The sequence below is a fragment of the Nostocoides sp. F2B08 genome, from assembly GCF_009184895.1.
GTDB lineage: Bacteria > Actinomycetota > Actinomycetes > Actinomycetales > Dermatophilaceae > F2B08.
Window position 1 is genome coordinate 115,343 of record NZ_WESE01000001.1, and the last position, 115,343, is coordinate 230,685.

102 protein-coding genes and 2 tRNA genes (2 of these 104 running past the window's edge) are annotated in these 115,343 nt (G+C 70.5%); 30 read left to right on the forward strand and 74 right to left on the reverse strand.

Annotated features, from left to right (window positions below; genetic code table 11):
• The 4 genes from ftsY to GA707_RS00520 form a co-directional block, all read right to left on the reverse strand.
• A protein-coding gene (gene ftsY, locus GA707_RS00505; protein ID WP_152177000.1) for a signal recognition particle-docking protein FtsY crosses the window boundary here: on the reverse strand, positions 1 to 202 show its beginning. 977 nt of this gene lie to the left of the window's left edge; the window shows 202 of its 1,179 coding nt (coding positions 1–202); the start codon lies at positions 200 to 202; its stop codon lies beyond the left edge, outside the window.
• 95 nt (positions 203 to 297) lie between these two features.
• Entirely contained in the window at positions 298 to 2,265 is a 1,968-nt protein-coding gene (locus GA707_RS00510) for a M13 family metallopeptidase (protein WP_226963429.1), read from the reverse strand.
• Positions 2,266 to 2,324: 59 nt separating this feature from the next.
• A complete protein-coding gene (locus tag GA707_RS00515) occupies positions 2,325 to 2,585 on the reverse strand; it encodes an acyl-CoA-binding protein (protein ID WP_152176479.1) in 261 nt (86 codons plus the stop codon).
• A 76-nt stretch (positions 2,586 to 2,661) separates the two neighbouring features.
• Entirely contained in the window at positions 2,662 to 2,820 is a 159-nt protein-coding gene (locus GA707_RS00520) for a hypothetical protein (RefSeq protein WP_226963430.1), read from the reverse strand.
• A gap of 132 nt (positions 2,821 to 2,952) precedes the next feature.
• On the opposite strand from GA707_RS00520, the gene lepB reads away from it, so the two are divergent.
• Entirely contained in the window at positions 2,953 to 3,720 is a 768-nt protein-coding gene (gene lepB / locus GA707_RS00525) for a signal peptidase I (RefSeq protein WP_226963431.1), read from the forward strand.
• 34 nt (positions 3,721 to 3,754) lie between these two features.
• Here lepB and smc read toward each other — a convergent pair whose 3' ends face one another.
• Positions 3,755 to 7,351, reverse strand: coding sequence for a chromosome segregation protein SMC (gene smc / locus GA707_RS00530; protein ID WP_152176481.1), 3,597 nt, complete (start codon positions 7,349 to 7,351; stop codon positions 3,755 to 3,757).
• A 305-nt stretch (positions 7,352 to 7,656) separates the two neighbouring features.
• On the opposite strand from smc, the gene GA707_RS00535 reads away from it, so the two are divergent.
• Positions 7,657 to 9,150, forward strand: coding sequence for an MFS transporter (locus GA707_RS00535; protein ID WP_152176482.1), 1,494 nt, complete (start codon positions 7,657 to 7,659; stop codon positions 9,148 to 9,150).
• On the opposite strand, the gene GA707_RS00540 is transcribed toward GA707_RS00535, so the two are convergent.
• From GA707_RS00540 to GA707_RS00590, 11 genes are all read right to left on the reverse strand, one after another.
• Positions 9,136 to 9,429, reverse strand: a complete 294-nt coding sequence (locus GA707_RS00540) for a chorismate mutase (protein WP_152176483.1) — start codon at positions 9,427 to 9,429, stop codon at positions 9,136 to 9,138. The two genes, GA707_RS00535 and GA707_RS00540, sit on opposite strands and share 15 nt — an antisense overlap.
• A 77-nt stretch (positions 9,430 to 9,506) precedes the next feature.
• Positions 9,507 to 9,809, reverse strand: a complete 303-nt coding sequence (locus GA707_RS00545; RefSeq protein WP_152176484.1) for an acylphosphatase — start codon at positions 9,807 to 9,809, stop codon at positions 9,507 to 9,509.
• A complete protein-coding gene (gene mutM / locus GA707_RS00550; RefSeq protein ID WP_152176485.1) occupies positions 9,806 to 10,714 on the reverse strand; it encodes a bifunctional DNA-formamidopyrimidine glycosylase/DNA-(apurinic or apyrimidinic site) lyase in 909 nt (302 codons plus the stop codon). The genes GA707_RS00545 and mutM overlap by 4 nt, the downstream gene beginning before the upstream one ends.
• Positions 10,707 to 11,438 carry a ribonuclease III gene (gene rnc / locus GA707_RS00555; RefSeq protein ID WP_226963432.1) on the reverse strand — a complete coding sequence of 244 codons (732 nt, stop codon included), beginning with the start codon at positions 11,436 to 11,438 and terminating at the stop codon, positions 10,707 to 10,709. The genes mutM and rnc overlap by 8 nt, the downstream gene beginning before the upstream one ends.
• 46 nt (positions 11,439 to 11,484) lie before the next feature.
• Entirely contained in the window at positions 11,485 to 11,679 is a 195-nt protein-coding gene (gene rpmF, locus GA707_RS00560; RefSeq protein WP_152176487.1) for a 50S ribosomal protein L32, read from the reverse strand.
• Positions 11,680 to 11,742: 63 nt separating this feature from the next.
• Entirely contained in the window at positions 11,743 to 12,318 is a 576-nt protein-coding gene (locus GA707_RS00565) for a DUF177 domain-containing protein (protein WP_193315145.1), read from the reverse strand.
• 245 nt (positions 12,319 to 12,563) lie between these two features.
• Positions 12,564 to 14,618: an acyltransferase family protein gene (locus GA707_RS00570; RefSeq protein ID WP_152176488.1), complete on the reverse strand. Its 2,055-nt coding sequence runs from the start codon at positions 14,616 to 14,618 to the stop codon at positions 12,564 to 12,566.
• 33 nt (positions 14,619 to 14,651) lie between these two features.
• Positions 14,652 to 15,140, reverse strand: a complete 489-nt coding sequence (gene coaD, locus GA707_RS00575) for a pantetheine-phosphate adenylyltransferase (protein WP_152176489.1) — start codon at positions 15,138 to 15,140, stop codon at positions 14,652 to 14,654.
• A 38-nt stretch (positions 15,141 to 15,178) separates the two neighbouring features.
• The gene (locus GA707_RS00580; protein WP_152176490.1) at positions 15,179 to 15,805 is read right to left on the reverse strand and encodes a hemerythrin domain-containing protein; all 627 of its coding nucleotides are present in this window, start codon (positions 15,803 to 15,805) and stop codon (positions 15,179 to 15,181) included.
• A gap of 59 nt (positions 15,806 to 15,864) precedes the next feature.
• Entirely contained in the window at positions 15,865 to 16,425 is a 561-nt protein-coding gene (rsmD, locus tag GA707_RS00585; RefSeq protein ID WP_152176491.1) for a 16S rRNA (guanine(966)-N(2))-methyltransferase RsmD, read from the reverse strand.
• Positions 16,426 to 16,569: 144 nt separating this feature from the next.
• Positions 16,570 to 18,819, reverse strand: coding sequence for an ATP-dependent DNA helicase RecG (locus GA707_RS00590; protein ID WP_370459957.1), 2,250 nt, complete (start codon positions 18,817 to 18,819; stop codon positions 16,570 to 16,572).
• A gap of 202 nt (positions 18,820 to 19,021) precedes the next feature.
• Between GA707_RS00590 and rpmB the strand changes: the two genes are divergently transcribed.
• Positions 19,022 to 19,216: a 50S ribosomal protein L28 gene (gene rpmB, locus GA707_RS00595; RefSeq protein WP_152176492.1), complete on the forward strand. Its 195-nt coding sequence runs from the start codon at positions 19,022 to 19,024 to the stop codon at positions 19,214 to 19,216.
• Between the two features lie 86 nt (positions 19,217 to 19,302).
• On the opposite strand, the gene thiL is transcribed toward rpmB, so the two are convergent.
• The gene (gene thiL / locus GA707_RS00600) at positions 19,303 to 20,331 is read right to left on the reverse strand and encodes a thiamine-phosphate kinase (protein ID WP_226963433.1); all 1,029 of its coding nucleotides are present in this window, start codon (positions 20,329 to 20,331) and stop codon (positions 19,303 to 19,305) included.
• A gap of 132 nt (positions 20,332 to 20,463) precedes the next feature.
• Between thiL and GA707_RS00605 the strand changes: the two genes are divergently transcribed.
• Positions 20,464 to 20,697: an Lrp/AsnC family transcriptional regulator gene (locus GA707_RS00605; RefSeq protein WP_152176493.1), complete on the forward strand. Its 234-nt coding sequence runs from the start codon at positions 20,464 to 20,466 to the stop codon at positions 20,695 to 20,697.
• Complete coding sequence (locus GA707_RS00610; RefSeq protein ID WP_226963434.1) at positions 20,676 to 21,164, forward strand: DUF3515 domain-containing protein; 489 nt, start codon at positions 20,676 to 20,678, stop codon at positions 21,162 to 21,164. Before GA707_RS00605 ends, GA707_RS00610 begins: the two co-directional genes overlap by 22 nt.
• 34 nt (positions 21,165 to 21,198) lie before the next feature.
• On the opposite strand, the gene GA707_RS00615 is transcribed toward GA707_RS00610, so the two are convergent.
• Positions 21,199 to 22,335 carry a D-alanine--D-alanine ligase family protein gene (locus GA707_RS00615; RefSeq protein WP_152177006.1) on the reverse strand — a complete coding sequence of 379 codons (1,137 nt, stop codon included), beginning with the start codon at positions 22,333 to 22,335 and terminating at the stop codon, positions 21,199 to 21,201.
• A gap of 87 nt (positions 22,336 to 22,422) precedes the next feature.
• Here GA707_RS00615 and GA707_RS00620 point away from each other — a divergent pair, with 87 nt between their 5' ends.
• Positions 22,423 to 23,565: a PLP-dependent aspartate aminotransferase family protein gene (locus tag GA707_RS00620; RefSeq protein WP_370459958.1), complete on the forward strand. Its 1,143-nt coding sequence runs from the start codon at positions 22,423 to 22,425 to the stop codon at positions 23,563 to 23,565.
• A gap of 61 nt (positions 23,566 to 23,626) precedes the next feature.
• Here GA707_RS00620 and GA707_RS00625 read toward each other — a convergent pair whose 3' ends face one another.
• Both GA707_RS00625 and GA707_RS00630 read right to left on the reverse strand, forming a co-directional pair.
• Positions 23,627 to 24,628, reverse strand: coding sequence for an NAD(P)H-dependent glycerol-3-phosphate dehydrogenase (locus GA707_RS00625; protein ID WP_152176494.1), 1,002 nt, complete (start codon positions 24,626 to 24,628; stop codon positions 23,627 to 23,629).
• A complete protein-coding gene (locus GA707_RS00630; protein ID WP_152176495.1) occupies positions 24,625 to 25,494 on the reverse strand; it encodes a 1-acyl-sn-glycerol-3-phosphate acyltransferase in 870 nt (289 codons plus the stop codon). The genes GA707_RS00625 and GA707_RS00630 overlap by 4 nt, the downstream gene beginning before the upstream one ends.
• 206 nt (positions 25,495 to 25,700) lie before the next feature.
• On the opposite strand from GA707_RS00630, the gene GA707_RS00635 reads away from it, so the two are divergent.
• Positions 25,701 to 25,919 (forward strand): cold-shock protein, encoded by a 219-nt coding sequence (locus GA707_RS00635; protein WP_152176496.1) that lies wholly within the window; start codon positions 25,701 to 25,703, stop codon positions 25,917 to 25,919.
• A gap of 22 nt (positions 25,920 to 25,941) precedes the next feature.
• On the opposite strand, the gene GA707_RS00640 is transcribed toward GA707_RS00635, so the two are convergent.
• The 3 genes from GA707_RS00640 to leuC all read right to left on the reverse strand — a co-directional run bounded on the left by GA707_RS00640 (position 25,942) and on the right by leuC (position 28,836).
• Positions 25,942 to 26,415 (reverse strand): HU family DNA-binding protein, encoded by a 474-nt coding sequence (locus tag GA707_RS00640; protein WP_152176497.1) that lies wholly within the window; start codon positions 26,413 to 26,415, stop codon positions 25,942 to 25,944.
• Positions 26,416 to 26,821: 406 nt separating this feature from the next.
• Positions 26,822 to 27,415, reverse strand: a complete 594-nt coding sequence (leuD, locus tag GA707_RS00645; protein ID WP_152176498.1) for a 3-isopropylmalate dehydratase small subunit — start codon at positions 27,413 to 27,415, stop codon at positions 26,822 to 26,824.
• 29 nt (positions 27,416 to 27,444) lie between these two features.
• Positions 27,445 to 28,836, reverse strand: a complete 1,392-nt coding sequence (gene leuC, locus GA707_RS00650) for a 3-isopropylmalate dehydratase large subunit (protein WP_152176499.1) — start codon at positions 28,834 to 28,836, stop codon at positions 27,445 to 27,447.
• A 191-nt stretch (positions 28,837 to 29,027) separates the two neighbouring features.
• Here leuC and GA707_RS00655 point away from each other — a divergent pair, with 191 nt between their 5' ends.
• The gene (locus GA707_RS00655) at positions 29,028 to 29,777 is read left to right on the forward strand and encodes an IclR family transcriptional regulator (protein ID WP_152176500.1); all 750 of its coding nucleotides are present in this window, start codon (positions 29,028 to 29,030) and stop codon (positions 29,775 to 29,777) included.
• Between the two features lie 82 nt (positions 29,778 to 29,859).
• On the opposite strand, the gene GA707_RS00660 is transcribed toward GA707_RS00655, so the two are convergent.
• From GA707_RS00660 to GA707_RS00675, 4 genes are all read right to left on the reverse strand, one after another.
• A tRNA-Glu gene (locus GA707_RS00660) sits at positions 29,860 to 29,932 on the reverse strand.
• Between the two features lie 81 nt (positions 29,933 to 30,013).
• Positions 30,014 to 30,088: transfer RNA gene (locus GA707_RS00665), tRNA-Gln, on the reverse strand.
• Between the two features lie 195 nt (positions 30,089 to 30,283).
• Positions 30,284 to 31,810, reverse strand: a complete 1,527-nt coding sequence (gltX, locus tag GA707_RS00670) for a glutamate--tRNA ligase (protein ID WP_152176501.1) — start codon at positions 31,808 to 31,810, stop codon at positions 30,284 to 30,286.
• A gap of 47 nt (positions 31,811 to 31,857) precedes the next feature.
• Positions 31,858 to 32,628 carry a fumarylacetoacetate hydrolase family protein gene (locus tag GA707_RS00675; RefSeq protein WP_152176502.1) on the reverse strand — a complete coding sequence of 257 codons (771 nt, stop codon included), beginning with the start codon at positions 32,626 to 32,628 and terminating at the stop codon, positions 31,858 to 31,860.
• Between the two features lie 22 nt (positions 32,629 to 32,650).
• Between GA707_RS00675 and GA707_RS00680 the strand changes: the two genes are divergently transcribed.
• Positions 32,651 to 33,520: a 3-methyladenine DNA glycosylase gene (locus GA707_RS00680; protein WP_152176503.1), complete on the forward strand. Its 870-nt coding sequence runs from the start codon at positions 32,651 to 32,653 to the stop codon at positions 33,518 to 33,520.
• Positions 33,521 to 33,673: 153 nt separating this feature from the next.
• Positions 33,674 to 36,217 (forward strand): glycogen/starch/alpha-glucan phosphorylase, encoded by a 2,544-nt coding sequence (locus GA707_RS00685; protein WP_152176504.1) that lies wholly within the window; start codon positions 33,674 to 33,676, stop codon positions 36,215 to 36,217.
• Positions 36,218 to 36,235: 18 nt separating this feature from the next.
• On the opposite strand, the gene cimA is transcribed toward GA707_RS00685, so the two are convergent.
• Positions 36,236 to 37,894 (reverse strand): citramalate synthase, encoded by a 1,659-nt coding sequence (cimA, locus tag GA707_RS00690; RefSeq protein WP_152176505.1) that lies wholly within the window; start codon positions 37,892 to 37,894, stop codon positions 36,236 to 36,238.
• Between the two features lie 433 nt (positions 37,895 to 38,327).
• Between cimA and GA707_RS00695 the strand changes: the two genes are divergently transcribed.
• Genes GA707_RS00695 through GA707_RS00705 form a run of 3 tightly spaced genes read left to right on the forward strand, consistent with a single transcriptional unit; the run spans position 38,328 to position 40,941 of the window.
• Complete coding sequence (locus GA707_RS00695; protein ID WP_226963435.1) at positions 38,328 to 39,668, forward strand: nicotinate phosphoribosyltransferase; 1,341 nt, start codon at positions 38,328 to 38,330, stop codon at positions 39,666 to 39,668.
• Complete coding sequence (locus tag GA707_RS00700; RefSeq protein ID WP_152176506.1) at positions 39,665 to 40,219, forward strand: isochorismatase family protein; 555 nt, start codon at positions 39,665 to 39,667, stop codon at positions 40,217 to 40,219. Before GA707_RS00695 ends, GA707_RS00700 begins: the two co-directional genes overlap by 4 nt.
• Entirely contained in the window at positions 40,216 to 40,941 is a 726-nt protein-coding gene (locus GA707_RS00705; protein WP_152176507.1) for an NUDIX domain-containing protein, read from the forward strand. Before GA707_RS00700 ends, GA707_RS00705 begins: the two co-directional genes overlap by 4 nt.
• A 38-nt stretch (positions 40,942 to 40,979) precedes the next feature.
• Here the strand turns inward: GA707_RS00705 and GA707_RS00710 are convergent, their stop codons facing one another.
• From GA707_RS00710 to GA707_RS00780, 14 genes are all read right to left on the reverse strand, one after another.
• Positions 40,980 to 42,101: an MBL fold metallo-hydrolase gene (locus GA707_RS00710; RefSeq protein WP_152176508.1), complete on the reverse strand. Its 1,122-nt coding sequence runs from the start codon at positions 42,099 to 42,101 to the stop codon at positions 40,980 to 40,982.
• A 42-nt stretch (positions 42,102 to 42,143) separates the two neighbouring features.
• Positions 42,144 to 42,986 carry an HAD family hydrolase gene (locus GA707_RS00715; RefSeq protein ID WP_152176509.1) on the reverse strand — a complete coding sequence of 281 codons (843 nt, stop codon included), beginning with the start codon at positions 42,984 to 42,986 and terminating at the stop codon, positions 42,144 to 42,146.
• A gap of 21 nt (positions 42,987 to 43,007) precedes the next feature.
• Complete coding sequence (locus GA707_RS00720; RefSeq protein ID WP_152176510.1) at positions 43,008 to 44,102, reverse strand: branched-chain amino acid aminotransferase; 1,095 nt, start codon at positions 44,100 to 44,102, stop codon at positions 43,008 to 43,010.
• A gap of 22 nt (positions 44,103 to 44,124) precedes the next feature.
• Entirely contained in the window at positions 44,125 to 45,180 is a 1,056-nt protein-coding gene (locus GA707_RS00725; RefSeq protein WP_152176511.1) for a 3-isopropylmalate dehydrogenase, read from the reverse strand.
• A 617-nt stretch (positions 45,181 to 45,797) separates the two neighbouring features.
• On the reverse strand, positions 45,798 to 47,384 hold the full coding sequence (gene serA, locus GA707_RS00735; RefSeq protein WP_152176512.1) for a phosphoglycerate dehydrogenase: 1,587 nt from the start codon (positions 47,382 to 47,384) through the stop codon (positions 45,798 to 45,800).
• Positions 47,385 to 47,565: 181 nt separating this feature from the next.
• Positions 47,566 to 48,045, reverse strand: a complete 480-nt coding sequence (locus tag GA707_RS00740) for a DedA family protein (RefSeq protein ID WP_152176513.1) — start codon at positions 48,043 to 48,045, stop codon at positions 47,566 to 47,568.
• 127 nt (positions 48,046 to 48,172) lie between these two features.
• Positions 48,173 to 48,646, reverse strand: a complete 474-nt coding sequence (locus GA707_RS00745; protein ID WP_152176514.1) for a DedA family protein — start codon at positions 48,644 to 48,646, stop codon at positions 48,173 to 48,175.
• A 91-nt stretch (positions 48,647 to 48,737) separates the two neighbouring features.
• Positions 48,738 to 49,769: a ketol-acid reductoisomerase gene (gene ilvC, locus GA707_RS00750; RefSeq protein ID WP_152176515.1), complete on the reverse strand. Its 1,032-nt coding sequence runs from the start codon at positions 49,767 to 49,769 to the stop codon at positions 48,738 to 48,740.
• 139 nt (positions 49,770 to 49,908) lie between these two features.
• On the reverse strand, positions 49,909 to 50,421 hold the full coding sequence (ilvN, locus tag GA707_RS00755; protein WP_152176516.1) for an acetolactate synthase small subunit: 513 nt from the start codon (positions 50,419 to 50,421) through the stop codon (positions 49,909 to 49,911).
• A complete protein-coding gene (locus GA707_RS00760; protein WP_152176517.1) occupies positions 50,418 to 52,415 on the reverse strand; it encodes an acetolactate synthase large subunit in 1,998 nt (665 codons plus the stop codon). Before GA707_RS00760 ends, ilvN begins: the two co-directional genes overlap by 4 nt.
• Positions 52,416 to 52,718: 303 nt before the next feature.
• Positions 52,719 to 54,290 carry a hypothetical protein gene (locus GA707_RS00765; RefSeq protein WP_152176518.1) on the reverse strand — a complete coding sequence of 524 codons (1,572 nt, stop codon included), beginning with the start codon at positions 54,288 to 54,290 and terminating at the stop codon, positions 52,719 to 52,721.
• A complete protein-coding gene (locus GA707_RS00770) occupies positions 54,287 to 55,066 on the reverse strand; it encodes an ABC transporter ATP-binding protein (protein WP_152176519.1) in 780 nt (259 codons plus the stop codon). Before GA707_RS00770 ends, GA707_RS00765 begins: the two co-directional genes overlap by 4 nt.
• A gap of 14 nt (positions 55,067 to 55,080) precedes the next feature.
• Complete coding sequence (gene ilvD, locus GA707_RS00775; protein WP_152176520.1) at positions 55,081 to 56,925, reverse strand: dihydroxy-acid dehydratase; 1,845 nt, start codon at positions 56,923 to 56,925, stop codon at positions 55,081 to 55,083.
• Between the two features lie 100 nt (positions 56,926 to 57,025).
• Complete coding sequence (locus tag GA707_RS00780) at positions 57,026 to 57,556, reverse strand: histidine phosphatase family protein (protein ID WP_152176521.1); 531 nt, start codon at positions 57,554 to 57,556, stop codon at positions 57,026 to 57,028.
• Positions 57,557 to 57,928: 372 nt separating this feature from the next.
• Between GA707_RS00780 and GA707_RS00785 the strand changes: the two genes are divergently transcribed.
• On the forward strand, positions 57,929 to 58,774 hold the full coding sequence (locus GA707_RS00785; RefSeq protein WP_152176522.1) for an alpha/beta fold hydrolase: 846 nt from the start codon (positions 57,929 to 57,931) through the stop codon (positions 58,772 to 58,774).
• On the opposite strand, the gene GA707_RS00790 is transcribed toward GA707_RS00785, so the two are convergent.
• Positions 58,771 to 59,712 carry a 2-hydroxyacid dehydrogenase gene (locus GA707_RS00790; RefSeq protein WP_226963437.1) on the reverse strand — a complete coding sequence of 314 codons (942 nt, stop codon included), beginning with the start codon at positions 59,710 to 59,712 and terminating at the stop codon, positions 58,771 to 58,773. The genes GA707_RS00785 and GA707_RS00790 overlap by 4 nt on opposite strands.
• Before the next feature lie 128 nt (positions 59,713 to 59,840).
• Between GA707_RS00790 and GA707_RS00795 the strand changes: the two genes are divergently transcribed.
• Complete coding sequence (locus GA707_RS00795; RefSeq protein ID WP_152176524.1) at positions 59,841 to 60,473, forward strand: DUF937 domain-containing protein; 633 nt, start codon at positions 59,841 to 59,843, stop codon at positions 60,471 to 60,473.
• 75 nt (positions 60,474 to 60,548) lie between these two features.
• Here GA707_RS00795 and gatB read toward each other — a convergent pair whose 3' ends face one another.
• From gatB to gatC, 3 genes are read right to left on the reverse strand one after another with little or no spacing between them, the layout of a single operon-like run.
• A complete protein-coding gene (gene gatB, locus GA707_RS00800; protein ID WP_152176525.1) occupies positions 60,549 to 62,093 on the reverse strand; it encodes an Asp-tRNA(Asn)/Glu-tRNA(Gln) amidotransferase subunit GatB in 1,545 nt (514 codons plus the stop codon).
• Entirely contained in the window at positions 62,090 to 63,640 is a 1,551-nt protein-coding gene (gene gatA / locus GA707_RS00805) for an Asp-tRNA(Asn)/Glu-tRNA(Gln) amidotransferase subunit GatA (RefSeq protein WP_152176526.1), read from the reverse strand. The genes gatB and gatA overlap by 4 nt, the downstream gene beginning before the upstream one ends.
• Positions 63,641 to 63,692: 52 nt before the next feature.
• The gene (gatC, locus tag GA707_RS00810; protein ID WP_152176527.1) at positions 63,693 to 64,004 is read right to left on the reverse strand and encodes an Asp-tRNA(Asn)/Glu-tRNA(Gln) amidotransferase subunit GatC; all 312 of its coding nucleotides are present in this window, start codon (positions 64,002 to 64,004) and stop codon (positions 63,693 to 63,695) included.
• A gap of 109 nt (positions 64,005 to 64,113) precedes the next feature.
• Here gatC and GA707_RS00815 point away from each other — a divergent pair, with 109 nt between their 5' ends.
• From GA707_RS00815 to GA707_RS00825, 3 genes are read left to right on the forward strand one after another with little or no spacing between them, the layout of a single operon-like run.
• Positions 64,114 to 64,887: a metallophosphoesterase gene (locus tag GA707_RS00815; RefSeq protein ID WP_152176528.1), complete on the forward strand. Its 774-nt coding sequence runs from the start codon at positions 64,114 to 64,116 to the stop codon at positions 64,885 to 64,887.
• A gap of 2 nt (positions 64,888 to 64,889) precedes the next feature.
• Positions 64,890 to 65,537, forward strand: a complete 648-nt coding sequence (locus GA707_RS00820) for a TIGR03085 family metal-binding protein (protein ID WP_193315101.1) — start codon at positions 64,890 to 64,892, stop codon at positions 65,535 to 65,537.
• A gap of 13 nt (positions 65,538 to 65,550) precedes the next feature.
• A complete protein-coding gene (locus GA707_RS00825) occupies positions 65,551 to 66,216 on the forward strand; it encodes a trimeric intracellular cation channel family protein (protein ID WP_152176530.1) in 666 nt (221 codons plus the stop codon).
• A 124-nt stretch (positions 66,217 to 66,340) separates the two neighbouring features.
• Here the strand turns inward: GA707_RS00825 and ligA are convergent, their stop codons facing one another.
• The 4 genes from ligA to GA707_RS00845 form a co-directional block, all read right to left on the reverse strand.
• Positions 66,341 to 68,752 carry an NAD-dependent DNA ligase LigA gene (ligA, locus tag GA707_RS00830; RefSeq protein WP_152177010.1) on the reverse strand — a complete coding sequence of 804 codons (2,412 nt, stop codon included), beginning with the start codon at positions 68,750 to 68,752 and terminating at the stop codon, positions 66,341 to 66,343.
• A 71-nt stretch (positions 68,753 to 68,823) separates the two neighbouring features.
• Complete coding sequence (locus GA707_RS00835; RefSeq protein ID WP_152176531.1) at positions 68,824 to 70,170, reverse strand: serine hydrolase; 1,347 nt, start codon at positions 70,168 to 70,170, stop codon at positions 68,824 to 68,826.
• Between the two features lie 9 nt (positions 70,171 to 70,179).
• Positions 70,180 to 71,178, reverse strand: coding sequence for a DMT family transporter (locus GA707_RS00840; protein ID WP_226963439.1), 999 nt, complete (start codon positions 71,176 to 71,178; stop codon positions 70,180 to 70,182).
• Between the two features lie 15 nt (positions 71,179 to 71,193).
• Positions 71,194 to 72,198 carry a methionine synthase gene (locus tag GA707_RS00845; RefSeq protein ID WP_152176533.1) on the reverse strand — a complete coding sequence of 335 codons (1,005 nt, stop codon included), beginning with the start codon at positions 72,196 to 72,198 and terminating at the stop codon, positions 71,194 to 71,196.
• Between the two features lie 116 nt (positions 72,199 to 72,314).
• On the opposite strand from GA707_RS00845, the gene GA707_RS00850 reads away from it, so the two are divergent.
• A complete protein-coding gene (locus GA707_RS00850) occupies positions 72,315 to 73,301 on the forward strand; it encodes a pirin family protein (protein ID WP_152176534.1) in 987 nt (328 codons plus the stop codon).
• A gap of 41 nt (positions 73,302 to 73,342) precedes the next feature.
• Here the strand turns inward: GA707_RS00850 and GA707_RS00855 are convergent, their stop codons facing one another.
• The 4 genes from GA707_RS00855 to GA707_RS00870 all read right to left on the reverse strand — a co-directional run bounded on the left by GA707_RS00855 (position 73,343) and on the right by GA707_RS00870 (position 77,111).
• Complete coding sequence (locus GA707_RS00855; RefSeq protein ID WP_152176535.1) at positions 73,343 to 73,693, reverse strand: carboxymuconolactone decarboxylase family protein; 351 nt, start codon at positions 73,691 to 73,693, stop codon at positions 73,343 to 73,345.
• Positions 73,694 to 73,715: 22 nt separating this feature from the next.
• A complete protein-coding gene (locus GA707_RS00860; RefSeq protein WP_152176536.1) occupies positions 73,716 to 74,690 on the reverse strand; it encodes a pirin family protein in 975 nt (324 codons plus the stop codon).
• 61 nt (positions 74,691 to 74,751) lie between these two features.
• Positions 74,752 to 75,867: a tRNA 2-thiouridine(34) synthase MnmA gene (gene mnmA, locus GA707_RS00865; RefSeq protein WP_193315102.1), complete on the reverse strand. Its 1,116-nt coding sequence runs from the start codon at positions 75,865 to 75,867 to the stop codon at positions 74,752 to 74,754.
• Positions 75,864 to 77,111 (reverse strand): cysteine desulfurase family protein, encoded by a 1,248-nt coding sequence (locus GA707_RS00870; RefSeq protein ID WP_152176537.1) that lies wholly within the window; start codon positions 77,109 to 77,111, stop codon positions 75,864 to 75,866. The genes mnmA and GA707_RS00870 overlap by 4 nt, the downstream gene beginning before the upstream one ends.
• A gap of 296 nt (positions 77,112 to 77,407) precedes the next feature.
• On the opposite strand from GA707_RS00870, the gene GA707_RS00875 reads away from it, so the two are divergent.
• The 3 genes from GA707_RS00875 (at position 77,408) to GA707_RS00885 (ending at position 81,961) form a co-directional block, all read left to right on the forward strand.
• Positions 77,408 to 79,168, forward strand: coding sequence for an ABC transporter family substrate-binding protein (locus tag GA707_RS00875; RefSeq protein WP_226963440.1), 1,761 nt, complete (start codon positions 77,408 to 77,410; stop codon positions 79,166 to 79,168).
• 133 nt (positions 79,169 to 79,301) lie between these two features.
• Positions 79,302 to 80,846 (forward strand): ABC transporter permease, encoded by a 1,545-nt coding sequence (locus tag GA707_RS00880; protein WP_152176539.1) that lies wholly within the window; start codon positions 79,302 to 79,304, stop codon positions 80,844 to 80,846.
• The gene (locus GA707_RS00885) at positions 80,843 to 81,961 is read left to right on the forward strand and encodes an ABC transporter permease (protein ID WP_152176540.1); all 1,119 of its coding nucleotides are present in this window, start codon (positions 80,843 to 80,845) and stop codon (positions 81,959 to 81,961) included. The genes GA707_RS00880 and GA707_RS00885 overlap by 4 nt, the downstream gene beginning before the upstream one ends.
• Positions 81,962 to 82,020: 59 nt before the next feature.
• Here the strand turns inward: GA707_RS00885 and GA707_RS00890 are convergent, their stop codons facing one another.
• Entirely contained in the window at positions 82,021 to 82,638 is a 618-nt protein-coding gene (locus GA707_RS00890; protein WP_193315103.1) for a PH domain-containing protein, read from the reverse strand.
• A gap of 104 nt (positions 82,639 to 82,742) precedes the next feature.
• Here GA707_RS00890 and GA707_RS00895 point away from each other — a divergent pair, with 104 nt between their 5' ends.
• Positions 82,743 to 84,632 carry an ABC transporter ATP-binding protein gene (locus GA707_RS00895; protein ID WP_226963441.1) on the forward strand — a complete coding sequence of 630 codons (1,890 nt, stop codon included), beginning with the start codon at positions 82,743 to 82,745 and terminating at the stop codon, positions 84,630 to 84,632.
• Positions 84,633 to 84,693: 61 nt separating this feature from the next.
• Here the strand turns inward: GA707_RS00895 and GA707_RS00900 are convergent, their stop codons facing one another.
• From GA707_RS00900 to GA707_RS00950, 10 genes are all read right to left on the reverse strand, one after another.
• Positions 84,694 to 85,284: a CbiQ family ECF transporter T component gene (locus tag GA707_RS00900; RefSeq protein ID WP_152176542.1), complete on the reverse strand. Its 591-nt coding sequence runs from the start codon at positions 85,282 to 85,284 to the stop codon at positions 84,694 to 84,696.
• A 27-nt stretch (positions 85,285 to 85,311) separates the two neighbouring features.
• On the reverse strand, positions 85,312 to 86,046 hold the full coding sequence (locus GA707_RS00905; RefSeq protein ID WP_152176543.1) for an energy-coupling factor ABC transporter ATP-binding protein: 735 nt from the start codon (positions 86,044 to 86,046) through the stop codon (positions 85,312 to 85,314).
• Positions 86,043 to 87,194, reverse strand: coding sequence for a thiolase family protein (locus GA707_RS00910; RefSeq protein ID WP_370459960.1), 1,152 nt, complete (start codon positions 87,192 to 87,194; stop codon positions 86,043 to 86,045). Before GA707_RS00910 ends, GA707_RS00905 begins: the two co-directional genes overlap by 4 nt.
• Positions 87,185 to 88,192, reverse strand: coding sequence for an AMP-binding protein (locus GA707_RS00915; protein ID WP_193315104.1), 1,008 nt, complete (start codon positions 88,190 to 88,192; stop codon positions 87,185 to 87,187). The genes GA707_RS00910 and GA707_RS00915 overlap by 10 nt, the downstream gene beginning before the upstream one ends.
• Positions 88,189 to 88,767: a biotin transporter BioY gene (locus tag GA707_RS00920; RefSeq protein WP_152176545.1), complete on the reverse strand. Its 579-nt coding sequence runs from the start codon at positions 88,765 to 88,767 to the stop codon at positions 88,189 to 88,191. Before GA707_RS00920 ends, GA707_RS00915 begins: the two co-directional genes overlap by 4 nt.
• Positions 88,768 to 88,957: 190 nt before the next feature.
• A complete protein-coding gene (locus GA707_RS00925) occupies positions 88,958 to 89,917 on the reverse strand; it encodes an electron transfer flavoprotein subunit alpha/FixB family protein (protein ID WP_152176546.1) in 960 nt (319 codons plus the stop codon).
• Positions 89,918 to 89,945: 28 nt separating this feature from the next.
• Positions 89,946 to 90,728, reverse strand: coding sequence for an electron transfer flavoprotein subunit beta/FixA family protein (locus tag GA707_RS00930; protein ID WP_152176547.1), 783 nt, complete (start codon positions 90,726 to 90,728; stop codon positions 89,946 to 89,948).
• A gap of 214 nt (positions 90,729 to 90,942) precedes the next feature.
• A complete protein-coding gene (locus GA707_RS00935) occupies positions 90,943 to 93,027 on the reverse strand; it encodes a cell wall-binding repeat-containing protein (protein WP_193315105.1) in 2,085 nt (694 codons plus the stop codon).
• A 253-nt stretch (positions 93,028 to 93,280) separates the two neighbouring features.
• A complete protein-coding gene (locus GA707_RS00945) occupies positions 93,281 to 94,069 on the reverse strand; it encodes an enoyl-CoA hydratase/isomerase family protein (RefSeq protein ID WP_226963442.1) in 789 nt (262 codons plus the stop codon).
• Positions 94,062 to 94,625, reverse strand: coding sequence for a YbjN domain-containing protein (locus GA707_RS00950; RefSeq protein WP_152176551.1), 564 nt, complete (start codon positions 94,623 to 94,625; stop codon positions 94,062 to 94,064). Before GA707_RS00950 ends, GA707_RS00945 begins: the two co-directional genes overlap by 8 nt.
• 156 nt (positions 94,626 to 94,781) lie before the next feature.
• Between GA707_RS00950 and glgX the strand changes: the two genes are divergently transcribed.
• The 6 genes from glgX to pgm are packed head-to-tail and all read left to right on the forward strand — an operon-like array spanning position 94,782 to position 106,219.
• Complete coding sequence (gene glgX / locus GA707_RS00955; protein WP_370459961.1) at positions 94,782 to 96,908, forward strand: glycogen debranching protein GlgX; 2,127 nt, start codon at positions 94,782 to 94,784, stop codon at positions 96,906 to 96,908.
• 49 nt (positions 96,909 to 96,957) lie between these two features.
• Entirely contained in the window at positions 96,958 to 99,033 is a 2,076-nt protein-coding gene (locus GA707_RS00960; RefSeq protein ID WP_370459962.1) for an alpha-1,4-glucan--maltose-1-phosphate maltosyltransferase, read from the forward strand.
• 2 nt (positions 99,034 to 99,035) lie between these two features.
• Positions 99,036 to 100,763 carry a maltose alpha-D-glucosyltransferase gene (gene treS, locus GA707_RS00965; RefSeq protein ID WP_152176554.1) on the forward strand — a complete coding sequence of 576 codons (1,728 nt, stop codon included), beginning with the start codon at positions 99,036 to 99,038 and terminating at the stop codon, positions 100,761 to 100,763.
• The gene (locus GA707_RS00970) at positions 100,756 to 102,228 is read left to right on the forward strand and encodes a phosphotransferase (RefSeq protein ID WP_152176555.1); all 1,473 of its coding nucleotides are present in this window, start codon (positions 100,756 to 100,758) and stop codon (positions 102,226 to 102,228) included. Before treS ends, GA707_RS00970 begins: the two co-directional genes overlap by 8 nt.
• Positions 102,225 to 104,561 (forward strand): 1,4-alpha-glucan branching protein GlgB, encoded by a 2,337-nt coding sequence (gene glgB / locus GA707_RS00975; protein WP_152176556.1) that lies wholly within the window; start codon positions 102,225 to 102,227, stop codon positions 104,559 to 104,561. The genes GA707_RS00970 and glgB overlap by 4 nt, the downstream gene beginning before the upstream one ends.
• Positions 104,558 to 106,219: a phosphoglucomutase (alpha-D-glucose-1,6-bisphosphate-dependent) gene (gene pgm, locus GA707_RS00980; RefSeq protein ID WP_152176557.1), complete on the forward strand. Its 1,662-nt coding sequence runs from the start codon at positions 104,558 to 104,560 to the stop codon at positions 106,217 to 106,219. Before glgB ends, pgm begins: the two co-directional genes overlap by 4 nt.
• A gap of 79 nt (positions 106,220 to 106,298) precedes the next feature.
• Here pgm and GA707_RS00985 read toward each other — a convergent pair whose 3' ends face one another.
• The 8 genes from GA707_RS00985 to GA707_RS01020 form a co-directional block, all read right to left on the reverse strand.
• Positions 106,299 to 107,555, reverse strand: coding sequence for a RimK family alpha-L-glutamate ligase (locus GA707_RS00985; protein ID WP_152176558.1), 1,257 nt, complete (start codon positions 107,553 to 107,555; stop codon positions 106,299 to 106,301).
• 32 nt (positions 107,556 to 107,587) lie between these two features.
• Positions 107,588 to 108,346, reverse strand: a complete 759-nt coding sequence (locus GA707_RS00990; protein ID WP_226963443.1) for an esterase family protein — start codon at positions 108,344 to 108,346, stop codon at positions 107,588 to 107,590.
• Positions 108,347 to 108,398: 52 nt separating this feature from the next.
• Positions 108,399 to 109,310: an esterase family protein gene (locus GA707_RS00995; RefSeq protein ID WP_152176559.1), complete on the reverse strand. Its 912-nt coding sequence runs from the start codon at positions 109,308 to 109,310 to the stop codon at positions 108,399 to 108,401.
• Between the two features lie 131 nt (positions 109,311 to 109,441).
• Positions 109,442 to 110,383 carry a co-chaperone YbbN gene (locus GA707_RS01000; protein ID WP_152176560.1) on the reverse strand — a complete coding sequence of 314 codons (942 nt, stop codon included), beginning with the start codon at positions 110,381 to 110,383 and terminating at the stop codon, positions 109,442 to 109,444.
• A gap of 21 nt (positions 110,384 to 110,404) precedes the next feature.
• Positions 110,405 to 111,388, reverse strand: coding sequence for a hypothetical protein (locus tag GA707_RS01005; protein WP_152176561.1), 984 nt, complete (start codon positions 111,386 to 111,388; stop codon positions 110,405 to 110,407).
• Positions 111,385 to 112,005: a hypothetical protein gene (locus tag GA707_RS01010; protein WP_152176562.1), complete on the reverse strand. Its 621-nt coding sequence runs from the start codon at positions 112,003 to 112,005 to the stop codon at positions 111,385 to 111,387. The genes GA707_RS01005 and GA707_RS01010 overlap by 4 nt, the downstream gene beginning before the upstream one ends.
• Positions 112,006 to 112,168: 163 nt before the next feature.
• Complete coding sequence (gene meaB, locus GA707_RS01015) at positions 112,169 to 113,170, reverse strand: methylmalonyl Co-A mutase-associated GTPase MeaB (RefSeq protein ID WP_152176563.1); 1,002 nt, start codon at positions 113,168 to 113,170, stop codon at positions 112,169 to 112,171.
• Between the two features lie 30 nt (positions 113,171 to 113,200).
• Positions 113,201 to 114,400 carry an acetyl-CoA C-acetyltransferase gene (locus tag GA707_RS01020; protein ID WP_152176564.1) on the reverse strand — a complete coding sequence of 400 codons (1,200 nt, stop codon included), beginning with the start codon at positions 114,398 to 114,400 and terminating at the stop codon, positions 113,201 to 113,203.
• A gap of 203 nt (positions 114,401 to 114,603) precedes the next feature.
• Here GA707_RS01020 and mce point away from each other — a divergent pair, with 203 nt between their 5' ends.
• Complete coding sequence (mce, locus tag GA707_RS01025; RefSeq protein WP_152176565.1) at positions 114,604 to 115,047, forward strand: methylmalonyl-CoA epimerase; 444 nt, start codon at positions 114,604 to 114,606, stop codon at positions 115,045 to 115,047.
• Between the two features lie 128 nt (positions 115,048 to 115,175).
• On the opposite strand, the gene GA707_RS01030 is transcribed toward mce, so the two are convergent.
• Positions 115,176 to 115,343 carry the 3' portion of a hypothetical protein gene (locus GA707_RS01030; RefSeq protein ID WP_152176566.1) on the reverse strand. Its footprint extends 87 nt past the window's final position, so only the last 168 of its 255 coding nucleotides appear in the window; its start codon lies off the right edge, out of view — the gene reads right to left on this strand; the stop codon is at positions 115,176 to 115,178.

Below are 115,343 nucleotides of genomic sequence, written 5' to 3' on the forward strand. Positions count from 1 at the left end.
GCGCCTCGGGCTCGACCTCCACCGGTCTCTCCGCCGGCGGGGCCACCGTGTCGGTGTCCGCTACTCCGGGTGCCGGACGCAGGTCCGGCGCAGTCGTCGTCTCGGGCGCCTTCGTCTCAGCGGCTCCGCCGCGGCCGCGGAGCAGCCCGACGAGCAGCCCACCGAGCACGACGAGGAGGCCGACGGCGATCGCGATGTACATCCAGGCGGTGTCGTTCAGAGTCACCCGCTCATCCTCGCAGCAGCGACCTCCATCGCCCAAAGTCGGCGATGGCCGCTGCGCACGTCATGCGCTCGTCAGAAGACGGAGACCCGCTCCTTGGGCGCGAGCCACATTCCGTCCCCCTCGCGGACCTCGAAGGCCTCGTGGAAGGCGTCGATGTTGCGGACGGCGTTGGCCCGTTGGTCGATCGGACTGTGCGGGTCGATCGCGAGCAGGCGCTTGGCCTCGGCCTCACGGGTCTTGCCGCACCACACCTGGGCCCACGCGAGGAAGAACCGCTGCTCACCGGTGAGTCCGTCCAGGACGGGCGGCTCGAGGCCCTCGTCTGCGCCGGTCGCGATGCGGTAGGCCGCCAGGCCGATGTCGAGGCCACCGAGGTCGCCGATGTTCTCGCCGACGGTCAGTGCGCCGTTGATGCGCTCGCCCGGGGCGTCGCGGGGCTCGAGCTCGCTGAACTGGGCGATCAGCGCCCCCGTCAGCTCCTCGAACCGCGCCCGGTCCTCGTCGGTCCACCAGTTGACGAGGTTGCCGTCCCCGTCGAACCGGGACCCGGAGTCGTCGAAGCCGTGACCGATCTCGTGGCCGATGACGGCTCCGATCCCGCCGTAGTTCACCGCGTCGTCGGCGTCGACGGAGAAGAACGGCGGCTGGAGGATGGCTGCGGGGAAGACGATCTCGTTCATGCCCGGGTTGTAGTAGGCGTTGACCGTCTGCGGTGTCATGAACCACTCCCCCCGGTCCACCGGCCCGCCGAGCTTGCCGAGATTGCGGTCCGACTCGAACGCCGCGGCACGCCGCACGTTGCCCATGAGGTCGTCCGCCTCGATGCTCAGGGTGGAGTAGTCGCGCCAGCGGCCGGGGTAGCCGACCTTCGGCGTGAACGCCTCGAGCTTGCGAACCGCGGCGGCCCGGGTCTCCTCCCCCATCCACGACAGCGAGGCGAAGGACCGGCGGAACGCCTCGACGAGGTTCGCAACGAGCGTCTCCATCGCGTCCTTGGCCTCCGGCGGGAAGTGCTTGGCAACGTAGAGCTCGCCGACGGCCTCGCCGATCGAACCCTCGACGAGACTCACGCCGCGCTTCCACCGCTCGCGGTTCTCCGGCACGCCCGACAGGGTCCGCCCGTAGAAGTCGAAGTTCTCCGCGACGATGTCGGATCCGAGATAGGCAGCCCGAGCGTGCAGCACGTGCCAGGTCAGCCACTCTCGCCACGTCGAGATGGGCTCCTCGGAGACGGCCTCGGCCGCCGCGGTCAGGAACGTCGGCTGCCGGGCCACCACGGCGGCGAGCACGTCGGCCGGGGCGTGAACGCCTTCGGCGTAGGCGTGCCAGTCCAGACCGGGGGTGAGAGCGGCGAGGCCGTCGGCGTCGACGAGTGTGTAGGTCCGGACCGGGTCGCGGTTGGTCACGGTGTCCCAGTGCGCGGAGGCAAGGCGGGTCTCGAGAGCGATGACGCGGTCGGCGACCTGTTCCGGATCGTTCTGGTCGGCGAGGTCGAGCATGCGGACGAGGTGACTGCGGTATGCGTCGCGCACCTGCGCGTACCGCTCCTCGCGGTAGTACGACTCGTCGGGAAGTCCCAGCCCGGCCTGTTCGAGATAGACGACGTAGCGCGTCGAGTCGCGATCGTCGGTGTTGACGAAGGGGATCACCAGCCCCGGCACCCCCTCCCGCGCGAAGGCGCCGAGTGTGCGCATGAGGTCGGTCGGTGTCTCGATGGCGCGAATCCGCTCGAGGTCCGCCGTGAGTGGTCCTGTGCCGAGGTCCTCGATCAGTTCCTCGTCCATGAACGAGGCATAGAGGTCACCGACCTTGGCCGCAACCGTCCCTGCAGCCGGAGAGCCCGAAGCGACCTCCTCGATGATCGCGTGAACGTGCTTCTCGGCCTTCTCACGCAGCATGTCGAAGGAGCCGTACCGCCCGCGGTCCGCGGGAATCTCGGTCTCCGCGATCCATCGGCCGTTCGCGTGGCCGAAGAGGTCGTCCCTGGGACTGACCGTGGGGTCGATGTGGTGGAGGTTGAGTCCTGAGCTGGAGGTCACCAGGCCACTCTATGCACGTGCGTCCGACCGCGCGGCGTGGTCACGATCCGGCGCGGGACTCACTCCTGGGCGAGCAGGCCGTTCACGGTCGCGACGTACTCCCGCTCCGCCGCTTCGGGCGAGGTGCCGGAGAGGTCGGCCCAGGCGTCGTACTTGGCGCGACCGACGACGTCGAGGAACCCGGGCCGCTTGCCGGCGACATCCCCGGACGTCGCCTGCTTGTAAAGCCCGTACAGGCGCAGCTTGACGTCGTTGCCGGGATCCCGGGACAGGCCCTGGACGGCGGCGACAGCGGACTCGAAATCCGTGACCTCGGCCATGGACAGACACCTTACGCCCGCTCGCATGCGCACGGAGGGATTCGACAACCCCGGTTCAGTGCGGCGGCTGCGCGCGTCAGGTGCGAGGACGCCGCTCGCGGACCGCGCCGACGAGCTCCTCGCCCCGATGCGTCAGGAGCTCGCGACCGTCCCGGCGGGCCGGGACCGCGACGAGGCCGACCACAGCGAGAGCGAGGGCGAGGCAGATCATCATGCCGAGGACGAGAGCGAACACGAGACAAGAGTGACCGGCGCACCCCCTCCGACTCAAACGGAATCACCCCCTGAGACCGAACTGTGACCAATGAGACGACCCGGGCCTTCCGGCGGTCCGGACCGCCTCGGTGGCGGCCCTTAAGGTTGGGACGTGTCCGACACCTCTCCAGCCGGGCGTCCGGCGCGCACGAGCCCCCCGGCGCCACGGACCGGACCCGGCCCAGGAGGTCGCGGTCGACGCCGGCGCGGGCATTCGACCTGGCGCCGGACCCTGCTCGAGGTCAGCATCGCGATCGGAATCCTCGCCCTCGTCCAGGGGCTGGTGGTCAAGGCCTACCAGATTCCGTCGGCGTCGATGGAGGACACCCTGATGACCGGGGACCGGATCCTCGTCAACCGCCTCGACGACGACGTCGAGCGCGGTGACGTCATCGTCTTCGAGCACGGCGACACGTGGGAGTCCTCCCGCCGCAGTCCGAGTGACAGCGCCGTCGTCAACGTGCTCCGCTGGGTCGGAACGGTCGTCGGCCTCGGACCCTCGACCCGCGCATACACAGTCAAGAGGGTGATCGCCACGGGAGGTGAGACGGTCGCCTGTTGCTCCGACCAGGGTGCGGTGACGGTCGACGGGGTGCCTCTCGAGGAGGACTATCTCGGATCCGACCTGCCGTTCACACCCGGTGAGACCGACTGCACGACCACGCCGAGATCGGTCCGGTGCTTCCCGGAGATCACCGTGCCCGGCGGCTCGCTGTTCATGCTGGGAGACAACCGGGCGAACTCCGCCGACAGCGTCGTCGCCTGCCGCGGTAGGGACGACGACGGGGGATGTGCTCGCTTCGTGCGCGTCGACCAGGTGGTGGGGCCGGTCGTGGCGCGGTTCTGGCCACCGACGGCGATCGGCGGCATCGACCCCTAGTCACGGCCCACTGCCACCCGGGTCGAGCTGCGGGTCAGGCCGACCGCTCGAGGTCGCGCAGCCGCTGGGAGACGACGGTGGTGACCCCGTCCCCGCGCATCGAGACACCGTACAGTGCGTCGGCGACCTCCATGGTGCGCTTCTGGTGAGTGATGACGATGAGCTGGCTGCTGTCCCGGAGCTCCTCGAACAGCGTGATCAGGCGTCCGAGGTTGGTGTCGTCCAGGGCGGCCTCGACCTCGTCCATGATGTAGAACGGGCTCGGGCGGGCCTTGAAGATCGCGACCAGCAGCGCCACCGCGACGAGCGAGCGCTCCCCTCCTGAGAGCAGCGACAGCCGTTTGACCTTCTTGCCGGGCGGGCGAGCCTCCACCTCGATCCCGGTCGTCAGCATGTCCCCGGGGTCGGTGAGGACCAGCCGACCCTCGCCACCCGGGAACAGCCGCTCGAAGACCCGCTCGAACTGTGCGGCGGTGTCGTGGAAGGCCTCCGTGAACACCTGCTCGACCCGCTCGTCGACCTCGCGCACGATGTCGAGCAGGTCGCGCTTGCTGGCCTTGAGGTCCTCGATCTGCTGGGTGAGGAACGCGTGCCGCTCCTCGAGCGCGGCGAACTCCTCCAGCGCGAGGGGGTTGACCCGACCCAGGGCCGCGAGCGCGCGCTCGGCCTTGCGGAGCCGCTTCTCCTGCTCCTCGCGGACGAACGGCATGGGCTCCGACACCTCGTCCCCCGTTCCGGACTCCCCCGGGCCTCCGGCGTCCGGCGAGGGACCGAGCTGCGGGACAGGACGATGGGGACCGTATTCGTCGATCAGCACCTCGGGATCGATCCCGAGCTCCTCGACCGCCTTGATCTGGAGCTGCTCGACCCGGGCCAGCTGGGCTGCGCGAGCGATCTCGTCCTTGTGCACCGAGTCGGTCAGCTCGCGCAGCTCGTCCTGCAGAGCACTGACCTCGGCGCGCACGCGCGCGAGCTCGGCATCCCTCTCCGTCCGAGCCGCTTCGCCCTCGTCGCGGTGCCGGCGAGCGAGCTCGAGGGCCTCCGCGACACGGTCCACGGCGTATAGCGCCGCGACCCGCACCGCCGAGGCGACCTCGGCCTCGCGAGCCCGGCGCTCGCGCCGTTGGCGAAGTCGCTCGCGGGCCGCGAGCTCGTTGCGGGCCGCCCCCTCCAGCGACTCCGCACGCCCGCGAACGGCCCGCGCCCGCTCCTCCTTGGTCCGAAGCGCGAGGCGCAGCTCGGTTTCGGCGGTGCGAGCGCTGCTCGCCGCGACCTCGAGCCGATCCCGCTCCTCGGTCCCGGGCTCGAGCTGCTCACCCTCTGGTACCTCGGCCCCCGCGCGCTCCAGCCGCTCCTCGAGCGCCGCGAGCTCCTCGCGGTCACCGGAGAGGGCGGCCGCGACGTCGTTCATCGCTCGCTGGGTGCGCTCGGCCTCGGCACGGGCCCCCCGGGCCGCGGACCCCAACGTGCCGAGCTTCTCGGCGAGCGCCGCCATGCGCGCGTCCGACTCGTGCAGCCGTTCGAGCGCGGCTGCGACCCGGTCCTCCAGGCGCGATGCCTCCTCCCGAGCTCCGGACAGTGCGAAGCGGGCCTGCTCGACCCGTCGCTCCGCCGCGTCGGCGGCGTCCGCGGTCTCGGTCGCGGCCGACTGGATCTCGAGCAGACTCCGCGACTCCCCGCTCGAGCCACCGCGCACGAAGGTGGGTCCGTAGACGTCGCCGTCGGCCGTGACGGCCGCGATCCCCTCACCGCGGCTCACGAGGTCGAGGGCATGGTGGGTGTCGGGGACGACGGCGACACGGTCGAGGACCTCCGCGAGCGCACCTCTGAGCGCCTTCGGTGCATCGACCACGTCGACGGCCCAGCGGGCCGGGGCGTCGAGGTGTGGCCACCCGCTGCGGTCCGTGCCGGCGACAACGCCCTCGAGGAGGAGTCCCGCCCGGCCCGCCTCCTCCTCCCGGAGGCGCTCGAGCGCGACGGCCGCGCTTTCGTGCGAGGTGGCCGTCACCGCCTCCACGGCCCAGCCGAGGGCCGCGGACACCGCCGCCTCCCAGCCGGACTCGATGACCAGGGCCTCCGCGAGTGAGCCGGACACCCCCTCGGCCCCCGCCTCGAGGAGTGCGGCTGCACCGTCCTTGTGGCGCAGCGACAGCTGCAGGGCCTCGAGACGCGCGAGCAGCGACCCACGCTCCCGGTCCGCCGACTGTTCCTCCGCAACGAGAGCGCGCACCCGCTCCTGGGCCTCGGCGAGCGCGGCTGCCGCCGCCTCGTGTTCGGAGTCGAGACCGACCTCGTCCTCTTCGTCGTGTGCAACGCCGGCCTCGAGGGCGGCGTACTCGCGCTCGGCCTCGGTCGCCCGTCGGACGCTCGCCTGGAGGACCTCGTCGAGCCGACCGAGCTCGGCCTCGCCGGCCTCGATGCGGCTGCGCCGGGCGGCGACCTGTCCGTTCAGTCGGGCCAGGCCCTCACGGCGGTCCGCGGCGGCCCTGGCCAGGGCTGCCACCCGCCTCGTCTCGACGGCGAGCGCCTCCTCCGCCTCGGCACGGGCTTCGACGGCGGCCGCGAGACCGGCTTCTGCATCGGCCACCTCGGCGAGCAGCTGCCGTTCGGTCTCCCGGGCCGAGACCGCCTGCCGGCGCAGCTCCTCCGGGTCACGTCCGCTGGTCGTCTCGTCGACGTCGTCCTGACCGAGCAACCGGACCCGCTCTCCCGCGACGCTGGCCGTCGACTCCAAGCGGTCCCGGACGCTCTGCAGACGGACGTAGCGCTCCCCGGCCCGCATCAGCTCGGGGACCTCCGACCGCGCCCGCTCCTCGAGGGCGCGGACGAGGTCGAGGCGCTCCGCCAGGGCGGCCTCGACACCGGCCCGACGCGCGAGCAGTGCGGACTCGTCGGCGGCCTCCTGGTCGAGGGCGGCGGTGAGCTGGGCGAGATCGTCGGCGACGAGCCGCATGCGCGCGTCGCGCGCATCCGCCTGGATGAACGCCGCCCGTCGCGCGGTCTCGGCCTGGCGGCCGAGGGGACCGAGCTGGCGTCGGATCTCGCTGACCAGGTCACTGACGCGGGTGAGGTTGCCCTCCATGGCCTCGAGCTTGCGGAGCGCGCGCTCCTTGCGCTTGCGGTGCTTGAGGACGCCCGCGGCCTCCTCGATGAAGCCCCGGCGCTCCTCCGGGGTGGATCGCAGCACCGTGTCGAGCTGGCCCTGGCCGACGATGACGTGCATCTCACGACCGATCCCGCTGTCGGAGAGGAGCTCCTGGATGTCCAGGAGGCGGCAGGAGGTGCCGTTGATGGCGTACTCGCTCCCTCCCGAGCGGAACATCGTGCGACTGATCGTCACCTCGGTGTAGTCGATCGGGAGCGCGCCGTCGGTGTTGTCGATCGTGAGGCTCACCTCGGCCCGCCCCAACGGCGCCCGCCCCGAGGTGCCGGCGAAGATGACGTCCTCCATCTTGCCGCCGCGCAGGCTCTTGGCGCCCTGCTCCCCCATGACCCATGCGAGGGCGTCGACCACGTTGGACTTGCCCGACCCGTTGGGACCGACGATGCACGTGATGCCCGGCTCCAGGCGCAAGGTCGTCGCCGAGGCGAAGGACTTGAAGCCCTTGAGCGTCAGGGTCTTGACGTACATGCGGTCCTTCAGTGCGATCGGTCACGGCCGGCCCGGTCGGGCACGACCTCCCGGACGTCCGACGGCCCGGGTCGGGTCGCCGCTCACTGTACCGTCGCCACGCGCTCGTCCCGTGGACGTCACCGCGGCTCCGGACCGGGTGTCGGGAGGTCCGACGAAGGGGCCGGGGTCCATGGGACGCCTGTGGCGGATGAGGTGTATGCGCTGGTCACCGACCGTGGCGAACGTCGCATACCCCTCGGTGCGTCGCGAACGGTCGGGAAAACCCGGTGAGCGTTGTCGGTCACGGTGTGCACACTGGTGGGATGTCCGACAAGCCGGTGAGTACGTCCGCGGACTCCGCGTACCGGACCTTCCTCCACCTGCTCGTCAACACCGCGGTCGCCGGGCTGACGACGAGCTACCTCTGGTTCGGGCTGACCTTCTGGACCTACCTCGAGACCCGCTCGATCCTGGCGACCGGAGTCATCGGCGGCGCCTACATGCTCCTGGTCTCGGTGAGCAGCATCGTCTTCGGATCCCTGGTCGACCGGCTCCGCAAGGTCGTGGCGATGCGGGTCTCGTCCGTGATGACCCTTGGGTTCTTCGGCCTCGCCACCGGTCTCTGGCTCGCCGTTCCCGGTGACCAGATGACTGACCTGAGCCGTCCGTGGTTCTGGACCTTCGCGCTCCTGATCCTCGTGGGGTCGGTGGTCGAGCACATGCGCAACATCGCGCTGTCGACGAGCGTGACCATCCTCATCCAGGACGACCGCCGGGACCGCGCCAACGGCCTGGTCGGCACGGCCCAGGGCATCACGTTCCTCACGACGAGTGTCCTCTCCGGTCTGTCGATCGGCATGCTCGGCATGGGCTGGACGCTCGCCATGGCGCTGGGCCTGGTGTCGCTGGGCCTGATCCACCTCTTCCTCATCCGCATGCCGCAGGAGCCGGTCCCGGCCGCAGCGGGCTCGGACGACTTCGGCCGCATCGACCTCGCGGGCTCGATCGTCGTCATCCGCGCGACCACCGGTCTGCTGGCCCTCATCGTCTTCTCGACCTTCAACAACTTCGTCGGTGGGGTCTACATGGCCCTGATGGACCCCTATGGCCTCGAGATGTTCCGCGTCGAGGTGTGGGGCGTCGTCCTCGGGGTGTCCTCGCTCGGCTTCCTCGTCGGCGGTGCCGTCGTGGCCAAGGTCGGGCTCGGCCGCAGCCCGGTGCGGACCCTGCTCTTGTGCGTAGCGGCCATGGGCGCACTCGGTGCGCTGTTCACGATCCGGGAGCTGTGGTGGCTCTATGCAGCGGGGATCTTCGCCTACATGACCCTCATCCCCGCTGTGGAGGCGGCGGAGCAGACGGTGATCCAACGGGTGATCCCGCTCGAGCGGCAGGGGCGGGTCTTCGGTTTCGCGATGGCCGTCGAGACCGCCGCGGCTCCCATCACGGCCTTCCTCATCGCACCCATCGCGGACCGCTGGATCATCCCGTTCGCCTCGTCCGAGGAGGGACGCCGGATCCTCGACCCCCTCGTCGGCACCGGCACCCCCGTCTCGCGGGGTATCGCCGTCGTGTTCCTCGTCGCCGGCCTGCTGATGGTCGTCGTGGCCCTGTTGGCGCTGCGCTCACCCGCCTACCGTTCGCTGGTCCGCGCGTACGCGGACGCGGCCCCCGCCGATGTCACTCCCGTCGCTCCGGTGCTCCGACCCGGCGAGGCGGTCACGGCGACGTCGGCCGCCGCAGCCGTGTCACAGCTGCACGCCGAGGGGCCCGCTCCGGCCGGGCACGAGGACGAACCGACCGGCTCAGACCTCCCGTGACGCGATGGCCTCGTGGTGCCGGATCACCTCGGCGATGATGAAGTTCAAGAACTTCTCGGCGAACTGCGGATCGAGTCCCGCCTCGTCCGCCAGGGCTCGCAGCCGGGCGATCTGACGCTCCTCGCGCTGTGGGTCAGCGGGCGGCAGGCCGAGGGATGCCTTGAGCTCCCCCACCTGCTGAGTGGCTTTGAACCGCTCGGCGAGAAGGTGGACGAGCGCGGCGTCGATGTTGTCGATGCTCGCGCGCAGCCGACTGAGGTCGGATGGGGACTCGCTCACGCGGCCATGGTAGGCAGCGGACCCCGACGGACGGCAGGGCCCATCCACGTGTCGGATGGGACCGAAGGTCTGCGCCCTCAGCGTTCCACGAAGCCGGTGACGCCTTCGCGCGCCGCACTGATCTCCGGGGTGGATACCCCGTCGACGTGCCCCGGCCGCCTGGCCGTCGTCGGCTGCTCCCCGAGCAACCGCACGAGGGCCGCGCAGTCGAGCCGCCGCCCCTGGACCACCACCTCGACCCGACCGTCGGCCGTGTTGCGGGCGTGGCCGACCAGCCCGAGCTCGAGTGCGCGGGCGCGGGTCCACCACCGGAAACCCACGCCCTGGACCATGCCGCGGACGAACACGGTGACGCGGACCACCTCGTCGCCGGCGCTCATCCCGTCCTCCTCTGGCGTCGTCGGGTGATCGTCAGGCTGCGCGGTCGCGGCTGGCAGCGTGGACAGGAGAAGGACGACCGGTTCATGAACTGTTCCCTGCGGATGACCGCACCACAGCGGGCGCACTCCCGGCCCGCCTGTCCGTAGGCGTTGAGAGAGCGGTCGAAGTAGCCGGACTGTCCGTTGACGTGGACATAGAGCGCGTCGAAGCTGGTGCCACCCTGCTCGAGGGCGGCGGACATGACGTCCCGAGCGTGCCCCACGATGCGGGAGAGCGTCGGCTTGGTCAGGGTCCGGGCGAGCCGTTCCCCGTGGACGCCGGCCCGCCAGAGAGCCTCGTCCGCATAGATGTTGCCGATTCCCGAGACGAGTGTCTGGTCGAGAAGAGCGCGTTTGACGGCCGAGTCCCGAAGCTTGAGCCGACGCACGACCGCGCGTTCGTCGAAGCACGCCTCGAACGGGTCCGGCGCGATGTGCGCGATGGTCGTGGGGATGGAGTCCGGGCCGATCTCGGACCATGCCACTCCCCCGAAGGTGCGCTGGTCGACGAACCGCAGCTGTGGCCCTCCATCGACGAACGTCAGTCTGGCGTGCTCATGCCTCATCGGCGGGCGAGCGGGGTCGGCGACGAGCAGCTGGCCGCTCATGCCGAGGTGCAACAGGAGCGCCTCGGCAGGGGCGTCGGTGTCGTCGCACGGCTCCGCCAGCTCGAGCCAGAGGTACTTCCCGCGACGCCTGGCGGCGGTCACGGTCCGACCGCCCAGTCGGGCCGACAGGTCCTCGGGTCCGGGCACGTGACGCCGCGCCACCCGGTGTCCGACGAACGTCGCCTCGTCGACCGTGCGACCGACCACATGGTCCTCGAGTCCGCGGCGGACGACCTCGACCTCGGGGAGCTCAGGCACCCTCGACGGCCCCCATGGACTCCACGGCCACCGCTGCCGCCTGCATCTCGGCATCCTTCTTCGTCCGGCCGGTGCCCTGACCCAAGGGGGTCCCGTCGAGACGCACAGTGGCGACGAAGGTCTTCGCGTGTTCCGGACCGTCGGACTCGATGTCGTACACGGGTGCGCCGAGCCCCCGCGCAGCCGCCGCCTCCTGGAGGCTCGTCTTCCAGTCGAGTCCGGCACCGAGGGTCGCCGAGTGACGCATGAGTGGGTCGAAGAGGGTGTGCACCAGCTCGATCGCCGCCGACATCCCCCCTGAGAGATACACCGCGCCGATGACCGCCTCGAGGGCGTCCGCGAGGATCGAGTCCTTGTCGCGGCCGCCGGTGCTCTCCTCACCGCGCCCGAGCTGCAGGTACCCCCCGAGGTCGATCGTGCGAGCCACCCCGGCGAGCGCCCGGGAGTTCACGACCGAGGCCCGCAACCGGGCGAGCTGCCCCTCCGGCTCGTCGGGATGGTCGTGGTAGAGCCGGTCGGTCACGACCACTCCGAGCACGGAGTCGCCGAGGAACTCGAGCCGCTCGTTGTGCGGGATGCCGCCCGCCTCGTAGGCGTACGACCGGTGGGTGAGTGCGAGGGTGAGCAGTTCCGTGAGGGCAGCACGGAACCCCGGCTCGGCGGTGGCCTCGCCGCAGACCTCGGTGAGGTATGCGGTCAGGTCACCGACGGGCCGCGGTGTCACGACGTCACTCGCGGGCGCGCGCTGCGCTCGTCGAGCCACGGCTCGCTCAGCCCTGGTGCTCGGTGCGCTCTGCGGTCTCGTAGTGGCGGCCGTTGTAGGTGCCGCACGAGGGGCAGGCGATGTGCGGCTGCTTGGCGGCCTTGCACTGCGGGCAGGTGGTGAGGGTCGGGAGCTCGGCCTTCCAGTTCGCGCGACGCGAACGGGTGTTGGAGCGCGACATCTTCCGCTTCGGGACGGCCACGGCGGTTCCTCTTCTTTCGGGGTGTGATGCAGGTGGGTGGTGCTGGGATGGTGCTGCGGGTGGTCAGTCGTCCTCGGCCGGTTCGGCCTGCTCCGCCAGGGCGGCGAGGGCGGACCAGCGAGGGTCGATGTCGACGTGCTCGTGCCCCGGGTCGTCCTCCATCCGGACGCCGCACTGGGCGCACAGACCGAGGCAGTCCTCACGGCACACGGGCTGGAACGGCAGTGCGGGCACCACCGTGTCCCGGAGCAGCGGCTCGAGGTCGATATACCCATCGACGACGACATGCTGCTCCGTCTCGTCGTCCTCCGCTCCCACCTCGCGGTGGTGCGCGGCACGGTCGGCGTAGGCGAACAGCTCCTGGAACCTGCTCTCGACGTTGATCGAGACCGGGTCCAGGCACCGCACGCAGGCGCCGACTGCGGTGGCCCGAACGGTTCCCGTGACGAGCACCCCCTCGACGACCGACTCCAGCCGCGTGGTGAGCGGGAGCGTCTGACCCTCGGGAACCGAGATCACGTCGGTGCCGAGGTCGGCCGGGGCGGGGATCTCTCGCTCCGTCTCGATCATCGACCCTGGCCGTCGTCCGAGGTCCGAGATGTCGAGCATCCAGGGGGAACGGGGAGCGGTGCGGGTCATGGTCATCACGAGGTGGAGTCGAGGGTGGCGGTTCGGGAGTGATCCGTCACCGTACGATCAGCGGGAAGTAACGTCCGGCCCGCCGCCACGACCCATGATTCGGCGCGAGTGCTCGCGAGATCCATGGAAGCATGACGACTGGGACGAGACCGACCCACAAGCCTACCGGTCGCCGGAGCGAGCCCCAAAACGTCGGCATGCGTGCGGTGCAGCGTGCGGCCACGAAGGCCGGGAGCGCGGCGTGGTCAGCCGAGACTGAGAGCACTGCGGACCACCGGCGTGAGCAACGGCTCGGCCCGCTCAGCGAACGTGGCGGTGATGTGGTTGCCCGGCCGGTGGACCGTGACGTTGTCGATGACCACCGGGCAGATGTCACCCGGGCACACGAGGCCGCTCAGGTCCAGGAACCGGACTCCGGGCACGGCGGTGGCGGCGGTTCGCATCTGGTCGAGTCGATTGCGGGCAGTGGCGTCGTCCCGGGCGAAGTCACAGGCCGAGATGTCCTCCGGATGGCGAGCGACGCATACGTCCAGGTCGTTCGGTGAGTCCGGGGAGTTGCCGAGCACCACGAGCGGTGCGATCTCTCGAAGGATGCGCCACTGCTCGACGAACGCGGGCACGACCGCCGCCTCATGGGCGTCGCGACCGCCGCCTTCGACCCACAGGGTCGGGTTGGCGGACGTGACGATGACGTCGGGCTCGAGGGCCCGAAGCTCGGCCAGCACGGCGTCGTTCCACTCGTCACACTCCGGGAAGGGACGCCCGGCCTGGGCGGTCGGGGCCGAGACGAAGGTGCACGACCCCTTGCCGTACGTCACGACGTGCCAGTCCTGCGCCGGGGCCGCAAGCTCGAGGGCCGGCAGCCACTGCATCGCCTTCGAGTCCCCGACGAGCGCCACGGTGGTCGAGCCCTCGCGCATGCCGAAGTCGCACCGGACCGGTTCGCTGACCTCCCGCCGCACCTGGCAGCGGTCGACGTCCGCGCGCGGACGGTCGCTGCCCGGCTGCAACGGATCGGGCGTCGCCCACGGCTGGCCGGGCGCGGCGGATGCGGGCGATGTGGCGAAGGGCGACCGGGCGAGCTGAAGCGCCGCCCCCGCCAGGACCCCGCTCAGCGACAGCGCGAGACCGAGGACCAGGACCGGCCGGACCTTGGTGAGGACGTCGAGCCGCTGACCGCCGACGCCGTGGTGGATCGGGCGCTCCACATAGCGGTGACAGAGCCAGGCGGGGATGACCGAGAGGACCACGAGACCCACCCGGGCCGGGCTCGGCGCGCCGGAGGTCGGTCCGGGCACACCGATCGCCCACTCTCCGAGGACGCGCACCGGCCAGTGCCAGAGGTACAGCGAGTACGACAGCCCCCCGATGACGACCAGCGGCCGCCATCCGAGCATCCCGACCACTCCCCCGTCGGGCCACAGCCAGCCGGCCGCGATGAGGAGCGCGGTCCCGACCGTGGGGAGCAGCGCCCACGCCCCGGGCCACCAGGCACCGTCGGGAAGGAGGACGGCGCAGCCGACGATGAGCCCGAGCCCGACCAGGCCGAGTGTGCTCGCCAGGACTCGGTGCGTCCGCGTCGTGACGGGCACAGGCCGGCCCGCGAGGGCGACGGCCAGCGCCGCGCCGAGCGCCAGCTCCCACACACGCGTCGTCGTCACGAAGTACGCCCGCTCTGGGTTGTCCGCCGTCAGGTGGACGGACCAGGCCAGCGACGGCACTCCGATGAGAGCGACGAGGGCGCCGAGATGGACCCGCCGCACTCGGCGTCCCGTCCGGCGGGCGATCAGCGCGGCGCCGATGAGAAGAGCGGGCCAGACGACGTAGAACTGCTCCTCGACCGCCAGGGACCAGTAGTGCTGCACGGGCGAGGGAGCCGAGTCCGAGGTGAGGTAGTTGACCGACTGCTCGGCCAGGTGCCAGTTCACGAGGTACACGGACGACCACGAGATGTCCGTGCCGACCGCGTGCCGGCGCAGCCCCGGGACGAGGAACCAGGACAGGACCGCTGTCACCACCAGGACCAGGACGGCGGCCGGCAGCAGCCGTCGAGCCCGGCGGGCGAGGAAACGCCCCCACGAGATGCGCCCGGTGCGATCCAGCTCGCCGATGAGGATGCCGGTGATGAGGAACCCGGAGATGACGAAGAAGACGTCCACGCCGAGGAAACCGCCGACGGGCGGCAGGCCGGCGTGGTACGCCATGACGAGCAGGACCGCGAGAGCGCGCATCCCCTCGATGTCGGGGCGGTATGCGGTGCTCCCGCCGGTCTCGCTCCGTGCGGCCGTGGTTGCAGTCACCAGGTCATGACGACGGTCGGATCCCTGCCGGCGTCAGGCGCTCAGGCCGGCGAGCGCGTCACGGACCGGGTCGGGGACGAGTCCGCTGACGTCCCCGCCGAGACCCGCGACCTGCTTGACCAAAGAGGACGAGACGTGCTGGAACCGCGGGTCGCCGGGGAGGAACACGGTCTCCACCCCGGTGAGGTGGCGGTTCATCAGCGCCATGGGCAGCTCGTAGTCGAAGTCCGTTCCGCCACGTAGGCCCTTGACGATGAGTCCGGCCCCGATCTCCCGGGCGACATCGACGAGCAGCCGGCCGTGATACTGCTCGACCCGGACCCACGGCAGGTCTGCCGTCGTCTGCTCGATGAAGCCCATCCGCTGGCGGACGGAAAACGTACCGGCCTTGTCGGGGTTGTGGAAGATTGCGACGACGAGCTCGTCGGCGAGCGCGGCGGCCCGTCGGAAGATGTCGACGTGGCCGAGGGTGACCGGGTCGTAGGAACCTGGGCAGATGGCGATGCGGTGCACGACGCCCAAGGTTAGACCGTTCGTCGCCGTCCGTCCTTGCTGCCGGGCTAGCCGTCCTTGGCCTCCTCGAGGACCTCCTCGGCGCGCTCCTTGGCCGCACCCGTGATCTCCTCGGCCTGCTCGCGGGCCTCGGCGGGCGCGAGCGCGCCCTCGACCACCGCCTGCTCGAGCAGGGCCCGCACCTGCGCGACCGAGGCGCAGCCCGCGTCCAGGAGCCGGTTGCGGGCCAGCGCCCACTGCCGACCCAGCTCGGCGCGGACGTCCGCGGAGACCTCGGTGCGTGCCGGGTTGAGGATCGTCAGCTCCTCCTCCACGGAGTGGTGGGCGACCACGGAGCTGAGCTTCTCGAGGGCGTCGTCGTACTTCTGGGTGTCGGTGCCCTTGGCCTCGAGGAACTCCAGGAGCGCCTCGGTGATGTCGGCGTGCTCCTCCTCACCGTGCTCCGCCTCGTGGTCGGTGATCGCGTCCCTGCGCCGCAGCTTCGGGTAGACGTGGGTCTCCTCCGCCTCGGCGTGGGCGACGAGCAGCTCGGCGAGCGCCTGCCGGCTCGCGGACCGGTCCCGGTCGGTGCGTCGGCACTCGCGGAGCAGGTCCTCGAAGAGACGGTGGTCCTCCAGGATGAGGTCGACGACGTCGCCGGAGGTCGGACGGGAGACGAAGATGCTCGTGGTCATGGGCTCATCGTGCCGTATGCGCAGGTCGGGAGGGCGGAACTCGCCGCCTAACGCCGGGGTCAGGACGGCGGCAGCGCCTCCGCGAGCCACACGGCGGTCTCGCCGTACCGCTTGTCCTGGATTCGTTCGAGGGTGTGCGGCCACGTCGGCTCCGGTGAGCGGGCGGACCGCTCGACGACGACAACGGCGTCCGCCGCCAGCCAACCAGCGGTTAGGGCGTCCAGAACGTCCGCGAGGGCGGCCTCGGGGAGGTCGTAGGGCGGGTCGAGGAAGACGAGATCGTGCTTGCTCGCCGCGCCCTGCAGGTAGGCGCTGACGTCGCGAAGACGGATGCTCACGTGCTCAAGCCCCAGGTCGGAGACGGACCGGCGCATCGCCGCGACCGCGCCGCGGTCGGAGTCGACGAGGGTGGCCACCCCGGCGCCGCGGCTGACCGCCTCGATCCCGAGCGCCCCGGAGCCGGCGTAGAGGTCGAGAACCGTGGCACCCTCGATGAGTCCCCGCGCCGCCAGCGCGGAGAACAGCGCCTCGCGGGCGCGGTCGCTGGTCGGCCGCGTCGCCGATCCCTTGGGCGTGTGGATCTGCCTGCCCTTGTACATTCCGGCGATGACCCTGGTCATCGTGACGCTCCCACTCGCGTAGCCCATCCGGGTGGAACACTCCCGGCGATGACCCTGGTCATCGTGACGCTCCCACTCGCGTAGCCCATCCGGGTGGAACACTCCCGACGATGACCCTGGTCATCGTGACGCTGCCACCGGTCTTCATCCGCGCTCCAGGAACGCGGCCTTGTCCTCGTCGGCCAGCCGCTGCACGGCCGATGAGAGGTGAGGGTGCGCCGCCAGCTCGGGATCGGCCTCGACCAGCCGCACGGCGTCCTCGCGAGCCGCGACGATGATGTCCTCGTCGTCGATCACCCCGAGGAAGCTCAGCGATGACCGTCCTCCGCTCTGCGCGGCGCCGAGGACGTCGCCCTCTCGGCGCTGACGGAGGTCGAGGCGGGCGAGCTCGAACCCGTCCGTGCTCGCGGCCACCGCGTGGAGCCGGTCGAGCGCCGGCTCGGCGTCGGTCGCGGTCATGAGCAGGCACAGCCCCGGCTCACTCCCGCGACCGACTCGGCCGCGCAGCTGGTGCAGCTGAGAGATGCCGAAGCGGTCCGCGTCCATGACAACCATGACCGTCGCGTTCGCCACGTCGACGCCCACCTCGATGACGGTCGTGGCGACCAGGACGTCCACCTCACCGGAGGCGAAGTCCCGCATGGCCCGGTCCTTCTCCTCCGGTGTCATCCGTCCGTGCAGCATCGCGATCCTGACCCCTGCAAGTGCCGGGTGTTCGACGAGGAGGGTGTGCACCGCATACACGCTGGCGGACGCCGAGGCCGCATCGTCCACCGGCCCCGAGCCGTCCGAGTCCTCGACCGCCCAGTCTCCTCCCCCATCGACCTCGTCGGCCGGTGCACCGGCGCGCTCGTCCGGGTCGCCGATCCGGGGACACACGACGTAGGCCTGGCGTCCCGCCCGCACCTCCTCGGCCAGCCGCATCCACGTCCGCTCGACCCAGGCGGGCTTGGAGGCCTCGACCACGTGCGACGTGATCGGGACACGTCCGGCAGGCAGCTCGCGCAGGGTCGAGGTCTCCATGTCGCCGAACACGGTCATGGCGACCGTGCGAGGGATCGGGGTGGCGGTCATGACGAGGACATGCGGCGGATGAGCGCCCTTGGCCCGGAGGGCATCGCGCTGCTCGACCCCGAACCGGTGCTGCTCGTCGACGACGACGAGGGCCAGGTCGTCGAACTCGACGCCCTCCTGGATGAGCGCGTGTGTGCCCACGACGATCCCGGCCGACCCGGTCGCGATATCAGACAGCGCCCGGCGCCTCGCCGCGGATCCGAGGCTCCCGGTGAGCAGCACGACCCGGGTGCCGACGTCCGGGCCGGCGCCGACCCCGTCCTCGAAGGAGAGCAGCCCACCGTCGGCGAGGTCGCCCATCAGCGCCGTGATCGACCGGTGGTGCTGCTGGGCGAGGACCTCGGTCGGGGCAAGGAGCGCCGCCTGCCCGCCGGCATCGACCGCCGCGAGCATGGCGCGCAGCGCGACCACGGTCTTCCCCGAGCCCACTTCGCCCTGGAGCAGCCGGTGCATCGGCGTCTCCCGCGCCATCTCGGACGCGAGCAACGCGGCCACCTCCTGTTGGCCGTTCGTCAGCTCGAAGGGCAGTCGGGCGTCGAAGGCGGCCAGGACGCCGTCCGCGACCGGTCTGCGGGAGATGGTGCGGTCCCGGGCCTGGTCCGCGCGACGGCGGGCCAGGGCGACCTGGAGGACGAACGCCTCCTCGAACCGCAGCCGGTCCATCGCGGCGGCGATGTCGGCACGTGACCTCGGACGGTGCACCACCCGGAACGCCTGGAGCCGGGTCATCAGGCCGTGCCGCTCGCGGACCTCGACCGGCACGGGGTCGTTCAGGCTCTCGATCTGGTCGAGGACGACGCGAACCGCGATGATCACCGACGAGTTCCGCAGCCGATCGACGTGGGTGTATAGCGGCAGGAGACCCGGCTCGTCGTCGGCGCGCTGCTCAGCGACGATCTCGACATCGGGGGAGGTCAGCTGAAGCCTGCCGTTGAACGTCGTGACCTTGCCCGTCCAGACCGCACGCACGCCTGGCATGAGGGTGCGCTCGCGGCCGTAGGTGCCGAAGAAGGTCACCGGCATGGAGGTGCCGCCGTCGCTGATGGTCACCCGCATGATCGCGTTGCGTCCCACGGCCTTGCGGCGACGGTCTCGCGGAAAGATCTCCACCGCGGTGACGTCGGCGACGGCGACCAGGTGCTCGCCCTCACGGGCCGCCGAGAGGTCGGACTCGTAGTCGACGTACCGTCTGGGGAGCCACGCGAGCAGGTCGCCGACCGTCTCGATACCTCGGGCGCGCAGCCGCGCGGCCGGGTGGTCGCCGATGAGCGGCCGCAGACGCGTCGCCTCCGTGACCGACGGCATAGGCTCGACACTCACCCCCTCATCTCACCATCTGCAGCGGACACCCGTCGGTGCGCGACGCGCGATTTGGGGACCCGTCGCCGCCTCGGCTACGATTGTGCGGTTGCCTGGGCGGCTCCTCGCCGCCGGCACGAAGACGTCTCAAGCATGACTTCTGTCTCAAGCATGACTTCGGACTCACCATCTGTTCCATACCCGTTCACTCAAGGAGATCCCCGTGGCTGCCACCTGCGACGTCTGCGGCAAGGGCCCGAGCTTCGGCCACAACATCTCGCACTCGCACCGCCGGACGAAGCGCCGCTGGAACCCCAACATCCAGCGGGTCCGGGCCATGGTGGGCACGTCGGGCAAGACCCCGAAGCGGCTCAACGTGTGCACCTCCTGCCTCAAGGCCGGCAAGGTCACCCGCTGACCTGAGCGGTCGCGCCGGGCTGGACCCGGCGCTCCGGCAGCCGATCACCCACCGGGGTGGTCGGCTGTTTCTTGTGCGCGGGCGCGTCACTCCCCGATCGCTTCGAAGTGGTCCCAACCGATGACCTCGACGGGTGCACCGTCGAGAGTGACGGCAGCCTCGCCGGCCCGGACCGAGCCGATCACGTGCCACCGCCCGCGGGAGGTATGCGGTGGTCCGCTGTCGCGGGGAAAGGTCGCCAGGAGCGAGTGCTCCTCCCCGCCGCCGAGGATGTGGCGCCACGCCTCGCCGCTCGGGTACACGGGGCGGAGAGCCGAGACGAACGTCTCGTCGAGAACCCGTCGGTCGAGGTCGAGAACGACTCCGCTGGCCCGTGCGACCCGTGCGGCGTCGCGGACAAGCCCGTCGGAGAGGTCGATCATGCCCGTGGCCCCCGCGTCGGCCGCCTCGGGGCCGGCTTCCCACGGCGGACGCGGTCGTCGATGGTATGCGCGCCATCGGGAAATTGCCGGGTGGTCCTCCACGCCCTGCTCGAAGGAGCCGAGCCCGGCGCTGGACCAACCGAGTGTGCCGCAGACCGCGAGGACGTCGCCCGGTCGAGCTCCGGAGCGCAGCACCGGCGTCCGACCCTGCAGATCCCCCCACATGGTCAGTGAGACCTGCAGCGTGCCCTCCGGGGCCGACGAGAGGTCGCCTCCCACAATCGTCACGGAGGCCAGAGCGCACCACTCGCCCAGACCCGCGGCGAACCGCTCGACCCAGGTCGCGGGGGTCGACGGGTCGGCCGTGACGGTCAGCAGCGCCGCGGTCGCCACCCCGCCCATCGCCGAGATGTCCGAGATGTTCTGAGCGCCGAGCTTGTGCGCGACGTCCTCGGGTTCGGACCAGTCGTCTCGCCAGTCCCGCTGTCGGATCATCGAGTCGGTCGTGACGACGAGCGGGTTCGGCGCAGCGACGACGGCCGCGTCGTCGCCGGGCCCCACGATCACGGGGCTCGAGTCCGCACCTGCGGTCGGTCGACCGGACCGGAGCAACGGCAGGATTCTGGCGAGGATCGCGTCCTCGCCGAGACCCGCCAACGGGGTCACGGGATCGACCGGATCGGATGCACTCACGTTTTCCTCATCTGTTTCCTCGCCCGCCGGTGAACGATGGCCACGAAGCACGGTAGCGTCTACGCCAGGCACCGGCGCCCACCGCCGGGTCACGTCACACGTCAGGTACTCGAAGTCGCGGAGGGTTCATCCATGGTCCAGGCCTACATCCTGATCCAGACCGAGGTCGGCAAGGCAGCCTCGGTGGCGGAGGCGATCCGCCAGATCGACGGCGTCGCCCTGGCCGAGGACCTCACCGGCCCCTACGACTGCATCGCCAGGGTGGAGTCGGACAACGTCGACGACCTCGGCAAGCTCGTGATCGCCAAGATCCAGGACGTCGACGGCATCACCCGCACGCAGACGTGCATCGTCGTCCACGTCTGACGCCGCGCCGCTCTCGCCGCCCCACACCGCTCGCGTCGGCCCGCGCTGCCCTCCTCGCAGCCCCTCTGCTCGTCCTGACCGCCTGCTCCACGGCCGTCGAGGTCGCGCCGCCGGATCTCGCCGCAGACCCCGCGTGCGCGTCCGTCGCCTGGCCTCAGACCGTGTCCGGCCTCGAGCGCGCGGCGACCGACCCGGAGGGATCCTGGGTCGCGGCCTGGGGCGACCCCGCCGTCATCGCGCGCTGCGGACTTCCCGCACTCGAGCCGACGACGTTCGACTGCGTGGACGTCGACGGGACGGACTGGGTCGTCCGCGAGCTGTCCGACGGAACGGCCATGAGCACCTACGGCACCGACCCGGCGATCGAGGTGCTCGTCCCGTCCGAGTACGGTCCGGGACCCCTTCTGCTGCCTGCGTTCACTGCGGTCGCCGAGCAGCTCCCGCCCAACGGACGCACGTGCGAGTGAGGCCCGCCGGCGGACCCGGGTGCGCCGACGTCTCCTAGCGCAGCCCCATCCGACGCTGCATCGCCAGCTCGATGAGCTCGTCGATGAGCTCGGCATATCCGATACCGGTGGCGGCCCACATCCGGGGGAACATCGAGGTCGGCGTGAACCCGGGCATGGTGTTGACCTCGTTGAGGATCACCTCGCCGCCGTCGGTATAGAAGAAGTCGACCCTCGCCAGACCCTCGCAGCCGGCTGCATCGAAAGCCTCCGCCGCATACCGCCTGATCAGGTCGGAGACCTCCTCGGGCACGTCGGCGGGAGTGGTGAGCTCGACATCGTCCGCCGCGATGTACTTCGCCTCGAAGTCGTAGAACTCGTGGTTCGCCACGACCCTGGCCTCGCCGACGACACTCGTGCGCGGCGCGGTGTCGCCGTGGCCCTCGAGAACCCCGCACTCGATCTCACGGCCGCTGATGGCCCCCTCGACGATGACCTTCGGATCGTGCTCCCGAGCGAGCTCGACGGCCTGCTCCAGCTCATCCGGGCCGTTGACCTTGGAGATGCCCATCGACGAGCCCGCCCTCGCCGGTTTGACGAACACCGGCCACCCGAGGGAGGCCACGGCGTCCAGGCAGCGGGACCGATCGCGACGCCAGGCCTTGTCGGTGACGACGGTGTAGGGGCCGATCGGCAGGCCAGCCCCCGCGAGCACGACCTTCATCAGATGCTTGTCCATCATCGCGGCTGATGCCGCGACGCCCGACCCGACGTAGCGGATATCGGCGAGGTCGAACAGCCCCTGGATCGTGCCGTCCTCGCCGAAGGGTCCGTGGAGCAGCGGGAACACGACGTCCACCTCGCCGAGGTCACGGGGCAGCTCGCCCGGCTCGACCACGATGAGGGTCCGATCGTCGGTGCTCGTCGGCACGAGGACATGCGGCGCGTCCCGGTCGACCCGGGGTGTCTGGGACGCGGTCAGCCGCAACGGCTCTGGATCGTCGGCCACCGTGACCCAGCGACCGTCGGGCGCGATGCCGATCGGCACGACGTCGTAGGCCTGTCGGTCGATGGCGCTGAGGAAGCTCGCGGCAGTCGAACAGGACACGGCGTGCTCACTCGAGCGGCCTCCGAACACGACGGCGACCCGGATCCGGCGCGGACGTGCCCGGTCGGGGTCGGGGTCGTTCATCGGGCCGGGGCCACGGGAGGCGTCGGCGACGGGCGCGGCTGGCTCGGACATCGTCCCCGAGCCTAACCGCTCTCCTAGGCTGGAGCGGTGCACGACGAACCCGATCACTCACCGACGTCCTCCACCGACGCCGCCCCCCGGCATGGTTCCGACCAATGGCTGGACGGCCTGTCGCCGGCGACCCGAGTCGTGGCCGGGGGACGCGAGCCTCGGGTGCCTGGCGGCTCGGTGGGATCGCCGCTGGTGCACACCTCGACCTACCACGCCGACGGCGACGTCGTGTACGCCCGGTCCGGCAACCCGACCTGGACGGCCTTCGAGGCTACCCTCGGATCGCTGGAGGGCGGCCTGGCGACCGCTTTCGCCAGTGGGCTCGCGGCAGTCGATGCGGTCCTCTCCCTCGTTCCGCTCGGTGGCGTCGTCGTGGCGCCGGCCAGCGCATACAACGGTGTCGTCGGCACCCTCGACCACCGTGCGGTCAGGGGCGAGCTGACCGTCCGCTATGTCGACGTCACCGACACTGCGGCCGTCTCCGCGGCCTGCGAGGGCGCTGATCTGCTGTGGCTGGAGAGCCCGACGAACCCGCTGCTCGAGGTCGCGGACCTGCCCGCCCTGACCCGGTCCGGGCACCGAGCGGGTGCACTCGTCGCCTGCGACAACACCTTCGCCACACCGATCCTCCAGCGACCGCTCGAGGACGGGGTCGACGTCGTCGTGCACTCGGTGACCAAGTACCTCGCCGGACACAGCGACGTGATCCTCGGGGCATGCGTCACCGGGACCGGTGACACGGCCGCCGACCTCACCGAGCGCCTCCGGGTCCACCGGACCCTGCGGGGGGCGATTCCCGGGCCGGCCGAGACCTGGCTCGCGCTCCGCGGTATGCGAACGCTGGCTCTGCGGGTGGAGCGCGCCGCCGCGACGGCCGCCTTCCTCGCCGGTCGCCTCCGAGATCATCCTGCGGTCGAGCGGGTGCGGTACCCGGGCTGGGGGGCGATGGTCTCGATCGAGATCGCCGGAGGGCCGGAGGCGGCCGACCGCGTGTGCGGCGCCACGGACCTGTGGGTCCACTCGACCAGCCTCGGCGGGGTCGAGAGCCAACTGGAGCGTCGCCGCAGGATCCCGCTCGAGCCGACGACGACGCCGGAGAACCTCATCCGTCTGTCGGTCGGCATCGAGGACCCTGTCGACCTGTGGTCGGACCTGAGCCGCGCACTCGATCTCGCCTGAGTGTCACCCGGATGTGACAGACCTGTGGTCGGACCTGAGCTGCGCACGGCTCAGTGCCGGATCAGTGGCGGACCTCTCGACCCCGCTCGCGAGCCATCAGGGCCTGGCCGACGCTCAGGGCGTCGTGTCCCTCGTGCACCACGAGGTTGACCTGCTCGATGATGGGCACGTCGACGCCGTGCTCGTGCGCGAGCTGGAGGATCGAGGCGCACGACTTGACGCCCTCGGCGGTCTGCCGGGTCCGGGAGACGACCTCCTCGACCGTGAAACCCTGACCCAGCTGGACACCGAAGGTGTGGTTGCGGGACAGCGGCGACATGCAGGTCGCGATGAGGTCGCCCACCCCGGCCAGCCCGGCGAAGGTCATCGGGTCACCCCCGAGCCGGACGCCGAGACGGGTGGTCTCGGCCAGTCCACGGGTGATGATCGAGGCCTTGGTGTTGTCGCCCATGCCCAGGCCCTCGGCCATGCCGACGGCGAGCGCGATGACGTTCTTGGTCGCTCCGCCGAGCTCGGCGCCGACGACGTCCTCGTGGGTGTATGGGCGGAAGTAGGGCGTGTGGCACGCGGCTGCGACGAGGTCTGCGGTGTCGTGGTCGATGCAGGCGACGACACTCGCGGCCGGCTGCCGCGCGACGATCTCACGCGCGAGGTTGGGCCCGCTGACCACGGCGACCCGTTCCGGCGCGACCGCGCCCGCCTCGACGATCACCTCGCTCATGCGCATGGTGGTGCCGAGCTCGACGCCCTTCATGAGGGAGACGACCGCCGCCCCGTGCGGGATCGCCGAGCCCCAGTCTGCGAGGTTGTCCCGAAGGGACTGGCTCGGGACGGCAAGGACGACGATCTCGGCGCCGGAGGTGACCTCCTCGGGGTCGCTCGAGGCGGTGATGCCCCGAGGCAGGGGTACCCCCGGCAGGTAGTCGGTATTGACTCCGGCGTTGATCTGCTCGACGGCGTCCTGACGCCGCCCCCACATCCGCACCGTGCTGCCGGCGTCCGCGAGGACGCACGCGAACGCGGTCCCCCAGCTTCCCGTCCCGAACACCGCCACCTGCGTCATGCTCGCTCCTCGCGCTCGTTGGTCGTAACCGCATCGCCCTCGTCGGCCGCCACGGGTTGGGGCGGCGGCAGAGAACTCTGATTCTCGCCGCCCGTCGAGGGTTCGGTCGCCGAAACGGGTCGGGCGTCCTCGGGACGGTAGCGGCCGATCGGCGGCAGTCCCGCCGCTCGCGCGTCGAAGCGGGTCTGCGGGGCCGGCTCCCCCCGGATGACCTCGAGCTCGCGGGTGATCGCGGCCATGACCCGGTCCGTCGCCTCCCGCAGCACTGGGGCGCTCATCGGCTCGTCGTAGAGGTCGTTGAGCTCGACCGGCGGCCCGGCTCGCAACCGCATCGTCTTGCGCGGGAAGAGCCGCAGCTTCTTCTCGTAGCGCCCGAGGATCTCCTGGGCACCCCACTGCGCGACGGGGATGACCGGACACCTGGTCTCGAGCGCCACTCGCGCGGCTCCCGTCTTGCCCGCCATCGGCCACAGGTCGGGATCCCGGGTCAGCGTCCCCTCGGGATAGATCGCGACACACTTGCCCTCGCGCACAGCCTCCACCGCGGCGCGGAACGCGTCGGCCGCCTGCCCGGTCTCCCGGTAGACGGGGATCATCCCCGCCTTCGCCAGAATCCGACCGCCGACCGGGATGCGGAACACCGACTCCTTGCCGAGGAGGTACGGCTCGCGGCCGCTGTCGAAGGCGAAGTGCGCGAACCCGAAGACGTCGGCGTAGGAGATGTGATTGACGCACATGACGAAACCGCCATCGGCCGGAATGTGCTCGTGTCCGCTCCACTCCTGCTTGGTCACCCGCCGGACGACCGGTCGCACCACGACGGCCGCGAATCGGTATGCGGGGTTGAGGTTGCGCGGCTTCGGCACGGTGCTCCAGTTCTGCCTCGGTCGGAGTGCGGGGCCCCGGCCGCGGCCAAGACCCGGACCGGGTATGCGGTCCGCACCCAAGACTGTCACGGACGGTCGCGCAGCAGGCGGTACACCGCGGGAATGATCCCGCCGTGTCCTCCCCGTCGGGCGGCCATCAACCGTGCTGGTGCGGCCAACCCGGCGACTCGGGCTACGCTGCCCGGATGACGCAGGGATCGGTGCACACCTTCGACCCCGATACCGGTGCGGGATCGGTGCTCCTCGACGACGGCGAGGAGGTGTCGTTCCCGCCCGAGGCCTTCGCGGTGAGCGGTCTGCGGCTGGTGCGCCCCGGGCAGCGCGTCAGCCTCACTCGCCGGCCCGACGGCACGGTCGACCGCGTGTTCATCCGTGGGATCGGCGAGGGTGAGGCCATCCGCTGACGTCGCGGGGGCGGTCCGCTCCTCAGGACTTCTTGGCGGCCTTCTTCGTCGCCGCCCGGGTGGCAGACTTCTTCGTCGCGACCGCCTTGGCGGGGGCCTTCTTGGCGGTCGTCTTCTTGGCGGACGCGGCCTTCTTGGCGCCCGTGCCGCCGCCGGCGGCCCCCCCGGTCTTCGTGCCGGCCGAGGCGCGGATGCCGACCAGCCCACTCTTGGGCATCTTGCTCGGCGCGGCGACGTACTCCTTGAACTGCGTTCCGGGCCGGAACTTGGGGACAGAGGTCTTGCGGATCCGCACCGTCTCGCCGGTTCGAGGGTTGCGGCCGGTGCGCGCGGCCCGGGCGACCTTCTCGAAGGTGCCGAACCCCGTGATCCCCACCGAGCCGCCCTTGGCGACCTCGCGGATGATCGTGTCGACGACGGCCTCGAGCGCGTCGTGGGCAGCCTTCCGACTCCCCAGCTTGACCTCGAGTGCCTTGAGCAGCTCGCTCTTGTTCACAGCGCTTCTCCATCCATGGTCGGGCGACGGGATCGCTCTCCGGTGGCCGCGAAGTCGGCCCTTGTCCGACGGTATGCCTCATGGCACGGGATATCCAGCATCCAGGCCGCAAGAGTTCATCGAAACCTGTTGCCAGGCAACAAGGTTCGACAGCATCACCCCGACTCACGAGTCTCATCAGTCACAGCCGGTCGCGTAGCAGAGCCCTCAACGACACGAGACTGCGATGAGATCGCCTGCCTCGCACGGCAACTCGCGCGAAGTGGCGATGCCGACCGCGCCGCGGACCCTCGACGGGACGATGGCCTGACGCGGACTGCACGACTGAGGCGCACCAGGCCACGGAACTCGCCGGGCGCAACCGGCGTGTCGCTCTCCTCGCGGCTCCGCCGCTATCCGACCTCGGTCAGGCGCTCGAGGTCGTGGGCTTGAAGGGCTGCCGGGTCGTCTCGAACTCGGTGACATCCCTCTCGTGCCGCAGGGTCAGGCCGATGTCGTCGAGTCCCTCGAGAAGGCGCCAGCGGGTGTAGTCGTCCACCTGGAATCCACAGACGATGTCGCCGGCCGTGACGGTCCGTGACTCGAGGTCGACCGTGACGGACGCTCCCGGCTCGTTCTCCAGGTACTTCCAGATGAGGTCGACGTCGTCCTGGTTCACCTGGGCCGTGAGAAGGCCCTGCTTGCCGCTGTTGCCTCGGAAGATGTCGGCGAAGCGCGACGAGATCACGACCCGAAAGCCGTAGTTCATCAGGGCCCAGACGGCGTGTTCCCGAGAGGAGCCCGTCCCGAAGTCGGGACCGGCGACGAGGACCGAACCGGCGGAGTACGCCTCCTGGTTGAGGATGAACGACGCGTCCTTGCGCCACGCCGCGAAGAGTCCGTCCTCGAACCCGTCGCGAGTGACGCGCTTGAGGTACTCGGCGGGGATGATCTGGTCGGTGTCGACGTTGCTGCGGCGCAGCGGGACGCCGATACCGGTGTGGGCGGTGAACTTCTCCATGGCTCCTCCTCGGTCCTCGAGCGCTCGGCTCAGAGGTCGGCCGGACTGGACAGGGTGCCTCTGACGGCCGTGGCGGCCGCGACGAGTGGGCTGACCAGGTGGGTGCGACCACCCTTGCCCTGACGACCCTCGAAGTTGCGGTTCGACGTCGACGCGCTGCGCTCGCCGGGGGCGAGCTGGTCGGGGTTCATGCCGAGACACATCGAGCACCCCGCGAGCCGCCACTCGGCACCCGCCTCGGTGAAGACCGTGTCGAGCCCCTCGTTCTCGGCCTGCAGCCGGACCCGTGCAGAGCCGGGCACGACCAGCATGCGCACACCGTCCGCGACCTGACGTCCCTTGATGACCTCGGCAGCGGCACGGAGATCCTCGATCCGGCCGTTGGTGCATGAGCCGAGGAACACGGTGTCGACGGCGATCTCGCGGAACGGCGTACCCGGCGTCAGCGCCATGTACTCGAGCGCTCGCTCGGCCGCGGCGCGCTCGGTCTCATCGGCGATGGCGGCGGGGTCGGGCACCGACTCGCCGAGGGGTGCGCCCTGGCCGGGGTTGGTCCCCCACGTGATGAATGGGGTGAGGGTGTCCGCGTCCAGGACGACCTCGGCGTCGAACACGGCGTCGTCGTCGGTCCGCAGGGTGCGCCAGTACTCGACGGCGGCATCCCAGTCAGTCCCTCCGGGCGCGTGCTCGCGCCCACGCAGGTAGTCGAATGTCGTCTGGTCCGGGGCGATCATGCCCGCCCGGGCCCCAGCCTCGATGGACATGTTGCAGATGGTCATCCGGGCCTCCATCGACAGCGCCTCGATGGCCGGCCCACGGTACTCGATGACGTACCCTTGGCCCCCGCCGGTGCCGATCTTGGCGATGACCGCCAGCACGACGTCCTTCGCGGTCACCCCCGGCTGCAGAGCCCCGGTGACGGTGACGGCCATGGTCCGGAACGGCGCGAGCGGCAGGGTCTGGGTCGCGAGCACGTGCTCGACCTCGGAGGTGCCGATGCCGAAGGCGAGGGCACCGAATGCGCCGTGCGTCGAGGTGTGGCTGTCGCCGCACACGATCGTCATGCCGGGCTGGGTGAGCCCGCGCTGCGGTCCGACTACGTGGACGATGCCCTGCTCGGAGTCCCCCATCGGGAACAGCCGGACCCCGAACTCCTCGCAGTTGCGGCGCAGGGTCTCGACCTGGGTCCGGCTCGTCAGGTCCGTGATCGGCCCCGGCGTCGTCGGCACGTTGTGGTCCTCGGTCGCGAGGGTGAGGTCCGGACGTCGGACGGACCGACCCGCGAGCCGCAGACCATCGAAGGCCTGCGGGCTGGTGACCTCGTGCAGGAGGTGGAGGTCGATGTACAGCAGGTCGGGCTCGCCCTCGGCACGCCGCACGACGTGGTCCTCCCACACCTTCTCAGCCAGAGTCCGGGCCATCGGGAACCATCGACCTTTCTCATCCGCACCCGCGGGTCTTCATCATTGTCGGCACCGCTGTTGTCGTCTTCGTCGGCGGCACCGCTCTTCATCGAGGTGGCACAGCCGCGCGCCCCTCCTTCTCGCGAGGTTGCCACGCCGTGGGCACCCGAGAACTTGCGTCTCAGGCAATGAGACGTCAATATCATCACATGGACAACTCGAGCGGAGTGGGCGTCCTCGACAAGGCGGCCATCGTTCTCAGCGCTCTCGAAGCCGGGCCTTCGACCCTGGCTCAGCTCGTCACGGCGACCGGACTCGCCCGTCCGACGGCGCACCGGCTGGCCGTCGCTCTCGAGTACCACCGGCTCGTGGCCAGGGATCTCCAGGGCCGGTTCATCCTCGGCCCGCGCATGGGCGAGCTCGCCGCGGCCGCCGGGGAGGACAAGCTGCTCGCTGCGGCCGGACCCGTGCTCGGAGCGCTGCGCGACCACACCAACGAGAGTGCCCAGCTGTTCCGGCGCCAGGGTGAGCACCGCATCTGCGTGTCGGCCGCGGAGCGGCCGGTCGGTCTGCGCGACTCGATCCCGATCGGCGCCACTCTCACGATGCTCGCCGGCTCGGCCGCGCAGGTGCTGCTGGCCTGGGAGGAGCCGGATCGGCTCCACCGCGGACTGCAGGGAGCCGCCTTCAACGCGACTACCCTGTCCGGCGTCCGCCGCCGCGGCTGGGCGCAGAGCGTGGGTGAGCGCGAGCCGGGCGTCGCGTCGGTGTCGGCGCCCGTGCGCTCGCCGAGTGGCCGGGTCATCGCGGCCGTCTCGATCTCGGGTCCGATCGAGCGCCTCTCCCGCCAACCGGGCCGGCTGCACGCCGCGACCGTCATCGCGGGCGCGAACAAGCTGACCGAGGTCCTGGCCCGGCACGCCGCCCAGCAGGAGGCCCAGCGCGCCGGCGAGCACTGAGCCGGCCGGATCCGAGATGGTCCAGCAGGCCGCCGACGACGAAGGCCCACCCGCAGCATGCGGGTGGGCCTTCGACACGGCGTAGCCCCGACGGGATTCGAACCCGCGCTACCGCCTTGAGAGGGCGGCGTGCTAGGCCACTACACAACGGGGCCGTGACAACGAGAGAAAACCTTACCGGGTGGTCGGGCTTTGTCCCAATCGACGCCCGGTGCGCTCCCGGGAGCGCGGGCGTCTGGCTGGGGTACCAGGACTCGAACCTAGAACGAGTGAACCAGAATCACTTGTGTTGCCAATTACACCATACCCCAAGGGGTATCCCCGCCCGTCGTGATCGCTGGCGCGCCCGTTGTCACGGGCCTTCCAGTCCGCTCCGCACGGGCGGTGAACCGAGGATCGATAGTACCCAACGCCGAGGACTCCCCCAAATCCGACGAGAGCGCGGCAGGTCGCTCGAAGCGGCTTCCGCGGGTCGACTCCCCCGCTGAACGAGTGCGCAGCCGGTTTCAGAGCGAGTCGCGCAGGCGGCGCAGTCGAGTCATGGTCGAGTGCTTGCCGAGGATCTCCATCGACTCGAAGAGAGGAGGGGAGATACGAGCCCCCGACACCGCCGCGCGCAGGGGACCGAAGGCGAACCTCGCCTTGATGCCCATTCCGTCGACGATCGCCTCGCGCAGGGCCGCCTCGATGACGACCCCGTTCCAGTCACTCTCGCTGCCCAGGACACCCCTGCCGGCATCGTCGATCGGGCCGAGCGAGGCCAGCGCGGCGTCCAGGACCTCTCCGGCGTTGTCCGCGAGGCCCGCCCTCGCGTCCTCGGCGACGACGAGTGCGTCGTCGGCGACGAAGAAGGGTGCGACGAGCGGCACCGACTCGAGGAGGGTGCCGATTCGGGTCTGGATAAGCGCCGCGACGTCCTTGAGGCGGCCGAGCTCCCCGAGGGATGGAGCGCCGGAGAGCACCCCACCGTCCTCGAGGAAGGGCAGCAGCCGGGCGGTGAAGTCACCCGGCTCGAGCTCGCGGATGTAGACACCGTTGAGCCACTGGAGCTTCTTCATGTCGAAGATCGGCCCGACCGGGTTGACCTTCGACCAGTCGAAGCGGTCGGAGAACTCGCCGAAGGTGAACACCTCCCGGTCCGACCCGTCCGTCTCGGTCATCGGCGGGTAGGCGAGCAGGGCCAGGAAGTTGACGAGGGCCTCGGGGAGGTAACCCTCCTCCTGGAACCACGTCAGCCGAGCGGCGGGGTTCTTCCGCTTGGAGATCTTCGACTTGTCCTCGTTGCGCAACAACGGCATGTGCGCGAAGGCGGGCGGCGTGAGGCCGAGCATCCGATAGAGCAGCAGGTGCTTGGGGGTCGAGGAGATCCACTCCTCGCCGCGCACGACATGGGTGATGCCCATCTCGTGGTCGTCGACGACGACCGCGAGGTGGTAGGTCGGGAAGCCGTCGGCCTTGAGGATGACCTGGTCGTCGGGGTGCGGTGCATTGACGTCGCCGCGGATCAGGTCGGTGAACCGGAGCTCCACGTCCGTGGGCACGAGCATGCGGACGACAGGCGTGTCGGAGAAACCGTCGAGCCGGGCGCGCTCCTCGCGGCTCTTGCCGTGGCAGAGACGGTCGTAGCCGGTCGGCTGCTTGAGCCGTTGCTGGCGCTCCCGCATCTCCTGCAACCGCTCCGGCGTGCAGTAGCAGTGATAGGCGTCGCCCTGCTCCAGAAGCCGGTCGACGTACGGCCGGTAGGTGTCGAGGCGCTCACTTTGCCGATACGGCGCGTAGGGCCCGCCGACATCCGGGCCCTCGTCCCAGGTCAGACCCAACCAGTGCAGGGTGTCGAACACCTGCTCCTCGCTGTCCTCTCGGAAACGAGCCCGGTCGGTGTCCTCGATCCGCAGGATGAACCGGCCGCCCTGCTGGCGTGCGAAGGCCAGGTTGAACAGGGACATGTATGCGGTGCCGACGTGCGGGTCGCCGGTGGGCGACGGTGCGACGCGCAGTCGAGGGCCGGCGGACTCTGCGGGAGGGATCGTCATAGTGAGCCGATTCTAGGGCCGCTTCCGGACGGCTCGGTCCGTCGGCCTCAGCGGGAGACGAAGGGGTTGGTGAGGACGCCGATCCCCTCGATCTCCACCTCGACCCGCTGGCCCGCGACGACCGGCCCGACCCCGGCGGGCGTCCCCGTGAGAATGACATCGCCGGGCAGCAGGGTGAAGGCGCGCGACGCATACGAGACCAGAGCAGCGACTCCGTGCACCATGTCCGCGGTCGTGCCGTCCTGGACCACCTCGCCGTCGACCCTGGTCACGATGGACAGGTCGCCCGGGTCGAGGTCGGACTCGATCCACGGACCGAGCGGCGCGAAGGTGTCGAAACCCTTCGCACGCGCCCACTGTCCGTCCGAGCGCTGCAGGTCCCTGGCCGTGACGTCGTTCGCGCAGGTGTACCCGTAGACGACAGCTCGGACCTCCTCGGGCGCGATGTCCTTGCACATTCGCCCGATGACGACCGCGAGCTCGCCCTCGTAGGAGACCTCATGGGTCTGCTCGGGGATGACGACCGGGTCCCCCGGACCGACGACGGCGGTGTTGGGGACGAGGAACATCAACGGTTCGTCCGGAACCTCGGTGCCCATCTCGGCCGCGTGGTCGGCGTAGTTGCGCCCGATGCCGATGATCTTGCTCCGGGGGATCACAGGTGCGAGCAGACGCACGTCCTCGAGGAGGTGGGTCGCGCCGGTCAGCTCGATCTTCGTGTAGAGCGGGTCGCCGCTGATCTCTGCGATCCTCTCGCCAGCCGCGTCGACGAGGCCGTAGGCGGGATCGTCACCGGACGTGAATCGTGCAATCCGCATGACGCCAGCCTAGATTGTCCGCGTGCACCTCGGTCGAGCGCAGTGGCAGGCGCGCCTTCGCGCCCATGAGCGACGTGCCGACACGCTGACGGCCGGCCACCGGGAGCGCCGGGTCGCCGGGCGGGCCCACCCGGTCGCCGACTTCCTCTTCGTGTACTACAACCACTCGCCCGGACGGTTGCGGCGGTGGCATCCGGGACCTGGGACCGTCCTCGAGAACGCGACGGACTCGTCCGTCGCCACGCAACGGTTCCACCGGCTCGACCCGGACGGGAACGTCGCGCTCGACGCGGCGGCCTTCGTCGCGGAGCGCGGACGCACCGTCTCCTTCGTCCGGGATCTCCTCTGCGCCACGCTCGCACGGCCCGCTCGGGCTAACTGCTTCGGTCTGCACGAGTGGGCCATGGTCTACGGGTCCGAGCCGGAGGGCGTGCGACACGACCGTTGGCCGCTCCGTCTCGGGGCGGACGGCACCGACGAGGTGGTCCGGTCCCATAGGATCCGGTGCTCGCACTTCGACGCTTACCGCTTCTTCACCGCTGCGGCAACTCCGCTCAACACCCTCCACCCCACCCGCGAGACCCAGCGCGCCATGGAACAGCCCGGCTGCCTGCATGCCGGGATGGACGTCTACAAGTGGTGCTACAAGCTCGCGCCCGCCGTCCCCGGGGAACTCGTGCTCGACGCCTTCGAGCTGGCGGCCGACATCCGCACGCTCGACATGCGGGCGTCGCCGTACGACCTGCGCGACCTGGGGCTGACGCCCGTGCGGATCGAGACCCGCACGGGCAAGACGGAGTTCGCAGCCGCTCAGGCCGGCTTCGCCGAGCGCTCCAACGCGCTGCGCGCTCGACTGGTATCGGTCTGCGAGGACCTTCTCGCAGCGGGCTGAGCAACCTCTGTCGAACGGCGGTCCCATGGTGCGGGGTCGGTGCGGTAGCGTTACCGCACCCGCCCGACCCGCGGATGACGACGACCACCTCGACGCAGTGGTGGTCGCCCCTTGCCCATCGCCCCCAAGGCCATGCCGTTGAAAGGGTGACTCGTGACGACACCCCATGCCCAGACGCCCCTCGAGGCGCCGACGACCGACGCCACACACCTGGGCCCGGCGCACCCGCCGACACATCTCTTCGCCAAGGGCCCGGTCGAGCAGCCGAGGCGCACCGTCGACGGGTTCGTCGAGCTGTTCCTCCGCAAGCTCAACATGGCCCAAGGCGTGCTGCTGTCCCGCTCGACCGTGAACGACCAGTACCTCGCACTCGCCAAGACGCTGCGGGACTACCTCATGGCCGACTGGCTCGAGACGGGTGCCAAGCGCCGCCGGAACCCCACGAAGATGGTCGGCTACCTCTCCGCCGAGTACCTTCTCGGCCGGCAGCTCGACAACGTCCTCCTCACGACCGAGCTCGAGTCGATCGCGGAGCAGGCGATGACGCAGTGCGGGATCGACCTCGACACGCTGAAGGCCCAGGAGATCGAGCCCGGTCTCGGCAACGGCGGTCTCGGTCGCCTCGCCGCGTGCTTCGTCGACTCCCTCGCCACGATGGACATCCCGTGCATCGGCTACGGGATCCGCTATGAGTACGGCATCTTCCGGCAGGCGTTCGTCGACAACCGACAGGTGGAGCAGCCGGACTCCTGGCTCGGTCTCGGCGCGCCATGGGAGTTCCCCCACCCCGAGCGGGCCGTCCAGGTGGACTTCGGCGGACACACCGAGACGACGACCGACGGGGACGGTCGCCGGGTCACGACGTGGCTCCCGGCTTGGAACGTCCAGGGGATCCCCTACCACTTCATGGTGCCCGGGTACCGCAACGGCGTCGTCAACACCCTGCGGCTCTGGAGCGCACGGGCAACGCACGAGTTCGACCTGCAGATCTTCAACTCCGGCGACTACGCCCAGGCGGTCCGCGCCCAGACCTTCGCCGAGAACATCTCCAAGGTCCTGTACCCGGAGGACTCGACCCCCCAGGGCCGCGAGCTGCGGCTGCAGCAGCAGTACTTCTTCGTCGCCTGCTCGCTGCACGACTACATCGAGAACACCCTCGAGGACGGTTTCGACCTGCGCCGGCTTCCGGACCGGATCACCTTCCAGCTCAACGACACACATCCGGTCATCGCGATCCCCGAGCTGATGCGCATCCTCGTCGACCTCAAGGGGTTCGACTGGGACGAGGCGTGGGACATCACGCGCAGATGCTTCGCCTACACCTGCCACACCCTGCTTCCCGAGGCCCTCGAGGTGTGGCCGACCTCCCTGCTCGAGCGTCTCCTCCCCCGCCACCTCGAGATCATCTATCGGATCAACGACGCGTTCCTCGGTGAGGTGCGCGAGCGATTCCCCGGCGACGAGCTCCTCGTGCGGCGCATGTCGATCGTCGCCGACCATCCCGAGCGTGCCGTGCGAATGGCCTTCCTCGCCACGGTCGGCAGCACCAAGGTCAACGGCGTGGCCGAGCTGCAGTCGCAGCTCCTCCGCGACAAGGTCCTGCCCGACTTCTCCCGGATGTGGCCGGACCGCTTCACCAACGTCACCAACGGCGTGACACCGCGCCGGTTCCTCCGGCAGGCCAACCCGGGCCTGAGTGCGCTCATCACCGAGGCCCTCGGAGGCGACGAGTGGGTGACCGACCTCGACCGGTTGCGCGGCCTCGAACCGTTCGCGGACGACGCCGCGTTCCGGGAACGCTTCCGCCAGGTCAAGCAGGCCAACAAGCTCCGCCTCGTCGAGACGCTGCAGGCTCGGGACGGGCTCTCGCTCCCGCAGGACGCCATGCTCGACGTCATGGTCAAGCGGCTGCACGAGTACAAGCGGCAGACCCTGAAGCTGCTGCACATCGTCTCGCTCTACGAGGGAGTGGTCTCAGGTCGGCTCGACCCGGACGAGCTCACGCCGCGGACCTTCGTGTTCGGGGCCAAGGCGGCCCCCGGCTACTACATGGCCAAGGAGATCATCTACCTCATCAACTCGGTCGCTTCCACGATCAACGCGGACGAGCGGGTGGCGGGCAGACTCGCAGTGGCGTTCCCGGCCAACTACAACGTGACCTTGGCCGAGGTCCTCATCCCGGCCGCCGACCTGTCCGAGCAGATCTCGCTCGCGGGCAAGGAGGCCTCCGGAACGGGCAACATGAAGTTCGCGCTGAACGGCGCACTGACGATCGGCACGGACGACGGAGCCAATGTCGAGATCCGCCAGCTCGTGGGAGACGACAACTTCTTCCTCTTCGGGATGAGCGAGCCGGAGGTCGCCGAGCTCCAGGCGCACGGCTACGTGCCCACGGCCTGCTACGAACAGGACGAGGAGCTGCGCCGCACGATCGACCTCATCGCGAGCGGTCACTTCACCGGTGGCGAGCGCTACCTCGCGGCCCCGGTCGTCGACGACCTGCTCTACAAGGACCGCTTCATGGCGTTGGCCGACTTCCGCTCCTACGTGGATGTCCAGCGCCGGGTCGACGTCGCGTACGGCGATCCGGAGGCCTGGTCGAGATCGGCGGTCCTGAACATCGCCCGGACCGGCTTCTTCAGCTCGGACCGGTCGATGGTCGACTACCTGCGGCGGATCTGGCGTCCCGTCGACTGAGAGCGCCCGTCGCGGTCGTCATCGAGGCTCGACGCCGGCGCGGAGAAGTCCGTAGGTGATCGAGTCCACGAGGGCCATCCAGGATGCCTCGATGATGTTGGCCGCGACGCCGACAGTGGTCCACGTCGTCGCCCCGTCGCTGGTCTCGATGAGGACGCGGGTCACCGCATCGGTGCCGTGCGAGGCATCGAGGATCCGCACCTTGAAGTCGATGAGCTCGAACTTCTCCAGCTCGGGATAGGCGGCCGCCAGACCCTCCCGCAGGGCATGGTCGAGGGCATTCACCGGTCCGTTGCCCTCACCCGTCTCGACATGCCGGGCCCCTCCCGCGAGCACCTTGACGGTGGCCTCCGAGAGTGCGGCGTCACTGGCGCGCCGGTCGGTGATGACCCGCCAGGACTCCACCTCGAAGTACTCCGGAGCCAGCCCCAGCTCGCGCCGGAGCAGCAGGTCGAAGGATGCGTCCGCCGCGTCGAAGGTCCACCCGCGCAGCTCGAGGTCCTTGACCCGGGCGAGTACCGAGGCGATGGCCGCTCTCCCCTCCTCGTGCTCCGGGTCGAGGTCGATGCCGACCTCTTTCGCCTTGAGCTCGATCGAGGCACGGCCGGCCATGTCCGAGACGAGCATGCGCATGTCGTTTCCGACCAGTGAGGGGTCGAGGTGCTGGTAGAGGTCGGGGTCGACCTTGATCGCACTCGCGTGCAGACCTGCCTTGTGCGCGAACGCGCTCGATCCGGTGTACGGCTGACGCGAGTAGGCAGGCACATTGGTGATCTCACTGATCGCGTGCGAGATCCGGGTCGACTCCCGGAGCCGATCCGGCTCGATGAGGGGGATGCCCGCTTTGAGCTGGAGGTTGCTGACGATCGTCACGAGGTTGGCGTTGCCGGTGCGCTCGCCATAGCCGTTGATGGTTCCCTGGACGTGGGTGGCCCCGGCATCGACCGCGGCCATCGAGTTGGCGACGGCGCAGCCGGTGTCGTTGTGACAGTGGATCCCGATCCGCGCACCGGTGGCCGCGATGACGTCGCCGACCACGTCCGCGACCTGATTGGGCAGCATCCCGCCGTTCGTGTCGCACAACGCGACGACCTCGGCCCCCGACTCCATGGCGGCACGCACGGCCTCCAGGGCGTAGTCCCGCTCCATACGGTGTCCGTCGAAGAAGTGCTCGGCATCGACGAAGACACGTCGCCCCTCCCCCGTGAGGAACCGCACGGTGTCGCGGATCATCTCGAGGTTCTCCTCGAGCGTGGTGCGCAGGGCTCGCTCGACGTGCCCGGTGTGGGACTTGGCGACAAGGGTGATCACGGGGGCCCCGGAGGCCAGGAGTGCGCGGGTCAAGGGGTCGTCCGCCGCCCGGCCACCCGCACGGCGGGTCGATCCGAACGCCGCGAGGATGGCGTTGCGCAGGGCGAGCTCGCTCTTGGCACGGTGGAAGAACTCGGTGTCCTTCGGGTTGGCGCCGGGCCAACCACCCTCGATGTAGCCGACGCCGAGGTCGTCCAGGTGGCGGGCGATGGCCAGCTTGTCCGCGACCGAGAGGTTGAGTCCCTCCTGCTGAGCCCCGTCGCGCAGTGTCGTGTCGTAGACGTGCAGGCCCTCGGACGCGAGGGACCCGGCAGCGCCGTCCGCGGCCTCCGGGGCGGTGGTGATGGTCGATGCGTCGCTGTTCATCGTTGCTTTCGCTTCGTCGTGGGTCCGCGGAGAGGTCCGCACCGCGGGGCGATACCCCGTCGGGGCGGCCTGACCGGCCAGACCGTCCCGACGTGGGCATCCGCCTCGTGCTCCCTGACCTCATCTCGATTCTCGACCATCGCTGGGCGCCGGTGCGGACCGGGGTGTGGTCCGCGACCGTCTGCTCCCCCGGGTCGGCTCCCGCGCCTCGCGTGAACCGTCCCGACAAAGCAAAAGACCCCCCGGGTGTGGGAGGTCTGCGCGACGAGGTGGGTCTCGTCGCGCTAGTCGATAATGACGGCCGCTGTCGCGGCGAGGTAGGTCGTCACGGGTCTCACTCTGCCAACTGGGGGCGTCCGACCGAAGCCGTTGTCCACATCGTGGTCGGTCCGGGCTGGGCCGCTGAGGCGGGCGCGTTGCTACGGTGCGGGGTGTGACGACGTCGACGGACTCCGCGGGGACGGGTCGACGCGGCTGGCTGCGTGACGGCTCCAGCGCGCCGACGACCGGCCTGCTCACCGACAAGTACGAGCTCACGATGCTCAGTTCGTTCGTCGCGGACGGGACAGCGGACCACCCCGCCGTCTTCGAGCTCTTCGCCCGCCGGCTCCCGGAGGGCAGGCGCTTCGGACTCGTCGCCGGCCTGGGCCGACTGCTCGAGGAGCTCCCCGACTTCACCTTCACCGCAGAGGACCGTGAGTGGCTGGTCGCCACCGAGGCACTCACGCCCGAGGCGTCCGAGTGGCTGGGTGAGTTCCGGTTCTCCGGTGACATCTCCGCGTATGCCGAGGGTGACCTCTACTGGCCCGGATCGCCGGTCCTCACGGTCAGCGGTCGGCTCGGCGAGTGCATCCTCCTCGAGACGATCGCCTTGTCGATCTTCAACCACGACAGCGCCATCGCCTCGGCGGCTGCGCGGATGGCGATCGCGGCCGGCGGGCGGCCGCTGCTCGAGATGGGCAGCCGACGCACCCACGAGGAGGCGGCCGTCGCCGTCGCCCGCGCCGCCTGGATCGCCGGCTTCAGCGGCACCTCGAACCTCGCTGCCGGATTCAGGTATGCGGTGCCCACCATCGGCACCGCGGCCCACGCCTTCACCCTGGCCCACCCGAGCGAGCGCGCGGCCTTCGAGGCCCAGGTGCGTGCACTCGGTGTCGGGACCACCTTGCTGGTCGACACCTATGACATCGAGGAGGGCATCCGCACCGCCGTCGACGTCGCCGGCCCGGACCTCGGGGCGGTGCGGATCGACTCCGGTGACCTGGCCGTCGAGTCGCGCCGAGCGAGAGCTCTGCTGGACTCGCTCGGCGCCGGCAGGACCCGGATCATCGTGACGAGCGACCTGGACGAGTACGTCATCTCCGCGCTCGCCGACGCACCCATCGACGGCTACGGAGTCGGCACGAGGGTGGCCACCGGGTCCGGCCACCCCACGGCCAGCATGGTCTACAAGCTGGTGGCCGTCGCCGACTCCCCCGAGGGCGAGCTCCGGCCGGTGGCCAAGTCCTCGGAGTCCAAAGCCTCCGTGGGTGGTCGCAAGACCGCCTACCGATACCCCGACGGCCGCGAGTGCTTCACCCTCGACGGCCGGGTGCCCGACGAGGCCCTTCCACTCCAGCATCACGTCGTGCGGTCCGGCGAGATCGTGCCGGGACCGACGCTGGAACAGACCAGGGATCGTGTCGCGCGGACCCTCATCGAGCTGCCCGACCCGATCAGACACGTCAGCCACGGCACCGCCGCTCGCACCGCCACCGAGGAGGAACTCGCATGACCGACCACACCCGCGCCCTGCTCGTCGTCGACGTCCAGAACGACTTCTGCGAGGGCGGCTCCCTCGCCGTGACCGGTGGCCGGGAGGTGGCTCGGGGGGTGTCCCGCCTCCTCCACGACGACCACCCCTATGCCCTCGTCGTCGCCTCGCGCGACTGGCACGACCCCGACTCCTCAAACGCCGGTCACTTCGACGAGTGGCCGGTCCACTGCGTCCGGGGCACCGGCGGGGCGGAGTACGCCCCAGAGCTCGACCTGACCCACGTCGACGTCCACGTCCGCAAGGGCCAGGGGGTCCCCGCATACTCCGCGTTCGAGGGCGTGACCGAGGGCGGCGAGGCCCTCGTCGACGTGCTGAGCGCTCACGGTGTCGTCGAGCTCGACGTCTGTGGGATCGCCACCGACCACTGTGTCCGGGCCTCGGCGCTCGACGCCGCCCGGGCAGGGCTGCGGGTCCGCCTGCTGGACGGCCTCCACGTCGGCGTCGCGCCGGAGACGATCGGGGCGGCCCTGGGCGAGATGCGCGCCGCCGGCGTGGAGGTCGGGTCGTGAGCGGCGCACCCGAGGACTACGACGCCTCGTCCTACCCATCGGTGGCGGTGACCGTCGACCTCGCCGTCTTCACCATCCGCGACGGCTCCCTCTCGGTCCTTCTGGTCCAGCGGGGGTCCGACCCGTTCGCCGGACGGTGGGCCCTGCCCGGCGGCTTCGTCGAGCCCGACGAGGACGCCCTGACGGCTGCACGCCGCGAGCTGGCCGAGGAGACGTCGCTGACCGGTCTGGACGTCCATCTCGAGCAGCTCGCGACCTACTCCGCTCCGGACCGAGACCCACGGATGCGGGTGATCTCGATCGCGCACGTCGTGCTCGCGCCGGGCTTGGCCGAGGTCAGCGCCGGCTCGGACGCCGCAGATGCGCGGTGGTGGACCGTCGAGGACCTGCTCGACGACGAGGGGCCGGCCCTCGCCTTCGACCACGACCGGATCCTCCGCGACGCCCTCGACCGGGTCCGGTCCAAGCTCGAGTACACGACGCTCGCCGCACAGTTCGTCGGGGAGCCCTTCACGCTCGCCGAGCTCCGGGCGGTCTACGCGGCGGTCTGGGGGACGGCACCGGACCTCGGCACGTTCCGGCGCAAGGTCCTCTCGACCGACGGTTTCGTCGTCCCCGTCGAGGACTCGGACCTGGGGACGTCCGGGACCCGGCCCCCTCTGCTCTTCCGGCGCGGGCCGGAGACCGCGCTGCACCCCGCGATGCTCCGCCCGACCGGCTGAGCGAGCCTGCGGGTCGGACCGCTCGGACCCGGGTCGGGTCAGAAGCGCCACCAGTGGCTGGGGGGAGGGGGTGCGGAGACGTCGACGGCCTCGCCCACCTCAGGCATGACGTATGCGACGCCCGACTGCTCCGCGGCCGCGACGAAGCGCTCGGGCGGGTCGGACCACGCGTGTGGAGCGAGTGAGAACGTGCACCAGTGGATGGGGACGGCCAGCCGGGCACCGAGCTCGAGCGCGGCCTGCACGCCCTCCTCGGGATCCAGGTGGACCGGACGCCAGGCGGGGTCGTACATGCCCACCGCCATGAAGGCGGCGTCGAACGGACCGTGCTCCGCCCCGAGCGAGGCGAAGCCGTCGAAGTAGCCCGTGTCGCCCGAGAAGTAGGCCGATCCGGCCGGCGATCGGGCGACCCACGAGGCCCAGAGGGTGGGGTTGCGCCGGATGCCGCGCCCGGAGAAGTGCTGGGACGCCACCGCCGTCAGCGTGATGGTGCCGAGGGTCGTCGACTCGGACCAGTCGAGCTCGATGATCCTTCCCTGGTCCACGCCCCACCGTTCCAGGTGGGCACCGATCCCCAGCGGGACGACGAACGGGCACCGTTGCTGCCGGTCCAGCGCCTGGATCGTCGCCATGTCGAGATGGTCGTAGTGGTCGTGGCTGATGACCACAGCGGCGAGCGGGGCCAGCGCCTCGAGCGCGAAGGGAACGGGATGCATCCGGCGGGGCCCGACATGGGCGCTCGGGGAGCACCGCTCGCTCCATACGGGGTCGAACAGGATGCGCTCCCCGCCGAGGGAAAGCAGCACGCTCGCATGCCCGAGCCAGGAGAAGTGCAATCCCTCCGACGGCAGGGTGGAGCCGTCGGCCCGCACCGGCACCGGCCCGGCCGGCTCCCTGCGGTCCCGGTCCGTCAGGAAGCGACGGGCCACCTCTCGGGACGTGGTCCCGTCACTGCTCACCATGCCGGCCACGGGATCGAGGTTGTGGAACCGGCCATCCCACCAGTTCGGGGACCGGCGCATCCGGGCCAGTCGGGCACCGTCCGGCACTCCGCCGATCTGCTCCCCCATGTCCCGCCCCGTGCGCGTCGCGGCCACGGCCAGGGCGCCGAGGGCACTGGCGGCACCGGTCGCGATCGCGAAGCGGGTGCGCGTGCTCATGGACCAATTGTGGGTCATCGGCCCCGCCCGCGCCCGCAGGGCTCAGGAACCGAGAAGCCCGGCGGCCGTGGGACGGTCCCCGACCAGCGGCTCGGTCGTCACGGCGACCCCGTCCTCGTCGTTGCTCGGCGCGATGTGGTCGGCCATCTCGAGCACCTCCTGATGGGCGTTGGCGACCGCGATCCCCCGACCGGCCCACTCGAGCATCGGCAGGTCGTTCGGCATATCGCCGAACGCCCACACCTCCTCGGCCGCGATCCGCCGCTCGGCGCTCCAGCGAGCCAGGGCCGTCGCCTTCGAGACTCCGGCCGGACCCACCTCCGCCAGTCCGATCGCCCCGGAAAAGGCGAGCCGCCCCCGCTCGGCGACCACCTCGCGCACCACGACGAGGAACTCCTCCGTCGGCCGTCCTGGCGCGAGCGCCAGCAGCTTGCCCACGGGGCGGGCGAGCAGGGCGCCGTCGTCGCCGGCGCGCACCACGACCCGCTCCGTCTCCCGGCGCGGGTCCGGCCAGCCGTCCTCGAAGAACGGCCCGGTGGCGGTCTCCGTCGCGAGGAGCACCTGCGGCAGCGCCCGACGCAGGTCCGCCATGACGTCGGCCAGCACAACCGGGTCGAAGCAGTGCTGCTCGACGATCTCGCGAGCCTCCACCGCATACACGAACGCACCGTTGCCACAGATGGCGATGCCGTGCGCTCCGACGACGTGCGCCAGATCGTGCAGCCAGCGAGGGGGTCGTGCCGTGACGATCACGGTCTCGATCCCCTGCTCCGGCAGCGCGGCCCACACGCGTGCCGTGCGGGCACTGACCGTGCCATCGCTGCGCAGAAAGGTCCCGTCCAGGTCGGTGGCCACCAGCCGCGGGCGTCGGATCACTGGTGTCATGCTCCCGGCGGTGACTCGGCGTCAGACCAGCCTGGTCATCCAGCCGTGGGCGTCCTCCGCGCGGCCGTACTGGATGTCGAGCAGGCGCTCGCGGATCGAGTTGGTCACCTCGCCACCGTTCTCGCCCGCCGTGGAGGGGGCAGAACCGCCATCCCACCGGAGCTCGCCTACCGGGGTGACGACCGCGGCGGTCCCGCACGCGAAGATCTCGACGATCTCCCCGCTGCGGACGCCGTCCTTCCACTGCTCGATCTCGATGCTCTCCTCTCGGGGGTCGAGGCCGAGCTCCTTGGACAGCTCGAGGATCGAGGCCCGGGTGACCCCCTCGAGGATGGAGCCGGTGAGCTGCGGGGTGAGGATGCGCCCGTCCTTCATGACGAAGAAGAGGTTCATCCCGCCCAGCTCCTCGATGTAGGTCTGGGTCGAGGAGTCGAGGAAGACGACCTGGTCGCAACCGTGCTCCATGCCCTCGAGCTGTCCGGCGAGCGAGGACGCGTAGTTGCCGCCGCACTTGGCTGCGCCGGTCCCGCCCGCCCCGGCCCGCGCATACCGCGTGGAAAGCCACAGCGTGACCGGCTTCAGGCCGCCGGAGAAGTAGGCGCCCGCCGGCGAGGCGATGACCGAGTAGGTCACGGTCTTGGCGGGCCGGACCCCGAGGAAGGCCTCGGAGGCGTACATGAACGGTCGCAGGTAGAGGCTCTTCTCGCCCTCGCCGAACCCCGGAACCCACGCCTGGTCGACCTCGACGAGCGCGCGCAGCGAGCCGATGAAGTCCTCCTCCGGAAGCTGCGGGAGGGCCAGCCGCGTCGCACTCCGGTTCAGCCGCTGGGCGTTGGCCTCGGGCCGGAAGGACCACACCGAGCCGTCCTCGTGACGGTATGCCTTGAGCCCCTCGAAGATCTCCTGCGCATAGTGCAGCACGGCGGCCGACGGCATCAGCGTGATGGGACCGTACTCGACGACCTTGCCGTCGTTCCAGCCCTGACCGTCGGTCCACGTCGCGACCAGCATGTGGTCGGTGAAGTTCGTGCCGAAGCCGGGGTTCACGAGGATCTGAGCGCGCTCGCTGTCCGAGCGCGGGTGCGCGGCGGGGGTCACGGGGAAGGAGAGAGCCATAGGGGCAAACCTACTCGTTCGGCTAGAGCCTGGAGGCGATGGCGTCTCCGACGGTCGACGTCGAGCGGGGCACCTCGCCACGCCCTGCGAGGTCCGCCGCGACGGCCCCCTCGACTCGGGCGCTCGCCTCTCGGAGACCGACGTGGTCAAGCAGCATCGCCACGGAAAGGATCGTCGCCGTGGGGTCCGCGACCCCCTGGCCGGCGATATCCGGTGCCGACCCGTGGACGGGCTCGAACATGCTCGGCACCCTGCGGTCCGGGTTGATGTTGCCCGACGCCGCGAGCCCGATACCGCCCGCGACGGCGGCGGCGATGTCGGTGATGATGTCGCCGAAGAGGTTGTCGGTGACGATGACGTCGAACCGCCCCGGGTCGGTGACGAGGAAGATCGTGGCGGCGTCGACGTGCTGGTAGGCGGTCTCGACGTCCGGGAACTCGGTGCCGACCTCCTCGACGGTGCGCCGCCACAGGTGTCCGGCGTGGGTGAGCACGTTGTGCTTGTGGACCAGCGTGAGGTGCCTGCGCGGCCGCGCCTGGGCCCGGGCGAAGGCGTCCCGGACGACCCGCTCGACGCCGAAGCGGGTGTTGACGCTGACCTCCGTCGCGATCTCGTGCGGGCCGTTCGCGCGCAGCGAACCGCCGTTTCCGACGTACGGCCCCTCGGTGCCCTCACGCACGACGACGAAGTCGATGCCGCCCGGCGCGATGCGCCGGACGTCGAGCGGGCTGGCGACTCCGGGGAAGAGCTTCGCCGGACGGAGATTGACGTAGTGCTCCAGGGCGAATCGCAGCGGCAGCAACACGCCGCGCTCGAGGACACCGCTCGGCACGGTGGGGTCGCCGATCGCTCCGAGCAGGATCGCATCGTGACCGCGCAGTTCCTCGAGGACGCTGTCGGGGAGCGTCTCCCCCGTCGCATGCCATCGACGGGCGCCCAGGTCGTAGTCGGTCGTCTCGACCGAGACCTCGCCCGCCGCCGCGGTGAGGACCTTGAGGCCCTCCGCGACGACCTCCAGGCCGATGCCGTCACCCCCGATGACCGCGATGCTCAAGGACGCCGGCGTGCTCTCGCTCATGCGCGGCAGCCTAGGCATCGATCCCGGTATGCGGACCTCCCGTCTCGCCTCCCGGTCACCCGAGCCACGGCCCGCGTGCGGCGGTCGCCGGGCTTGGGCCTCTCGGTGCGCACAGCGACGCACGAGCGGCCGCGGGGGCGGACGTGCGCCGGGAGCGGGTGTGCGCGGCGCACATCGAAGGGCCCGTCCGGCGTCGCCGTACGGGCCCTCGACCTCTGATGCTCTGATGCTGCTCGGTGTCAGTCGTCGGTGTGACCCTGCTCGCGCAGGTCCATCGACTCCTGCAGCGCCTGCCGGGCGCGCTGTGCCTCTTCGCTCATGGCTGTGATCCCTCCGTGGAGTGTCGAACTGTTGGGTGGTGCTCGAGCCCCCGGGTGAGGGGGCGAGCGACGGATGTCGGTCGGCCGCGCGTGATGCGGGCATCGCGGGATCTCCGCGACGAGGGACCGACTCCTAACTCACCTCGTCGCGGCAGCGAATAAGTACGCACCGCGTCATGACCTCGACGGTACGCCCGCACGCCGCCCCCGCGACACCCGATAACCACATCGTGGACAGTCGGCCCGCCGGCTGAGACGGCGGTCACATCCCGACGTGATCCTGCAGTTCCGCAGGGGTCACTCGAGGTTGGCGACCTGGATGGCCTCGGTCCGGACGGTCTCGGCGATCGCACTGAGCACGTCGTCGGGGATGGTGCTGTCCAGCGTGAGGGCGACCAGCGCTTCGGTGGCCTCGTCGTTGCGAGCCACCTGCATCGAGGCGATGTTGACCTGGGCGTCTCCGAGCAGGCCGCCGATCTGCCCGATAACGCCCGGGCGGTCCTCATAGGTGAAGAACGCCATGTGCGTCGAGAGCGGGATCTCCAGGTCGAAGCCGTTGATGCCGATGACCTTGGGCACCATGCGCGGCCCCGTCAGCGTGCCGGCCACCGAGACCGTCCGCCCGTCGGCCAGGGTCCCCCGCAGCTCGGTGACGTTGCGGAAGTCGACCGCGTTGGGCGAGGTGACCAGCCGGACCTCGCACCCCCGCTCGGCCGCCATGAGCGGTGCGTTGACGTAGGTCACCGGGTCCTCGGTGATGTCGGTGAACAGTCCCTTGAGCGCCGACAGCTTCCAGATGCTCACGTCGTACTCGGTAATCTCCCCCTTGACGTCGACGTCGAGCTGGACCGGGCAGGCGCCCGCGATCGCGGTGAAGATCCGGCCGAGACTCTCGACGAGGGCGATGCCGGGGCGGACCTCCTCGGGCACGTGACCGCCGTCGACGTTGACCGCGTCGGGCACCACATCACCGGAGAGGGCGAGCCGGACCGACCGGGCGACGGCGACCCCCGCCTTCTCCTGGGCCTCCTCGGTCGAGGCGCCCAGGTGGGGGGTCACGACGACGGACTCGAACTCGAACAGCGGGCTCTCGGTGGTCGGCTCGGTCGCGAACACGTCCAACCCGGCGCCGGCGACCCGACCCTCTCGGATGGCCTCGGCGAGCGCCTCCTCGTCGAGCACCCCGCCGCGGGCGGCGTTGATGATCCGCACGCTCGGCTTGACCTTGGTCAGCGCCTCCTTGCCGATCAGACCCATCGTCTCGGGGGTCTTGGGCAGGTGGATCGTGATGAAGTCCGACTGCGCGAGGAGCTCGTCCAGGGTCACCAACTGGGCGCCGAGCTGGCCGGCTCGCTGAGCCGACGCATACGGGTCGTAGGCGAGGATCTCGACGCCGAAGCCCTTGAGCCGCTCGGCCACCAGCTGGCCGATGCGACCGAAGCCGACGACGCCGACCGTCTTGTCGAGAAGCTCGACGCCGCCGTACTTGCTCCGCTTCCACGCGCCATCCTTGAGTGCCTCGTTCGCGGGCGCGATGTTGCGCGCGCAGGCGAGCAGCAGGCCGACGGCCAGCTCGGCGGCCGACGTGATGTTGGAGGTCGGAGCGTTGACGACCATGACCCCGGCCTTCGTCGCGGCGGGGGTGTCGACGTTGTCCAGGCCCACGCCGGCACGGGCGATGACCTTGAGCCTCCTGGCGGCGGCGATCGCCTCGGCGTCCATCTTCGTCGCCGAGCGGATCAGGACCGCGTCGACATCGGCGAGCGCCGGCAGCAGCTCGGCGCGGTCGGACCCGTCGCAGTGGCGCACCTCGAAGTCCGGCCCGAGCGCATCCATCGTGGCGGGCGAGAGTTCTTCGGCGATGAGGACGACCGGCTTGGTCACGTGGGTCAGCTCCTTGGCTGGTGCAGGTCGGGTGATGGGGGTATGCGACGGTCGCCCCGGGCGGTGCCGTCGCCTGGTCCACGCCCTTGTGAGCCGGTCCAAGTGTACGAAGGTGTCAGCATGCGGACGGACTCGACCGGGATGCGGACGACCCGAGGCGCGTCAACGGCGTCCCGTGACCTCAGTCGGGGACGTCACCCGCCTGCTGCCGGCTGCCGCTCAGTCGCCGGGACACGAGGACGACCCCGGCGACCAGCCCGGCTCCGATGAGAGCCCACCACCACTGGGCACGACCGAGGAGGGCGCCCACGAACGCGAGCCCGACCGTGGTGTACAGCGTGGCCCACAGCAGGGCGCCGACGACGACGGCCGGGATCCAGCGCCGCTGAGGCATGCGCAGGACCCCGGCGGAGAGGTTGATCGCGGTCTGCACACCGACGGTGAGGAACCCCAGCGAGACGGCGGGCGGGCCCACGGTGCGGACCCAGCGCTCGGCCCGATCCATCCCCGGGCGCTCGAGCATCCCGGCGAAGCGGGACCGGGCACCTCCCGAACGGATGGCCCGACCGATCCAGTACGTCGCGTTGCCGCGGATGAAGGCCCCCAGGAAGAGGACGACGAAGACCGCCCAGACCGGCCAGCCCTCGGTCAGCTCCTCCACGGAGTCAAGCCTAGGTCGGCCACTGGGTGGCTCGAGATCGGACCACCGGTGCGTTGCCTCATGTCGGTGCGCCACACCGCACCGAACACGATGCAACGCACCAAACACGACAGGGGTCGACTCGAGGTCAGCCGGTGGGGCCCGCCCGCATCCGCAGGTGCCGACGCACCAGCCACCAGCCCACGAGGGCGACGGCGGCACCCGCGATCACCCACGGCGTGTAGCCGGCGACGATGGCCTGGAAGGCCGCGATGCCGATGACAGCCTGCATACTCGCCCAGGGCAGTGAGACGACCCCGAGCGCGAGATAGAACGTCAGCAGCGGCATGTGCAGGCCACCGGCGATGACCTGGGTCCCGGCCGAGACGCCGTAGAACGGGTAGGCGAGGATGATCGACTTCGGCCCGACCCGGGCGAAGTACTCCTCGGCCTGGACGAGGCGGCCCTTGGAGACTCGCACGGCCCAGTCGTGGAGCCGGCTGTCCGGCCGCCCCCGCGACAGCCGACCGAGCAGGTAGTAGCCGGCGCCGCGGACGAGCGCGAACGCCCACAGGGCCAGCGCCACGAGCGGCACCGGCAGCCCAGCGAGCGTCTCGGTCACTGGATGAGCCTACGGCCGGTCGAGGACGACGGCGTGCGCGCTCGACCGACCGTGAGGTCGGCTGCAACCGCTCGTGGGGCTCAGCCGCAGGTCAGCGGGCCGCCGATCCCTCGACGTAGTCGGTGTCGCGGTCGCTGTCGAGCCAGGCCATGAGCTTGCGCAGCTCCTTGCCGGTCTTCTCGATCGGGTGCTGGGCACCCTTCTCGCGCAGGGCCTTGAACTCCGGACCCCCGGCGTCCTGGTCGTCGATGAAGCGCTTGGCGAACGAGCCGTTGCGGATGTCGGCAAGAACGGCCTGCATGTTCTCCTTGACATGGGGGTCGATGACCCGCGGACCGGACACGTAGTCGCCGTACTCGGCGGTGTCGGAGACCGACCAGCGCTGCTTGGCGATCCCGCCCTCGATCATGAGGTCGACGATGAGCTTGAGCTCGTGGAGGCACTCGAAGTAGGCCACCTCGGGCTGGTAGCCCGCCTCGACGAGGGTCTCGAAGCCGTACATGACGAGCTGGCTGGCGCCACCGCACAGGACGGCCTGCTCGCCGAACAGGTCGGTCTCGCACTCCTCGGTGAAGGTCGTCCTGATCCCGCCCGCGCGCAGGCCGCCGAGGGCCTTCGCGTAGGACTTCGCGAGCTCGAGAGCCTGCCCGGAGGCGTCCTGCTCGACCGCCACGAGGACCGGCACACCCCGGCCGTCGACGTACTCCCGGCGCACGATGTGGCCCGGACCCTTGGGCGCGACCATGATGACGTCGCTGTCGCTCGGCGGGGTGATGTAGCCGAACCGGATGTTGAACCCGTGGCCGAACAGCACCGTCGAGCCGGCGGCCAGGTTGGGGGCGATGTGGTCGGCCCACACGTGGCGCTGAACCTGGTCCGGGGTGAGGATGACGACGAAGTCGGACTCCCTGACCGCGTCGGCGACGGTCTTGACGGTCAGGCCCTCCGCCTCTGCCTTGGCGATGCTCTTGCTGCCCTCGGCGAGGCCGACGCGCACGTCGACCCCCGAGTCGCGTAGGCAGAGCGCGTGCGCGTGGCCCTGGCTGCCGTATCCGATGACGGCGACCTTCCTGCCCTGGATCAGGGACAGGTCTGCGTCGTCGTCGTAGAACATCTCGGCCATAGCGGTGGCCTCTCCTTCGCGTCGGTGGGTGGGTGGATGCGGGTGTGCGGGTGCGGTGGGCAGGTGGGTCGTCAGGTGCTCGGGTCGAGGGTATGCGGTGGCACCGACCGCGGGTCGGCCCGCCCGAGCGGTGGACGGGTCAGGCGCTGCGCAGCGCCCGGTCGGTCATGGAGCGCGAGCCCCTGCCGATGCCGATGTGCCCGGACTGGACGAGCTCCTTGATGCCGAACGGCTCGAGCACCTCCAGCAGGGCGCGGAGCTTCTCGGCGTTGCCGGTCGCCTGGATGGTCAGCGTCTCGGTGCCGACGTCGATGACGGCGGCGCGGAACAGCTCGACGGTCTGGATGATGTGCGGTCGCGCGGACTGGTCGGCACGGACCTTGATGAGCATGACCTGCCGCTGCACCGACGATGCGGGGTCGAGCTCGACGACCTTGAGCACCTCGATGAGCTTGTTCAGCTGCTTGGTCACCTGCTCCAGCGGAAGATCCTCGACGTCGACGACGACCGTCATCCTCGAGATCTCCGGGTGCTCGGTCGGGCCGACGGCGAGGGAGTCGATGTTGAACCCACGCCGGGCGAACAGGCTCGCGATACGGGCGAGGACACCGGGCTTGTTCTCGACGAGGACGGACAGGGTGTGCTTGCTCATTCGGTCTCCTCCGTCGACGTCGCGTCCGTCCCTGAGCCGGTGCCGCCAGCCGACCCCTCGGGATAGAGCGCCGAGGCCCCGGGGGTGCCGTGATGCACTCCGCTGCCGTCGGCGTCGAGACCCTGCTCGGTGGCGGGGTCGTCCTCGCGGTCCCACTTCGGCGAGAGCCCGCGGGCGATCTGGATGGCGTCGTTGGACACGCCGGCAGGCACCATCGGCCAGACCATCGCGTCGCGCTCGACGACGAAGTCGATGACGACGGGCACGTCGGTGATCTCCATCGCCTTGCGGATGGTGGCGTCGACGTCCTCGGGCCGCTCGCACCGCAGTCCCACGCAGCCGTAGGCCTCGGCGAGCTTGACGAAGTCGGGCACGCGGCTGCCGACCGAGGTGTGCAGGTCGGTGTTGGAGTACCGCTCGTTGTAGAACAGCGACTGCCACTGCCGGACCATGCCGAGCGAGCTGTTGTTGATGATCGCGACCTTGATCGGGATGTCGTTGATGACGCAGGTGGCCAGCTCCTGGTTCGTCATCTGGAAGCACCCGTCGCCGTCGATGGCCCACACGACCCGGTCGGGGTCGGCCGCCTTGGCTCCCATGGCGGCCGGGACCGCGAAACCCATCGTGCCGAGGCCGCCGGAGTTGATCCAGCTGTTCGGCCGCTCGTACCGGACGAACTGCGCCGCCCACATCTGGTGCTGGCCGACGCCGGCGACGTAGGTCGCATCCGGCCCGGCGATCGCGCCGATCCGCTCGATGACGTACTGCGGCGCCACGGCCTCGGCGTCTTCGGGCGGGGTGTAGCCGACGGGGTAGTCCCGGCTCCACCGGGTCGTCGTCTCCCGCCACTCCGTGTAGTCACCACGGCGGCCGGCCTCGTGGTCCGCTCGGATCTGCGCGACGAGGTCCGTGATCACCGCGGCACAGTCCCCGACGATCGGCACGTCGGCCGTGCGGTTCTTGCCGATCTCCGCCGGGTCGATGTCGGCGTGGATGATCCGTGCGTTGGGTGCGAAGCTCGACAGCTGCCCCGTGACCCGGTCGTCGAACCGGGCCCCGAGGGCGATGATGAGGTCCGACTGCTGGAGGCCGGTCACCGCCGCGACCGAGCCGTGCATGCCGGGCATGCCCAGGTGCAGCGGGTGGCTGTCCGGCACGGCACCGCGCGCCATGAGCGTGGTCACGAGCGGGATCCGGGTGAGCTCGACGAGCTCGCAGAGCTGCTCACTCGCCCGGGCCCTGATGACGCCACCCCCGACATACAGGATCGGCTGCTTGGCCTCGGTGATGAGCTTGGCCGCCTCACGGATCTGCTTGGCGTGCGGCTTGGTGACCGGACGGTACCCGGGAAGCTCCATCTTCGGAGGCCACGAGAACGTCGTGTGAGCCTGAAGAGCGTCCTTGGTGATGTCGACGAGCACGGGCCCGGGGCGTCCGGAGCTCGCGATGTGGAACGCCTCGGCCATGACCTGAGGAATCTCCTCGGCTCGGGTCACGAGGAAGTTGTGCTTGGTGACGGGGAAGGTGATCCCCCGGATGTCGGCCTCCTGGAAGGCGTCGGTCCCGATGGCCGCCGAGCTGACCTGCCCGGTGATCGCCACCATCGGCACCGAGTCCATCCAGGCGTCGGCCAGCGGCGTCACGAGGTTGGTCGCACCCGGCCCGCTCGTCGCCATGCAGACGCCGACCTTGCCGGTCTCCACCGCATACCCCTCGGCGGCGTGGCCGGCCCCCTGCTCGTGCCGGACGAGGATGTGCCGCACCCGCACCGAGTCCATCAGCGGGTCGTAGGCCGGCAGGATCGCCCCACCCGGCAGTCCGAAGACGGTGTCGACGTCGAGCGCCTCGAGCGAGAGGACGAGGCTCTGGGCGCCGGTGACCTCGACCGGCGTGCGGGCCCGGGCGGTCGCCGCGAGGTCCGACGGTGTCGGCCGGGAGCCCCCATGCCGCTTCGACGGCGCAGCCGGGGGGGTGGGGGTGGGGTGCGTGGCCATGTCGCTCACGTCATTCCCTTCGGGTGTCGTGCTGCTGGTGGGATTCGGTCGGTGGTCGTGCAGGTCGGTCGGACGGTATGCGGTGGTGCGGGCAAGAAAAAACCCTCCCGTCCGCAGTGGACCAAGAGGGAGAGCGCGCTCGTCGGGCGGGTCGCGTCAGCGAGCGCGCTGGTGAAGTACGAGGACGAGTGGCACATGCCTACTTTCGCCGCGCGCTCACACCGTGTCAATGGTCGAGACGCCTCGTCCCAGCATCCGGTCGGGTGCGATGGGTCACAGCCGCCGGGATCACGGCTGCCAGGGTCACAGTTCCGCGCGTCTGAGCCGGTCCAGCATCTCCGGCGCGCGAGCGTCGAGGCGCATGCCACCGAGGGTGATCCCGGCGCCCAGCAGGGTCGCAGCCCAGACCACGGAGCCGACGAGCAGGATCCCCTGGGCGGGCGCGCTCTCCGGGACGACCAGTCCGGCGACCGCGACGGGGATGAGGCAGCCGATCGGCACGATGAACGCGACGAGGCCGCCGACGAGGCCCTGCGTGCCCGAACCGGTCGTGCTGGCGAACGGGTTGCCGCCCGGCTTCGGAGCGACCCCCGGCATGAGGGCCCCGACGAGGCAGGCGGTGCCGAGACCGGCTCCGAGGGCGACGATGACGAGCGATGGCCAGCGGGCGTCCGGCGGGACCAGGTCGAGGCCGGTGAGCACCGCATACAGGATCGCGAGGAGGGGGACGTAGAGCAGCGCGGTGCCGATGACCCGACCCAGGCGGTCCTGCCAGCCCCGCACCCCGGTCGTCACGTGCAGGGCCCAGGACGTGCCGTCATAGGCGAGGTCGTTGAGCAGGGTCAGACCGGAGAGCACGGCCAGAGCGATGAGGGCGATCCGGGCCGACCACGCCTCACCGGTGACGAGGGACTGGGTGACGAGCAGGAGCGGCAGGACGAGGGACTGCACGGCCACGGTCACCAGGCGGGTGTCCCGTCGCCACATGACGAGACGCCGGGCGGCGATCACTCCCAGGGCTCCGAAGGGCGCCCAGCGCAGGATGAGTCCGCGCCCGCGGATGCGCTGGTCACCCACGGATCGCAGCGGAGCCGTCAGGGCGCGGGCGACCTGCCGCTCGTACAGCGCCCACAAGGCGGCGATGGCGCCGACGGTGAGCAGCGTCGTCAGGGCGGCGGCGGCGTGGTCGCCGGCCTGCACGTGCATGGGGATCGCCCAGGGCCAGCCGACCGGGGTGCGCCCTACGACGGTCGCGGCCGCGTCGAGGTCGGAGGTGTCGAGCGTCGTCGCGGGCAGTCCGCTCCCCAGGGCGAGCCCGAGTGCTGCCGGGGTGAGCGCCACGAGCGAGATCAGAGCCGCTCCGACCGCCCGGCCCCGGCGGCTCGACATCACGCCGGCGAGGAGGCCGACGACCACCCGGGCGAGGAGGACGGTGAGCAGGACCCCGAGAACCGCGGAGCCGAGCGCCGCCGCCGCGGAGGAGGCCCGGTCCGACCAGGTGACGACGGTGGCGAGCGCCACGATCGAGAGAAGCACCGGCGGGATCCCGGTGAGGACGGCCGTGAACAGCCCGACGGCCAGCGGCCGGGGCCGCACCGGCAGCACCGCGAACCGAGACGGGTCGACCGTCGAGTCGGCGGCCGCCGCGAGGACCGACAGGACCGTCCACGAGAGAGTGAGCATTGCGAGCGCGATGACTGCGGCTCCGCGCAGCTGGGGGGCGGCCAGCCCGGCACCCACCAGCGCGGAGACTGCCACGGCGGTCAGTCCGAGCCCGACGAGGACACCGATGATCGTCGAGACGAGCAACCCGACGTTGCGCTGCACCAGCCTGGACCAGAGCCGCCAGCGGAGCTGGACGACGAGCCCGATCACGGGCGTGCGGCGCTCAGCCAGGACAGACCCTCGCCGCTGTCCGGCCGGGCGCCCACCAGCTCGAGGAACCGGTCGTGCATCGACCGGCCGCCACGCACCTCGTCGATCGGCCCGGCGGCGAGGACCGCGCCTGCGGCGACGACGGCCACGTGGTCGCAGAGGCCCTCGACGAGCTCCATGACGTGGCTCGACATCACGACCGTCCCACCGCCGGCGACGATGCGTCGCAGGATCGAGCGGATCACCTGCCCGGACACCGGGTCGACCGCCTCGAAGGGCTCATCGAGGACGAGCAGGGCCGGGGCGTGGATGAGGGCCGCGGCCAAGGAGATCTTCTTGACCATGCCGGCCGAGTAGTCGGCGACGACGACGTCCTGGTCCGCGCTCAGGTCGAGGACCGTGAGCAGCTCCCCCAACCGCTGCTCCACCACGGCGGGGTCGAGCCGGCGCAGCGCTCCGACGTATGCGAGCATCTCGCGCCCGGTGAGGTGCTCGAAGAGACGCAACCCGTCCGGCGAGACTCCCATGAGCGCCTTCGCCCGCGGCGGGTCGGCCCACACGTCGACCCCGAGCACCTCGGCCACGCCGGCCGTGGGTCGGAGCAGCCCGGTGGCCATCGACAGCGTCGTCGTCTTGCCCGCACCGTTGGGCCCGACGATGCCGTACAGCGTTCCGCGGGGGACCTCGAGGCTGAGCTCACGGACCGCCCACATCGCGCCGAATGCCTTGGACAGACCCCGCAGGCGCAGGGCCGGGGAGGACCCGGACGGCGGCATCGACGCGGCGCGACCTACGGGACCAGCCGGACCGCGCCGTCGGAGGCGGAGGTCGCCATCGACGCGTAGGCGCGCAGCGCAGCGCTGATCGGCCGGTCGCGGTCGACGGGGGTCCAGGGCCGCTCCCGAGCCTCCTGCTTGGCCCGCCGCTCGGCGAGGACCTCGTCGGAGACGTCGAGGTGGATCGAGCGGCTCGGGATGTCGATGACGATCGGATCGCCGGTCTCGACCAGTCCGATCGCTCCGCCGGATGCCGCCTCCGGCGAGATGTGGCCGATCGAGAGCCCGCTCGTCCCGCCGGAGAACCGCCCGTCGGTGATGAGGGCGCACTTCTGGCCGAGCCCTCGACCCTTGAGGAAGGAGGTCGGGTACAGCATCTCCTGCATGCCCGGGCCGCCGCGCGGACCCTCGTAGCGGATGACGACGACGTCCCCGGGCTGGACCTCCTTGGCGAGGATGCCCGAGACGGCGTCGTCCTGGGACTCGTAGACGCGCGCCAGTCCCTCGAAGTGCCAGACCTCCTCGGGCACACCGGCGGTCTTGACCACGCACCCGTCCGGGGCGACGTTCCCGCGCAGGATGGCCAGGCCGCCATCGGCGGTGTATGCGTGGGCCAGGTCCCGGATGCACCCCTCGGCCGCATCCGTGTCCAGGCTCGCCCACCGGTTGGTCGTCGAGAAGGCCTCGGTCGTGCGCACGCCGCCCGGGGCGGCGTGGAAGAGCTCGACCGCCCGCTCACTCACGGACCCGCTGCGGATGTCCCATTCGCCGAGCCACCGCTCGAGACTCGGGCTGTGGACGGCGTGCACGTCGGTCTGCAGGAGCCCGGCCCGGTTGAGCTCGCCGAGGATGGCTGGAATCCCGCCGGCCCGGTGGACGTCCTCCATGTGGTACTGCTGGCTGTTCGGCGCGACCTTCGACAGGCACGGCACGCGACGGCTGATCGCGTCGATCTCGTCGATGGAGAAGTCGAGGTCCGCCTCACGGGCGGCGGCGAGGAGGTGCAGGATCGTGTTCGTCGAGCCCCCCATCGCGACATCGAGGGCCACGGCGTTGCGGAAGGCGTCGTGGCTCGCGACGTTGCGCGGCAGGACCGACTCGTCGTCGCCGTCGTAGTAGCGCTTGGCGATCTCGACGACCGTGCGGCCCGCGGTGAGGAACAGGTCCTTGCGCGCGGCATGCGTCGCCAGCGTCGACCCGTTGCCCGGCAGGGACAGCCCGATCGCCTCGGTGAGACAGTTCATCGAGTTGGCCGTGAACATGCCCGAGCAGGAGCCGCAGGTCGGGCAGGCGGAACGCTCGATCTGGTCGAGCTGGTCGTCGGTGACGGCGTCGTTGCTCGAGGCGATCATGGCGTCGATGAGGTCGATCTTGCTGTGGACGATCCCTTCGATGGCCTGGGTCTTGCCGGCCTCCATGGGTCCGCCGGAGACGAAGACGGTCGGGATGTTGAGGCGCAACGCGGCCATGAGCATGCCCGGAGTGATCTTGTCGCAGTTGCTGATGCAGACCAGCGCGTCGGCGCAGTGGGCGTTGACCATGTACTCGACCGCGTCGGCGATGAGCTCTCGGCTCGGCAGCGAGTAGAGCATGCCGGCGTGACCCATCGCGATTCCGTCGTCGACGGCGATCGTGTTGAACTCGCGTCCCACTCCCCCGGCCTCCGCCACTGCTCCGGCGACGAGCTGGCCCATGTCCTTGAGGTGGACGTGTCCGGGGACGAACTGCGTGAAGCTGTTGGCGATGGCGACGATCGGCTTGCCGAAGTCGCCGTCAGTCATGCCGGTCGCCCGCCAGAGGGCACGGGCGCCCGCCATGGTCCGGCCGTGGGTCGAGGTGCGGGACCGAAGTGCAGGCATACCTCAGAAGTCTAGGTGGGGTGCGGGGCGCCGGCCCAGGCGTCTCACGGGTGGGGTCGAGGGCTCCCGAGGCGTTGAGTGGTCACGCGCGGTGGAGTGGTCACGCGGGAACGATGGCGCGGGCGACGTGGAACCGGTCCAGCCGCGCCGTGGCGGGGGCGAGGTCGGACCAGCGGCCCGAGTAGGACAGGATCGCGATGCCGGTGGTCGGGAAGCCGGCCGCCAGCGCCTCGTGGCCCTGTTCGCTGCCCTCACCGTCGGCCAGGATGCTCGTCAGATAAGGGATTCCCGGCGCGTGTCCGACGACCATGACGACGGTGGCGTCCGCGTCGGCCTCGCGGATCACGTCGAGCAGGCGCTGGGCGCTGGCGTTGTAGACCCGGGAGTCATGGTGGACGTCCGCCTCGCTGCACCCGCCTTCCCAGATCGCCTCGCAGGTCTGCCGCGCCCGGGTTGCGGTCGAACAGAGGACCTCGTCGATGCCGAGTCCGTAGGCGTGCAGCCACCGACCCGCCTCGCGCGCGTCCTCCCAGCCGCTGTCGGTGAGCTCTCGCTCAGCGTCGGGATTGCCCTCACCGGCCTGGCTGTGCCGGACGAGGACGAGGACTCGGTCTTCGGACGCCGTCGTCATGTCCCCAATATGCCACTGCGCCGGGGCGCCGTCAGCGATCCGGGGTGGGCCTCCTGTTGACTCCTTCGTCACTGTCCTCGACGGATGGGGGCCGGCCCGCACTCTCCGGCCGGGGGCGCCAGCCCTCACGCGCCAGGCCTGCGTGCGGGACGCCTCATCGTGCAGTGAGTCCGCCACGGCCCGCGCTCCACCCCTGTCCCTGATCCGACCTGCGGCGATAGCATCCGAGCGACCCCTTCGCGACCAGCAGGAGAGCGCACATGTCTCACGACGCGATCGTCGTACTCAAGGACGATCACGACACGACGATCGACGCCGTCATCTCATGAGCGCGCACGGCGAGGCCCACCCGACCGTGCCCAGCGGCGCACCGTGACCACACGCGTCGTCGAGCACGACGGGCTCGTCCTCCCGGTCCGGGAGGGCGGCCCGTCGGACGGCGAGCCGGTCCTGCTGCTGCACGGTTTCCCGCAGGACTCCCGATGCTGGAGCAGCGTCCAGCCGGACCTGCACGCGGCGGGGCTGCGCACGCTCGCGCCGGACCAGCGCGGCTACACCCCCGGCGCCCGCCCCGATCAGGTGTCGGCCTACCGACTCGAGAAGCTGGCGCAGGACGCCCTGGCCGTGCTGGACGACGCCGGTCTGGGTTCTGCACACGTCGTCGGACACGACTGGGGCGGCGGACTGGCCTGGTATCTCGGCATCAGCCATCCCGGACGGGTCCGCAGCCTGACCGTGCTCTCGACGCCGCACCCGAGCGCGTTGGCCCGGTCCATGGTCGGGTCCCTGCAGCCCCTGAAGAGCTGGTACATGGCCCTGATCCAGCTCCCGCTGCTTCCGGAGGCGGTCCTGGCCCGCACGCTCGGTGCCACGTTGCGCGCCTCGGGCCTGCCCGACGACGTTGCGGCCGAGTACGCCTCGCGGTTCGACACACCTGAGACGCTGCGCGGGCCGCTCGCGTGGTACCGCGCCGCAGCCAGGCATCCTCCGATGCACCTGCTGCGGGGAACGGAGGTGGTCGGGATCCCCACGACCTACCTTTGGGGCCGCCATGATCCCGCTCTCGGCAGGGCCGCCGCGGACGCCACCGCCCGGTACGTCACGGGCGCCGAGTACCGGTTCGTCGAGCTGAACGCCGGCCACTGGCTCCCCGAGCGGCGCCCCGCCGAGGTCGCCGAGGCGGTCGTCGACCGGGTCACTCGCGCATCTGCGGGCTAGCCGCGGCCGGGTCCGGCCACGATGTGCGGCACGGTCCCCGTCTGCACGTATGCGGTGAGCTGCTCCCGCAGGAAACGCACCGCGCGCGGACGGAACGCCGTCGTCGGCCCGCCCGTGTGCGGGCTGATGAGCACGTTCGGCTCACGCCACAGCGGGTGGTCGGGCGGTAGCGGCTCGGGATCGGTGACGTCGAGGGCGAACCGCAGCCGCTTGGCATGCGCCAGAATCGCGTCAGTGTCGGCGACCCCGCCCCGGGCGACATTGACGACGAGAGCCCCGTCGGGGAGTGCGGCGAGCAGGCCGTCGTCGACGAGGTGGTGCGTGGCCTCCGACAGCGGCACGCTGACGACGAGGACGTCTGTGCCTGCGAGCAGCGCGGGTAGGTCATCGATGCCGTGCACCCGGTCGACGAGGTCGTCCCCGGCCCGCGGCCGGCTCGCGACCGCCTCGACGCGCACCTCGAAGGGCAGCAGCCGGCGCGTCACCGCCCGCCCGATCGCTCCGTAGCCGAGGACGACGACACGCAGGTCGGCGAGGGCGTCGTAGATCATCGGCGCCGCCCACCGCCCCTCGAGACCGTCGCGGACGAACTGCGGGATGCCGCGCAGTGAGGCCAGGGTGAGGGCGACGGCCAGCTCGGCGGTTGAGGTGTCGTGGACGCCGACCGCGTTGGCGAGCGACACGCCCTCGGGCAGCACCTCAAGCACCCCGTCGTAGCCGGCCGTGAGCAGCTGGACGAGGTGCAGCGCCGGCATCGCCCGAAGGAGCGCGCGGTCGTAGCGCCGCATGTAGGGCGGCACGCAGACCTCGATCTCAGCAGCACGCTCGGGCACGTCGAGCAGGCCCGCGACGACGAGCTCGGTCCCCTCAACGGGTCCGACCGCCTCGATCCACTCAACGTCCGGGAGGCTGACGACCAGGGACGACGACGAGGACACGCAACCCACGCTACTCAGCGTGCACGCAGTAGGTTGTCGATCACCGAGCCGGTCGGTGCCGTTCGGCGCCCTCGGCTCCACCGACAGCGCCGGTCACCGCTGACCGGCCGATCCGAAAGGACGACCACATGTCCGGTCTCGATGACATCCTCAGCGCCCTCCCCATGGACCAGCTGGCGCGCCAGCTCGGCACCGACGAGACCACCGCGAGGCAGGCGGCCTCGATGGCCCTACCCGCGCTCCTCGGCGGGATGCAGGCGAACGCCGCCGACCCGCAGGGAGCCGCGTCGCTCCAGAACGCGATCGGCCAGCACGACGACGGCCTCTTCGGCGAGCGCGTCGACCTCGACCGGGTCGACACTCGCGACGGCGAGAAGATCAGCTCGCATATCTTCGGCAGCAACGAGGACCAGGTCGTGCACGCTCTCGGAGGCGCCGGCGGCGGCATGGGAGGCGACCTCATCAAGAAGCTCCTGCCGATGCTCGCTCCGATCGTCCTGTCCTATCTGGCCAAGCAGCTGCAGGGCGGCGGACTCGGCGGTGCGGGGCGCTCGGTCGACGCCGGCCCGAGCCTGCCGACGCAGACCGGGGGCGGCGGTCAGGCCGGCGCGCCGGGATCATTGCAGGACATGCTCGGACAGGTCCTCGGCGGAGCGGCGGGTGGGGCCGCCGCGGGCGGCGCCGCGGCCGGTGGATCCAAGGACCCGTTCGGCGGGCTGGGTGACCTCCTCGGTGGCCTTCTCGGAGGCGGCCGCCGCTGACCGACAGTTCTCGACGAGGGATGGTTCCGGGCACGGTCGCCCCCCATCGCTCGTCAGGTGGTCAGGCCGCCCGGCTCAGGTGAGCTTGGCGATGATCAGCTCGCGGACGGCGGAGGCGTCGGCCTGACCCTTCATCGTCTTCATCACCTGGCCGATGAGCGCTCCGACCGCCTGGACCTTGCCGTCGCGGATCTTGTCGGCGATGTCCGGGTTGGCGGCGATGACCTCGTCGACCGCGGCCTCGAGGGCGCCGCTGTCCTGGACGAGCTCCAGACCGCGGGCATCGGAAACCTCCGTTGGCGTCCCCTCGCCCGCGAGCACCCCCTCCCAGACCTGACGTGCCATGGAGTCGTTGAGCCGCCCGCTCGTGACGAGCGACTCGAGCTCGACGACGTGGCGGGGCGTGACGCCCAGGACCGCCGCATACGTCGGGACGTCCTGACCCTCGGCGTTGGCACGGCGCGCGATCTCACCGGACCACCACTTGCGGGCGGCCGCGGGCGACGCGCCAGCGACGACGGTCTCCTGGATGAGCTCGACGAGTCCGGCGTTGACGACGTCGCGCATCTCGAGATCGCTGAAGCCCCAGTCGGACTGGAGCCGCTTGCGACGCTCGGCGGGCGGCTCGGGCAGCGTCGTGCGGAGCTGCTCGACCCATTCGCGGGGCGGAGCGACCGGCACGAGGTCGGGCTCGGGGAAGTAGCGGTAGTCGTCGGCGTCGGACTTCTCGCGCCCTGACGTCGTCACGCCGGTGTCCTCGTGCCAGTGCCGGGTCTCCTGGACGATGCTGCCGCCGCCCTGGAGCACGGCGCCGTGGCGGCACATCTCGTAGCGGACCGCCCGCTCGACCGAGCGCAGCGAGTTGACGTTCTTCGTCTCACTGCGGGTGCCGAAGCGGTCGGCGCCCTTGGGCATGAGCGAGAGGTTGACGTCGCAGCGCATCGAGCCCTGCTCCATCCGAACGTCCGAGACGTCGAGGGCCTTGAGCAGGTCCCGCAGGCCGGCGACGTATGCGCGCGCCACTTCGGGCGCCCGCTCCCCCGCCCCGAGGATCGGCTTGGTGACGATCTCGATGAGCGGGATGCCGGCGCGGTTGTAGTCGACAAGGCTGTGCGTCGCGCCGTGGATCCGACCGGTCGCACCGCCGACGTGGGTCGACTTGCCGGTGTCCTCCTCCATGTGTGCCCGCTCGATCTCGACACGGAAGACCTCGGTGCCCTCGCCGCTCTCGGCCGGGACCTCGACGTCGAGCCAGCCGTTGAACGCGATCGGCTCGTCGTACTGGCTGGTCTGGAAGTTCTTCGGCATGTCCGGGTAGAAGTAGTTCTTCCGCGCGAACCGGCACCACGACGCGATCTCGCAGTTCAGCGCCAGGCCGATCCGGATCGCCGACTCGACCGCGACGGCGTTGACGACCGGCAGCGCGCCCGGCAGGCCGAGGCAGACCGGGCAGACCTGGGTGTTCGGCTCGGCGCCGAAGGCCGTCGGGCAGCCGCAGAACATCTTGGTGTTCGTGTGCAGCTCGACGTGCACCTCGAGGCCCATGACCGGGTCGTATGCGGCGACGACGTCGTCGTAGTCGAGGACGGCGTCGGTGGTCCGCTGGGTCGAGGTGCTCATCGGGCGTCCTCCTTCGTCGCGGCGGCGGGCATCGGCAGGGACGTGACGTCGGGCGCACCGTCGAGCAGCGGAGCAGCCCACTCGGCGAGCAGACGCGCCTCGAGGGCGGCGCCCACCGCATACAGCCGGTCGTCGGCCATCGCGGGCGCGAGGACCTGGAAGCCCGTCGGGAGCCCGTCCTCGGGCGCGAGGCCGCTCGGCACCGAGATGCCGGGCAGCCCGGCCAGGTTGGCCGGGATCGTCGCGATGTCGTTGAGGTACATCGCCATCGGGTCGTCGAGCTTGTCGCCGAAGCGGAACGCCGTCGTCGGTGCTGTCGGGCTGATCAGGACATCGGCCCGGGTGAAGGCGGCGGCGAACTCGTTCGCGATGAGTCGGCGCACCTTCTGCGCCGAGCCGTAGTACGCGTCGTAGTACCCGCTCGAGAGGGCGTACGTGCCGAGGATGATCCGCCGCTTGACCTCGTCGCCGAAGCCGGCGTCGCGGGTGGCGGCCATGACCTGCTCGGCGCTCGCGTCCGGGGCCCCCTCCGGCCAGACCCGCATGCCGTAGCGCATCGCGTCGAACTTGGCGAGGTTGCTGCTCGCCTCGCTCGGGAGGATGAGGTAGTAGGTGGCCAGCGCATACGTGAAGCTGGGGCAGGAGACCTCGACGACCTCGGCGCCGGCGTCGACGAGGTGGGCGACGGCCTCGTCGAAGCGCTGCTGGACGCCCGCCTGGAAGCCCTCGCCCGTCAGCTCACGGACGATTCCGATGCGCATCCCCGAGACGTCGGCGCGGCGGGCCGCCTCGACGACCGGTGGGAGGGGGTCCGCGATCGAGGTCGAGTCCATCGGGTCGTGGCCACCGATGATCTCGTGCAGCAACGCCGCGTCGAGGACGGTGCGCGTGCACGGGCCGGCCTGGTCGAGCGAGCTGGCGAGGGCGACGAGGCCGTAGCGCGACACCCCGCCGTAGGTGGGCTTGGTGCCGACCGTGCCGGTCACGGCGGCGGGCTGACGGATCGAGCCACCGGTGTCCGTGCCGATCGCCCAGGGCGCCTGGAAGCTGCCGACGGCCGCCGCCGAGCCGCCGCCCGAACCGCCGGGGATCCGCTCGAGGTCCCACGGGTTGCGGGTCGGGCCGTAGGCGCTGTGCTCGGTCGAGGAGCCCATCGCGAACTCGTCCATGTTCGTCTTGCCGAGGATCGGCAGGCCGGCCTCCTTGAGCCGCCGCACGACCGTCGCGTCGTAGGGCGGGATCCAGCCCTCCAGGATCCGGGAGCCGCACGTCGTCGGCAGACCCTTCGTCGTCAGGACGTCCTTGACCGCGATCGGCACCCCGGCCGCCGCCGGGAGTGACTCACCCGCCGCCCGGCGACGGTCGACGTCGGCGGCGGCGGCGAGCGCCCCCTCCGCGTCGACGTGCAGGTATGCGTGGATCCGCTCGTCGACGGCGCTCACCCGCTCGAGGTGGGCCTCGGTGAGCTCGCGCGAGCTCACCTCTCCGGCGGTGAGCAGGTCGGCGAGCTCGGCGGCGGTGCGCCGGATGAGATCGGAGGAGGTCATGGCTGTCCTGAGTGTCGTGACGGGTGGAAGCAGACGTCGACCGAGTCGAGGCTCAGTCTTCGGCGAGGATGCGGGGCACCGAGAAGCGCTGCTCCTCGGCGTCCGGCGCCATCGCGAGCGCCTGGTCGGGTGACAGGCTCGGGCGCACCTCGTCGGGCCGGGTGACGTTGACCAGCGGCATCGGGTGGCTCATCGGCTCGACGTCCTCGATCGGTGCGGACGAGACGGTCGCCACGGACTCGAGGATCACCGCGAGCTCGCCGGCGAGGTGGTCGAGCTCGGCCTCGGACAGGTCGATCCGGGCCAGCGAGGCGAGGTGCGCGACATCGTCGCGGGTGAGACTGTCGCGGGTGGGGTCGGACATGGCCAGCAGTCTAGGTGTCCCCGCGGTGGCCCGATGACACGACCACGCGTCGGCCGAGCCCGAGCTCACCTCCTGCGCGAGGCACACGGCACCGCATAGGCTCGGCCGCGTGACCCGGATCCTGCACCTGAGCGACACCCACCTGCACGCCCCCGGGGCGCAGACCCTGCACCCGGAGATCGACATCCGCTCCCGCCTCGAGCAGGTTCTCGAGCGCGTACGCCCGTACGGCCCCTTCGACGCGGTCGTCGTCACCGGCGACGTCTGCGACGACGGCAGCGACGTGGGCGCCAAGGAGGTCCGGGACCTGCTCGACGGGCTCGCTCCGGTCATCCTCGCCGTCCCCGGAAACCACGACCTCTCCGCGCCGGTCCGGGCCGCCTTCGGCGAGGCCCGCGGGCAGGTCGGCCCCTGGACCTTCGTCGGCATCGAGACCCAGGTCGAGGGAGAGATCGCCGGTGTCGCCGACGGCGTGGTCCCCGCGTTGGCCGAGCTCGCCGACCGCCCGGGAGTGCTCCTCATGCACCACCCGATCGTCTCGCGCAGCAGTCACGAGTGGTTCGTCCTCGCCGGCGGGGCGGAGGCCGAGCGAGCGGTGACCGCTCACCCCGCACCGCTGGTCGTTCTCTCCGGGCACACCCACGAAGCGTTCGAGGGGCGGGCAGGCGGGGCGCACCTCATCGGCGCCCCTGCGACCTACTACTCGATCCGGCACGACGGCCCCCGCTTCGAGTTCGTCCTCTCCCGCTTCGGTGCCGCAGTCGTCACCCTCGACGACGAGCGGTTCGAGCCGACCGTGGAACTCGTCATGATCGAGGACGAGACCATGCGCGGGGAGACTCACCTCGACCTCACCGCCCCCGACCTTCCGGAAGGACCGTGACCGTGCCCACCCGAGCCGTCGCCGCAGCCGAACGGTCCGCCCTGTGCGACACACTCCTCGAGGTCGGACCGGACGCGCCGACGCTCTGCTCCCCCTGGCGCACGCGCGACCTGGCAGCCCACCTCGTCCTGCGCGAGCACCGTCCCGACCTCGTCGTCGCCGCCCACCTGCCCGGTGTCAGCGACCGGCTCGAGCGGGAGCAGAACGAGCTCGCGACGGCCACCCCCTGGCCCGAGCTCGTCGAGCGCGTCCGGTCGGGGCCTCCCGCGTGGCACCCCACCCAGATCGCCGCCGTCGACGACGCGGTCAACACCCTCGAGTTCTTCATCCACCACGAGGACATCCTGCGTGCCGGCGACCCATCTGTCGTTCGAGAGCTGTCCGAGGAAACGGCCCAGGGCGTCTGGACCGCGCTGAAGCGGACCGCCAAGCTGCTCTTCCGCAAGGTCGACGCCGGGCTGGTCCTCGCAGCTCCCGGATACGGCCGGATCGCGGTGAAGGCACCGTCGCGACGGGGATCCGTCACCGTCACTGCGGCCCCGGGCGAGCTCGCCCTGCTCGGATTCGGCCGGGCCACCCACGCCCACTTCGACGCCCGCGGCTCCAAGGCCGCCGTGACGGCGCTGCAGACTGCACCACTCGGGGTCTGAGCTACCCGGGTCCATGGTCACCTCCGACGCCTCGGTGCAGGTGGCGCTCGACATCATCGGCGTCTTCGTCTTCGCGCTGTCCGGCGGGCTGGTCGCGTTGCGGGCGCGGCTCGACCTCTTCGGGGTGCTCGTCCTCGCCTGGGTCACCGGGCTCGGCGGAGGCATCATCCGCGACCTGCTGCTCGGCGCCACTCCCCCGGTGGGGATCTCCGACTGGCGGCTCGTCCTGTCCGGCCTGCTCGCCGGTCTTCTCGTGTTCACCTTCCACGGCAGGCTCCGGGCAGTGGCCCGGCGTCGGCCGCGTCGGGTCGGGCTCGTCTCGCGGCTCGTCAAGATCCTCGACGCGGGTGGTCTCGCGCTGTTCGCCGTGTCCGGCTCACTCAAGGCGATCCAGCTCGACAGCCCGTGGCTCGCCGCCGTCATCGTGGGGGGCGTCACGGCGATCGGTGGCGGAATGATCCGCGACGTCCTCGCCCGCCAGGTTCCCGAGGTGCTGCAACGCGAGCTGTATGCGGTGCCCGCCTTCGCCGGCGCCGCGCTCGTCGTCGGCCTCGACCGCCTGGGATGGCTCAATCCGGTGACCACCTGGCTGTGCGTCGCCCTGATCTTCATGACCCGGATGGTCGCCGTCGCCCTCGATCTCAACGTGCCGAGGTCGCGAGCCGCCGAGCCGCCGTGATCTTCGTCGTGTGGTGCGCTGCAGCGTGTTCGGTGTGCTGTAGCGCACCGATGTCAGTGCACCGCACCGGGTGAGGAAGAACGCACCGGTTTGTGAGTCCGGTCGGACGGCTCGGTCCGAGGGCTCAGTCCGACTCCGACGACGGTGGCGGCAGCGCGTCCGGGCCCTCGGTGACGAGCACCCTGAACTGGACAGCGTCGAGGACGCGGATGCCGAGCTGCTCGGCCTTGGCGAGCTTGGACCCGGCCCCCGGCCCCGCGGCGACGAAGTCGGTCTTCTTCGACACGCTCGAGGCGGCCTTCCCACCGGCCGCGATGATCGCCTCCTGGGCCTCGTCACGGGTGTAGCCCTCGAGGGACCCGGTGGCGACGACGGTGAGGCCGGCGAGCACCCCGCCGCGGTCGCCGTGTCCTCCCGGCCCGGGGTGTCCGGGGGTGGCGAACCGGACCCCGGCCGCGCGCCAGCTGGTCAGGATCTCCTGGTGCCAGTCGACCGCGAGCCATTCGACAACGGCCGCGGCGATCGTCGGTCCGACACCCTCGACCTCGGCCAGCTCCTCGGCACCGGCGCTCTCGATCGCCTCGAGCGAGCCGAACCAGTCGGCGAGCGCCCTCGCCGCGACGGGACCGACGTGCCGGATGTTCAGGGCGACGAGCTGACGCCACAGTTCTCTGGTCCTCGCGGCCCCGAGCTGCTCGATGAGCGTCGTCGCCTGGGCCGACGGGTGGAGGAGGCGGTGGTCCTTGCGGATCCCGGCGCGACGACGCTCCGCCGCCGTCATCTTCTCGGTTCCGGGCGGGTAGGTCAGCTCGACCCGCTGGAAGGGCCGGCGCACGACCGGCTCACCGGTCTCGTCGTCGACCTTCGGCTCGCCCGTGTCCGCGTCGCGCACGACGACCTCGATCGGGATGAGCTCGTCGAGACTGAGGTCGAAGAGCCGGGCCTCGGTCACCAGCGGCGGCTCGGCGGGGTGCGTCGGCTGCGTCAACGCGGCGGCGGTCACCTCGCCGAGCGCCTCGATGTCGAGTGCCCCTCGGGAGCCGATGTGTTCGACCCGGCCGCGGACCTGTGCGGGACACGCGCGCGCGTTGGGGCAGCGCACGTCGATGTCGCCCTCCTTCATCGGCCGCAGCGCGGTGCCGCACTCGGGGCACGTCGTCGGCATGACGAACTCACGCTCCGAGCCGTCTCGCAGTTCGACGACCGCCCCCAGCACCTCCGGAATGACGTCGCCGGCCTTGCGCAGCACGACGGTGTCGCCGATGAGGACCCCCTTGGCGCGCACGACCTCCTGGTTGTGCAGCGTCGCCTGCCGAACGACACTGCCCGCGACGTGCACCGGCTCCATGACCGCGTACGGCGTGGCGCGGCCGGTGCGTCCGACCCCGACGAGGATGTCGAGCAGCCGGGTGTGCACCTCCTCGGGCGGGTACTTGAAGGCGATCGCCCACCGCGGCGCCCGGCTCGTCGCGCCGAGCTCGTCGTGCAGGTCGAGCTCGTCGACCTTGACGACGACCCCGTCGATCTCGTGCTCGACCGAGTGGCGGCGCTCGCCGTACTGCTCGACGAAGTCGACCACTCCCGCCACGTCGTCGTGCACCCGCAGATAGGGACTGGTGGGCAGACCCCAGGAGGCGAGCAGCGCATACACCTCGCTCTGGGAGGCGACCGGCGGGTCGGGCCACGCCCCGATCCCGTGGACGAACAACGACAGGGCGGCGATCCGGGCATCCCCCGCCTCGCGCTCCAGACCGGACTTCTTGTCGAGCAGCTGACGCAACCCGCCCGACGCGGCGTTGCGGGGGTTGGCGAAGGTCGGGAACCGCCGGGTCGCCCGCTCGTGCTCGACCTGCTGGTCGAACTCACCCCGGCGCCCACGCTGCTCCCAGCGATCCCGGGCCTGCTCGACCGCCCGACCCCGCAGCTCCTCCTGCAGCGCGTTGAGCCGCTCGAACGCGGCCACGGCGATGAAGGCCTCGCCGCGCACCTCGACCACCTCGGGGTGGTCCTCGCCCGACAAGCGGTCCGGGACGTCGGCCATCCGAAGCGCGTTGGCCGTCACGACCTCACCGGTGCGCCCGTCGCCGCGAGTTGCGGCCGAGGTGAGCACGCCCCGCTCGTAGCGCAGCGAGAGCGCCAGGCCGTCGATCTTCAGCTCGGTCAGCCATGCCACGCTCCGCCCGGCCGCGGCTTCGGTCTTCGCGCACCACTCCCGCAGCTCCTCCACCCTGAAGACGTTGTCGAGGCTGAGCATCCGCTCGAGGTGCTCGATCGTCGGCAGTGCACCGCCCGCTCCGCCCTGGACCTGCTGGGTGGGGCTGTCCTGGCTCTGCAGCTCGGGGTGCTCCCGCTCCAGCGCCTCGAGCTCACGGACGAGCGCGTCGTACTCGGCATCCGAGATCAGGGACGTGTCCCGGTCGTAGTAGGCGGCGCTCGCCTCCTCGATCCGCTCACGCAGCTCCTGGACCCGGGCGTTCGCGCTGCTGAGGTCGGTGGTCCCGAGGTCGTCCGAGGGGCCGCGTTCGGTCGTCGCCATGAGGGTTATCGTGCCACCCGACACCGACGGCGCCACCCCGCCCGACTCCGGCCGCGACCAGGCGCCGTTCGTCATCGCGCCAGGATGTCGACGACCTCTCCGACCAGTTCGTTGGCACGCAGATCCTCGGCCTCCACGCCCGGGCTGAACCCCATCCGGACGACCACGAGATCCGCGGAGGGGACGACGTAGACCCGCTGGCCGTCGTGGCCACTCATCCAGTAGGCGTCGTTCGGCAGCACCGGGAACCGCAACGACCCGTCCGAGCGCTGGTTGGCCCACCAGCTGAGGGCATAGCCGTCGGCATCGGACTCGGCGGGGGTCACGACCGTCGCCGAGGTCGTCATCCAGCCCTCGGGGAGGAGCCGCTGTCCGTCCCACACGCCGTCCTGCAGCGCGAACTGCCCCAGAGCCGCCCAGTCACGAGGAGTGGCCCAGAGGTAGGAGCTGCACACCGGCAGGCCGGTTCCGTCGGTCTCCCACACCGCCGAGCTCAGTCCCAGGGGAGCGAACAGGAGCTCGTCGGCGAGTCGGGCGTCCGCGTCGGCCCGGTCCAGGAGGGCAGAGCACAGGATGTTCGTGCTTCCGCTCGAGTACTGCTGGACCTGGCCGATCGGAGCCGCCAACGGCTGGTCCGCGGCGAAGCCGGCCATGTCGTCGGCCATGTAGAGCATCTCCGTGATCGGAGTCCCGAGATCGTAGGTCTCGTCCCAGGCGAGCCCGGACCGCATCCGGAGCAGGTCCTCGATCGAGATGTCGGCGCGGTCGTCGGTCCACTCCGGCCGTAGGCCCGAGTCGTCGAGGGTCACCACGTCCTCCTGCACGAGTCGCCCGGTGAGGAGGCTCGCGACACTCTTGGACATCGACCAGCCCAGCTGACGGGTCTGCTCGTCGAACCCGTCGGCATAGCGCTCCCCGACCACCTGCCCGCCTGACAGCACGACGACCGCGCGGGTGCCGAGGTCCTCCCGGGCGGCCTCGTCGAGGTCGTCGCCGAAGGCACGCCCGATGGCCTCCTGGATCGCGGGATCCTCCGCGCCGGCCGACGCCACGATGGTGTTGGCGCTCGGGTCGATGGGCTCGCGCGGCGGCAGGTCGGCGGGGTCGCCGACGGTGCAGCCGTATCCCTCGATGGGTGTGGCGGTCTGTCGGGCGAGGAGTCCGAACACCGATGCGGTGACACTGCCGTCGTCGTCGGTGGACGTCCGCAGGTAGGGCAACAGCGGGTTGGGCGGCAGGTCCGAAGCCGCGTCGGTGCGGCCGGACAGCTCTGCCAGCGCGCACGCATTGTGGGCGGCGTAGCCCGTGCCGGTCAGGAGCAGCGGGCGGGCGTACCAGTACCCCGCGACGAGGGCGATGACGAGAAGTCCGAGGAGCCCAAGCAGGGTGCGAAGCACCCAGCGGCGACGAGTGGCCATGCCCCGAACCTATCGGTCGCCGGGTTCGACGACCGGCACCTTGGGCGCACCGCCCGGAGCCGCCGCGATCTGGGTCCTGGGAACACGGTTGACCGCGATGGCCGCCCCGAGGACGATCGCGAAGCCGACCAGCTGCGCCGGCCCGAGGCGTTCGCCGAGGACGAGCACCCCGAGGATGACGGACACGACCGGGATGAGGTAGGTGACCGTCGAGCCGACCACCGTTCCTGCCGCGCGGACCACGTCGTACTGGAGGATGTAGGCGAGGCCGGTGCCGACGATGCCGAGAACGGCGACGGCCCCGAGCGACAGCCACAGGGGGTATGCGTCGGTCGCCCGGTCCTGCCCGGCCAGGTGCCACGGAGCGCTGCGGCCGCCCGCCCCGAGCAGCCACCACCCGAGCCCGAGCGGCACGACCGCCACGGTGCCGCAGAGCAACAGCGCGGTCGGCTGGGCCAGACCCCCGAGGTCGACGTCGGCGAGAGTGCGACGGTTGTAGGTCCATCCCAGACCGTAGGACGTCGCCGCGAGGACGACGAGAGCGAAGCCCAGGGGATCGGGACGCCCGGTGAGGTTCCACGGCTCGGCGATGACCACGACGCCGACGAACCCCAAGGCGACGGCGAGGAGCTTGCGTGAGGTGAGCCGCTCGCTCGGGAGGATCGCCAGAGCGCAGAGCACCGTGGCGATCGGCGTCGTGGCGTTGCCGATACCCGCCAGGGCCGAGCTCACGTAGAGCTCACCGGTGACGAACCCGGTGAAGGGCAGCACGGTGAGGAACAGGGAGCAGACGAACAGGTGGCCCCACACGCGCCGCCCACGAGGCAGCCGACCTCCGCTCACGCGGAGGAGCAGCACGAGCGTCACAGCGGCGAGCACGATGCGGAGGGTGACGATCTGGACCGGATGCAGGTCGTCGAGGCCGACCTTCATGAGCAGGAAGCTCGAACCCCAGATCAGGGCGAGAGTGGACAGCTTCACCTGCCAGGGAACCCGAGTGGCGGACATCGGCACCACCGCGCGTCAACCGAGGCCGGCCGACGCGCCCCCGACGACGGCGTTGAGCTCACCCGCGAGGTCGACCGCCGCCCGTTGCACCGCCAGCGCGGTCTCCCGGCTGCGCAGGCCCAGCCCGCACGCAGGTGTCACGACCACCGCATCGAGGACGCTCTGCTCGATGCCGACGCGTTCGGCCTCCTCGAGCACGCGCGCCGCGGCGTCCCGCACCGAGCCGCTCCCGTCGGTCGGCAGGAGCCCCGCATACAGGCCGGTCCCGGACTCGAGTGTTGTCGCCACCGACTCCCACCGGGCCGAGGATGCTGCCGTCAGGTCGAGTGAGACGGCGCCGGCCCCGCTCTGGCGCAGGACGGGGATGGGGGCCACGGGATCACAGCAGTGGATCACCGTCTCCGGGTATGCGCCGGTCACCACCGTCAGAGCCTGCAGCGCCTGCTGCGTGTCGACGGCCGGGACGCGGCCGTACCCCGATGCCGTCGGCAGGGTCCCGGTGAGCACCGCCGGAAGCGTGGGCTCGTCGACCTGGACGATCGGCTCGACCCCGGGGAGGAGTCGGCCCAGGTCGGCGACGAGGACGGCGATGCCGTCCGCGAGCGCGGCCGCGATGTCGAACGCGGCGCCGAGGTCGCTCACGGCCCGCTCACCCCGGGGCAGCTCGATCGCCGCCGCAAGCGTCCACGGACCCGCCACCGAGATCTTCAGCGGACCGGTGTACCCGTCGTAGGCCTCGGCCAGCTCGTCGAGGTCCTGACGCCAGAACGAGCGACTCCGTTCGAGGTCCCGGCCGGGTCGGGCGGTCAGCCGCCATCCGGAGGGGGTGAGCTCGACGGGCAGGTCGGTCAGCACCGCGGCTCCTCGACCGACGATGTCGGCTCCGGGGCCCCGGGAGGGCGTCTCGGCGACGTAGGGGATCCCGAGCCCGTCCGGGTCGAGGAGAAGGTCGCGCACCGTGACGAGCGCCTCGCGAGGGTCGTCACCGGGCCACGAGCCGATGCCTGTCGCGCGGGTCACGAGGGACATCATGGCGCACACCCGCTGCGCGCCGGTCCCGGGTCCCGGGTCGGGGATCGGCGGCGTGACCCGGTCCGGGCCGACGACGACGTCGCACGGGTGACCACAATGGGGTGATGAGCAATCCCGAGCGCGACCCCGAGCCGGTGCGCTGCACCGGCGAGCACGAGCACCACGACACCCTCGTGGTCCTCTCCCCCCGCGAGGTGCCGCTCGGCGGCCCGCGGGCGATGACGGTGCGGCGGACCATCCCGCACCGGGAGCGCTCGTTCATCGGCGCGTGGTGCTTCGTCGACCACTACGGCCCGGACGACGTCGCGCGGACCGGCGGGATGGACGTCGCACCCCACCCGCACACGGGACTGCAGACGGTGAGCTGGCTCTTCGAGGGTGAGATCGAGCACCGGGACTCCGCCGGCTACCACGCCATGGTGCGTCCCGGCGAGGTCAACCTCATGACCAGCGGTGGCGGGATCGCCCACTCCGAGGTGTCGACGGCGTCGACGACGACCCTGCACGGCGTCCAGCTGTGGGTCGTCCTGCCCGAGGCCGACCGGGACGCGCCGCGCGCATTCGAGCACTACGCGGCGCCGGCGGTGGAGATGGCCGACGGCGTCCGGGCGCGCGTCTTCGTCGGCGAGCTGGCCGGTGAGCGGTCTCCGGTCGACACCTTCACGCCACTGCTCGGCGCCGAGGTGCACCTCGCGCCGCACACCGAGTGGACCGTCGCCCTCGATCCCGATCACGAGCACGGCGTGCTCCTCGACGTCGGTGAGCTGTCGGTCGACGGAAGGGCACTCGACCGGGGTGAGCTCGCGATCCGCGACTGCGGCGCCAGGACGATGACTCTACGCTCGGCGGACGAACCGGTCCGAGCCATGGTCCTCGGCGGCGCGCCGTACGACGAGGAGATCGTCATGTGGTGGAACTTCATCGGGCGGGACCACGACGAGGTGGCCCGCTACCGCGAGGAGTGGCAGGCGCGTTCCGACCGGTTCGGGACCGTCGACGGCTACGAGCCGCGCCACGGGCGCGAGTGGCTGCCTGCACCGGAGCTCCCCGGGGGGCGTCTGCGCAGTCGAGGACGGCTCGGCCGGCGCTGACCCGCCCGCCACCGACGCGGCATCCCGGTACGGGCCGGCGCCTACTCGGCCGGAGTGGCGAACTCGTCGAAGGCGGCGAGGGCGCGCGGACCGTAGACGGTCGCCGGGCCACCGTCCATGAGGAGGTTGACGCCGATCACCTCGGCGACCTCCTCCCGCGTCGCGCCGGCGCGTGCCGCACCGCGGGAGTGCGACGCGATGCAGCCGTCACACTGCTTCGACAGGCTGATCGCGAGGGCGATCAGTTCCTTGGTCTTCGTGTCGAGCACACCGGGAGACAGAGCCGCCTTGTGGGTCTCGGAGAAACCCTTGTAGACGTCCGGAATGAGGCGGCGCAGTTCGCGCGAGGACTCGCGCAGTCCGGCCAGGGTGTCGGGACCGATGTCTGCCATGGCTCCGACACTAGACCCGTGGCTACAGCACGTCGTGGCCGGGGTGGGGCTCCGACGGAATCGTGCCCAGACGTCCCGCCTGGAAGTCCTCGAACGCCTGGATGAGCTCGGCGCGGGTGTTCATGACGAAGGGGCCGTAGGCGGCGATCGGCTCCCGGATCGGCCGCCCACCCATGACGTACAGCTCGAGGCTCGGCTCACTCGAGCCCTGTCGGTCGTCGGCCGCCGCCTCGATCGTCTCGCCCGGCCCGAAGACCACGAGCTGACCCTTGCGGACCGGCCTGCGGTCGGGACCGACGGTGCCGCGGCCCGCGAGGACGTAGACGAGCGCGTTGAAGTCGGTCCGCCACGGCAGTTCGACCCGCCCGCCGGCGTGCACGCTCGCGTGCACGATGGTGATGGGGGTGTGGGTGACTCCGGGGCCGGCATGTCCGTCGAGCTCTCCGGCGATGACGCGCAGCAGCGCGGCGCCGTCGGCCGAGGACAGGAGGGCCACCTCTCCGCCGCGGATGTCCTGGTATCGGGGTGGCGCCATCTTCAGCGTGCTCGGCAGGTTGACCCAGAGCTGGAGGCAGTGGAAGAGGCCGCCGGTCATGACGAGCTCCTCAGGCGGGGTCTCGATGTGCAGCAGTCCGGAGCCGGCCGTCATCCACTGGGTGTCCCCGTTGGTGATCTCACCGCCGCCGCCGTGGCTGTCGCGGTGGATGAAGGTGCCGTCCATGATGTAGGTCACCGTCTCGAAGCCACGGTGCGGATGCCATGAAGTGCCCTTCGGCTCACCCGGTGCGTACTCGACCTCACCCATCTGGTCCATGTGGATGAAAGGGTCGAGCGCCGTCAGGTCGACCCCGGCGAAGGCCCGGCGGACGGGGAAGCCCTCCCCCTCGAACCCGGACGGCGCCGTCGTCACACTGCGCACGCCGCGCGAACGCTGCCCGAGCGCGGGCACCCGGACGCGGGGTAGGACGGTGATGTCGGGAACGGTGATCGCGGGCATGGCTGGCTCCTCAAGACTGGCTGTTGCCCATCCAACGGTAGTTGATGTCTCAACTATTCCGCTAGCGGCCCGCCGACGGGGTCCGGGTCTCGGTGGCCGCGATCGTCGCCGATCCGATCACCCGGGTGCCGTCGTACAGCACGACCGACTGGCCCGACGCCACGCCGCGAACGCCCCTGTCCAGATGCACGCGCAGTCGTCCTGCCGCGCCGTCCTGTCCACGGTCGAGGTATGCCGTGGCCGGCACCTCCTCCCCGTGGGCCCGGATCTGAGCGCCGACGCGAATGTGACCGAGGGGAGCGGGGCCGCACCAGCGGACATGCTCCCCGTGGAGCTCGCGGACGGTGAGCAGGTCCGCGGTCCCGATGACGACCTGCCGGCGGTTCGCGTCGACCTCGACGACGTAGCGGGCCTGTCCGTCGAGGCTGGACCGGTCCAGTCCGAGCCCCCGGCGCTGCCCGACGGTGAAGCCGTGGGTGCCCGCGTGTCGCCCGACCACGGCTCCCGTCGTCGCGTCGACGAGGTCCCCCGGCGCTTCGCCGAGAGCCCGGCTCAGGAAGCCGCGGGTGTCGCCGTCGGGGATGAAGCAGATGTCGTGGGAGTCCGGCTTGCGGGCGATGGAGAAGCCGCGCGCGGCGGCCTCCTCCCTGATCCGCTCCTTCGTCGTGTCGCCGAGCGGAAAGTATGCGCGGGCGAGCTGGTCGGCCGTGAGGACACCGAGCACGTAGGACTGGTCCTTGGCCGGGTCGACGGCGCGGTGCAGCTCGCGCCCCTCGGGTCCGTCGACGATGCGCGCGTAGTGCCCGGTCGCGACGGCGTCGAAGCCGAGGGCGACGGCCTTGTCGAGCAGAGCGGCGAACTTGATCCGCTCGTTGCACCGCAGGCAGGGGTTCGGCGTGCGCCCGGCGGCGTACTCGGCGGTGAAGTCCTCGACGACATCGCGCTGGAAGCGCTCGGCGAGGTCCCACACGTAGAACGGGATCCCCAGGCGGTCGGCCACCCGCCGGGCGTCGCCGGCGTCCTCCAGGGTGCAGCACCCCCGCGCCGACTCCCGCAGCCGGGACGCGTTGCGGCTCAGGGCGAGGTGCACGCCGACGACGTCGTGTCCGGCGTCGAGCATCCGGGCCGCTGCGACGGCCGAGTCGACGCCTCCGCTCATCGCGGCGACGACTCTCACGCCGGCACCCCTGCATCGACCGAGGCTGCCGCCCGGGCTCGTGGCACGCAGTCGGCCAGGGCAGCGACCGCACGGTCGACGTCAGCCTCGGTTGTCGTGCGGCCGAGGGTCAGGCGGACCACCCCCACCGGACCGTCCCCCCGGACGCCGATGGCGTCGAGGACGTGGCTGCGCCCGGGGACACCGGCCTGACAGGCCGACCCCGTCGAGGCCTCGATCCCTGCGGCGTCGAGCAGGAACAGCAGGGAGTCCGGCTCGCAGCCGGGAACGACGAGATGCACGTTGCCGGGGAGCCGGTCCACGGCGGATCCGGGCGTCCACCGTCCTCCGGCGCCCATCCCCAGGTTCAGCCCGAGAACCCCGCTGAAGAGTCGGTCGCGCAGGGCCACGAGCCGCGGCGTCTCCTCGGCCCGCCGAGCCACCGCCTCCGAGACGGCGGCGGCACACGCAGCGATGAGAGCCGCCGGCAGGGTGCCGCTCCGCAGTCCCCGCTCATGCCCGCCGCCGCGCACGAGCGGCTGCAGGGGCACCTCACGACGGGCGAGAAGGACACCGACCCCAGCGGGACCACCCAGTTTGTGGGCGGAGACGCTCATCAGGTCGAGTCCGCTCTCGGCGAAGGACACCTCGAGCGGTCCGGCCGCCTGGACCGCGTCCGAGTGCACCGTGGCTCCCCGCGCCCGAGCGAGGGTGGCCACCTCGGGGACCGGCTGGACCGTGCCGATCTCGTTGTTCGCCCACATGAGGGACACCAGTGCGACCCGGGCCCCACCGGCCTCGATCCGCTGCAGAGCATCTCGGACCGCCTCGACAGCGACCGTGCCGGACGGCTCGGGGGACACGAGGCGGAGGTCCGCGCCCACCCGTTCGAGCGCCTCTGCGGGCTCGAGCACAGCGTGATGCTCGATCGTGCTCGTGACCACGCCCCGGGCGAGCGGGTCCGCCGACGTGCGCGCCGCATACCCACCGGTCACAGCCAGATTGTCGGCCTCGGTGCCCCCTGAGGTGAACACGACCTCGGTCGGGTGTGCGCCGAGTGCCGCAGCGATCTGCTCCCGGGACTCCTCGACCAGGGCCCGCACGCGACGACCGGAGCGGTGCAGCGACGAGGGGTTGCCGACGAGTGCGCTGGCGTCGGCGAGGGCCGCCTCGGCCGCTGGCACCATCGGAGTGGTCGCCGCGTGGTCGAGGTACACCCGTGCTGCGCCCTCGCCGGAATGGTGGTGGGAGCGGTCGGCAGACATCGTTCCATGGTACGGACCTTGCGCCGCACACCCGACCCGTCGGACCCCCGAGGCACGAGGCGGGCCACAGTAGCCCACCGAGCCCTGCACCGGGGTGATCGGGGGGACACGGTTCGGTCACTCTCAGCACTTGATATCGAGACTGTAACGAATCTGTGCAGAGGCACCTTTCGGCACCGAAGTCCACAGGGTTTTCTGCCTACCGTGCCCTGACACCCGTCGCCGGCGGTCACTCCGGCGACCGAGTCTCCGCGTACCCGCGGGCAACCCTTTCTCCCGAAACAAGGAGTCACATGATGACGAGACGTACTCGCATCCTGGGCATGGTCGCCGTCGGCGCTCTCGCGCTCACGGCGTGCGCAAGCCAGGACAGTACGGACACCGCGACCGGAACCGACACGGCCACCGACGCCGCCACCGCTGAGCGCAGCGGCGGGACGATCCGGGTCGCCGAGACGAACGCCTTCACGTCGTTCAACCCCGCCGTCGGCGCCAACAACCTGGACATCAACAGCAAGGTCCTGGGCACCATGCGCAGCGACTTCATCTACATCGACAACGAGCTGAACATCGTCCAGGACGAGTCCTTCGGCACCTACGAGCTCGTCAGCGAGGACCCGCTGACGGTCACGTACACGGTCAACGAGAGCTCGGTGTGGTCCGACGGCAACGCCATCGACAGGGGCGACATGCTCCTTCAGTGGGCGGTGCGTTCCGGCTACTTCGACGGCGACGACCCCGAGGCCGGACCCACGTACTTCCAGTACGCCGGATCGACCGAGGGCCTCGGACTGACCGAGATGCCGGAGTTCGACGGCGAGCAGACCATGACGCTCACCTACTCGCAGCCCTACGTCGACTGGGAGATCGCCTTCGGTCTCGGTGACGCCATGCCGGCCCACGTCGTGGCCGAGCAGGCCGGTCTGGCCGACGAGGCCGCCCTCGTTGAACTCCTCGAGACCGCCACCCCGGGCGAGCCCAACGAGGAGCTCCAGGCCGTGGCCGACTTCTGGAACACCGGCTACGTCACCAACACCATGCCGAGCGACGAGAGCCTCCTGCTCTCGAGCGGGCCGATGATCGTCACCGACATGGTCGCCGACCAGTCGGTGACACTCGGACTCAACGAGAGCTACGGCGGCGACCTCGCCCCCCAGGCGGATGAGATCACCGTTCGCTTCATCGGTGACGCGGCCGCGACGATCGCCGCCCTCCGCAACGGCGAGGTCGACATCATCGCCCCGCAGCCGACCGTGGACTCGGTCACCGAGGTCCAGGGCATCGACGGCGTGACCGTCCTGCAGGGCTCGCAGCTCGCCTACGACCACATCGACCTGAGCTTCGACAGCGAGGTCTTCGCCGACGCCAACGTTCGCGAGGCCTTCCTCCTCACGCTGCCGCGTGAGCAGATCGTCGACCGGCTGATCCGGCCGATCAACGAGAACGCCGAGGTCGTCAACTCCCAACTGTACCTGCCGTCGGAGGGTGACCTCTACACCCAGTCCGTCGAGCAGAACGGCTCGGACGCCTACGCCGAGGTCGACATCGAGGCCGCGCAGGAGCTGCTCGACGGCGCGACCCCGACCGTGCGCATCCTCTACAACTCGGACAACCCGATCCGCGTCGACACGTTCTCCCTCATCCAGGAGTCCGCGTCGCAGGCCGGCTTCGTCATCGAGGACGGCGGCTCCCCGGACTGGGGTTCGGAGCTCGGCACGGGCACCTACGACGCCTCCATCTTCGGCTGGATCAGCAGCGGTGTCGGCAACGCCGGCGTCCCGCAGCTCTTCTCCACGACCGGTGGCGGCAACTACAGCGCCTACTCGAACGAGGAGGTCGACGCGCTCGCCAGCGAGCTCATGGTGACGACCGACTCCGATGAGGCCGAGGGGATCAAGCGCCAGATCGACGCCCTGCTCTGGGGTGACGCGTACGGCGCGACGTTCTTCCAGAGCCCCGGCCTGGTCGTCCACAGCGATGACGTCCAGGGCGTGGAGTACATGCCCAACCAGACCGGTGTCTGGTGGAACTTCTGGGAGTGGTCACTCAACTCCTGATCGCAGTGAGTGGGGTATGCGTGCGACGGCTCGCGCGCATACCCCACTCATCTCTGCAGGCACGCATCTCTGCAGGCGGCTCCTCCGGGAGCCCGGACCACCCCACCCCTGGGCCTGAAAGAGTCAAACCCACATGCTCGGATACGTGATCCGGCGGCTCGCGATCGCCGTCGTCATCCTCTTCGCCTCCTCGTTCCTCGTCTACATCCTCGCCGCGTACGCCGGGGACCCGCTCGAGGACCTGCGGCAGAGTCGTGACCCCAACCGTGAGGCGCTCATCGCGCAGCGCACCGCCGCGCTGAACCTTGACGTCCCGCCCGTACTGCGGTACTTCCTGTGGCTCCGCGGAGCGATCGGCTGCGTCGTGCCGTTCGGCGCCACATGCGACCTCGGGACCAGCCTGCAGGGCTTCGAGGTCACCGAGCTGCTCTCTCGCGCCATCGCCCAGACCGTGCTGCTCGTCACGGCAGCCACCATCCTGTCGATCGTCATCGGGATCGCGCTCGGGATCATCTCGGCGCTCCGCCAGTACTCCGGACTGGACTACGGCGTGACGTTCATGGCCTTCCTGTTCTTCTCCCTCCCCGTCTTCTGGGTCGCGGTGCTCCTCAAGGAGTTCGGCGCGATCCGTTTCAACGACTTCCTCGCCGAGGCGTCCTTCTCCCCCGTCGCCATCGTTCTCGCCGGCATCGTCGTCGGGCTCGTCGTCTACGGCGCTTCCTACGGGACGACCCGGACGCGCGTGCTCGTCTCCGGCGGCGCCGCGGCTACGACGATGGTGCTCATGCTCGGCATCGGAGCATCGGGCTGGCTCCGGACCCCGTTCCTCGGCATCCCCGGCATCCTCCTCGTCGGTGGCCTCATCTCCGTCGGCGTGACCTTCCTCATCGCGGGCTTCCGCAACAAGCGCGCGCTGTACTCCGGCCTTACGGCGGTGGGAGTCGCCGCGATCGTGTACTTCCCCATCCAGTCGGTCCTCGGCGACGACGCGAGCTGGCTGCTCATCGCCGGCCTCGGCGTGGTCACCCTCATCGTGGGCGCCGTCATCGGCTACGCATTCGGCGGCTACGACCGCAGCCAGAACATCCGGATCGGGGCGCTGTCGGCGTTCTTCGCGGGTGGTCTGGTGCTGCTCGACCGGTTCATGCAGTCCTGGCCGCAGTACGTCGGACACCCACGGATCAGGAACCGTCCGATCTCCACGGTGGGCTCCTCGACTCCGGGCTTCGACGAGGGCTTCTGGCTCAGCGGCATCGACACGATGACCCACCTCATCCTGCCGACGGCGGCGCTCATGCTGGTCGCCCTCGCCGGCTACAGCCGGTACTCGCGGGCCTCGATGCTCGAGATCATGAACATGGACTACATCCGTACCGCGCGCGCAAAGGGCGCGAGTGAGCGATCCGTGGTCATGCGCCATGCGTTCCGCAACGCGCTCATCCCCCTGGCCACGCTCATCGCCTTCGACATCGGGGCGCTCATCGGCGGTGCAGTCATCACCGAGAACGTCTTCGCCTTCACAGGGATGGGCCAGCTGTTCATCCAGGCCCTCGTCATCGTCGACCTGAACCCGCTCATGGGTGTCTTCCTCGTCACCGGGATCCTCGCCATGGTCTTCAACCTCGTCGCCGACCTGTTGTACTCCGTCCTCGACCCGAGAGTGCGGGTGAAGGCATGACCACGAACCAGAACGACACCGGCGTCTCCGAGGACGCTGTCGCCAAGGTGGCCGACGAGGCCGTGGACGGCCTCGCTCGCGAGACCGAGGGCCTGTCCCAGGGTCAGATCGTCCGCAAGCGGTTCATGCACAACACGCCCGCCGTGATCGCGGTCTTCGTCCTGGTGTTCGTCGTGCTGCTCTCCCTCACGTCGATCGGCTTCGGACCCGTGCCCGGGTGGTGGCAGTGGGGCTTCACCGAGCAGCCGCCGGTCCAGAACGGCGGCCGCCCCACGCTGAGCCTCACCGGACTGGGTGACCACCCGTTCGGTCAGGACAACCTCGGCCGCGACCTGTTCGCGATGACCATGCGTGGCACGCAGATGACCCTCCTGGTCATGGTCCTCGTCGGGGTCCTCACCGGCATCATCGGAGTCGTCATCGGCGCCGCCTCCGGCTACTTCCGCGGCTGGACCGAGGCGATCCTCATGCGCCTGACGGACATCATCATCATCATCCCGCTGCTCATCCTGGCCGCGGTCCTCGGCCGGATGGCCATCACCTACGTGGACACCGGCGTGCTGCGGGTCGCCGCGCTCGGAGTCCTCATCGGACTCTTCGCCTGGACCGCCCTCGCCCGTCTCGTGCGGGCCGAGATCATGTCGCTGCGGGAACGTGAGTTCGTCGACGCGGCCAGGCTCGCGGGTGCGAGCGACGTGCGCATCATCTTCAAGCACATCCTTCCCAACAGCGTCGGCGTCATCACCGTCAACCTCACGCTCCTGCTCGCCGCCGCGGTGCTGCTCGAGACGGCCCTGAGCTACCTCGGCCTCGGCGTGCAGCCACCCGACTGGTCGCTCGGACGGCTCATCAGCGCCAACCAGCAGGCGTTCACGACGCGACCCTGGCTCTTCTGGTTCCCCGGTCTGTTCATCATCCTCATCTGCCTCGCGATCAACTTCATCGGCGACGGGCTGCGCGATGCCTTCGACCCGCGTCAGAAGAAGTTCAACCCGAGAAAGGCCAAGGAGACGGACGCACACATGCTCGACGAGACCGATGCCGTCACCGCGGACGCTGCGCGCAGCGGCGCCGACCGTGACGGCAACGCCCCGGGGCCGACGAAGCCCGCGTGACCGTCGTGACCGCCGAGCCGATCTCGTCCGACCCTCGCCCGGAGCGATCGTGGCGTGGTCTAGGCGAGCAGCCAGAGCACCAGGGCAAGCGCCGGCCCACCGATGCTCAGGGCCAGATGCGTCACTCGGGGAGTGGTCTCCACACGCTGATCGGGGTCGATGGCCCCGGTCTCGACGAGGTCCTGCCAGTGGCCGCGGATCACCGCGGCGAGTGCGCCGGACAGGCTCGAGGGGAGGTCCCCGGGCCGGGCCGCGCCGCCCGCGCGCCCGGTTGCCCGCGTCGTGGCCCGGTCCTGGTCGGGGCGGCTCCGCATGGCCGTCAGACCCCCGGGACTGGGTGCCGCCTGCACGTGCACCCGGTGCTGCGCCGTGACGAGCGTGAGATTGAACCGCGTCTCGATGTCCACCAATGCCCCCCAGGGCACGACGTGCTCACGCCAGGAGTTCTGCACCCGGATCGCATCCTCGGCGACGACGATGCGGGGTGCGACGAAGTAGATGTAGGCGATGGCCGTCGCCGAGAGTGCGAGCGTGGCGATCGCCGGCGTCGTGGGTCTGGCCGGCATGAACGCCGCAACGAACACCGGACCGGTGACGATCATGGTGCAGGCCAGGAACACCCACCCCGTCCTCGGCCGGACCCGGATCGGCCCGTCGGGCAACCATCGACTCGCCATGGACACCATCCTCGCAAATGCGATGTCTCGAGCCGGCAGCCGACCAGCGACAGTCACGACCCGCTCACGACCACCACGTGGATCGACTCCCGAAGGAGCCCCCGATGATCATGGACCGCTTCCGGCGCGCCGACCGCGATGTCCGAGAGAGTGACGTCCGAGCGGGTGCCGTGGACAATCCCACGGACCACCCGTCGAACGACAGGTCGACCCGGCCGGCACTGAAGCGGGGTGACCGGGTCCTCGACGTCGAGAACCTCTACGTCGACTTCGGCGTCAACAAGGAGTGGGTCCCCGCCGCCATCGACCTGACCTACCACGTCGACGCCGGCGAAGTCCTGGCCATCGTCGGCGAGTCGGGCTCCGGAAAGAGCGCGAGCTCGATGGCGCTGCTGGGCCTGCTCCCGTCGAACTCGCGGGTGAGGGGCAGCGTTCGACTGGGCGGGCGGGAGATCCTCGGTCTCCGACCGGGAGCCCTTCGTGACGTCCGTGGTTCCGAGGTCGCGGTCATCTTCCAGGAGCCGATGACGGCCCTCAACCCGGTCTACACCGTGGGCGAGCAGATCGTGGAGACCCTGCGCCTGCACAAGCCGACCTCGCCGAGCAAGGCCGCGGTCGAGGCCAAGCGGATGCTCGAGCTCGTCGAGCTGCCGGACCCGGAGAAGGCATTCACCTCGTTCCCGCACCAGCTCTCCGGTGGTCAGCGACAGCGGGCGATGATCGCCCAGTCGCTCTCGTGCGATCCCAAGCTCCTGATCGCCGACGAGCCGACGACGGCGCTGGACGTCACCGTGCAGGCCGAGATCCTCGAGCTGATGCGCAACCTCAAGGACAAGCTCGACAGCGCGATCGTCCTCATCACGCACGACATGGGTGTCGTCGCCGACCTCTCCGACCGGATCGCGGTCATGCGACGGGGTCGCATCGTCGAGCAGGGGACGGCCCGCGACATCTTCGGCGCCCCGACGCATCCGTACACCATCGAGCTGCTCGATGCCGTTCCCCACCTTGGGCAGCGGGCCGGGGGTGAGGTCGTCGTCGACGCCACCCTCGCCGAGGCGGTCGGTGGCGCAGCAGCCCTGGAGTCCATCATCGACCTCGGCCGGGACGGTCACACGGTGGGGATGGTCGCCCGGGACCACACAGTCGCCGAGGACGCGCCCATCGTCCTGCAGCTGACCGATGTCTGCATCGACTACCCGAAGCAGGGACGTCAGCCGGCCTTCCGCGCGGTTCGCGACGCGACGATGCACATCAGACAAGGTGAGATCGTCGGTCTCGTCGGTGAGTCCGGGTCGGGCAAGACGACGATCGGCCGGGCCGCCACGGGTCTGCTCCCGGTCGCCGAAGGTTCGCTCACGGTCGACGGCGTCGAGCTGCGCGGCGCCTCCCGAGCCACCCTGAACAAGGTCCGCAAGGAGGTGGGAATGGTCTTCCAGGACCCCTCGTCCTCGCTCAACCCCCGCCTCCCGCTGGGCGAGTCGATCGGCGAGCCGCTGTTCCTCGCCGGGATCGCCAAAGGTGCAGAGCTGCAGCGAAGGATCGAGGCACTGCTCGACCAGGTCCAGCTCCCCCGCAGCTACCGCAACCGCTACCCGCACGAGCTGAGCGGTGGTCAGAAGCAGCGCGTCGGCATCGCACGATCCCTCGCCCTGCGACCATCCCTACTCGTCGCCGACGAGCCGACGTCCGCCCTCGACGTCTCGGTCCAGGCCCGCGTGCTCGACCTGTTCCGCGAGCTCCAGGGGGAGATGGGCTTCGCCTGTCTGTTCGTGACGCACGACCTCGCCGTCGTCGATGCCCTCGCAGACCGGATCTGCGTGATGAAGAACGGCGAGATCGTCGAGCAGGGTGATCGTGACGCCATCCTGCGCAACCCGCAGCAGGCGTACACGAAGCGGCTCCTCGCCGCGGTCCCGGTGCCCGACCCCGACGAGCAGACGGCCCGACGAGAGCTGCGCTCGCGCCTCATCCACGAGGGCGCCGACGCCTGACCTCGACCGGTCGGTGACCGGACCTCACCGCCGGCGCTCCTGCGCCCGCATCGAGCCGAACTCAGTCGTCGACCCCCCGGGCGCGCAGCGCCTCCCCCACCCGCTCGGCATGCTGGAGGGTGAGGACCACCAGGCCCACCGCATACGGCACGACGCCCACCCGTCCCCCACGGGCCCGCCCCGAGTCGCGCAGACGTGAGCCGAAGCCGGCGATGACCGGGATCGTGCGTGCGGTCAGGGCGATGGTGAGGGCGACCCGCTCCGGATCGACCCCCAGGGGCCGCATCGGCTGAAGGGCGCGCTCGAGGGCATCGAGGAGGTCCGTCGTCGACGTCGTCAGGGTGACCAGCGCGGCGATGGCGACTGCCAGAATCATGACGACGGCGATGAGCAGAGCCCGCTCCCAGGGCAGCACGACGAGCTGCAGCGTCGCCACCAGCGCCGCGATGAAGACGACGCCGCGCAGGGTTCTCCAGGCGTGCGCGAGCGGGATCCGGGCGATCAGGTATGCGCCGGTCACCAGACCCGTCGCGAGCGCCGCCGCCGGCAAGGACCGCACCCCGAGGACGAGCAGCATCTCCGCGACAACCATGAGGGCGAGCCGGGTGCCGACCGGCATCCGCCCGACCGTCCGCGGCGTACCCCCCATCATGTGGCGCGCCTCATGGTGTGGACTGCCTCATCGCCGCGCCATGTCGTCACGGTAGCCCTCGATGACCTCATCCGGCGCTCCGTCGTCGACCAGGACGCCGTCCTCGAGACGGAGCACGCGGTCGCACTCGCCGACCAGGTCCAGATCGTGCGAGACGACGACGAGGGCGGGTGCGACCTGACCCGCCCACGGGGCGTCCGGGTCCCCATCCTCGGTCAGTCCCCAGAGGACCGCCGCCATGGCGCGCGAGTTGCTCAGGTCCAGCAGTGTGGTCGGCTCGTCGCAGATGAGCAGCTCGGGCTCTCGGACGAGTGAGGCGGCGAGCGCGAGCAGCTGCTTCTCGCCACTGGACAGCCGATGTGCGGGCGCGTCGGCGAGATGACTCAGCCCGAAGCGGTGCAGGGCCGTCGAGACCCGGGCGGCCCGGGTCTCGCGGTCGAGCCCACTGCGCCGGAGTGAGAAGTCGACGTCCTCACGGACCGTCGGCATGACGATCTGGGCATCCGGGTCGGCGAAGCAGAAGCCGATCCGCGACCGTGCCTCCCGACCATCGCGAGCCGGGTCGATTCCCACCACCGTGACCGCGCCGGATGTCGGCGCCGTGAGGCCGCCCAGGACGCGCGCAAGAGTCGACTTCCCTGAGCCGTTCGGCCCGATGACCCCGAGACGGCGCTCGGTGACCCTGACCGACACCCGGTCGAGAATCCTCCGCCCTCCGACCGCCACGCTCAGCTCGTCCAGCTCGATGACGGCCGGTGTCACGGGGCGCGCTCCACGGCCATGGCCACTCCCTGGCCCCCGCCGACGGCGATGGCCGCCAGACCGCGAACACCCCGGCCCTGCCGGACGAGCGCCGTGAACAGGCGTACGGCGAGGACGGCACCAGACGCACCCCAGGGGTGCCCGAGAGCGAGCGCACCTCCGTCGGAGCACACGCGCTCCTCGGGCAGCTCCAAGGCGTCGCAGCACGCTAGGACCTGAACCGCGAACGCCTCGTTGATCTCGACCCGGTCCACAAGGTCCCAGTCCGGGCCCGAGGCACCCTCCGCCGCGAGGCCGCGTAGGGCTCGCACCGCGGGGACCGGGCCGAGCCCGGGAAGCGCCGGGTCCACCCCGCGCTGCGCGATGTCCAGCACGCGAAGACCCGGCAGACCCCACCGTGACCTGAGCTCTTCGGAGACCACGACGACAGCGGCCGCGCCGTCGTTGACCCCGGTCGCGTTGCCGGGGGTCACGGTCCCGGCCGGATCGAAGATGGGGCGCAGCCGGGCCAACCGTTCCGCGGTCATCCCGGGCCGGAGCCGCTCGTCGCGAGCCACGCCCCCGACGGGGACGAGCTCGACATCGAAGCACCCCTTCGCCTGCGCTTCCCAGGCGCGCGCGAAGGACCTCACCGCGTAGGCATCGGCGCGTTCCCGGGTGATGCCGGCATGCCGGGCCAGGTCGTCGGCCGCCGCACCCATGTCCGGGTCGGGAAACCCCTCGGGAGCGAAGGGAGCCCGAGCATACTGTCTGCCGTCCGGGGTGATCCTCGTCGGAGCGGTCGAGGCGCTCTCGGCGCCGCCGGCGACCACCACGTCGCAGCGCCCGGACCGGACCGAGTCGGCAGCGGCGACGATCGCCGCCAGGCCGCTCCCGCATTGCAGGTCGAGGGTCCGGGCGGCGACGCCCGGAGCGAGACCGGCCCGGAGTGCGGCGACGCGAGCGATGTTGCCGCCCGGGCCCATGCAGTTGCCGAGGACGACCTCGTCGACCCGAGCGGGCTCGGGCAGGTCCTCGACCAGGGCGGAGATGACCGCCGCCCCCAGACCGTCCACGGGGACCTCTCGCAGAGCGTGGCCGGCGGTTCCGATCGGCGTGCGACGGGCGGCGACGATGACGGGGGTGCGGCGGTCCGCGGTCAGCTCCACCGACGCACCTCACCGGTCTCGATGGCGAGGACGATCGCTGCGTCGTCCGGCTTGCCCGCCGACGTCGCCGGAAGACGGTCCGCCGCGAACCAGTGCACCGGGCGGGCCGCGACGGGCAGCCGCGATCGGCAGTGGGCCGAGACCTGTGCGCGCTCGCCGCCGACGACAACCGCCGCGATGACCTGTCCGAGCCGATCGTGCGGTCGTCCGAGGACACGGCAGTCCGTCACGCCGGGAGCCTCCCGCAGCACTGACTCGATCTCTGCCGTGCTGACGCTCAGTCCTCCCGTGACGACCCACCCCTCCCGTCCGTGCACCACCACGACACCGTCATGCGAGACCGTCCCGCGGTCGCCGACGGTGCACCACCGGCCGTCTCGCAGGAGCGGTCCGGACGCACCGTCCGCATAGCCGTCGGCCGTCCACGGGCTGCGCACCCAGAGGACGCCGGCCCGCTCCGCGACCTCCACCATCGGAAAGGGGCTCAGACGCTCCCGACCCATCGCGACGAAGGACAGCTCCGCCGCCCCGTAGTACCGCAGCACGTCGATGCCGACGTGCCCGGCCCGGGCCGCGGTCCGAGCGCCCAGGGCGGCTCCGGCAACGACGGCGAGACGCAGTCCGCCCTGCCCGAGCGGGACAGGCACGTCGCGCTGCGCCTCGAGGACGTCGTGCAGCATGGTCGGGGTCAGGTGCGCCACGGTTGCGTCGGCGATGGCCCCGGGGTGCCACCTCTCGGACTCGACGAGACGCGCTCCGAGATGGGCGGCGTGCGCCCTGGCGTAGACGAACATCGAGCTCGAAGGGCCGACGGCGGCGACGACGTCGGTGTCGGAGATCCCGGAGATCCGGGTGAACGGCTCGAAGGAGTCGACCCACGACTCGACCGTCCGCACCACGACCCGTGGTGATCCGCCGGTCGTCCCCGACGTGGGGACTCTCAGCAGCTCGCCGCCGTCCCAGTACCCGGCACGGGACAGGACGTCAGTCCAGCTCACCGGTCCGGCAGCGCCCGCCGGACACCTACGGCGACCAGGGTGGCGAGAACGGCCTTGATGAGGTCGCCGGGCAGGAAGACGAGGCCGGCGACCGGATCGGCGCCGGTCCGCCACACGAGGACCGGGATGCCGACGAGGTAGACGGCGCCGATCCCTCCGACCACGGCCGCCGTGAACGCGGCGAGGGGGAAAGGCAGGCGCGTCTCGAGGTGCTCCCTGACCCATCCTGTGACATAGGCCCCGAGAACGAAGCCGACGAGATAGCCCGCCGACGGTCCGGCGAAGACCCCCAGGCCGCCTCGGCCTCCGGAGAGCAGGGGAAGGCCCACCGCCACGAGGGCCAGCAGGACGACGACGGCCAGGGCGCCACGTCGCGGTCCCAGGATCAGACCCGCCAACATCACACCCATGGTCTGCAGGGTGATGGGGACGGGCAGACCGACGGCGATCGGCGGCACGATCCCCAGCACTGCGATCAGGGCGGCGAACGAGGCGATGAGCGCGAGGTCGGTGCTCGTCGATCGCGGTGTCTCGGGTGGCCGCCGGCTTCCTGCCTCGGTCTCGGTGCGCAGCATGGGATGGGGCTCTTCTCTGGCTCACGGCGTCCGGTCCGCGGGCGCTCGACGTGTGTCGAGGACGACGATAGCGAGGAACCGGCGCACGCGAGGAACCGACCATCGCGCGGACGCGACGGTGACGGGAGGCCGACCCCGGGTCGGCCTCCCGTCGGGGGTCCTGAGGAGGGGCCGGCGGGCGGCCCGCCGGTCAGCCCTTGGCGGCCTTGACGGCGTCGGTCGCCTGCGGCAGGACCGAGAAAAGGTCACCGACGACACCGAAGTCGACGAGCTCGAAGATCGGCGCCTCCTCGTCCTTGTTGACCGCGACGATGGTCTTCGACGTCTGCATACCGGCCCGGTGCTGGATCGCACCGGAGATTCCACACGCGACGTAGAGCTGTGGAGAGACCTGCTTGCCGGTCTGGCCGACCTGGTGGGAGTGGGGGTACCAGCCCGCGTCGACCGCAGCGCGGGATGCGCCCACTGCGGCACCGAGACTGTCGGCGAACTCCTCCACCTTGCTAAAGTCGCCGCCGGTCCCCCGCCCGCCGGACACGACGATGGCCGCCTCGGTCAGTTCGGGGCGACCGGTCGACTGCTTCTCGGTGGACTCGACGATGCGGGCCGCCTTGGCCGCGTCGGACACGGCCAGGTCGAGCGGGGTCTGCACGGCCGCGCCGTTCGACTCCTCCGGGGCTGCGGAGTTCGGCTTGACCGCGATGATCGGCGTCCCCTTGGTCACCGTCGCCGTGACGGTGTATGAGCCGGCGAACACGGACTGGGTCGTGACGATCCCGCCGTCGGGGCTCGCCTGCACGTCGACGGCATCGGTGATGAGGCCGGACTCGGTCTTGATCGCGAGTCGGGCCGCGATCTCCTTGCCGGCCGGGTTCGCAGGGATGAGGACCGCCGCCGGCGAGGTCTGCTCGACCAGGGCGGCGAGAACCTCGGCCTGCGGAGCGACGAGGTATCCGGTGACGTCGTCACCGGAGGCGACGTAGACCTTCTCCGCACCGAACCTCGCGAGCGCCTCCGTGGCCGACTCGACGCCGTCACCGACGAAGACCGCGGACGGCTCGCCGATGCGGCGCGCGATGGTGAGGAGCTCAGCGGTGGTCTTGCGGACCTCACCGCCGGCGTGGTCGACGAGGACGAGAACTTCGGACATACGTGATCAGCTTCCTTCGGGGGTCTCGTCAGATGAACTTCTGGGAGGCGAGGAACTCGGCGAGCCTGGCTCCGCCGTCACCCTCGTCGGGCACGATCGTGCCCTGCTGGCGCGGCGGGCGCTTCGTGACGTCCTCGACCTTCGTCCAGGCCGCGCCCAGGCCGACCTGGGAGCTGTCGATGCCGAGGTCGGCGAGGCTCCACCGCTCGACCGGCTTCTTCTTCGCCGCCATGATGCCCTTGAACGACGGGTAGCGCGGCTCGTTGATCTGGTCGGTGACCGAGACCAGGGCTGGCAGCGACGCGGTGATGGTCTCGGAGGCGGCGTCTCCGTCGCGTCGGATCGTCACCGTGTCGCCGTCGACGGTCAGCTCGGAGGCGAAGGTCACCTGCGGGAGCCCGAGGCGCTCGGCGAGCATCGCCGGAACGACGCTCATCGACCCGTCGGTCGAGGCCATGCCGGTGAGGACGAGGTCGGCGCCCCCGATCTTGCGGATCGCCTCGGCCAGCACGAGGGACGTCGCGGGGGCGTCCGAACCGCTGATGGCGGCGTCGCTCACGTGCACACCCTTGTCGGCACCCATCTGCAGGGCCTTCTTGACGGCGTCGGCTGCCTGCTCGGGACCGATCGTGAGGACGGTGACCTCGCCCTCGCCGGCCTCGACGAGCTTAAGCGCCTCCTCGACGGCGTACTCGTCGAGCTCGCTCAGCAGGCCGTCGACGTTCTCGCGGTCGGTCGTGTTGTCGGAGGCGTCGAAACCCCGCTCGGACTGTGCGTCCGGAACGTACTTGACGCAGACGACGATGTTCATCCGGTCGTCCTTCCCGTATCGGTGGATGGTGGGGTGCTTCTCGGTGAAGCGGCCGCCTCGTGGGGGCGACAGTCACCGACCATCCTCGCACCGCATACGAGGTCCCTCCCACGCATCACCCACGTGACGCTCCCCACGTAGGACGATCGCGGGCGCTGTCGGGCGCACAGGTCGACGTCCCCGGCCCTCGGACCGGGGACGTCGAGCGGGACCGTCAGCGGGTCAACGCGTCCCAGAGGGCGACGATCACATCGTGCGAGACGGCTGCGACGCCGCCGTAGACGTCAACCCGCACCACGGTCGGGTGACTCTCGATGTAGTCACGCGTGGGGGTGGCCAGGACGTCGGTGTAGGTCAGCAGCATCGGCCAGTTCTGCGCAGCTGCGTCGGCACCGCCGGAGAGGCCATCGGGGAAGTCCCAGCCCTTGGCGACACCCACGCCCATGGGGAACTCGAAGAACTCCTCCGCGACGAGCTGCGCGGTGTGGTAGCGAGTCGTCCCCACGACCGGCGTGAACGCTGGAGCCGCCGCTGCGGCCGGTCCGCCGACCGCGTACTTGAGCGCCTCGGGCTGGCTCGCCAGGTATGCCGCGGTGGCAGCGGGCATGACGCCGTCCTGGGTCAGGACGACGACGCCGTTGCTCCAGGCCGCGGCAGGTCCGGCGGCCAAGGCGTCGGGGAAGTTCAGGCCCGTCGTGGCGAGGACCGTGAGGGGGGTGCCGATCTCCTCGGCCACCATGACTGCGGTCTCGTAGCGGGTCGGGCCCGCGATCCGCTTGACCGTGTAGCCCTTCGCCACGAGTGCGGCCTCGACCGACGCGGAGACGCCGTTGACCCCGCCCACGATGTAGACCGTGCCGTCGTCCGGGAGAACCCGGTCGATCTCGGTGGCCACGCGCGGGTCGAGGAGCAGCCGGGTCAACAGGATCGGTGCGTCGACCTTCTTCGACAGCGGGACGGACACGAGTGCGTCGGGGAAGTCGTCCGAGCGGGTCAGGACGACCGCTCCCGCCGCGTCGTCGGCGAAGCGCTCCTGTGAGAGCAGGATGGCGGTCTCGATGCGGTCCACCCCGCCGACCTGGGTCACGGCCGAGGGGGCGAGGAGTGCGAGCTTCTGGTCCTCCGTCGTGTCCTGACCGATGGCGTCGAAGTAGAAGCCCTCGATGACCTCGTTCGCGTGGTAGTACGCGATGACGCTGCGCACGTCGTCGACCCACTGGGCGAAGCCCAGCACACCGGTCAACTCCGCGTCGTCGACGGCGTCGTCGGCGAGCGCGGTCAGGTTGGTGAACGGGACGACGTCGAGGATGCGGTCGACCCGCCAGGTCAGCGACGGGACGTGCAGCCAGGTGACGCTGCCCACGAAGTACTCGGACCGGGTGTAGGTGAAGTCCGAGTAGTCGACGAAGAGCTCGGCGGGGACGTCGACGCCGTCCGTCGCGTCGGGGTCGGCGGACTGGTTGAACTCGACGGTCCAGCCGTCCGGGGCGACCCAGCCCGCGGGCGGGAAGGGGATGATCCGGTTGTAGTAGAGGACCGCGTCGATCGACAGCGGGACCTCCTTGCCGGAAGCCGCTCCCATCGAGGCGCCGGCGAGCATCCACGCGTCGAGCGGGTCGATGAAGGCCGGCGGTCCGGCGGTCACCTCGTCGTGGATCTCGAGACCGGGAAGGGTTCCCGTCTTCATGATCGTCTGATAAATCGCCGCGTTCTCCGGCGAGGCGTCGATCGGCACGCCATCGGTCGTGATCCGGCCGGCGCCGTCGAGGGTGATGTTCGTCGCGGCGAGCAGGCGTTCGTTGACGGCTGCGAGCTTGGAGGCGATGACCGCCTCGGACGTCCGGACGAAGTTGAGGCGTTCGAGCTCGACCTCGGAGACGTACGTCAGGTAGTCGGCCTGCGGGTCGCAGGCCCCGACCTCGACATCGGTGGGCGGAACGTAGCCGTCCTCCGTCATCAGTTCACCCATGAGCGGCACCAGCCACACCTGCCGACCATCGACGGGATTGGTCACGGGCGCGATGCCCGGGATCTCCGCGTACGAGACCGGTTGGACGCAGTACTCGGTCGTCTCGCCGAGCTCTGCGTCGGTGTAGGTGAAGTCCGCCAGGATCGGCGTTCCGTTCTCAGCCCGATGGAGGAAGACGAGGTCGGCGTACAACTCCCCGCTACCGCCGCCGCCACCGCCGCCTCCACCACCGCCGCCTCCGGGACCCTGCGCAGCGAGGGCCGAGGCCGGGGCGACGAGAGCGGCGACGGCAAGGGCGACGAATGTCCGTGCAGTCCTCGAGCGAACCATGGCGTGCTCCCATTCCAGCGTCGTACGACGCGTCCCTGGGGCGGGGACCGGGCGGGATCCTGGTGAGCCCATGCCCACAAGAGTCCCCGTCGGGACTCACACTGCTCCCCCGTGGCGCGTCGATCCACGGTTGGGGACATGACCTTCGTCACGTGGTCGAATGCTGTGCGACACAACAGAATTCATCTGCGATGGTGAGGCCGTGAGACACGGTATCGGCCGTTCGGACGAGGAGCCTGCCCAGCGCGACGGGTCAGGAGCCGCTGAAGGTGGCCTTTCCGGGCCCGTTCTCCACGAACGACTGCATCCCGGCCTTCTGGTCGTCGGTCGCGAACAGGCCGGCGAAGAGCATGCGTTCGATCTCCAAACCCGACTCGAGGTCCACCTCCAGACCGCGGTCCACCGCCTCCTTCGCCGCGCGCAGGGCCAGGGCCGGACCACCCACGTAGGGCTGCAGCCGGGCCCTGGCGGCGGCGTACACGGCGTCCGGCTCCTCGCTGTCGACCACCTCGTCGACCAGGCCGATGGCCAGCGCCTCGTCGGCGGAGACGAACCGACCGGAGAAGATGAGCTCCTTGGCACGGGCCGGGCCCACGAGTCGGGCGAGGCGCTGCGTGCCACCGGCCCCCGGAATGATCCCGAGCAGGATCTCCGGCTGACCGAGACGGGCCTTCCTGGCCGCCACCCGGAAGTCGCATGCGAGAGCGACCTCACACCCGCCGCCCAGCGCATACCCGGTGATCGCGGCGACCGTCGGTTTGGGGATACGGGCCAGGGCCCTGGTGAAGTCCTGGAGCAGCGTGGAGTGCTCCGCCATCTCCGCGTAGGACATGGTCGCCATCTCCTTGATGTCCGCCCCCGCGGCGAAGACCTTCTCGCCTCCGTAGACGATGACCGCGGCGGCGTCGCGGTCCGACCCGACCTCGGCGCACGCGGCGGCCAGCGCTCCCTGGACCTCGGCGTTGAGGGCGTTCATCGGCGGGCGATCGAGGCGGATCGTCGCGATCCCCCCGTCCCGCTCGACCCGTACCACCTCACTCACGCGACTCACCCTCGCTCCCGTCGTCCGCGGACGCCGCATCGCCGGCGACGGCGTCCGGCCGGTCGTCGCCGTCGCCGGCGGTCGCATCGGCGGCCGCCCTGCGCTGCTCGGCGATCCGCTCCGCGAGCTTCATGATCCGCTCATGCCACTGCTGGACCGTCGCGAGCGTGATCTGCACGCTGACCGACACGAGGTTCTTCACCGCCGTGGTGTCGGTGACCAGGTGTTCGGAGGTGACGACGAGCGCGTCGTTGCCGATGCCGGTCTTGACCATCGTCATCGACAGGTTGACGTCGTTGCACACCGAGAGCTGCATCACCTTGTCCTGGGGCACCGGGTCGGCCAGCTGCCACTGGCCGAAGACCCGCATGATCTTGACCTCGGACTCCAGGCACCGGACGAACATCTGCTGGTCGTTGGCCGTGAAGGCGACGTCGCCCTCCTTGTCGAGGTTCGGCTCGAGACCGAGGTCCTGCAGGGCGTCGATGACGAGCCCGCGCAACGGGTGCTCGTCGGCGGGCGGTGGGAAGCTGGGGAGGGCGGTGGGATCACTCATGCGTCCCACCGTATCCCCGCCGCCCGGGCCCGTGACGTCCACACGGCCGGACGGCGCTCCGGTCCACGGCTCCCCTCCCTAGGATGGGTCACCATGTCGCCGCCCGCGCGTCCCCGCCACCCCCGCTCAGCCCGTGACCTCCCTCCCCTACCCGGGGTGACGCTTCGGGACGGGGGCGCCGACGTGTCCGTGTACGCCGGCCACGCGGACGGCATCGACCTCTGTCTCTTCGAGCCGGGCGACCTCACCGGGGAGAGCGAGCGACGCATACCCCTGCCCGAGAGAGCGCACGGCTGGTGGTGGGGATTCGTGGAGGGCCTCGGTGCGGGACAGCGCTACGCGCTGCGCGCGCGCGGCCCATGGGCGCCCGACCTCGGGCTCAGGTACAACGAGAACAAGCTGCTGCTCGACCCGTACGCGCGCGGGATCGAGGGTGCCGTGCGCCTCGGCCCCGAGTCGTACGCCCACAAGGTGCGGCGCAGCGACTGGCGCGGAGACGGGCAGATCCCCTCCGCGCTGGACTCGGCCGCGCACATGCCGCGCGGTGTCGTCCTCGACAACGGATTCGACTGGGGCGAGGACCGACCTCCGGGGACACCGCTCACCGAGACCGTCGTCTACGAGACCCACGTCAAGAACCTCACCATGCGCCACCCGGCCGTGCCCGCGGAACTGCGCGGGACCTACGCCGGACTCGCACACCCGGCGGTCATCGAGCACCTGCAGCGCCTCGGCGTGACCGCCGTCGAGCTCCTCCCGGTGCAGGCCTCCACCTCCGAGGCCCATCTCGTCCAGCGCGGACTGACCAACCACTGGGGATACAACACCCTCGGCTTCTTCGCCCCGCACGCCGCCTACGCCTCGACGACCGACCCCGGAGGCGTCCTCGCGGAGTTCAAGGGCATGGTCAAGCTTCTGCACGCGGCGGGAATCGAGGTCATCCTCGACGTCGTCTACAACCACACGTGCGAAGGGGACTCCCATGGGCCGACGTACTCGTGGCGCGGGCTCGACAACCGGGCGTACTACCGGCTCGACGATCGGGGCGCCGACGTCGACTTCACCGGCTGCGGGAACAGCCTCAACCTGAGGCACCCCATCGTCGCCCAGATGGTACTCGACTCCCTCCGGTACTGGGTGACCGAGTGTCACGTGGATGGCTTCCGGTTCGACCTCGCGGTCACCCTGGGACGGGGACGGACCAGTGAGTACGACCCCGACCACCCCTTCCTCGTCGCGCTCCGCGTCGATCCCGTGCTCTCGCGGGTCAAACTCGTCGCCGAGCCGTGGGACGTCGGACCGGGAGGATGGCGCACCGGTCAGTTCCCACCGCCGTTCGTCGAGTGGAACGACCGCTTCCGGGACTCGGTGCGCACGTTCTGGCTCAGTGACGTCCGCGCGGCTCAGCACGGGCACACCGGTCACGGAGTCCGCGACCTCGCCACCAGGCTGGCCGGCAGCCAGGACCTCTTCGCGGCGCGCGACCGTGGTCCGCTGGCCTCGGTCAACTTCGTCACCGCACACGACGGCTTCACGCTCGCCGACCTCACCGCCTACAACCGCAAGCACAACGGCGCCAACGGTGAGGGCAACCGCGACGGCACCGACGACAACCGCTCCTACAACCACGGTCGCGAAGGATGGGCCGACGCCAGCGCGTCCATCCTGCGGGACCGACGCCGTTCCATGCGCAACCTCATGGCAACCCTCCTCCTCGCGAACGGCGTCCCGATGCTCAATGCTGGAGACGAGCTCGGCCGGACCCAGTGGGGGAACAACAACCCCTACTGCCTCGACATCGAGGAGATGTGGGTCGACTGGGACCTCGAGCCGTGGCGAGAGGACCTGCTCGAGACCGCCCGGTTCCTGACCGGCTTGCGGCGCCGCCATCCCGTCCTGCGGCAACGAACCTTCCACACCGGTCAACCCGTGTCGGCCGACGGCTCCCTCGATGTCGCCTGGTACGGCACCGACGGGGCCGAGCTCGACACGAGGGCATGGGAGTCGGCGGCGACGCACACCCTCCAGATGTTGCTCGACGGCGCGTGGCTCGACACCGACAGCCTGCTCATCGTCCTCCACGGCGGCGGACGAGCATCGTCCGTGAACCTGCCCAAGGCCCCTGGGCTGCTCGGGTACTCGCTCCTCTGGGACTCCACGTGGGAGCACCCGTCCGAGGGAGCCGACTCGCCCGCCGCGCAGGGCGCTCCCCTCCTGCCCGGCACGCCGGTGACGGTCGAGGCTGCGAGCCTGCGCGTCTACCGCGCCCAGGATCCGACGTGAGGACAGCGCGTCCTGCCTCAGTGTGCGACCTTTCGATAGCGTTGGGCGGGTGACGCCACCGACAGAGCCGCACGTCCCCTCCCCCGCGCTCGAGCCGACCACGTCGGCCCGGCCACCCCTCTCGGAGCCTCCCCAGACCCCGCTCGGCCGGATCCCCGTCCAGGACGTGCGGCCGAGCGTCGACGAAGGCCGCCTGCCCGCGAAGTCGGTCGTGCACGAGGAGTTCGTCGTCACCGCACGTGTCTTCCGCGAAGGACATGACGCGGTGAACGCCAGCGTCGTCCTCGTCGACCCCGACGGCGCGGAGACCGTCGTGCCCATGGAGTGCACCAACGAGGGTCTGAGCACCTGGGAGGCCACCGTCTCGGCGACCCGGACCGGAACATGGCACTACCGGGTGGAGGGGTGGTCCGACCCCTACGGGACCTGGCGCCACGACGCGATGATCAAGATCGCGGCGGGAGTCGATGTCGACCTGATGCTCGAGGAGGGTGCTCGGGTCTTCGAACGGGCCCTCGCGGACGTCGACCGGACGCCTGACCAGCAGCGCATCCTCGAGGACGCCGTCGCCGGACTACGGGACACCTCGGTCGGCACCCAGGTCCGTCTCGACGCGGGCGCCGGAGAGCCGGCCCGCACGGAGATGACCGAACGTCCGCTGCGCGAGATGGTCAGCCCGAGCCCCGCATACCCCCTGCTCGTCGAGCGCGAGCTCGCCCTCACCGGCGCCTGGTACGAGATCTTCCCCCGGTCCGAGGGGGCGGTCCGCGACCCGCGGACGGGTCGGTGGAGGAGCGGGACCCTGCGCACCGCCGCCCAGCGACTCCCGGCCATCGCGGACATGGGTTTCGACGTCGTCTACCTCACCCCGATCCACCCGATCGGCTCGGCCGCCAAGAAGGGTCCGAACAACAGTCTCGACGCCGGACCGGACGACCCCGGCAGTCCGTACGCCATCGGCTCCCCCGACGGCGGCCACGACGCCATCCATCCGGAGCTCGGGACGTTCGAGGACTTCGACTACTTCGTCGCGCGCGCGCAGGAGCTCGGCCTCGAGGTCGCCATGGACCTGGCGCTGCAGTGCTCCCCCGACCACCCCTACGTCACCCAGCACCCGGAGTGGTTCACGACCCGCGCGGACGGAACCATCGCATACGCCGAGAACCCTCCCAAGAAGTACCAGGACATCTACCCGCTGAACTTCGACAACGACCCGGTCGGTGCCTACCGCGAGATGCGCCGCGTCATCCAGGTGTGGATCGACCACGGCGTGAAGATCTTCCGGGTCGACAACCCGCACACCAAGCCCGTCCAGTTCTGGCAGTGGCTCATCGCCGATGTCGCCGAGGACCATCCCGAGGTCATCTGGCTCTCGGAGGCCTTCACCAAGCCGGCGATGATGCACACCCTGGCCAAGGTCGGCTTCCAGCAGAGCTACACCTACTACGCCTGGCGCAACACCAAGCACGAGCTCGAGGAGTACTGCCGGGAGCTCGCCGGCGATGCGGCCGCATACATGCGTCCGTCGTTCTGGCCGACGACCCACGACATCCTCACCCCCTACATGCAGTTCGGCGGACCCACAGCCTGGAAGCTGCGGGCCGCGCTCGCCGCCACCCTCGTCCCGACCTACGGCATCTACACCGGTTACGAGCTGCACGAACACATCGCCCGTCCCGGCGCCGAGGAGCAGATCAACAACGAGAAGTACGAGTACAAGGACCGCGAGTGGTACCGCTACGAGCCCGGCGGCGACCGGGAAGGTCAGTCGCTCGCCGGCTATCTCACGAGGATCAACGAGATCCGCCGCGCCCACCCGGCGCTGCACTGGCTGCGCAACATCGTGTTCCACCACGCCGATGACGAGAACGTGATGGTGTTCAGCAAGCGCCGAGTGCTCCGCGACGGGAGCGAGGACATCGTCCTCGTGGTCGCCAACCTCGACCCACACAGCACGCGCGAGACGCAGGTCCGGCTGTCCATGCCCGAGCTCGGCATGGACTACTACGACCGGTTCGTGGCCCGTGACGAGATCACCGGCTCCGAGTGGTCCTGGGGCGAGCACAACTACGTCCGCCTCGGCCCCGAGAACGAGCCCGTCCACGTCATCTCGGTGCGGAGGTGACCGTGCAGGGCCTGAACCTGAGCCAGCCCGGGCTACGGCACGACACCGAGTGGTACAAGACGGCGGTCTTCTACGAGGTCCTCGTGCGCGCCTTCTCGGACACCACGGGATCGGGCACCGGCGACCTGCAGGGGGTGATCAGCCGACTCGACTATCTCCAGTGGCTGGGCGTCGACTGTCTGTGGATCCCGCCGTTCTACGCGAGCCCGCTGCGCGACGGCGGCTACGACATCGCCGACTACACCGCGGTCCTGCCCGAGTTCGGCACGATCGAGGACTTCCGCCAGCTCGTCGCCGAGGCGCACGCCCGCGGCATCCGCATCATCACGGACTTCGTCATGAACCACACGAGCGACCAGCATCCGTGGTTCCAGGCGAGCAGGTCCGATCCCGACGGGCCCTACGGGGACTTCTACGTCTGGTCCGACACCGACGAGAAGTACCAGGACGCCCGCATCATCTTCGTCGACACCGAGGAGTCGAACTGGACCTTCGACCCGGTGCGCCGGCAGTTCTTCTGGCACCGCTTCTTCTCGCACCAACCGGATCTGAACTACGAGAACCCGGCCGTGCTCGAGGCGATGAAGGACGTCGTGCGGTTCTGGATGGACCTCGGGATCGACGGGTTCCGGCTCGACGCCATCCCCTATCTCATCGAGGAGGACGGCCACAACGGCGAGAACCATCCGCGCACGCACGACATCGTCGCGGACGTCCGGGCCATGGTCGACAGCGAGTACCCGGGCCGGATCCTGCTGGCCGAGGCCAACCAGCCGCCGCACGACGTCGTCGACTACTTCGGCACCGAGGATCGACCGGAGTGCCAGATGTGCTTCCACTTCCCGGTCATGCCGATGCTCTACTACTCACTGCGTGAGGAGCGCGCGGCGCCGATCATCGACGTGCTCGCCGACACCCCCCCGATCCCGGCGTCCGGCCAGTGGGGCACGTTCCTGCGCAACCACGACGAGCTGACCCTCGAGATGGTCACCCCGGAGCAGCGGGCCGCGATGTACGGCTGGTACGCACCCGATCCTCGGATGCGGGCCAACGTCGGCATCCGGCGACGGCTGGCGCCCCTGCTCGACAACTCGCGCCCCGAGCTCGAGCTCATCCACGCGATGGTGCTCAGCCTGCCGGGTTCGCCGTGTCTCTATTACGGCGACGAGATCGGGATGGGCGACAACATCTGGCTCGAGGACCGGGATGCCTCTCGCACTCCCATGCAGTGGACGCCGGACCGCAACGCCGGCTTCTCGGGCTCGGACCCGGGTAAGCTCTACCTCCCGGTCATCACCTCACTCGTGTTCCACTACAACTCGACCAACGTCGAGGCGCAGATGGCGCACAGCTCGTCGCTGCTCCATTGGCTGCGCGGCATGCTGGCGGTGCGCAAGGCGCACCCCGTGTTCGGCCTCGGCGACTTCACCATGGCCGCGAGCAGCAACGACCACATCCTCGCCTTCGTGCGGTCGCACGCCGAGCGGCTCCCGGCCGAGGACCGCTCGGCGCAGGCGGTGCTCTGCATCAACAACCTGTCCTCGCGACCTCAGGCGACCCGGATCACGCTGCCGGAGGGGTATGCCCGCGCCGTCACCTTCGACCTGTTCGGCGGGTCCGGGTTCCCCGACATCGACGACGACGGCACCATCTCGGTGACGCTCGGGTCCCGTGACTTCTTCTGGCTCGGGTTGATCCCCGCCGTGGAACCCGAGGAGCGGCGTGGCTGAGATCCACCGAGGGACCTGGATCAGGCCCACCAAGACCGAGCTGCTCACCGGGTGGATGGGAGCGCAGCGATGGTATGCGGCGAAGGGCTCCACGCCCGACCTCACCGTCCTCGCGGCCTGGCGGCTGCCGGACCCCGAGGGTGACGTCGGCATCGAAACCCTCCTGGTGTCCGACTCGGCCGGGCCCGAGCCGGTGACCTACCAGGTCCCGCTCACCTACCGAGGTGGTCCCGTCGACGCGCTGGCCCACGCCCTCGTGGGCACGATGGAACACGGCGTCCTCGGCCCGCGATGGGTCTACGACGGTGCCCACGACCCGGTGTACGCAGCGGCACTCATGAGCATGATCCAGTCCGAGACCCTCGCCGAGTCGAGCAGCGAGAGCGACACCCTCGATGAGCGGTTCACCGGGCACACCGCCTCCTCCTGGCACTCGCGGGTCACGGTCCTGGGCAGCAAGGTCCTCGTGGGTGAGCAGTCCAACACGTCCGTCATCCTCGACGCCGCTGACACGGACGGCACGCCGACGCCGGTGATCGTCAAGATCTTCCGGACGCTCTCCGATGGGGACAACCCGGACGTGGTCCTCCAGAGCGCCCTCCGGGAGGCCGGGTGCCGCCGGGTGCCCGACGTCGTCGGATCCGTCGTCGGCTCCTGGCCGTCCGCACCGACCGCCTCCGGCTCTCTCAGTCCCGGGCTACTCAGTTCCGGGCACCTCGCGTTCGCCCAGGAGTTCATCGCCGGCTCCGAGGATGCCTGGCGGGTAGCGCTGCGGGCGGCCGGCGCAGGGACCGATTTCGCCGCCGCGGCGCGAGAGCTCGGAGCAGCGACGGCCGAGGTCCACACCGCCCTCGCCGAGGCGCTGCCGACGAGGGCGGCCGGTCCTTCCGACATCGCGCGCATCACCGCGGTCACCCGCCGCCGCCTCGCCGCCGCAAGCGCTCTCGTGCCCGAGATCGCCACCCGGGCCGACCAGATCGAGACGGCCATCAGCGCCGCCGAGGCTGCGTCCTGGCCGGCGCTGCAGCGCATCCACGGGGACTTCCACCTCGGTCAGGTGCTGCACTCGCCTGAGCGCGGCTGGCTCCTCCTCGACTTCGAGGGAGAACCGTTGCGGCCACTCGCCGAGCGGTCCCTGCCGGACTCGCCCTTCCGCGACATCGCCGGGATGCTCCGGTCCTTCGACTATGCGGGCGGCTCCGTCGAGCACGACAGGCCCGGGAGCAGCGCGCGCGCCTGGGTGGACAATGGCGTCACCGCCTTCCTGGAGGGATACGCCGGAACAGGCCCCGATCCGCGCGAACGTCATGACCTGCTGCGGGCCTTCCTCATCGACAAGGCGCTCTACGAAGTCGTCTACGAAGCCCGCAACCGCCCGACGTGGTTGGCCATCCCGGTGGCCGCCATCACCCGCCTCCTGGAGCATCCAGGGGAGCACGACGAAGAGAGAGGTGCGAGCTCGTGAGCTCAACCCCCACCCACGAGGTCCCCGGCGCGATCGCCGCGCTCGTCCAAGGCCGCCATCAGCAGCCCCATGACCTCCTCGGTCAACACGTCGTCGAGCACGGCCTCCTGGTGCGGGCCTTCCGACCCCTCGCGAGCCGGGTCCGGGTGCGTTTCGAGGACGGGCAGCTGCTCGAGCTCGAACACGAGGCACAAGGAGTCTGGCGTGGCGTGCGTCCGCACACCGAGCGGACGATGGACTACCGCATCCTCACCACCTGGAGCGACGGGATCGAGCACCAGAACGACGACCCCTACCGGTTCACCCCGACGCTCGGCTCCATCGACCTGCACCTCATCGGCGAGGGACGCCATGAGCAGCTCTGGACCGTCCTCGGTGCCCACGTTCGCCGCTACGACGGCCCACTCGGTCACGTCGTCGGCACCTCGTTCGCAGTCTGGGCACCGCGCGCTCGAGCCGTCCGGGTCATCGGGGACTTCAACGACTGGGACGGCGCGGGGCACGCCATGCGCCTGCTCGGCTCCAGCGGCGTCTGGGAGCTGTTCGTCCCCGGCGTCGGCGAGGGTGCAGCCTACAAGTACGAGATCCGCGGCGCCGACGACCAGGTGCGGGCGAAGGCGGACCCCCTCGCCCGGCGGACCGAGGCCCCGCCGCGGACTGCCTCCGTGGTCACCGAGAGCTCCTATGAGTGGGGTGACTCGGAGTGGCTCGAGCGTCGGGCGAGACACGACGCCCACACCGGCCCGATGAGCATCTACGAGGTTCACCTCCAGTCGTGGCGGCAGGGTCAGACCTATCGGGACATGGCCGAGCACCTCGTCAACTACGTCGTGGACCTCGGGTTCACGCACGTCGAGCTGCTGCCCGTGATGGAGCACCCCTACGGCCCCTCCTGGGGCTACCAGGTCACCGGCTACTTCGCCCCCACGGCTCGGCTCGGGACCCCCGACGACTTCCGCTACCTCGTCGACCGTCTCCACCAGGCCGGCATCGGGGTCATCCTGGACTGGGTCCCGGGGCACTTCCCCAAGGACGCGTTCGCGCTGGCCCGGTTCGACGGCCTGCCCCTTTACGAGCACCCGGACCCGCGACGGGGCGACCAGCCCGACTGGGGAACGCACGTGTTCGACTTCGGCCGCCGGGAGGTCCGCAACTTCCTCGTCGCCAACGCGTGCTACTGGCTCGAGGAGTTCCACGCCGACGGGCTCCGGGTGGATGCCGTGGCCTCGATGCTCTACCTCGACTACTCACGCAGCGACGGCCAGTGGCTGCCGAACGAGTACGGCGGACGGGAGCATCTCGAGGCGATCGGCCTGCTCCAGGAGGCGAACGCCACCGCATACAAGCGCAACCCCGGCATCGTCATGATCGCCGAGGAGTCCACCTCGTGGCCGGGGGTGACCAAGCCGACCGGGGAAGGCGGGCTCGGCTTCGGTCTGAAGTGGAACATGGGGTGGATGAACGACTCGCTGCGATACCTCGGCCAGCAGCCGATCCACCGGCAGTACCACCACAACCTGCTGACCTTCGCGCTGATGTACGCGTTCAGCGAGAACTACGTTCTGCCCATCAGCCACGACGAGGTCGTCCACGGCAAGGGCTCGCTGCTGAACAAGGTGCCCGGCAGCCGTTACGACCAGCTCGCGACCCTGCGCGCCTACCTCGCCTACATGTGGTCCCACCCCGGAAAGCAGCTTCTCTTCATGGGATCCGAGTTCGCACAGCCGGGCGAGTGGGCCGACGGGCGCTCACTCGACTGGTGGCTCCTCGACCACGCCGCGCACTACCGGGTGCACGCGCTGGTCAAGGAGCTCAACGCCCTGTACCGCCGGCACGAGGCGCTGTGGCGGCTGGACTCCTCGGCGGCAGGCTTCGAGTGGCTCGACGCGGACGACAACGGCGGCAACACCGTCTCCTACCTCCGGTTCGCGGATGCGGAGCGGACCGGCGACGTCCTCGCCGCGGTGGTCAATTTCAGCGGTGACCCCAAGGAGTGGATCCGGATCGGCCTCCCCCGCGCCGGACGCTGGCGCGTTGCGCTCGACACCTCGGGCTTCGACGAGTTCAGCTCGCCCTCACAGGCCGACCGGGTGCTCGACGCGGAGGCCGAGCCGTGGCACGGCCAGCCGTACAGCGTGACGGTGCGTCTCGCGGCCCTCAGCGCGCTGTACCTCGTGCCGGTGGACGAGCCCACGGTCCCCGGCGACGTGGTCGACGACGCGCCCGCATCGCAGTCCACCCCCGGGGAGAACGCCCCGGACGACCGCGCTGACGACCTTCCCATGCCGGCGACGGCGGACGACGGAGGCGACGACGACAGGAGCCAGGCATGAGCAGCGACCGCGCCGGGACCCCGGCCCGTTACGAGGACCTCGTCGATGTGGCCCATCTGGTGACGGCCTACTACACCCGCAAGCCGGATCCCGAGGACGTCGACCAGCAGGTCGTCTTCGGGACCTCCGGGCACCGGGGGTCGAGCCTGCGGACCTCGTTCAACGAGGACCACATCCTCGCCACGACCCAGGCGATCGTCGACTACCGGCGCGCACAGGGCTTCAACGGCCCGTTGTTCCTGGCCCGGGACACCCACGCGCTGTCGGAGCCCGCCTGGGCGACGGCGCTCGAGGTCCTTGCGGCCAACGACGTCACGGTGCTGGTCGACGCCGCTGACCGCTACACGCCGACACCTGCCCTCTCGCACGCCATCCTCCGGGCCAACCGGGGGAAGGTGACCCGCATCGACGACCTCACCGCACCGGGACTGGCGGACGGCATCGTCGTCACGCCGTCGCACAACCCGCCCCAGGACGGAGGCTTCAAGTACAACCCTCCCCACGGCGGACCGGCCGACTCCGCGGCCACGTCCGCCATCGCTGCCGCGGCCAACGAATACGTCGCGGCCGCTCTCGAGGGCGTGCGCCGCATCCCGTTCGCCCGCGCGCGTGCGGCGGCCACCGCATACGACTTCCTCGGCACCTATGTCGACGACCTGCCGCAGGTTCTCGATCTCGAGAAGGTCCGCGACGCGGGGATACGGATCGGGGCCGACCCTCTCGGCGGTGCCGCGGTCGACTACTGGGGCGCGATCGCGGAGCGACACCGGCTCGACCTCACCGTGGTCAACAACCGGGTCGACCCCACGTGGCGGTTCATGACGCTGGACTGGGACGGCAAGATCCGGATGGACTGCTCCTCCCCCTCGGCGATGGCGGCGCTCATCGAGCAGCGCGACGCCTTCGACATCGCGACCGGGAACGACGCCGACGCGGACCGCCATGGGATCGTCACGCCGGATGCCGGTCTGCTCAACCCCAACCACTACCTCGCGGTCGCCATCCAGTACCTCTTCGGCGGCGCCCGGCCGCAGTGGCGTGCCGACGGCTTCGTGGGCAAGACGCTCGTCTCCTCCTCGATGATCGACCGCGTTGCCGCCGACCTCGGCAGGCGCCTGGTCGAGGTCCCGGTCGGGTTCAAGTGGTTCGTCCCCGGACTGCTCGACGGCTCCGGGCCTTTCGGTGGCGAGGAGTCGGCCGGAGCGTCCTTCCTACGCCGCGACGGCTCGGTCTGGACGACGGACAAGGACGGGATCCTGCTGGCCCTCCTCGCCTCCGAGATCCTCGCCTCGACGGGCAGTACCCCGAGTGAGCTGTATGCCGAGCTGACCAGGCGGCATGGCGAGCCGGCCTACGCGCGAGTCGACGCACCCGCGGATCGCGAGCAGAAGGCTCGGCTGTCCGCTCTGTCTCCCGAGGACGTCACCGCAGACGCCCTCGCCGGCGAACCGATCGTCGCCAAGCTCACCGAAGCGCCCGGCAACGGCGCCGCGATCGGAGGACTCAAAGTCGTCACCGAGTCCGCCTGGTTCGCCGCGCGACCGTCCGGCACAGAGGACGTCTACAAGATCTACGCCGAGTCCTTCGAGGGACCCGAGCACCTCGCGAGGGTGCAGGCGGAGGCGCGGGAGGTCGTCGACGCGGCGCTGAGTCGCTGAGGAGCGGGCCACTCCGCCGGAGGGCTCCCCAGAGGAATCGGCACGGTCTCGCTCCCCGCGGCACGTGACCGGAGTCCACTCACCCCAGGCGGGTCGTCTCGTCCTTGATCCAGAGGTCGATCAGACCACCGAAGTGGCCCTCGAACCGGTCCCATTCGTGGGGCGGGTAGGTCGACCGGATGGTGCTCGTCAGCAGCGCCCGGAAGGAGTCCGAGGCCACCCAGTCGAGCACCATCTCGTCGACGTGCGGCAGTGAGGTGGCGCAGAAGTCCCGGTACCGCTCGGTCTCGAAGTGCTCGTCGCAGAGCCGCTGGTAGGCCCCGAGACGCGTTCCGTAGTCGAGCGAGTCGTCGTCGGCGATCTCGAACCACGGTCCGCTGTCTACCTGGGTTCGTGCCCTGCGGTCGGTCACCACGCAGTACGTGGACCACTTGAGCAGAGCCTTCATCGCCCAGGGGAAGTAGTAGTGCAGCGACGTGACGGCGACGTCCGGGCAGGCGTTCGCGTAGTCGATCGGATAGATCACGTCGTCCTTGACGAGCATCTCGCAGCTGTTGAACTCCCAGCGGAAGAACGCGTTGACGGTCTGGCTGATCGTGATCGCCTCCTGGCCCGCGGCGTCGGACAGGAACCCGTGCGAGACGGCGTAGCGGTCGTGCATCGGCTCGTCCGGCTGGAACTTCATCACCATGGACTCGGGACCGATCGTCAGGGCCCTGGCGAAGACGTCGTAGTCGTCGATCGACTCCTGCAGGTGCATGAGCATCTCGCCGGACTCGTCGTAGGCGCGGTGCAACGCATCCCGGTCCTTGATCCGGGAGACCCCTCGCCAGCCCCCGCCGTCGAAGGGCTTCATGAAGAGGGGGTAGCCGAGATCCTCCGCCAGCGCGTCGAGGTCGAAGGACTGGTTGTACTTGGCCGAGGTGTAGGCCCATCGAGCGTTGTCGACAGGGTTCTTGTACGGCACCAGGACGGTGTTCGGAACCTTCATCCCGAGCCGGATCAAGGCGCAGTAGGCCGAGTGCTTCTCCATGGACTGGAACGTGAACGGGCTGTTGAGCAGGTAGACGTCGTCCATGAGGGACGCCTTCTTCAGCCATTCCCGGGGGTGGTAGTACCAGTAGGCGAGGCGGTCGACCACCAGGTCCTGGCGGGACCGGTCGCGCAGGTTGAAGGGCTCGATCGTCATCCGCTCGGTGCGGATCTCGTGGGAGCCACCGTCCGGCGCCGTGATCACGCCGAGACGTGCGGCGATCGTCTCGAAGGCCGTGGGCCAGTCCTCCTCGGCACCGAGCAGGAGGCCGATGAGGTGGGAGCGGTCGGCGGATCCGGTCATGGGTCGTCTCTCCTTGGGTGCCGGTGTGGCTGTCAGACGAAGCGGGGAAGGTGCGCGGCGAGCTGTCGATGCCACCAGGGCCAGTCGTGGGCGCTGTCGTGGCCCCAGACGTCGAGTTCGTGCGGGATGCCCTTCTCGGCGAGGGCCTCCGCGAACGCGAGCGTGCCCGGGTATGCGCGGGTCGGGTCCCACTCGAACGGGCCCTGACCGACGACGAGGAGGAGCGAGACCCGCGAGCGCAACCACTCGAGATGGTCCCCGTGCAGGTTGGGCACGAAGGACATCGGATTGGCGAAGTACGTCGCGTCACCCGTCTCACCGAAACCACGGAAGCTCGCCGGGTCGTAGTTGCCCGACATGGCGATCGCCAGCGGGAAGAGGTCCGCACGGCTCAGAGCGCACTGCACCGCGTGGTAGGCACCCATGGACACACCGCTGGTGATGATGTCGGTCGGGCCGCCGAGCTCGTCGTAGATCCACGCGACGACGGAGTCGGTGATCCAGCGCTGGTAGACGCCGTACCGGTGCGCACGCTCCTCGGTCGGGACGTCGTATGCCGACCAGGTCCAGTCATCGAGTGTGTCGACCGTGAAGACGGTCACCCTCCCCGCGTCGATGAGCGGCGCGATGGCGTCGATGAGTCCGAAGTCGGCCGGTTGCCAGGCCTGCCCGGCCTCGGAGGGGAACATCAACAGCGGCCGTCCGAAGTGGCCGTACCGGATCACCTGGAGGTCGCGGGGGCCGCCGGTCACGGTCATCCTGCGCTGGGTGACCCGTCCCTGGAAGAGCATGGGGAAACACTAGTGTGCGGCGGGCCTCCCGGCGAGGACTGTCACAGACCGATCACCACGTGGTCGACAGGACGTCGGTGAGCACCGGCTCGAGGGCGTCGCGCCACCCGATGAAGGTGTGCAGGTCAGGCACCTCGTGGTGCGCTACGCGGTGACCGGCGCGCCGCAGGGCCGCCGCGACCCGGCGGTTGTTCGGCGCGTTCTCCTCACGCTCCCCGCAGGTCATCCCCACGACGAGGGGGCTTCCGGTTCGGGGCAGGTCGCGGATCGCGGCGACATGTGCGGCGATGCGGTCGTAGTGGCGGAAGGTCCGCTCGCCGGGGTCGGTCGACGCATGGAAGAAGGACCCGGACTGCGCGACGGCCCCACTGATCCGCGGGTCGGTCAACGCCGCAAGAACCGCCGTGAGTCCGCCGAGCGATGCCCCGAGGACGGTCACGGGCCCGGACCTCGGGAACCGGTCGTCGAGCTCCTGGAGGACGGGCCCCGTCAGCTCCTGGAGGAAGGCGTGGGAGCCGGCGTAGGACTCCTCCCGCCGGGTCGCGGACAGGAGCGCCAACCGGACCGGCGGGACGTGCCCCTCGGCGATCAGATGCGCGCAGAGTCGGGTGAGCGACGCATACCTGTCGTAGTCCGGACCATCGAGGACGAGGAGGAGGCCGGCCGGCTCGGACGCGACCAGTCCGGCCGGTGACCAGACGGTCAGCTCGACCGAGGCCGTGAACGGCCTCGTGGCCGGCATCGGGTCATACCGTCCTGGCGCGACCTCCGCCGACGTCCACGCCGGCGGCCGGTACCCGGGCGCCCGCCAGACCGACCGGTGCCCGTCTGGGGTGTCGACGAGGTCGGCGTTGGCGGGATCGAGGACCGTGACCACGCGGTGGCCGCGCGTCACCTCGAACCGGTACTCGAACCGGTCGACGGGCGGGCGCGGGAGGGAGATCTCCCAGTCCCCCGTGCCCATCCGGCGAAAGGTCCGGTCTCCGGGGATCGCCGGGTCACAGAGGAGGCGCGCCGCGGTGTCCCGGGGTCCGGACGGGAAGCCGAGAACGATCTCTCCGCTCGGTCGGGACCATCGATTCGCAGGCGACGGGCTCAGAAGAGGGCACTCATCAGAGCCGTCCGGGCGCGGCGCACCCGGTCGTCGGCGGGCCCGACGACGTCGAACAGGCCGATCAGGTGGGTCCGCACGCGTTCGCGGTCCGGCCCGGAGGTCACCCGCACGAGGTCGACGAGGCGGGTGAACGCGTCGTCGATATGGCCGCCGAGCACGTCGAGATCGGCGACTCGGAGCACCGCCTCGACATCCCGGGGGTCTGCCGCTGCTGCGGCGCGCGCCTGTTGGAGATCGACACCCTGGGTCCGCTGCAACAGCGCCACCTGCGCCAGGCCGAGGCGTGCGTCGTCGTCACCCGGATCTTCCGCCAGAGCCGACTCGTATGCGGTGCGTGCGGCGTCGAGATCGCCCGCCTCGATGGCGGCGAACGCGGCCTCGTGATGGACCGACACCGGCTCGTCAGCCGGCGACGTGTCGCCGGACTCGGGGATGGAAACGCTGCCCGTGACGCCCTGCTGGGTGGCCAGCTCGACCAGCTGGTCGAAAACCCCGGCAACCTCCTCGCGGGAGTACACCCCCCCGAAGAGGGGCACGGGTCGGGCCTTGACCAGACCGAGCACCACCGGGACGCTCTGCACCTGGAACGCCTGCCGGATCGCGAGCTCGGAGTCGATGTCGGCCGCCATGACCTGCAGGCGGCCACCCTTGCCGTCGGCGGCGGACCGCACGACGTCGACGAAGTCCACCGACTCCTGGATCGCGCTCGAGTAGAGCACCAGGACGGCTGCCACCGACGTGGTCGTCGCGACCGCCTGTTGGAAGGTGGCGTCGGTGACGGCTATGACCGCGCCACCCGGTGCGGCATCCCCATGAGCGGGGCCCGCGGAGGTCGCAGTACTCCCGGAAGAGGTGGTGCGCTTCTTGAGTCCGGACAGGTCGACTGCGCCGCGCAGGGCGGCTGCGGTGAAGGGAGTGGACATGTCAGCCATTCTCCCCCACGGTCACGCCCCCTCAGCGCGCCGGAGGATCTCCTCGGCGCCGATGAGCTCGCCCGGGGCATCGGCCGGGACGACGAGCACGACGTTCTCGAGATACTCGGCCGAGAAGCCGTCGGTCACGACGTCCTCGCCGGAGAGGTCCTGGAGGCGGTCGTCCTCGACCTGCAGCTCCTTGGCCTCGTCGGTGAGCGTGATGGAGTCGGTGCGCATCATCTGGCCGAACACGACGAGCCCGCCGTCGGCCGTCCGGAAGCTCACCGTCGCGTTGTCGATGACCCCGTGGGTCTGGGACAGGTCGCCGAGATCGCCCAGCTGGTCGTCCTGCTCCTTGGCGTTCTGCAGCAGGCTGGTCGCGAAGATGTCGTCGTGGGACACGGTGGTCACCTCCGCGGGCTCGGGGTAGGCCAGGCCGGCGGCGTAGTCCTCCATGATCGCCGAGGCGTCCGTGGGCTCCTCGTCCGTGGCGGACTCGAAGGTCGCACCGTCGGTGATCTCGCCGAGTGACGGGATCGAGGTGCCGGCGAGCATCGGAGCCGTGGCGAAGTGGACGTACTGCTCCGTGGGGCCGGTCGAGACGAGGACATGGAGTGACTGGACCTGGGTGGTCTCGTCCAGCGTCGCGGCCAGGATGGCGCGTGGCCAGTCCTGCGCCTCGGACATCGCCAGGATCGTGGGCGTCGCGGGCACGACGACCGGTGCGGCCGTGCTCTCGGTTGCTCCGGGCTCGGCTGCCTTCGCCCGGGCCAACCGGAGCGCGGGTCCGGCCTGGATCGCGTCGCGCTGTTCCGACGTCGTAGCTTCCGCGGACTGCGTGAGCACCCGGGCGGCGATGCGCTCGGCGGCTTCGACCCGCAGCGGTGCGCCGACCTCGGCGTTCTCGGTCGGCGCCGGCTGCAGGTGCACGATGCGCTCCTCGATGCCGCAGCCGGTCAGCGCGAGCACGCCAGAGGTCGCGAGGACGAGGGCGATGCGTCGGGCGCGGGTCATCGGGCCACCTCCTCGGACGAGCGACGGGCTCTGAAGACGACGAGCGCGAGTCCGATGAGGACGGCGAGCAGGCCCCCGAAGACCAGCGCGAGCGCCTGGTAGAACCAGGCCGGGTTGGTCCAGGTCATGGTCAGGTCGGTGAGGGAGCTGCCCTCGGGGGTGGTGATGATCATGGTCTCGGGGGCGCTCTCGAGGTCGGCCTCGACCTGTGCCGAGCCGTCGGTCGTGCTCTGGCTGCGCCACAGGTCCGCGGTCGCGGGCACAACGGGGTCCTCGGTGCCGTCGGTCGTGGTCGTCAGAGCCCAGTCCCGGACCTCGACGCCGGTCACCCGGCTGTGCCGGGTGTCACCGAGAAGAGCATCCGCGTCGGACGGGCTCGCGATGGAGACGGTGACGGGAACCGCGGAGTCCGCCGACGCGGTGATCGTCAGCGGGATGTCGGTGCGGGCGTTCGTGTCGGGGCCGATGACGACCGGCATCTCGGGGCTGGGTGTCGTGCTGAAGCTGGCCGCGCCCTCGGTCCCCAGGGCGCGGGCGAACCAGCCGCCGACGACGAGGGCCGAGAGTCCGGCGAGGATGAGGACGACGCCGAGCAGGCGTCGCAGGATGGTGGTCACGGTGGAGGTCCTTCGTGGCTGGGGTGGCGCAGGTCGCGTCGAACGCGATGATCCCGATCGATCTCGATCAGGCCGGTCGGTCGACCATGACGTGGAGACCGGAGCGCGTGTATCACCCTCCACGATGGCAAACAACCACCCTAGGTCACAAATCGGCAACGTTTCAGGGAACGTTCAGCCTCATCGCAGGGTTCCCGTCGGCCGCGTCCCGATGTGCCTCGGCGAGCGCCGCCACCAGGCCGTCTGCCGCGGTGTAGGGATCACCCTCCCCGGCCACGAGCGCCTCGGCGAGATCGCGCAGTCGATGACCGGCTCGGAGGTCCCCCATTCGGCTGCGCAGTGACGCAACGGCGATCGCCTCGATCTCATCGGCCGCTCGACGAACTCGGCGGCGGTGCAGGGTCCCGGTCTTCTCCATCCACGCGAGGTGGCGGTCGATCGCCTCCAGCACGTCGTCGACGCCGACCCCAGTCGGGGCGACGGCCTTGATGACCGGGGGACGCCAGAGCCCCGGCTCGGTACGGTCCCCGAGGCTGATCATGTGGCGCAGGTCGCGGACGGTGGCGTCGGCACCGTCGCGATCCGCCTTGTTGACGACGAAGATGTCGCCGATCTCCAGGATCCCCGCCTTGGCCGCCTGGATGCCGTCGCCCATCCCGGGCGCGAGGAGCACGATGGAGGTGTCGGCGAGACCGGCGATCTCGACTTCGCTCTGCCCGACGCCGACGGTCTCCACGAGGATGACGTCGCACCCCGCGGCGTCGAGGACCCGGAGGGCCTGCGGCGTCGCCCAGGAGACACCGCCGAGATGTCCGCGACTTGCCATGGACCGGATGTAGACCCCCGGGTCGAGAGCATGGTCGGACATCCGGATCCTGTCCCCGAGGAGCGCGCCCCCGGAGAACGGGGAGCTGGGGTCGACCGCCAGGACGCCGACCCGCTGTCCTCGCTTGCGCAGAGCACCGACCAGTGCGTTCGTCGTGGTGGACTTGCCGACACCGGGTGACCCGGTGATGCCCAGAACGTGGGCGTGACCGGCGTGGGGCGCCAGGGCAGCCATGACCTCGCGCAGCGCCGGGTGCGCATCCTCGACCAGCGAGATCAGGCGGGCGACGGCACGCGGGCGTCCGGCCCTGGCCTGCTCGACCAGGACGCCGACGTCCACCGTGCGGTGGGCGGTGACGGTGCTCAGTCCTCAGCCCTGCGCCGGAACCCGAACGATGAGCGCGTCGCCCTGACCTCCGCCACCGCACAGAGCCGCAGCACCCACGCCGCCGCCGCGTCGTCGCAGCTCGAGTGCGAGGTGGAGGGTGATCCTGGCCCCCGACATGCCGATCGGGTGCCCCATCGCGATGGCTCCGCCGTTGACGTTGACTTTGTCGGGATCCAGCCCGAGCTCCTGCGTCGATGCGAGCCCGACGGCTGCGAAGGCCTCGTTGATCTCGACGAGGTCCAGATCGTTCGGAGTGATACCTTCCTTCGCGCACGCGGCCTCGATGGCGCGGGCCGGCTGGCTCTGCAGCGTCGAGTCGGGGCCGGCCACGACACCGTGCGCGCCGATCTCGGCGAGCCATGAGAGGCCGAGCTCCTCGGCCCTGGACCGCTTCATCACGACGACCGCGCACGCCCCATCGGAGATCTGGGAGGCCGAGCCGGCTGTGATGGTGCCGTCCTTGCGGAACGCCGGACGGAGGGCGCCCAAGGACTCGGCCGTGGTGTCGGCGCGGATGCCTTCGTCGGAGCGGAACTCCACGGGGTCGCCCTTGCGCTGAGGAATGAGGACCGGGACCACCTCGTCATCGAGATAGCCGTCCTTCCATGCGGCAGCGGCGAGCTGGTGGCTCCGCGCCGCGAACTCGTCCTGCTCGGTTCGGGTGAACTCGAGAGGCGAGGTGTTGGCCTGTTCGGTGAGCAGACCCATCGCCTGGTCCGTGAAGGCGTCCCAGAGTCCGTCGAGGGCCATGTGGTCACGCATCGTGACATCGCCGTACTTGAAGCCGTCACGGGATTTCTCGAGGAGGTGCGGCGCATTCGTCATGGACTCCTGTCCACCCGCGACGACGACGTCGAACTCACCGGCCCGGATCAGCTGGTCGGCCAGCGCGATCGCGTCGATTCCGGAGAGGCACACCTTGTTGATGGTCAACGCCGGAACCGTCATGGGGATGCCGGCCTTGGTGGCCGCCTGACGGGCCGGGATCTGGCCTTCCCCGGCGGTGAGGACCTGCCCCATGATCACGTAGTCGACCTGGTCAGCGGCCACCCCGGCCTTCTCGAGTGCGCCTCTGATGGCGAAGCCGCCGAGGTCGGAACCGCTGAAGGACTTCAGGGAGCCGCTCATCCGTCCCATAGGGGTGCGGGCGCCGGCGACGATGACGGTGGGATCGGCGGACATGGTGTGCCTTTCACGTAGACGGGGTGCGCGAACGGCCGTCGTGACACTGCCGCGCTGGGCTGACCGGACCACATCGACCTCGAGTCATGCCTGACCACGACTCTAGCGAGAGGGTCCGGCACGCCACAGTCCCCCAGCCGTGACCCTGGCTACACCCGGGCCCCACCTTCCTCCGCGGTCCGCTTGCTCACTACCGTGGGTGCATGGGCACCGATTCCTCCCCCGACCTGTTCACGGCGATCGACCACGTGGGCGTCGCGGTATCCGACCTCGACGCCGCCGTCGACTTCTACTCGACGACCTACGGGATGCGCCTCCTCCATGAGGAGGTCAACGAGGAGCAGGGGGTGCGCGAGGCGATGATGGCGGTCGGCGACAGCGGATCGTGCATCCAGCTGCTCGCACCCCTGTCCCCCGAATCCACCATCGCGAAGTTCCTGGACCGGTCCGGCCCCGGCATCCAACAGCTCGCCTACCGGGTCCGAGACATCGAAGCGGTCAGTGCCACCCTTCGCGAGCGCGGGATGCGTCTGCTCTACGACTCGCCCAAGCGCGGCACGAGCGACAGCAGGGTCAACTTCATCCACCCCAAGGACGCCGGCGGCATTCTGGTCGAGCTCGTCGAACCCTCGGAGAGCAGCCACTGAGCGCAGGCTGCGGGCGGTCTGCGCTTCCGGCGGGACGCTGCGCCGACGGTGTCGAGGTCGCTCACGCCCTGACTTTCGGACATCCGACCGGGCGGGTCACGCACAGAGCGATCCGACGGGCAGGGAGGTCAGAGGCGGCGGCGGCGGTTACGCATGACGACGACGAGGGCCGCCACCGCGAACGGCAACCACAGGATCCCGGCCAGCACGCTGATGGCCGACAGGGCGTTGTAGGCCCACACATCGGTCGCGGCCACCGCCTTGGCGTGCTCGTTCGCCCACCACGCCAGACCCAG

Bases quoted from the DNA above. Each gene is read 5' to 3' on its own strand.
- GA707_RS00515 (WP_152176479.1), bottom strand. From the start codon at position 2,585: ATGGCCGAGGTCACGGATTTCGAGTCCGCTGTCGCCGCCGTCCAGGGC.
- smc (WP_152176481.1), bottom strand. From the start codon at position 7,351: ATGTACGTCAAGACCCTGACGCTCAAGGGCTTCAAGTCCTTCGCCTCG.
- GA707_RS00535 (WP_152176482.1), top strand. From the start codon at position 7,657: ATGTCCGACAAGCCGGTGAGTACGTCCGCGGACTCCGCGTACCGGACC.
- GA707_RS00545 (WP_152176484.1), bottom strand. From the start codon at position 9,809: ATGAGCGCCGGCGACGAGGTGGTCCGCGTCACCGTGTTCGTCCGCGGC.
- GA707_RS00565 (WP_193315145.1), bottom strand. From the start codon at position 12,318: ATGACCCGCACCGCTCCCCGTTCCCCCTGGATGCTCGACATCTCGGAC.
- GA707_RS00580 (WP_152176490.1), bottom strand. From the start codon at position 15,805: ATGACCACGAGCATCTTCGTCTCCCGTCCGACCTCCGGCGACGTCGTC.
- rsmD (WP_152176491.1), bottom strand. From the start codon at position 16,425: ATGACCAGGGTCATCGCCGGAATGTACAAGGGCAGGCAGATCCACACG.
- GA707_RS00605 (WP_152176493.1), top strand. From the start codon at position 20,464: ATGGTCCAGGCCTACATCCTGATCCAGACCGAGGTCGGCAAGGCAGCC.
- GA707_RS00615 (WP_152177006.1), bottom strand. From the start codon at position 22,335: ATGAACGACCCCGACCCCGACCGGGCACGTCCGCGCCGGATCCGGGTC.
- GA707_RS00625 (WP_152176494.1), bottom strand. From the start codon at position 24,628: ATGACGCAGGTGGCGGTGTTCGGGACGGGAAGCTGGGGGACCGCGTTC.
- GA707_RS00635 (WP_152176496.1), top strand. From the start codon at position 25,701: ATGACGCAGGGATCGGTGCACACCTTCGACCCCGATACCGGTGCGGGA.
- leuD (WP_152176498.1), bottom strand. From the start codon at position 27,415: ATGGAGAAGTTCACCGCCCACACCGGTATCGGCGTCCCGCTGCGCCGC.
- leuC (WP_152176499.1), bottom strand. From the start codon at position 28,836: ATGGCCCGGACTCTGGCTGAGAAGGTGTGGGAGGACCACGTCGTGCGG.
- GA707_RS00655 (WP_152176500.1), top strand. From the start codon at position 29,028: ATGGACAACTCGAGCGGAGTGGGCGTCCTCGACAAGGCGGCCATCGTT.
- gltX (WP_152176501.1), bottom strand. From the start codon at position 31,810: ATGACGATCCCTCCCGCAGAGTCCGCCGGCCCTCGACTGCGCGTCGCA.
- GA707_RS00675 (WP_152176502.1), bottom strand. From the start codon at position 32,628: ATGCGGATTGCACGATTCACGTCCGGTGACGATCCCGCCTACGGCCTC.
- cimA (WP_152176505.1), bottom strand. From the start codon at position 37,894: ATGAACAGCGACGCATCGACCATCACCACCGCCCCGGAGGCCGCGGAC.
- GA707_RS00700 (WP_152176506.1), top strand. From the start codon at position 39,665: ATGACCGACCACACCCGCGCCCTGCTCGTCGTCGACGTCCAGAACGAC.
- GA707_RS00710 (WP_152176508.1), bottom strand. From the start codon at position 42,101: ATGAGCACGCGCACCCGCTTCGCGATCGCGACCGGTGCCGCCAGTGCC.
- GA707_RS00715 (WP_152176509.1), bottom strand. From the start codon at position 42,986: ATGACACCAGTGATCCGACGCCCGCGGCTGGTGGCCACCGACCTGGAC.
- GA707_RS00720 (WP_152176510.1), bottom strand. From the start codon at position 44,102: ATGGCTCTCTCCTTCCCCGTGACCCCCGCCGCGCACCCGCGCTCGGAC.
- GA707_RS00725 (WP_152176511.1), bottom strand. From the start codon at position 45,180: ATGAGCGAGAGCACGCCGGCGTCCTTGAGCATCGCGGTCATCGGGGGT.
- ilvC (WP_152176515.1), bottom strand. From the start codon at position 49,769: ATGGCCGAGATGTTCTACGACGACGACGCAGACCTGTCCCTGATCCAG.
- ilvN (WP_152176516.1), bottom strand. From the start codon at position 50,421: ATGAGCAAGCACACCCTGTCCGTCCTCGTCGAGAACAAGCCCGGTGTC.
- GA707_RS00760 (WP_152176517.1), bottom strand. From the start codon at position 52,415: ATGGCCACGCACCCCACCCCCACCCCCCCGGCTGCGCCGTCGAAGCGG.
- GA707_RS00770 (WP_152176519.1), bottom strand. From the start codon at position 55,066: ATGCCGCCGTCCGGGTCCTCCCCGGCCCTGCGCCTGCGGGGTCTGTCC.
- ilvD (WP_152176520.1), bottom strand. From the start codon at position 56,925: ATGCCTGCACTTCGGTCCCGCACCTCGACCCACGGCCGGACCATGGCG.
- GA707_RS00780 (WP_152176521.1), bottom strand. From the start codon at position 57,556: ATGACGACGGCGTCCGAAGACCGAGTCCTCGTCCTCGTCCGGCACAGC.
- GA707_RS00795 (WP_152176524.1), top strand. From the start codon at position 59,841: ATGTCCGGTCTCGATGACATCCTCAGCGCCCTCCCCATGGACCAGCTG.
- gatB (WP_152176525.1), bottom strand. From the start codon at position 62,093: ATGAGCACCTCGACCCAGCGGACCACCGACGCCGTCCTCGACTACGAC.
- gatA (WP_152176526.1), bottom strand. From the start codon at position 63,640: ATGACCTCCTCCGATCTCATCCGGCGCACCGCCGCCGAGCTCGCCGAC.
- gatC (WP_152176527.1), bottom strand. From the start codon at position 64,004: ATGTCCGACCCCACCCGCGACAGTCTCACCCGCGACGATGTCGCGCAC.
- GA707_RS00825 (WP_152176530.1), top strand. From the start codon at position 65,551: ATGGTCACCTCCGACGCCTCGGTGCAGGTGGCGCTCGACATCATCGGC.
- ligA (WP_152177010.1), bottom strand. From the start codon at position 68,752: ATGGCGACGACCGAACGCGGCCCCTCGGACGACCTCGGGACCACCGAC.
- GA707_RS00835 (WP_152176531.1), bottom strand. From the start codon at position 70,170: ATGGCCACTCGTCGCCGCTGGGTGCTTCGCACCCTGCTTGGGCTCCTC.
- GA707_RS00840 (WP_226963439.1), bottom strand. From the start codon at position 71,178: ATGTCCGCCACTCGGGTTCCCTGGCAGGTGAAGCTGTCCACTCTCGCC.
- GA707_RS00850 (WP_152176534.1), top strand. From the start codon at position 72,315: ATGAGCAATCCCGAGCGCGACCCCGAGCCGGTGCGCTGCACCGGCGAG.
- GA707_RS00855 (WP_152176535.1), bottom strand. From the start codon at position 73,693: ATGGCAGACATCGGTCCCGACACCCTGGCCGGACTGCGCGAGTCCTCG.
- GA707_RS00860 (WP_152176536.1), bottom strand. From the start codon at position 74,690: ATGCCCGCGATCACCGTTCCCGACATCACCGTCCTACCCCGCGTCCGG.
- GA707_RS00870 (WP_152176537.1), bottom strand. From the start codon at position 77,111: ATGTCTGCCGACCGCTCCCACCACCATTCCGGCGAGGGCGCAGCACGG.
- GA707_RS00875 (WP_226963440.1), top strand. From the start codon at position 77,408: ATGACGAGACGTACTCGCATCCTGGGCATGGTCGCCGTCGGCGCTCTC.
- GA707_RS00880 (WP_152176539.1), top strand. From the start codon at position 79,302: ATGCTCGGATACGTGATCCGGCGGCTCGCGATCGCCGTCGTCATCCTC.
- GA707_RS00885 (WP_152176540.1), top strand. From the start codon at position 80,843: ATGACCACGAACCAGAACGACACCGGCGTCTCCGAGGACGCTGTCGCC.
- GA707_RS00890 (WP_193315103.1), bottom strand. From the start codon at position 82,638: ATGGCGAGTCGATGGTTGCCCGACGGGCCGATCCGGGTCCGGCCGAGG.
- GA707_RS00895 (WP_226963441.1), top strand. From the start codon at position 82,743: ATGATCATGGACCGCTTCCGGCGCGCCGACCGCGATGTCCGAGAGAGT.
- GA707_RS00900 (WP_152176542.1), bottom strand. From the start codon at position 85,284: ATGATGGGGGGTACGCCGCGGACGGTCGGGCGGATGCCGGTCGGCACC.
- GA707_RS00920 (WP_152176545.1), bottom strand. From the start codon at position 88,767: ATGCTGCGCACCGAGACCGAGGCAGGAAGCCGGCGGCCACCCGAGACA.
- GA707_RS00925 (WP_152176546.1), bottom strand. From the start codon at position 89,917: ATGTCCGAAGTTCTCGTCCTCGTCGACCACGCCGGCGGTGAGGTCCGC.
- GA707_RS00930 (WP_152176547.1), bottom strand. From the start codon at position 90,728: ATGAACATCGTCGTCTGCGTCAAGTACGTTCCGGACGCACAGTCCGAG.
- GA707_RS00935 (WP_193315105.1), bottom strand. From the start codon at position 93,027: ATGGTTCGCTCGAGGACTGCACGGACATTCGTCGCCCTTGCCGTCGCC.
- GA707_RS00950 (WP_152176551.1), bottom strand. From the start codon at position 94,625: ATGAGTGATCCCACCGCCCTCCCCAGCTTCCCACCGCCCGCCGACGAG.
- pgm (WP_152176557.1), top strand. From the start codon at position 104,558: ATGAGCAGCGACCGCGCCGGGACCCCGGCCCGTTACGAGGACCTCGTC.
- GA707_RS00985 (WP_152176558.1), bottom strand. From the start codon at position 107,555: ATGACCGGATCCGCCGACCGCTCCCACCTCATCGGCCTCCTGCTCGGT.
- GA707_RS00990 (WP_226963443.1), bottom strand. From the start codon at position 108,346: ATGCTCTTCCAGGGACGGGTCACCCAGCGCAGGATGACCGTGACCGGC.
- GA707_RS00995 (WP_152176559.1), bottom strand. From the start codon at position 109,310: ATGGGCACGGGGGACTGGGAGATCTCCCTCCCGCGCCCGCCCGTCGAC.
- GA707_RS01000 (WP_152176560.1), bottom strand. From the start codon at position 110,383: ATGTCCACTCCCTTCACCGCAGCCGCCCTGCGCGGCGCAGTCGACCTG.
- GA707_RS01005 (WP_152176561.1), bottom strand. From the start codon at position 111,388: ATGACCCGCGCCCGACGCATCGCCCTCGTCCTCGCGACCTCTGGCGTG.
- GA707_RS01020 (WP_152176564.1), bottom strand. From the start codon at position 114,400: ATGTCCGCCGATCCCACCGTCATCGTCGCCGGCGCCCGCACCCCTATG.
- mce (WP_152176565.1), top strand. From the start codon at position 114,604: ATGGGCACCGATTCCTCCCCCGACCTGTTCACGGCGATCGACCACGTG.